Source organism: Companilactobacillus jidongensis (assembly GCF_003946575.1).
GTDB classification, from domain to species: Bacteria; Bacillota; Bacilli; order Lactobacillales; family Lactobacillaceae; genus Companilactobacillus; species Companilactobacillus jidongensis.
On the sequence record NZ_RHOP01000004.1, the window covers coordinates 115,344 to 230,686 of the forward strand.

General features: G+C 36.6%; 119 protein-coding genes, 1 tRNA gene and 1 pseudogene (2 of these 121 cut by a window edge). 46 read left to right on the forward strand and 75 right to left on the reverse strand.

Annotated elements, in window-relative coordinates:
• The 13 genes from EKM68_RS03085 to EKM68_RS03145 form a co-directional block, all read right to left on the reverse strand.
• Positions 1-714: the 5' portion of an L-cysteine desulfidase family protein gene (locus EKM68_RS03085; protein ID WP_225422950.1), read on the reverse strand. It extends 591 nt beyond the left edge of the window; 714 of the gene's 1,305 nt are visible here — the first part of the coding sequence; it begins with the start codon at positions 712-714; the stop codon falls past the left edge of the window.
• Between the two features lie 104 nt (positions 715-818).
• Positions 819-1,247: a PTS sugar transporter subunit IIA gene (locus EKM68_RS03090; RefSeq protein WP_125588194.1), complete on the reverse strand. Its 429-nt coding sequence runs from the start codon at positions 1,245-1,247 to the stop codon at positions 819-821.
• Between the two features lies 1 nt (position 1,248).
• A complete protein-coding gene (gene agaD, locus EKM68_RS03095; protein ID WP_164509340.1) occupies positions 1,249-2,073 on the reverse strand; it encodes a PTS galactosamine transporter subunit IID in 825 nt (274 codons plus the stop codon).
• Positions 2,057-2,863 (reverse strand): PTS galactosamine transporter subunit IIC, encoded by an 807-nt coding sequence (gene agaC / locus EKM68_RS03100; protein ID WP_125588195.1) that lies wholly within the window; start codon positions 2,861-2,863, stop codon positions 2,057-2,059. The genes agaD and agaC overlap by 17 nt, the downstream gene beginning before the upstream one ends.
• Positions 2,864-3,346, reverse strand: coding sequence for a PTS galactosamine transporter subunit IIB (gene agaB, locus EKM68_RS03105; RefSeq protein ID WP_125588196.1), 483 nt, complete (start codon positions 3,344-3,346; stop codon positions 2,864-2,866). It lies immediately after the preceding gene.
• Between the two features lie 18 nt (positions 3,347-3,364).
• Complete coding sequence (locus tag EKM68_RS03110) at positions 3,365-4,072, reverse strand: GntR family transcriptional regulator (protein WP_125588197.1); 708 nt, start codon at positions 4,070-4,072, stop codon at positions 3,365-3,367.
• A 215-nt stretch (positions 4,073-4,287) separates the two neighbouring features.
• Complete coding sequence (locus EKM68_RS03115) at positions 4,288-5,139, reverse strand: DNA/RNA non-specific endonuclease (RefSeq protein ID WP_125588198.1); 852 nt, start codon at positions 5,137-5,139, stop codon at positions 4,288-4,290.
• 3 nt (positions 5,140-5,142) lie between these two features.
• Entirely contained in the window at positions 5,143-5,700 is a 558-nt protein-coding gene (locus EKM68_RS03120) for a sunset domain-containing protein (RefSeq protein WP_125588199.1), read from the reverse strand.
• A gap of 54 nt (positions 5,701-5,754) precedes the next feature.
• Positions 5,755-6,666 (reverse strand): LysR family transcriptional regulator, encoded by a 912-nt coding sequence (locus EKM68_RS03125; protein WP_125588200.1) that lies wholly within the window; start codon positions 6,664-6,666, stop codon positions 5,755-5,757.
• A gap of 105 nt (positions 6,667-6,771) precedes the next feature.
• Positions 6,772-8,226, reverse strand: coding sequence for a flavocytochrome c (locus tag EKM68_RS03130; RefSeq protein WP_125588201.1), 1,455 nt, complete (start codon positions 8,224-8,226; stop codon positions 6,772-6,774).
• A 69-nt stretch (positions 8,227-8,295) separates the two neighbouring features.
• Positions 8,296-9,672, reverse strand: coding sequence for a class II fumarate hydratase (locus EKM68_RS03135; protein ID WP_125588202.1), 1,377 nt, complete (start codon positions 9,670-9,672; stop codon positions 8,296-8,298).
• Between the two features lie 199 nt (positions 9,673-9,871).
• Positions 9,872-10,309: a flavodoxin domain-containing protein gene (locus EKM68_RS03140; RefSeq protein ID WP_125588203.1), complete on the reverse strand. Its 438-nt coding sequence runs from the start codon at positions 10,307-10,309 to the stop codon at positions 9,872-9,874.
• Positions 10,310-10,313: 4 nt separating this feature from the next.
• Positions 10,314-10,934, reverse strand: coding sequence for an NAD(P)-dependent oxidoreductase (locus tag EKM68_RS03145; protein ID WP_125588204.1), 621 nt, complete (start codon positions 10,932-10,934; stop codon positions 10,314-10,316).
• A gap of 106 nt (positions 10,935-11,040) precedes the next feature.
• Between EKM68_RS03145 and EKM68_RS03150 the strand changes: the two genes are divergently transcribed.
• A complete protein-coding gene (locus tag EKM68_RS03150; protein WP_125588205.1) occupies positions 11,041-11,694 on the forward strand; it encodes a histidine phosphatase family protein in 654 nt (217 codons plus the stop codon).
• A 58-nt stretch (positions 11,695-11,752) separates the two neighbouring features.
• A complete protein-coding gene (locus EKM68_RS03155) occupies positions 11,753-12,412 on the forward strand; it encodes a histidine phosphatase family protein (RefSeq protein WP_125588206.1) in 660 nt (219 codons plus the stop codon).
• Between the two features lie 56 nt (positions 12,413-12,468).
• Here EKM68_RS03155 and EKM68_RS03160 read toward each other — a convergent pair whose 3' ends face one another.
• The 5 genes from EKM68_RS03160 to argF all read right to left on the reverse strand — a co-directional run bounded on the left by EKM68_RS03160 (position 12,469) and on the right by argF (position 18,194).
• Positions 12,469-13,656 carry an MFS transporter gene (locus EKM68_RS03160; RefSeq protein WP_125588207.1) on the reverse strand — a complete coding sequence of 396 codons (1,188 nt, stop codon included), beginning with the start codon at positions 13,654-13,656 and terminating at the stop codon, positions 12,469-12,471.
• Positions 13,657-13,791: 135 nt separating this feature from the next.
• Positions 13,792-14,520 carry an NrtR DNA-binding winged helix domain-containing protein gene (locus EKM68_RS03165; protein ID WP_125588208.1) on the reverse strand — a complete coding sequence of 243 codons (729 nt, stop codon included), beginning with the start codon at positions 14,518-14,520 and terminating at the stop codon, positions 13,792-13,794.
• Between the two features lie 90 nt (positions 14,521-14,610).
• A complete protein-coding gene (locus EKM68_RS03170) occupies positions 14,611-16,191 on the reverse strand; it encodes a YfcC family protein (protein WP_125588209.1) in 1,581 nt (526 codons plus the stop codon).
• Positions 16,192-16,255: 64 nt separating this feature from the next.
• A complete protein-coding gene (gene arcC, locus EKM68_RS03175) occupies positions 16,256-17,185 on the reverse strand; it encodes a carbamate kinase (RefSeq protein ID WP_125588210.1) in 930 nt (309 codons plus the stop codon).
• A 10-nt stretch (positions 17,186-17,195) separates the two neighbouring features.
• Positions 17,196-18,194 (reverse strand): ornithine carbamoyltransferase, encoded by a 999-nt coding sequence (argF, locus tag EKM68_RS03180; protein ID WP_125588211.1) that lies wholly within the window; start codon positions 18,192-18,194, stop codon positions 17,196-17,198.
• 110 nt (positions 18,195-18,304) lie between these two features.
• On the opposite strand from argF, the gene EKM68_RS03185 reads away from it, so the two are divergent.
• On the forward strand, positions 18,305-19,603 hold the full coding sequence (locus EKM68_RS03185) for a sensor histidine kinase (RefSeq protein ID WP_125588212.1): 1,299 nt from the start codon (positions 18,305-18,307) through the stop codon (positions 19,601-19,603).
• On the forward strand, positions 19,600-20,433 hold the full coding sequence (locus EKM68_RS03190) for a DNA-binding domain-containing protein (RefSeq protein WP_125588213.1): 834 nt from the start codon (positions 19,600-19,602) through the stop codon (positions 20,431-20,433). Before EKM68_RS03185 ends, EKM68_RS03190 begins: the two co-directional genes overlap by 4 nt.
• Positions 20,434-20,473: 40 nt before the next feature.
• Here EKM68_RS03190 and EKM68_RS03195 read toward each other — a convergent pair.
• Positions 20,474-20,546 (reverse strand) — tRNA-Asn (locus tag EKM68_RS03195).
• Between the two features lie 271 nt (positions 20,547-20,817).
• On the opposite strand from EKM68_RS03195, the gene EKM68_RS03200 reads away from it, so the two are divergent.
• The 4 genes from EKM68_RS03200 to EKM68_RS03215 all read left to right on the forward strand — a co-directional run bounded on the left by EKM68_RS03200 (position 20,818) and on the right by EKM68_RS03215 (position 25,359).
• Entirely contained in the window at positions 20,818-22,512 is a 1,695-nt protein-coding gene (locus EKM68_RS03200) for a phosphoenolpyruvate carboxykinase (ATP) (RefSeq protein ID WP_125588214.1), read from the forward strand.
• A gap of 166 nt (positions 22,513-22,678) precedes the next feature.
• On the forward strand, positions 22,679-23,671 hold the full coding sequence (locus tag EKM68_RS03205; RefSeq protein WP_125588215.1) for a LytTR family transcriptional regulator DNA-binding domain-containing protein: 993 nt from the start codon (positions 22,679-22,681) through the stop codon (positions 23,669-23,671).
• 114 nt (positions 23,672-23,785) lie between these two features.
• Positions 23,786-24,640, forward strand: a complete 855-nt coding sequence (locus EKM68_RS03210) for an ABC transporter ATP-binding protein (RefSeq protein ID WP_125588216.1) — start codon at positions 23,786-23,788, stop codon at positions 24,638-24,640.
• The gene (locus EKM68_RS03215; protein WP_125588217.1) at positions 24,637-25,359 is read left to right on the forward strand and encodes an ABC transporter permease; all 723 of its coding nucleotides are present in this window, start codon (positions 24,637-24,639) and stop codon (positions 25,357-25,359) included. Before EKM68_RS03210 ends, EKM68_RS03215 begins: the two co-directional genes overlap by 4 nt.
• Before the next feature lie 699 nt (positions 25,360-26,058).
• Here the strand turns inward: EKM68_RS03215 and EKM68_RS03220 are convergent.
• The 8 genes and pseudogenes from EKM68_RS03220 to EKM68_RS03255 all read right to left on the reverse strand — a co-directional run bounded on the left by EKM68_RS03220 (position 26,059) and on the right by EKM68_RS03255 (position 36,751).
• Positions 26,059-26,277: a P8 family protein gene (locus EKM68_RS03220; protein ID WP_125565891.1), complete on the reverse strand. Its 219-nt coding sequence runs from the start codon at positions 26,275-26,277 to the stop codon at positions 26,059-26,061.
• Between the two features lie 797 nt (positions 26,278-27,074).
• A pseudogene (locus tag EKM68_RS03225) lies at positions 27,075-28,337 on the reverse strand (EndoS/ChiA family endoglycosidase); the annotation flags it as partial.
• Between the two features lie 346 nt (positions 28,338-28,683).
• Entirely contained in the window at positions 28,684-29,172 is a 489-nt protein-coding gene (locus EKM68_RS03230) for a prolyl-tRNA synthetase associated domain-containing protein (protein ID WP_125588322.1), read from the reverse strand.
• Positions 29,173-29,272: 100 nt separating this feature from the next.
• Positions 29,273-30,646, reverse strand: a complete 1,374-nt coding sequence (locus EKM68_RS03235; protein ID WP_125588219.1) for a glycoside hydrolase family 1 protein — start codon at positions 30,644-30,646, stop codon at positions 29,273-29,275.
• Positions 30,647-30,662: 16 nt separating this feature from the next.
• Positions 30,663-31,517, reverse strand: coding sequence for a helix-turn-helix domain-containing protein (locus tag EKM68_RS03240; RefSeq protein WP_125588220.1), 855 nt, complete (start codon positions 31,515-31,517; stop codon positions 30,663-30,665).
• 16 nt (positions 31,518-31,533) lie between these two features.
• Entirely contained in the window at positions 31,534-32,646 is a 1,113-nt protein-coding gene (locus tag EKM68_RS03245; RefSeq protein ID WP_125588221.1) for an ABC transporter ATP-binding protein, read from the reverse strand.
• Positions 32,647-32,766: 120 nt separating this feature from the next.
• Complete coding sequence (locus tag EKM68_RS03250) at positions 32,767-35,466, reverse strand: alpha-mannosidase (RefSeq protein ID WP_125588222.1); 2,700 nt, start codon at positions 35,464-35,466, stop codon at positions 32,767-32,769.
• Between the two features lie 7 nt (positions 35,467-35,473).
• A complete protein-coding gene (locus tag EKM68_RS03255; RefSeq protein WP_125588223.1) occupies positions 35,474-36,751 on the reverse strand; it encodes a glycoside hydrolase family 125 protein in 1,278 nt (425 codons plus the stop codon).
• A gap of 121 nt (positions 36,752-36,872) precedes the next feature.
• On the opposite strand from EKM68_RS03255, the gene EKM68_RS03260 reads away from it, so the two are divergent.
• Positions 36,873-37,907, forward strand: coding sequence for a GntR family transcriptional regulator (locus EKM68_RS03260; protein WP_125588224.1), 1,035 nt, complete (start codon positions 36,873-36,875; stop codon positions 37,905-37,907).
• Positions 37,908-37,918: 11 nt separating this feature from the next.
• Complete coding sequence (locus EKM68_RS03265; protein WP_125588225.1) at positions 37,919-40,012, forward strand: GH92 family glycosyl hydrolase; 2,094 nt, start codon at positions 37,919-37,921, stop codon at positions 40,010-40,012.
• 37 nt (positions 40,013-40,049) lie between these two features.
• On the opposite strand, the gene EKM68_RS03270 is transcribed toward EKM68_RS03265, so the two are convergent.
• The 12 genes from EKM68_RS03270 to EKM68_RS03325 form a co-directional block, all read right to left on the reverse strand.
• Positions 40,050-40,919, reverse strand: coding sequence for an ROK family protein (locus tag EKM68_RS03270; protein WP_125588226.1), 870 nt, complete (start codon positions 40,917-40,919; stop codon positions 40,050-40,052).
• Between the two features lie 16 nt (positions 40,920-40,935).
• Complete coding sequence (locus EKM68_RS03275) at positions 40,936-42,420, reverse strand: response regulator transcription factor (RefSeq protein WP_125588227.1); 1,485 nt, start codon at positions 42,418-42,420, stop codon at positions 40,936-40,938.
• Between the two features lie 4 nt (positions 42,421-42,424).
• The gene (locus EKM68_RS03280) at positions 42,425-44,149 is read right to left on the reverse strand and encodes a sensor histidine kinase (RefSeq protein WP_125588228.1); all 1,725 of its coding nucleotides are present in this window, start codon (positions 44,147-44,149) and stop codon (positions 42,425-42,427) included.
• Positions 44,149-44,754, reverse strand: coding sequence for a YesL family protein (locus EKM68_RS03285; RefSeq protein WP_125588229.1), 606 nt, complete (start codon positions 44,752-44,754; stop codon positions 44,149-44,151). Before EKM68_RS03285 ends, EKM68_RS03280 begins: the two co-directional genes overlap by 1 nt.
• Before the next feature lie 101 nt (positions 44,755-44,855).
• Positions 44,856-46,313, reverse strand: a complete 1,458-nt coding sequence (locus EKM68_RS03290) for an ABC transporter substrate-binding protein (protein WP_125588230.1) — start codon at positions 46,311-46,313, stop codon at positions 44,856-44,858.
• 15 nt (positions 46,314-46,328) lie between these two features.
• Entirely contained in the window at positions 46,329-47,783 is a 1,455-nt protein-coding gene (locus EKM68_RS03295) for an ABC transporter substrate-binding protein (protein ID WP_125588231.1), read from the reverse strand.
• Between the two features lie 26 nt (positions 47,784-47,809).
• Positions 47,810-49,057, reverse strand: coding sequence for a family 20 glycosylhydrolase (locus EKM68_RS03300; protein WP_125588232.1), 1,248 nt, complete (start codon positions 49,055-49,057; stop codon positions 47,810-47,812).
• Between the two features lie 9 nt (positions 49,058-49,066).
• The gene (locus EKM68_RS03305; RefSeq protein ID WP_125588233.1) at positions 49,067-49,987 is read right to left on the reverse strand and encodes a carbohydrate ABC transporter permease; all 921 of its coding nucleotides are present in this window, start codon (positions 49,985-49,987) and stop codon (positions 49,067-49,069) included.
• A 13-nt stretch (positions 49,988-50,000) separates the two neighbouring features.
• Complete coding sequence (locus tag EKM68_RS03310) at positions 50,001-50,972, reverse strand: ABC transporter permease (protein ID WP_125588234.1); 972 nt, start codon at positions 50,970-50,972, stop codon at positions 50,001-50,003.
• Between the two features lie 183 nt (positions 50,973-51,155).
• Positions 51,156-51,374 (reverse strand): hypothetical protein, encoded by a 219-nt coding sequence (locus EKM68_RS03315; RefSeq protein ID WP_125588235.1) that lies wholly within the window; start codon positions 51,372-51,374, stop codon positions 51,156-51,158.
• A gap of 35 nt (positions 51,375-51,409) precedes the next feature.
• Entirely contained in the window at positions 51,410-52,183 is a 774-nt protein-coding gene (locus EKM68_RS03320; protein WP_125588236.1) for a hypothetical protein, read from the reverse strand.
• On the reverse strand, positions 52,119-52,523 hold the full coding sequence (locus EKM68_RS03325; RefSeq protein ID WP_125588237.1) for a hypothetical protein: 405 nt from the start codon (positions 52,521-52,523) through the stop codon (positions 52,119-52,121). Before EKM68_RS03325 ends, EKM68_RS03320 begins: the two co-directional genes overlap by 65 nt.
• Positions 52,524-52,742: 219 nt before the next feature.
• Here EKM68_RS03325 and EKM68_RS03330 point away from each other — a divergent pair, with 219 nt between their 5' ends.
• Positions 52,743-53,192, forward strand: coding sequence for a PTS sugar transporter subunit IIA (locus EKM68_RS03330; protein ID WP_125588238.1), 450 nt, complete (start codon positions 52,743-52,745; stop codon positions 53,190-53,192).
• 677 nt (positions 53,193-53,869) lie between these two features.
• The gene (locus EKM68_RS13800) at positions 53,870-54,070 is read left to right on the forward strand and encodes a hypothetical protein (RefSeq protein ID WP_125588239.1); all 201 of its coding nucleotides are present in this window, start codon (positions 53,870-53,872) and stop codon (positions 54,068-54,070) included.
• 194 nt (positions 54,071-54,264) lie between these two features.
• Here the strand turns inward: EKM68_RS13800 and EKM68_RS03340 are convergent, their stop codons facing one another.
• The 22 genes from EKM68_RS03340 to EKM68_RS03445 all read right to left on the reverse strand — a co-directional run bounded on the left by EKM68_RS03340 (position 54,265) and on the right by EKM68_RS03445 (position 75,132).
• Positions 54,265-55,068, reverse strand: coding sequence for a hypothetical protein (locus tag EKM68_RS03340; protein ID WP_125588240.1), 804 nt, complete (start codon positions 55,066-55,068; stop codon positions 54,265-54,267).
• Positions 55,069-55,214: 146 nt separating this feature from the next.
• Positions 55,215-55,673, reverse strand: coding sequence for a hypothetical protein (locus EKM68_RS03345; RefSeq protein WP_125588241.1), 459 nt, complete (start codon positions 55,671-55,673; stop codon positions 55,215-55,217).
• A gap of 22 nt (positions 55,674-55,695) precedes the next feature.
• Positions 55,696-56,853 carry an ABC transporter permease gene (locus tag EKM68_RS03350; RefSeq protein WP_125588242.1) on the reverse strand — a complete coding sequence of 386 codons (1,158 nt, stop codon included), beginning with the start codon at positions 56,851-56,853 and terminating at the stop codon, positions 55,696-55,698.
• Complete coding sequence (locus EKM68_RS03355) at positions 56,846-57,523, reverse strand: ABC transporter ATP-binding protein (RefSeq protein ID WP_125588243.1); 678 nt, start codon at positions 57,521-57,523, stop codon at positions 56,846-56,848. Before EKM68_RS03355 ends, EKM68_RS03350 begins: the two co-directional genes overlap by 8 nt.
• 12 nt (positions 57,524-57,535) lie before the next feature.
• Positions 57,536-58,444 carry an efflux RND transporter periplasmic adaptor subunit gene (locus EKM68_RS03360; protein WP_125588244.1) on the reverse strand — a complete coding sequence of 303 codons (909 nt, stop codon included), beginning with the start codon at positions 58,442-58,444 and terminating at the stop codon, positions 57,536-57,538.
• Positions 58,445-58,634: 190 nt separating this feature from the next.
• Positions 58,635-60,047: a Na+/H+ antiporter NhaC gene (gene nhaC, locus EKM68_RS03365; RefSeq protein ID WP_125588245.1), complete on the reverse strand. Its 1,413-nt coding sequence runs from the start codon at positions 60,045-60,047 to the stop codon at positions 58,635-58,637.
• 604 nt (positions 60,048-60,651) lie between these two features.
• On the reverse strand, positions 60,652-61,305 hold the full coding sequence (locus EKM68_RS03370) for an amino acid ABC transporter permease (protein ID WP_125588246.1): 654 nt from the start codon (positions 61,303-61,305) through the stop codon (positions 60,652-60,654).
• Positions 61,306-61,317: 12 nt separating this feature from the next.
• A complete protein-coding gene (locus EKM68_RS03375) occupies positions 61,318-61,956 on the reverse strand; it encodes an amino acid ABC transporter permease (protein WP_125588247.1) in 639 nt (212 codons plus the stop codon).
• Entirely contained in the window at positions 61,953-62,783 is an 831-nt protein-coding gene (locus EKM68_RS03380) for a glutamate ABC transporter substrate-binding protein (RefSeq protein ID WP_125588248.1), read from the reverse strand. The genes EKM68_RS03375 and EKM68_RS03380 overlap by 4 nt, the downstream gene beginning before the upstream one ends.
• 17 nt (positions 62,784-62,800) lie before the next feature.
• On the reverse strand, positions 62,801-63,532 hold the full coding sequence (locus EKM68_RS03385) for an amino acid ABC transporter ATP-binding protein (protein WP_164509344.1): 732 nt from the start codon (positions 63,530-63,532) through the stop codon (positions 62,801-62,803).
• Positions 63,533-64,221: 689 nt separating this feature from the next.
• Complete coding sequence (locus EKM68_RS03390) at positions 64,222-66,015, reverse strand: FtsX-like permease family protein (protein ID WP_125588250.1); 1,794 nt, start codon at positions 66,013-66,015, stop codon at positions 64,222-64,224.
• A gap of 49 nt (positions 66,016-66,064) precedes the next feature.
• Positions 66,065-66,817 (reverse strand): ABC transporter ATP-binding protein, encoded by a 753-nt coding sequence (locus tag EKM68_RS03395; RefSeq protein WP_125588251.1) that lies wholly within the window; start codon positions 66,815-66,817, stop codon positions 66,065-66,067.
• Positions 66,818-66,964: 147 nt separating this feature from the next.
• Complete coding sequence (locus tag EKM68_RS03400; RefSeq protein ID WP_125588252.1) at positions 66,965-67,315, reverse strand: type II toxin-antitoxin system PemK/MazF family toxin; 351 nt, start codon at positions 67,313-67,315, stop codon at positions 66,965-66,967.
• Positions 67,315-67,596 (reverse strand): AbrB/MazE/SpoVT family DNA-binding domain-containing protein, encoded by a 282-nt coding sequence (locus EKM68_RS03405; protein ID WP_125588253.1) that lies wholly within the window; start codon positions 67,594-67,596, stop codon positions 67,315-67,317. Before EKM68_RS03405 ends, EKM68_RS03400 begins: the two co-directional genes overlap by 1 nt.
• A 128-nt stretch (positions 67,597-67,724) precedes the next feature.
• On the reverse strand, positions 67,725-69,356 hold the full coding sequence (locus tag EKM68_RS03410) for an ABC-F family ATP-binding cassette domain-containing protein (RefSeq protein WP_125588254.1): 1,632 nt from the start codon (positions 69,354-69,356) through the stop codon (positions 67,725-67,727).
• 207 nt (positions 69,357-69,563) lie between these two features.
• Positions 69,564-69,878: a bacteriocin immunity protein gene (locus EKM68_RS03415; protein ID WP_164509341.1), complete on the reverse strand. Its 315-nt coding sequence runs from the start codon at positions 69,876-69,878 to the stop codon at positions 69,564-69,566.
• A gap of 102 nt (positions 69,879-69,980) precedes the next feature.
• Positions 69,981-70,322 (reverse strand): hypothetical protein, encoded by a 342-nt coding sequence (locus EKM68_RS03420; RefSeq protein ID WP_125588256.1) that lies wholly within the window; start codon positions 70,320-70,322, stop codon positions 69,981-69,983.
• A gap of 14 nt (positions 70,323-70,336) precedes the next feature.
• Positions 70,337-70,684 carry a bacteriocin immunity protein gene (locus EKM68_RS03425; RefSeq protein WP_125588323.1) on the reverse strand — a complete coding sequence of 116 codons (348 nt, stop codon included), beginning with the start codon at positions 70,682-70,684 and terminating at the stop codon, positions 70,337-70,339.
• Positions 70,685-70,811: 127 nt separating this feature from the next.
• On the reverse strand, positions 70,812-71,105 hold the full coding sequence (locus tag EKM68_RS03430) for a hypothetical protein (protein WP_125588257.1): 294 nt from the start codon (positions 71,103-71,105) through the stop codon (positions 70,812-70,814).
• 16 nt (positions 71,106-71,121) lie between these two features.
• The gene (locus EKM68_RS03435) at positions 71,122-71,406 is read right to left on the reverse strand and encodes a hypothetical protein (RefSeq protein ID WP_125588258.1); all 285 of its coding nucleotides are present in this window, start codon (positions 71,404-71,406) and stop codon (positions 71,122-71,124) included.
• Positions 71,407-71,591: 185 nt separating this feature from the next.
• On the reverse strand, positions 71,592-72,962 hold the full coding sequence (locus EKM68_RS03440) for a bacteriocin secretion accessory protein (protein ID WP_125588259.1): 1,371 nt from the start codon (positions 72,960-72,962) through the stop codon (positions 71,592-71,594).
• Between the two features lie 13 nt (positions 72,963-72,975).
• Positions 72,976-75,132, reverse strand: coding sequence for a peptide cleavage/export ABC transporter (locus EKM68_RS03445; protein ID WP_125588260.1), 2,157 nt, complete (start codon positions 75,130-75,132; stop codon positions 72,976-72,978).
• Positions 75,133-75,347: 215 nt separating this feature from the next.
• Between EKM68_RS03445 and EKM68_RS13840 the strand changes: the two genes are divergently transcribed.
• The 4 genes from EKM68_RS13840 to EKM68_RS03465 all read left to right on the forward strand — a co-directional run bounded on the left by EKM68_RS13840 (position 75,348) and on the right by EKM68_RS03465 (position 78,015).
• Positions 75,348-75,476 carry an EntF family bacteriocin induction factor gene (locus tag EKM68_RS13840; RefSeq protein WP_125588261.1) on the forward strand — a complete coding sequence of 43 codons (129 nt, stop codon included), beginning with the start codon at positions 75,348-75,350 and terminating at the stop codon, positions 75,474-75,476.
• Between the two features lie 548 nt (positions 75,477-76,024).
• Entirely contained in the window at positions 76,025-76,813 is a 789-nt protein-coding gene (locus tag EKM68_RS13530) for a GHKL domain-containing protein (RefSeq protein ID WP_164509342.1), read from the forward strand.
• A gap of 11 nt (positions 76,814-76,824) precedes the next feature.
• Positions 76,825-77,577 carry a LytR/AlgR family response regulator transcription factor gene (locus EKM68_RS03460; protein ID WP_125588263.1) on the forward strand — a complete coding sequence of 251 codons (753 nt, stop codon included), beginning with the start codon at positions 76,825-76,827 and terminating at the stop codon, positions 77,575-77,577.
• A gap of 237 nt (positions 77,578-77,814) precedes the next feature.
• Positions 77,815-78,015, forward strand: coding sequence for a hypothetical protein (locus tag EKM68_RS03465; protein WP_125588264.1), 201 nt, complete (start codon positions 77,815-77,817; stop codon positions 78,013-78,015).
• Between the two features lie 308 nt (positions 78,016-78,323).
• Here the strand turns inward: EKM68_RS03465 and EKM68_RS03470 are convergent, their stop codons facing one another.
• Complete coding sequence (locus tag EKM68_RS03470) at positions 78,324-78,515, reverse strand: hypothetical protein (protein ID WP_125588265.1); 192 nt, start codon at positions 78,513-78,515, stop codon at positions 78,324-78,326.
• Positions 78,516-78,967: 452 nt separating this feature from the next.
• Positions 78,968-79,630, reverse strand: a complete 663-nt coding sequence (locus EKM68_RS03475; RefSeq protein ID WP_125588266.1) for a CPBP family intramembrane glutamic endopeptidase — start codon at positions 79,628-79,630, stop codon at positions 78,968-78,970.
• Positions 79,631-79,842: 212 nt separating this feature from the next.
• Between EKM68_RS03475 and EKM68_RS03480 the strand changes: the two genes are divergently transcribed.
• The 6 genes from EKM68_RS03480 to EKM68_RS03505 all read left to right on the forward strand — a co-directional run bounded on the left by EKM68_RS03480 (position 79,843) and on the right by EKM68_RS03505 (position 83,628).
• On the forward strand, positions 79,843-80,070 hold the full coding sequence (locus EKM68_RS03480) for a hypothetical protein (RefSeq protein ID WP_125588267.1): 228 nt from the start codon (positions 79,843-79,845) through the stop codon (positions 80,068-80,070).
• A gap of 132 nt (positions 80,071-80,202) precedes the next feature.
• A complete protein-coding gene (locus tag EKM68_RS03485; RefSeq protein WP_125588268.1) occupies positions 80,203-80,853 on the forward strand; it encodes a CPBP family intramembrane glutamic endopeptidase in 651 nt (216 codons plus the stop codon).
• 18 nt (positions 80,854-80,871) lie between these two features.
• On the forward strand, positions 80,872-82,170 hold the full coding sequence (locus tag EKM68_RS03490) for a sensor histidine kinase (RefSeq protein WP_125588269.1): 1,299 nt from the start codon (positions 80,872-80,874) through the stop codon (positions 82,168-82,170).
• A gap of 12 nt (positions 82,171-82,182) precedes the next feature.
• Positions 82,183-82,920 carry a response regulator transcription factor gene (locus EKM68_RS03495; protein WP_125588270.1) on the forward strand — a complete coding sequence of 246 codons (738 nt, stop codon included), beginning with the start codon at positions 82,183-82,185 and terminating at the stop codon, positions 82,918-82,920.
• Between the two features lie 95 nt (positions 82,921-83,015).
• On the forward strand, positions 83,016-83,360 hold the full coding sequence (locus EKM68_RS03500; protein WP_125588271.1) for a hypothetical protein: 345 nt from the start codon (positions 83,016-83,018) through the stop codon (positions 83,358-83,360).
• Entirely contained in the window at positions 83,347-83,628 is a 282-nt protein-coding gene (locus EKM68_RS03505) for a hypothetical protein (RefSeq protein ID WP_125588272.1), read from the forward strand. The genes EKM68_RS03500 and EKM68_RS03505 overlap by 14 nt, the downstream gene beginning before the upstream one ends.
• A 22-nt stretch (positions 83,629-83,650) precedes the next feature.
• Here the strand turns inward: EKM68_RS03505 and EKM68_RS03510 are convergent, their stop codons facing one another.
• Positions 83,651-83,833 (reverse strand): hypothetical protein, encoded by a 183-nt coding sequence (locus tag EKM68_RS03510; protein ID WP_125588273.1) that lies wholly within the window; start codon positions 83,831-83,833, stop codon positions 83,651-83,653.
• A 164-nt stretch (positions 83,834-83,997) separates the two neighbouring features.
• Between EKM68_RS03510 and relB the strand changes: the two genes are divergently transcribed.
• From relB to EKM68_RS03550, 8 genes are all read left to right on the forward strand, one after another.
• Positions 83,998-84,228, forward strand: coding sequence for a type II toxin-antitoxin system RelB family antitoxin (relB, locus tag EKM68_RS03515; RefSeq protein ID WP_125588274.1), 231 nt, complete (start codon positions 83,998-84,000; stop codon positions 84,226-84,228).
• Complete coding sequence (locus EKM68_RS03520; protein WP_125588275.1) at positions 84,225-84,494, forward strand: type II toxin-antitoxin system RelE family toxin; 270 nt, start codon at positions 84,225-84,227, stop codon at positions 84,492-84,494. The genes relB and EKM68_RS03520 overlap by 4 nt, the downstream gene beginning before the upstream one ends.
• A gap of 206 nt (positions 84,495-84,700) precedes the next feature.
• A complete protein-coding gene (gene hflX, locus EKM68_RS03525) occupies positions 84,701-85,981 on the forward strand; it encodes a GTPase HflX (RefSeq protein ID WP_125588276.1) in 1,281 nt (426 codons plus the stop codon).
• Between the two features lie 211 nt (positions 85,982-86,192).
• The gene (locus EKM68_RS03530; RefSeq protein WP_125588277.1) at positions 86,193-87,827 is read left to right on the forward strand and encodes a peptide ABC transporter substrate-binding protein; all 1,635 of its coding nucleotides are present in this window, start codon (positions 86,193-86,195) and stop codon (positions 87,825-87,827) included.
• A gap of 22 nt (positions 87,828-87,849) precedes the next feature.
• A complete protein-coding gene (gene opp3b / locus EKM68_RS03535) occupies positions 87,850-88,782 on the forward strand; it encodes an oligopeptide ABC transporter permease (protein ID WP_125588278.1) in 933 nt (310 codons plus the stop codon).
• Position 88,783: 1 nt separating this feature from the next.
• The gene (locus tag EKM68_RS03540) at positions 88,784-89,806 is read left to right on the forward strand and encodes an ABC transporter permease (protein WP_125588279.1); all 1,023 of its coding nucleotides are present in this window, start codon (positions 88,784-88,786) and stop codon (positions 89,804-89,806) included.
• Positions 89,807-89,826: 20 nt separating this feature from the next.
• Entirely contained in the window at positions 89,827-90,873 is a 1,047-nt protein-coding gene (locus EKM68_RS03545; RefSeq protein ID WP_125588280.1) for an ABC transporter ATP-binding protein, read from the forward strand.
• Positions 90,873-91,796 carry an ABC transporter ATP-binding protein gene (locus EKM68_RS03550; protein ID WP_125588281.1) on the forward strand — a complete coding sequence of 308 codons (924 nt, stop codon included), beginning with the start codon at positions 90,873-90,875 and terminating at the stop codon, positions 91,794-91,796. The genes EKM68_RS03545 and EKM68_RS03550 overlap by 1 nt, the downstream gene beginning before the upstream one ends.
• A gap of 132 nt (positions 91,797-91,928) precedes the next feature.
• Here the strand turns inward: EKM68_RS03550 and EKM68_RS03555 are convergent, their stop codons facing one another.
• Entirely contained in the window at positions 91,929-92,120 is a 192-nt protein-coding gene (locus tag EKM68_RS03555) for a hypothetical protein (RefSeq protein WP_125588282.1), read from the reverse strand.
• 225 nt (positions 92,121-92,345) lie between these two features.
• On the opposite strand from EKM68_RS03555, the gene EKM68_RS03560 reads away from it, so the two are divergent.
• Together EKM68_RS03560 and EKM68_RS03565 are read left to right on the forward strand one after the other, a co-directional pair.
• The gene (locus EKM68_RS03560; protein ID WP_225422951.1) at positions 92,346-92,603 is read left to right on the forward strand and encodes a type II toxin-antitoxin system Phd/YefM family antitoxin; all 258 of its coding nucleotides are present in this window, start codon (positions 92,346-92,348) and stop codon (positions 92,601-92,603) included.
• Positions 92,588-92,863, forward strand: a complete 276-nt coding sequence (locus EKM68_RS03565) for a Txe/YoeB family addiction module toxin (protein WP_125588283.1) — start codon at positions 92,588-92,590, stop codon at positions 92,861-92,863. Before EKM68_RS03560 ends, EKM68_RS03565 begins: the two co-directional genes overlap by 16 nt.
• An 843-nt stretch (positions 92,864-93,706) precedes the next feature.
• Here the strand turns inward: EKM68_RS03565 and EKM68_RS03570 are convergent.
• Positions 93,707-94,567 carry an ROK family protein gene (locus tag EKM68_RS03570; protein WP_125588284.1) on the reverse strand — a complete coding sequence of 287 codons (861 nt, stop codon included), beginning with the start codon at positions 94,565-94,567 and terminating at the stop codon, positions 93,707-93,709.
• Positions 94,568-94,666: 99 nt separating this feature from the next.
• Between EKM68_RS03570 and EKM68_RS03575 the strand changes: the two genes are divergently transcribed.
• Entirely contained in the window at positions 94,667-95,479 is an 813-nt protein-coding gene (locus EKM68_RS03575; RefSeq protein WP_125588285.1) for a MurR/RpiR family transcriptional regulator, read from the forward strand.
• 47 nt (positions 95,480-95,526) lie between these two features.
• Here the strand turns inward: EKM68_RS03575 and EKM68_RS03580 are convergent, their stop codons facing one another.
• Together EKM68_RS03580 and EKM68_RS03585 are read right to left on the reverse strand one after the other, a co-directional pair.
• A complete protein-coding gene (locus tag EKM68_RS03580; RefSeq protein WP_125588286.1) occupies positions 95,527-96,216 on the reverse strand; it encodes an N-acetylmannosamine-6-phosphate 2-epimerase in 690 nt (229 codons plus the stop codon).
• Between the two features lie 13 nt (positions 96,217-96,229).
• Entirely contained in the window at positions 96,230-97,105 is an 876-nt protein-coding gene (locus EKM68_RS03585; protein ID WP_125588325.1) for an N-acetylneuraminate lyase, read from the reverse strand.
• A gap of 440 nt (positions 97,106-97,545) precedes the next feature.
• Here EKM68_RS03585 and EKM68_RS03590 point away from each other — a divergent pair, with 440 nt between their 5' ends.
• From EKM68_RS03590 to EKM68_RS03625, 8 genes are all read left to right on the forward strand, one after another.
• Entirely contained in the window at positions 97,546-98,289 is a 744-nt protein-coding gene (locus tag EKM68_RS03590; protein ID WP_125588287.1) for a sugar phosphate isomerase/epimerase family protein, read from the forward strand.
• Positions 98,289-99,482, forward strand: a complete 1,194-nt coding sequence (locus tag EKM68_RS03595) for a cation:proton antiporter (RefSeq protein WP_125588288.1) — start codon at positions 98,289-98,291, stop codon at positions 99,480-99,482. The genes EKM68_RS03590 and EKM68_RS03595 overlap by 1 nt, the downstream gene beginning before the upstream one ends.
• A complete protein-coding gene (locus tag EKM68_RS03600; RefSeq protein WP_125588289.1) occupies positions 99,479-100,993 on the forward strand; it encodes a sodium:solute symporter in 1,515 nt (504 codons plus the stop codon). Before EKM68_RS03595 ends, EKM68_RS03600 begins: the two co-directional genes overlap by 4 nt.
• A gap of 18 nt (positions 100,994-101,011) precedes the next feature.
• Positions 101,012-101,839, forward strand: a complete 828-nt coding sequence (locus EKM68_RS03605) for an alpha/beta hydrolase (protein WP_125588290.1) — start codon at positions 101,012-101,014, stop codon at positions 101,837-101,839.
• Positions 101,840-101,864: 25 nt separating this feature from the next.
• Positions 101,865-102,845, forward strand: coding sequence for an acetylxylan esterase (locus EKM68_RS03610; RefSeq protein ID WP_125588291.1), 981 nt, complete (start codon positions 101,865-101,867; stop codon positions 102,843-102,845).
• Positions 102,846-103,273: 428 nt separating this feature from the next.
• The gene (locus EKM68_RS03615; RefSeq protein ID WP_125588292.1) at positions 103,274-103,786 is read left to right on the forward strand and encodes a DUF1440 domain-containing protein; all 513 of its coding nucleotides are present in this window, start codon (positions 103,274-103,276) and stop codon (positions 103,784-103,786) included.
• Between the two features lie 7 nt (positions 103,787-103,793).
• Entirely contained in the window at positions 103,794-105,119 is a 1,326-nt protein-coding gene (locus tag EKM68_RS03620; protein ID WP_125588293.1) for an MFS transporter, read from the forward strand.
• Positions 105,120-105,235: 116 nt separating this feature from the next.
• Positions 105,236-105,610 (forward strand): nuclear transport factor 2 family protein, encoded by a 375-nt coding sequence (locus tag EKM68_RS03625; RefSeq protein ID WP_125588294.1) that lies wholly within the window; start codon positions 105,236-105,238, stop codon positions 105,608-105,610.
• Between the two features lie 55 nt (positions 105,611-105,665).
• Here EKM68_RS03625 and EKM68_RS03630 read toward each other — a convergent pair whose 3' ends face one another.
• The 3 genes from EKM68_RS03630 to EKM68_RS03640 form a co-directional block, all read right to left on the reverse strand.
• A complete protein-coding gene (locus EKM68_RS03630) occupies positions 105,666-106,328 on the reverse strand; it encodes a ribose-5-phosphate isomerase A (protein ID WP_164509343.1) in 663 nt (220 codons plus the stop codon).
• Positions 106,329-106,428: 100 nt separating this feature from the next.
• The gene (locus EKM68_RS03635; RefSeq protein ID WP_125588296.1) at positions 106,429-107,145 is read right to left on the reverse strand and encodes a C40 family peptidase; all 717 of its coding nucleotides are present in this window, start codon (positions 107,143-107,145) and stop codon (positions 106,429-106,431) included.
• 213 nt (positions 107,146-107,358) lie between these two features.
• On the reverse strand, positions 107,359-107,916 hold the full coding sequence (locus tag EKM68_RS03640; protein WP_125588297.1) for a guanylate kinase: 558 nt from the start codon (positions 107,914-107,916) through the stop codon (positions 107,359-107,361).
• Between the two features lie 84 nt (positions 107,917-108,000).
• Here EKM68_RS03640 and EKM68_RS03645 point away from each other — a divergent pair, with 84 nt between their 5' ends.
• Positions 108,001-108,201, forward strand: coding sequence for a DUF2187 domain-containing protein (locus tag EKM68_RS03645; protein WP_125588298.1), 201 nt, complete (start codon positions 108,001-108,003; stop codon positions 108,199-108,201).
• A gap of 42 nt (positions 108,202-108,243) precedes the next feature.
• Here EKM68_RS03645 and EKM68_RS03650 read toward each other — a convergent pair whose 3' ends face one another.
• Positions 108,244-108,879, reverse strand: a complete 636-nt coding sequence (locus EKM68_RS03650) for an LVIS_2131 family protein (protein ID WP_125588299.1) — start codon at positions 108,877-108,879, stop codon at positions 108,244-108,246.
• 285 nt (positions 108,880-109,164) lie between these two features.
• Here EKM68_RS03650 and nrdH point away from each other — a divergent pair, with 285 nt between their 5' ends.
• From nrdH to nrdF, 4 genes are read left to right on the forward strand one after another with little or no spacing between them, the layout of a single operon-like run.
• Positions 109,165-109,395, forward strand: a complete 231-nt coding sequence (gene nrdH, locus EKM68_RS03655) for a glutaredoxin-like protein NrdH (RefSeq protein WP_125588326.1) — start codon at positions 109,165-109,167, stop codon at positions 109,393-109,395.
• Positions 109,395-109,769: a ribonucleotide reductase stimulatory protein gene (locus EKM68_RS03660; protein ID WP_125588300.1), complete on the forward strand. Its 375-nt coding sequence runs from the start codon at positions 109,395-109,397 to the stop codon at positions 109,767-109,769. The genes nrdH and EKM68_RS03660 overlap by 1 nt, the downstream gene beginning before the upstream one ends.
• Positions 109,756-111,921, forward strand: coding sequence for a class 1b ribonucleoside-diphosphate reductase subunit alpha (nrdE, locus tag EKM68_RS03665; RefSeq protein WP_125588301.1), 2,166 nt, complete (start codon positions 109,756-109,758; stop codon positions 111,919-111,921). The genes EKM68_RS03660 and nrdE overlap by 14 nt, the downstream gene beginning before the upstream one ends.
• Positions 111,922-111,933: 12 nt before the next feature.
• Entirely contained in the window at positions 111,934-112,962 is a 1,029-nt protein-coding gene (nrdF, locus tag EKM68_RS03670; RefSeq protein WP_125588302.1) for a class 1b ribonucleoside-diphosphate reductase subunit beta, read from the forward strand.
• Between the two features lie 30 nt (positions 112,963-112,992).
• Here the strand turns inward: nrdF and EKM68_RS03675 are convergent, their stop codons facing one another.
• The 3 genes in view from EKM68_RS03675 to EKM68_RS03685 are tightly spaced (each overlapping or abutting the next) and all read right to left on the reverse strand, a layout consistent with a single transcriptional unit that may run on beyond the window.
• Positions 112,993-113,913 carry a sce7725 family protein gene (locus EKM68_RS03675; RefSeq protein WP_125588303.1) on the reverse strand — a complete coding sequence of 307 codons (921 nt, stop codon included), beginning with the start codon at positions 113,911-113,913 and terminating at the stop codon, positions 112,993-112,995.
• Complete coding sequence (locus EKM68_RS03680) at positions 113,910-114,626, reverse strand: hypothetical protein (protein ID WP_125588304.1); 717 nt, start codon at positions 114,624-114,626, stop codon at positions 113,910-113,912. The genes EKM68_RS03675 and EKM68_RS03680 overlap by 4 nt, the downstream gene beginning before the upstream one ends.
• Positions 114,604-115,343, reverse strand: partial view of an ATP-dependent DNA helicase gene (locus EKM68_RS03685; RefSeq protein ID WP_125588305.1) — the 3' portion only. It continues 1,648 nt past the right edge of the window; the window shows 740 of its 2,388 coding nt (coding positions 1,649-2,388); its start codon lies off the right edge, out of view — the gene reads right to left on this strand; the stop codon is at positions 114,604-114,606. The genes EKM68_RS03680 and EKM68_RS03685 overlap by 23 nt, the downstream gene beginning before the upstream one ends.

The window sequence follows — 115,343 nt, forward strand, 5'->3', positions numbered from 1 at the left end:
AAGTTTTGACTTTTGTAATGACTTACCAACTTTGACGCCATAGTCGTGTTCGAATCCATCATCTGCCAAAGCCAAGTTAAAATTAGCTGCCTTACGCATAAAAACAATGTTGGCCAGTGGTTCTGTCAAAGCAAAATCCCAAATATCCTTGAGCTTGACTGTCTGTAAGAATTGTTTAGTTTCTGAAATAGCCTGTGGTGCTGGGCGATCCTTAGAATAAATGGTTTTCCCATTCTTCTCAATTAAAAATATATTGGTGTGATCGCCTGCAATATAAACTTTAACTGTATCTGTAGGATCAGAAATTGTGACTTCAACATACAGATTGTCTCTGACATCGGCAACACGCGTAGAAATTTTACCAGAATCTACTAACTGATTAATCTCAGGTAACTGCGTCTCATTTAATTTGGAAATAACACTCAAACCAGCCTGAGGGTCACCGGCAATCGCACCAGCCGCCGCTGCTACAATTAATCCTGGTCTGCCAGTACCAGGAACGATCACCGCCATCGCATTCTTCATAATGTTGTGAGAGACGCTTACATCGATTTTTTGAATGTCATTGCTAGTTAGATATAACATGCAATTAGCCGCCGCATAAGCGATAGCAATCGGTTCTGTGCAACCCGTGGCAGGGACAACACCTTCTTTGAGGGTTCTGATAAACATTTGCTCGTAATTACCTTTTCCTGTACCTGCTTGTTGAGTCATGATTATTTCCTTTCTGGAATACTTGTCACTTTGTTAAAAATATAACATATTCAGAACAAAAAAGAACTCTATACCAAATCGGTATGGAGTTCTTGGACGTTTGATTAGATGCCGTCGTCTTCAGCATCGGCTTCGAATTTATTTTCCTGATGGACGAATAATTGAGTTTGTGACTTACTTGTTTCCACGAGCTTATCTGCTAACTGCGTGGCATTACCATCGAATGAAGATAGTTGGAGGCCTATCTCCATCAATGATCCAACGTTACAACCACATGTAACTTGGATATCTTTATCACTACTCATACTTAATTTGACAGCTTCTTTAAAGGGGGTGCCGCCCAATAAGTCACAGAAGAATACTACTGAATCATCATCTTTGATTTCTTTAGTAAATTCTGCGGAGAGACTCTTATCATTCATATCACCAGTAAAATCAATAAAACTGACTCCTGGTAATTGACCAGCTAATAACTTAACAGTTGAATGAATTCCTGAAGCAAAGTTTCCATGTCCAGTAACAATAATTTTCATACTATAGAACCCCCAACCATGAGAGTGCAATAGCTAAAATAAATGTAACCAAAATTAACATAACAGGACTGACATTCTTCTTCTTGAGCAACCAATATAGTAAGAAAGTGTAACCCAATGGAAGGATGTTAGGGAAAATACGGTCAAAGAATTGTGTTTGAATCGAAATTGTATGACCGGCAGTAACTGGAATCTTTGTCTTAACAGTGATTTGGACATATGTAGCGATCAAACCACCGATAACTGTACAACCTAGGACACTAGCAGCGTGTGAAACGATGGCTGAATTCTCACGGATCTTAGAAATAGCCTTTGTACCTGTTGTGTATCCTAAACGTGCGATAGGAATACGTGCGAAGAACATTGCAACGTAGACAAGGAAGAAGATCAGTGGTCCTAAGACGCTTCCTTGTTTAGCGAATGATGCTGTAATACCAGCAACAATAGGTAGAATTGTGAACCAAGTAATGGCATCACCAATACCAGCTAATGGTCCAAACAAGGCGATTCTCAAACCATCGATTGTGGAACGCTTCTCACCGTTCTCTTCTAGGGAGGCTTCAAGTCCCATCAATAGAGGAGCAGCATAGTTATTAGTATTAATGAATTGCAAGTTAGACTTCATGGCATTAGCCAAGCCTTCCTTGTCATCCTTATAGATCTTCTTCAGTGAAGGGATCATTGCTAAGGTCCAGCCATCAGCCTGCATTCTTTCGTAGTTCATTGCTGACTGGTTAAAAATAGATCTAATACCAAGCATACCAACATCATGCTTAGTTAGTTTGCCTCTTGTTGGAGTTTCTGATTTTTTAGATTCCATCTTCATCGTCGCCTCCATTTGAATTTTCCATAGCAGTCTTCAACTTCTTGTCATTTTCAGCATCTTTTTTGCTTCTGTTGTATTCAATCAATGCTAGAGCAACACCAATAATAGCAACAGGCATCAAGTTACCAAACTTAATAAAGCAGGCAGCTGTAAATCCGATAAGTAGATATGGAACATAACGTGCTTTTAACATACTCTTTAGTAATAATCCAAAACCAACGGCAGGTAAGATACTACCAGCGATTTCAAATCCATGACTCAACCAAACTGGCATTGCGTTAACTAATGACTTCATTGGACCTTGTGCACCATAGACACACAAGAATGCGATGATACCATATGTCAAACCAACGATCCATGTTGGTAGTAAAGCTAAATTAGTAAATCTCTTTGTTTCACCCTTTTCAGCGTATGTATCAAGTTTCTTTGTCAAAACTGAGAATGCTGAATAGTAGAATAAAATAATATATTGCATCAAAATACTGAATGGTAGTGCTAGTCCAATAGCTGTAGCTGGACTCTTACCTGTTGTATAAGCTAAAACAACAGTCATAATACCAGCCATAATAGGGTTAGGCGGCTGTGTTCCACCAACCGGAGTTAAACCAGCAAATGCTAGTTCAGTAAGTCCGGCAGCAACAATTCCTAAAGTAAGATTTCCTAAAATTAATCCTGTAATGGTACAAACTATCATTGGTCTGAAGATATAGAAACCTTCCCACCAAAAGTCAATACCAGAAATAATTGCGAAAAGACCAATTAATAGTCCCTGCATTAACGTAACTTGCATCTAGATCACTTCTTCCAATGGTTGTTTTTTGTCCTCTGGTACTTCTTGAACGTATACGCTGGCACCTTTGTCAGCACAAGCCTTCAAGTCTTCCTTATCTTTGTCATCCATGTATGTATACTTAGTAACTTGTTTCTTGCCATCTGAAAAGTGCATGTTACCAATATCAAGGTTCTTAATTGGAACTCCACCTTCAAGCAACTTACGAGCATCCTCTGGTGTACGAACAACGACAAAAATCTTTTGTTTAGCGCTGGCACGATGGATATTGTTGATTGTCTTCTCGATAGTCCAGAAACGAATTCCAACACCAGAACTGTCAGCTGTAGCGGCCATTAATTCTTGTTGTAGTGGATCATTTGCTGTGTCGTCATTAGCGACTAGCAATAAGTTAGCACCAACAGATGAAGTCCAAACAACACCAACTTGTCCATGGACTAATCTGTTATCAATTCTTGTTAATACAATATTTGGTTCACCCATGTTTATTCCCTCTTTCATTTATTTAACTATGAACATAATCAAGTCACCGACGACGATCGATTGACTATAATAAACAAATCTTCCGTCTGCGATACCTTTGGTCGTGACATTTACCATCGGATCACCGACATTCAAATCGAATATCTTGCGATTCTTACTAGTTATTAAGCTGGCCTCAGTTTCAGAATGAAATTCAGCTTGCATCACGTACCTTTTGGCTAAAAACGGAATCAAATTTTTATCAATAATTTCGTTCTTATGAATCATTGGAAAACTATCAAATGGCAAAAAAACTTTTTCACTGAAAACTGGTTCATCATCCGCATAATATAGATATTGCAATGAGTAAAGATAATCATCTTCGCTCAAGTCCAGTTCTTCACGGGCACGCTTTTCAGTGCCATCAACGTTGATACTGAACTTTTCCAACTCTATCCTCGGATTTGCTCCCATCTTCTCGATCATCTTCGGAACATTTAAATAGCTTATCCCTGGATCAGATTCATCTTTCGACATCACGAAAGACCCTTGACCTTGTTTCTTATATATATATTTTCTGTTCTCTAACTCTGTCAAGGCACGTCTGACAGTAATTCTAGAAACCTTATATAATTCTCCCAATCGTTGTTCCGACGGCAACTTACTATTCTCAGGTAGCTGTCCTGATTCAATTTGCCGCATCAACTCGTTCAACATGCTTTGATACAGTGGCATTGTATGACCCATAGGAATTCCTCAACTTGTTATATTGTTATAACAACCACAACTACATTAAAGCACCATGTGTAATTTGTGTCAACGCTTTCATAAAACTTGTTCTATATTTTTACTAAACGAGGCAAAGTGGCCATATATCAGCATTCCTATGCTCATTTTAGGGCAAAAAAAGATTGGATTTCTGATAATTTAGAAATTCAATCTTTTCGTTTAACAATTATTTTTTAACCAATTTGACTAGTTCCATCAGCATAATTCAAAGTAACTCCTGACTGAACATTGAAAATATAAACATTGAAATGTACTGCATCATCACCAATGGATTGAGCCTCCATCTGTACACCACGTGCCAATAACTCATCATTCCTAAATACCGGTGTTACGCGATATCGTATATAGTGACTACTACTCTGTTTCAAGTAATAAGCAATGTCCATTTCATGCGCCAACATCTCTGGACTATTCAGTGAACGCGTCCCCGTCATCAAGTTCTTAGGATTATTATTCTGTCCGGTTAATTGATAACCAATCAAATGACTTCGATTGTACAACCATCCCGAATTGATTCGCTTATTATGCCAACCAGTTGGCGTCCAAGTTAATCCTTCGCGTTTGGCACTTGGCATAAGTGATGCATTCAACATAGCATTCGCAGCAGTAACACGGTTCAAATTATCGAGATCACCGTAAGCTTGCCATGCGCCATTATTAGTCGACAAATCATCTTGTGAAAAATTAGGATTGTTGTCATTTACAACGATTTCCTGAGTTCCGGTATATTCTAGATTAGCCAAATCCTCAATTGAAGAAGTCTGTGAATTATTATTACTGTAATTAGTTTGATCATGTTGACTCAAATAATCTTGATCCGAAGTAATTTTATTTTGTAACTTAGAAATCGACTTCTTCAATTTTTTATTACTTGCTTCTAATTTGGTGGCTTTCTTTTGATATGAATAATCTTTTACTACTTCTGTCTTATCATTGTCATTGCTATCAGTCGAGCTTGTTTCAGAACAAGCGGTCAACGACATGGTTACCGTTATAACGGCTAAGATTTTAATTAAATTTTTCATATTCTATACCTTAGCCTTTCTATAACCAGCATTGATAGCGTCTTGTTCGGTTTGGAAATAAACTGCATTACTAGAATTCATATTGTAGCCACGCTGTCCTGGTACGTGGTAAATATGAGAATTTATATTGCCTACTATTTGACCACTCGAGGCTGTGTTCATATCACCTCGAGAACTTGTATTATTACTTGAAGATGTAGCGGTATTGGACCGAGTTTGCTTAGCAGCTGCTTCAGCCTGTTCTCGTTGTTGTTTTTCAGCTGCCGCTTGCTGTTCTGACGCAACCTTTTTTGCATCATCTTCTTGTTTCTTGATATCAGTTACTTGTGATTGCGTCTGGCTTTCCTGCTTAACTAGTTTTTTCTTCTTAGCCAACAACGCATCGTGTTCTTTCTTGGCAATATCGTACTTGTCCTTACCGATATACTTGATTTTTTGTGCTGCCTGAATAATATTACTGCCAAAATCAGTTTCCGCCATAATTCCGTATAACGCTGTAACTGACAGTAAAAAAACCAAACTGGTCCAGATGATTCGTTTAGCATGTTTAGATATTTGCATCCCCTTTTCCCCCTATAATTTTTTCAATTCAATTGTATCAAAAAAGCGATTACCTCAATAGTAACCGCCCTCTGTATTTTTAATATTCATTTGTTTCAAGATATCGACTAACTCACGCTCATCTGGTTTCAAAATATAGCTCTTTCGATGAACCACCGAGATATTAAAACTCTCTGGTAATGGATTTGCAATGTCTAGGCAGACTAAATCTTGATCATATGGACTCACTTCGTCTGCCACTAAAATACCGATTCCGACATTAGCTCGGATCAAGCTTTTGAACCAAGATATATCAGGCGTATCATACGCAATTTCTGGTTTGAATTCATAATAATCACAATAATCTTCTAACATCTGCGAATGAACATATTTATCAGTCAATCTGACAAATTTTTCTTTCATTAGATGCCTAAAATCAATTGGTTCTGTACTCTGAGCAAGAGGATTTTTAGCGCTGACAATTACGCTGAAGGGACGACTGCCCAAGTACTCAACTTGATATTTTGGATTTTCAATCGGTTTGATCGTGGCAATAACAGCAATATCAACATTACCGTTATCGAGCTCATCTAGCAATTCTGACGAACCACTTTCAGATATATCTAACCTTTGAAAGAGCGACTCCTGTGCCAATTTTTGGACAACCTGTGGGAAGTACAACGTTCCAATTATTGGTGGCAAACCAAATTTGATTTTTTTGCTATCAGCCGCCTTGATTTCCCTACGAGCTAGATCAAGGTTTTCTTGGATGATCTTCGATTTTTCGTAAAGTAAATAGCCCGAGCGAGTTATCTCTGTTTTTTGATGAACTCGATCAACATGGACTAGTTTCGAATTAAATTCTTTTTCCAGTCGCTTAACAGCTTGCGTAATCGTAGGCTGCGAAACTGCGAACATTTCAGCAACTTCAGTATAGTTACGTTTCTCAACTAGAATTCGAAAGTACGACAAATCACGTGTATTCATATTACTTAACCCACTTTGCGTTATTACCACACCTCGATTAGTTTCTAATTCATAATGAATTGAATCCAACCCAGATCACAAAATAAATTATAACAATTTATTACATTACTTACTTGTCTTCTCTAGGTTTTGAATAAATTTAAATGCTTGTTGTCCCGCTTGACGACCAAAGATGATTGTTTCAGCGATAGAATTACCACCGATACGGTTGTTACCATGTAATCCTCCGGCAATTTCTCCACCAGCAAATAAACCATTGATAGCTTGACCTTTTTCATCCAATACGTGAGTTTCAGCGTCAATATTAACGCCACCCATTGTGTAGTGAACGGCAGGAGCAATGTGAATTGAGAAGAATGGTCCATTGACGATACTACGATCCATACCAGTTGTTCTGCCGAATTCAGTATCGTTATGACCATCAACAGCTTTGTTCCATGTAGCTACTGTTGCTTCAAGAGTCTTGGCATCTAGTCCGATACTATCAGCTAATTCTTCGATAGATGAACCAGTTACAACTAATCCGACTTTGTCGTAGAATTCAATAGCCTTAACACGATCGCGAACACCCTGATTGAGAATCAAATATGCACCATTTTCCTTCAAAGCATCAATTGCAGCTGTTACGTTCTTACGTGTATCTAGCTCATTAACAAAACGTTTGGCTGATTTGTTTACTAAGATGGCACCTTCACCACGGACAGCCTCACCGATCAAGAATGGATGATCAGTATCTTGCTGAACAGTTGGATGAACTTGGACTTGATCCATATCAACTAACTTAGCACCAACAGCACTGGCTAATGTGATACCATCACCAGTTGCTCCAGGTGAATTAGTTGTATTGTATCCTTCAAGATCCGGACGATATTTAGTAAGTAGTTTTTGGTTAGCTCCAAAACCACCAGTGGCCAAGATAACGGCATCACCCTTAATAGTTGATTTTTCACCATTGATCTCGACATCCACGCCATCGATCGTACCATTGTCTTGTAATAATTTTTTGACTAAAACATCAGTAAACAATGGAATGTTTTCTTTAGCAACTTGCTTCAATAACTCTGTAACTAAGAAGCCTCCGATTGGTGCCATTGAACTTGGACGGTGTGTCCTCAATACACTCATCCCACCAGTTGTTGTAAGGTCATCTAACTCAATTCCATGACCTGCCAACCAGTCGATTGCTAGAGCACCGTGAGTTGTGAAGAACTTCAATAGTTCAGGATTATTCTTCTTACCACCACCGATGAAGGTGTCATTGTAGAAATCATCCATACTATCAACGATCTTGTGATCCAATTGAACTGAAGTCTCACTAGCGTTCATACCTGAAGATGCACGAGTAGTATTTCCTCCAATACTTGACATCTTTTCTAGGATCACTGGTGATAATCCTAATTCATGTGCTTGAATCGCAGCTGTTAGTCCCGTCCCCCCAGAACCTACGATGATTAGATCGTAGTGGTCTTGTAATTCACTAATATCAGTTGGTACAAATTTAAACTTTGCAGTTTGTTTTCTCTTATTAGCCTTTTTGATTTTACTGTGTTTTTTTGTCATTTTTCTTTCCTGCCCTTATTCTGTTCTTTTAAAAAGAATTATGGAGAGACTTTCGCCTCTCCTAATCCTCTAAATATTTGTCATCTTAAGTGGGTCGACCCATTCGTCAAATTGTTCTTCAGTTACTAAGCCTGACTTAACAGCAGCTACTTTAAGAGTTGTTCCTTCTTTTTCAGCTGTTTGAGCAATTGTGGCACTTTCGTGATAACCAATGTGTGGTGATAGAGCTGTAACAGTCATCAATGATTGGTCAACTAATTCTTCCATTCTATCAGCATTGACTGTTAGACCATGGATCATCTTGTCAGCGAAACCTGTCATTGTACCTGTTAGAAGTTCAGCAGATTCAAGGAAAGCACTGATGAGAACTGGTTTGTAGACGTTCAATTCGAAGTTACCTTGACTTGATGCCATGCCGACAACAACGTCATTACCCATAACACGAACAGCTGACATTGTTACAGCTTCAGCTTGTGTAGGATTAACTTTACCAGGCATGATCGATGAACCAGGTTCGTTAGCTGGAATGTGTAACTCACCATAACCTGAACGAGGGCCACTTGCCAAGAATCTAACATCATTAGCAATCTTCATCAAATCGGCGGCTAGAGTCTTAATGGCACCGTGAACAACATTTAGTCCTGAATGTGCAGCTAAACCGTAGAACTTGTTTGTATCAGCTGTGAACTTTACACCATAAACTTCCGTCATCTTCTTAGCAATGATATCAGCGAAACCAGGAGCAGCATTCAAGCCTGTACCAACGGCAGTTCCACCCATAGCAAATTCACCAAGTGTTGGATTCAATTCCTTTAAGTATGAAAGATCATGTTCAAGCATACTTGCCCAACCACTCACTTCTTGGCCAAATGTTAATGGAGTAGCATCTTGCAAGTGAGTACGTCCAATTTTTACAACACTCCAATATTTTTCTTGTTTGATCTTTAATTCATCAATCAAATGTTGAAGTGAGTCTTCCAAATTATCAACAGCAACTGAAGCCACAATACTCATAGCTGTTGGGAAGATATCATTTGAACTTTGGCCCTTATTAACATCATCATTAGGTAGGATTTCAATATCTGAATTGATTTTAGCTGCCATGTGAGCAACAACTTCATTAGTATTCATATTTGTTTGAGTACCTGAACCTGTTTGATAAACAACTAATGGGAAATCTTTTCTCAGATCTTCGTCGTCGAGTGCCAATAACTTGTCGATAGCTTCAACAATTAAGTCAGCCTTCTTAGGGTCAATGGCATCTAGCTCTTTATTAGAGATTGCTGCAGCCTTCTTGATTTGAAGTAAAGCTTTGATAATTACCAGTGGCATCTTCTCACCAGTTGGGAAATTGTTTCTTGAACGTTCTGTTTGAGCTCCCCATAAGGCATCAGCTGGGATCTTTACTTCTCCTAAAGTATCTGATTCAATTCTGAAATCTGTCATGTGTGTAACCTCCAATTATTGTGTAGCGTCAAAAATCGTGTAAACGCTTGCTTGTGATGTTTTTATCATAAGTTGTCAGCGGAGTCATAGTCAAACTATATATTACTTATTAATAATACTTATGAGGTTGATATAACAGTAATTATAACCATACAAAATAAACCCATCACCTAATTTAGCAATGAGTTTAAAAAAATTATTATTCAATACTCTTTATTACATAATCCCCTAGACGTTCAACACGTTTCATATCATCTTCGTCAGGATCCTCATTGATCTTAACTGAATCAGCGACTTGCTCACCATTAGCTGAATTCAATTGCATAGTGAAATAATCGACCGCACGTCCGAAGTGAATGTGAGTCTTTGAGCTTGAACCAAGAACTGCAAATTTCGTACGCTCTAAATCTACATCAAGTAGATCTTCATAAAAATCCTGTGCTTCATCTGGAACTTGCCCATCACCATAAGTATAAGTAACAACGATAACTGCATCATATTCGGGAATTGAATAAGCATCTGCGTCGACCATTTGTTCTAAATCAACTTCAGCTGATTTACTCAGATAATCACTTAAATGTTTAGCAATTTTTTCATTGCGTCCACTCATACTAATGTAAGTTACTAAAATTTTCATCCCATTACCACCTTACACTGATTCGTTCGTTTTGATGTTTCTCATTTTCAATTTCATCGACCATTGCAATTGCATAATCAGCATAGCTGATCTTACTTTGGCCTTTAATATCTGACGTTAATTCTTCTCCAGCAACAACGTACTTGCCCGTGCGCTCAGCATCATGATCAAAGTCAGCCGCTGGGCTGATGTAAGTCCAGTTAATATCACTATCCCTTAACAAATTCAATGCCTTACCCATTTCCTCACTCAATGGTTTAACTGCATCTGGAAATCCCGTACTTTGGAACAATTGTTCAGTGTGTTCTAGGTTCATGTACAATGAACCAGCTCCACCGACTACTAATAATCTGGCATTTGAACCTTTTAGGATCTCAATCAAATGTTTGGTTGATGGCAGGTACTCTTTGACCAAATCACCAAAGAACCCCAATGCATCGACAACTGCATCGAAATCTTTCAGATCTGCTGCTGTAATATCATAAACATCTCTAACTAAATATTTATCAGTAACTGACTTTTCCGCACTACGAACGATTGAAGTAACCTCGATTCCACGAACCTCGGCTTCTTTAGCGATAAGAGAACCTTCCTTACCATTGGCACCAATAATTGCAATTTTCATAAACAAACTACCTCCATTAATATTAACTTTACACAATGGAGACACAAAGTTCTAAAATTTTGGCTCCGTATTGTAAAATAAATATAGAAATATTGAGGAGGACATTATGTCAAAATATCAAATCTACTTGATCCGTCACGGAAAGACTTGGTTCAATCGTTATCAAAAAATTCAGGGTTGGTCAGATACACCGTTGACTCAAGATGGCATCGAAGTTGCTCACAGTGCCGCCAAAGCTCTAAAAGATGTTGACTTTGCTGCAGCCTTCTCATCAGATACTAGACGTGCGATGGACACAGCTGAGATCATCGCTAAAGCAAATGTGAATAAACCATTACCACAAAAAATGACTGAATTCCGAGAACAATTCTATGGTTCGTTTGAAGGTGACAACATTGATGAAGCTTGGGATAAAATTTCTAATTCACACAATGCCAAAAACTATCAAGAGATCGTCTATAAATACGGCTTTGACGCTACAATGGATTTCGTTAAGGAATCTGATCCTTTTCACGATGCTGAAAGTGCTGAAGAATATTGGAACAGATTGGATCGTGGATTTGAACAGATCGACCAAATTGCCCATGATGGCGACAAGATTCTGTTAGTGACTCATAGTACTACTATCCTTTCACTCGCCTTCAAATATCAAGATGGTAACTACGAACTAAATCAATTACCAGGTAATTCCAGCTTAACAATGCTCGAACGTATCGATGGAACTAACCACGTTACTAGTTACAATCAAAAACTTCATTAATAGCAAGCGACCGGCCATTTGTAGTAAGATTATGTTATGAAATCCTGAGGAGGAAGAAATGGCAAAATATCAAATTTACATGGTTCGCCATGGCAGAACTTGGTTTAATCGTTACAACAAAATGCAAGGCTGGTCAGATACACCACTAGCCCCTGATGGTGTCGAGGTTGCTAAAAAAGCTGCTCAAGCCTTGAAAGACGTTGATTTCAAAGCCGCATTTTCATCTGATGCACGTCGTGCAATTGATACCTGCAAGTTGATCATGGATGCTAACGTTAATGCAGACAAAGTTCAACCTCAAAAACTAATGGAATTCAGAGAGCAATTCTACGGCTACTTCGAAGGAATGAACTCTCCCGAAGCATGGTTCATGGTGGGACAACCTCACGGTGCTTCCACCTTTAGTGAAATCATTGCCAAACATGGCCTAGATGCTACTAAAGACTTCATGAAAGAAGCTGATCCATTCCACGATGCTGAAAATGCTGAAGAATACTGGACTCGCTTAAATCGTGGGTTCAAGAAATTAGACGAAATTGCCCAAGATGGGGATAAGATCTTGTTGGTTTCACATGGAACAACTATTCGTTCAATCACTGATCGTTATAACGCTGGAGACTTCGATGTAACTGAAAGCCCACGTAATTCCAGTTTGACAATGCTTGAACGTGATGATGGATTTAATCGTGTTACTAGTTATAATCAGATGCTTGATTAGAGTGCATTAAAAGCACATAAAAAGGCCGCCAACCAGCGGCCTTTTTTAATATTCATTTAGTAAGTTTCAGAAGTGCCTACTAATAGCACGATAACTCCGAGAATCAAGGCTACAACAAACATTCCGAACACAGCCGGAATCCCAAAGCCCATACCGATCAACATACCAATAAGATAAGGACCAAGTGTTGCTCCAATACGACCGATCGATTGTGAGAAGCCAACGCCCATTCCACGAATGTCGGCTTTGAAATGACTTGGTGTAAAGGCAATTAGTGCTCCCCAAGCACCTAAGTTAAAGAACGACAAGAAGGCTCCACTTGCTAACAGAACACCTTCACTAGCAGCGATACTGAAAACAAAAGCACTAATGATCGTGCCAATGAGATAGAATGTCAAAATAACACGATGACTGATTTTACCCATTAACCAAGCGGCTAAATAATAACCTGGTAACTGTGCCAAACTCATCAATAATGTATATTGGAAACTGTGAATAATTGAGAAGCCACGTAATACCAGCACACTAGGCAACCATAAGAACATCCCATAATATGAGAACATTACGACAAACCAGAGAAAACTCAAAGCCAAAGTCTTACCGATAACTTCATGATTGAAAATACCGGCAAATTGCTCACTCAAACTAACCTTTTCTTTTTTTTCATAATTCTCTGGCAAATGACGACGCATAACAAAGGCATACATCATGACAAAAAATGTCACAATAACACTCGCACGCCAGCCATACATAGGTGTGATGACATTAGATATAACGGCTGCTAAGATCCAACCAATGGCCCAAAAACTATCGGCCATGATCAACATCTTGGCTTGTGTCTTACCCTTAAAATTATCAGCTAACATCGTAGCCGCAACCGGTAGTTCTCCACCTAGTCCCATCCCAGTAATGAATCTTACCAGCATGAACTGATTAACATTAGTAGTAAATGCTAACAACAAATTACCAACTGAGAAAACTATCAGAGTGGCGATCATCACATTCTTTCGGCCAAATTTATCTGCCATATAACCACAGAAAATTGAACCAAACACCATACCTAGCGATGTAACTGAACTAACATAACCGACTTGAGCTGGAGTCAAACTCCACTCAGTCTTGATCAATGGCATAATAAATGACAGCAATGCGACATCCATCGCATCAAACAACCAAGCTGTACCAATAACTAATAGGAGCTTGCGTCCTTTTTTGGTACTTTTTTGAATCAACGTATCCTGCATATTGTCCCCTTTTTATGATTATTAACATTCCGGAATATTAATAATTTTATTTTTGACAATCAATATATTGATTTAGGTACTTTATACCTTTAAAGATAAAAAAAGCTTAACATCATGCTTACAATGCTGTCAAGTTTATTTCAATCGATAAATTTTGGCTGGACGACCTGAGCGTGGCTTATGTTCATAGCCAGAGTCAACAAACAGGTTACTATGAGTCTTTCTGAAATTTGAATTATCAATTTCAGAAAGTTTGACTCGTAGAAAAATTGCATAGATCATCCGTGCTCTTCTTAAAGTAAATGTTGGACCAAGTACTAACAAGATTGTTGGCAAATAATCCAAACGATTGCTGATTCTTGTAAAGGCCGTTCGCAAAATCAACTCATGATCAGAAACCAACACGTGATCGGTCGTCGAATAAAACTTCTCCTCAGAAATTTTTTCAGATAGAGTTTTGAATTCTAAATCGCCGTTACGCAACTGATAACTGTGATTGTTAGCAGAAATTCTGAACCATCTTGCATCGTCAGCTCCATAGCCAGCAACTAACTTGGGCATATCTGGTAAATAGATCATATAAGTCAACGACAATGTGCGTTCTCCCTTAACCCGATTCACATTGGTAAAGGTTTGAAGCTGTTCAGTATTGATCCTAGATAATTTAACGCCAATCTTTTCTTTTACCAGTCGCAAAGAAGCCTCATCCGCACTTTCGTTCTCTCGCAAATAAGTCATCGGTAAGCCCCACTTACCTTTATATGGACTTTCAGAACGTTTTAGCAGCAGAATCAATAATGAATCTGATTCAAGATCAAAACTCCAAATAACATTTGTAATACTTATCAATGGTCTATTTATCATTTCGCATAAGACTCCTTGTATCTAATTAATTATATTTTACTATTACAAACAAAAAAGCCATACACTTTTCATGCATGACTTTGAATTTACTTATGAGAAAACAACTTCCATGACTAGAAGTATGCCACCAAAGACCAATACGAAGGCAACAACTGGCCAAACGAATCTCAACCAGTGTGAATACTTCATATTCAACATTTGCAATGTTGCCATAACCAATCCAGTTGGTGCTAGGAATAACATAGCATACTGACCAAATTGATAAGCTGTAACGACTGCGAAACGAGGAATATTGACAGTATCAGCTAATGGGGCAAAGATTGGCATTGATAGAACAGCCAATCCTGATGATGATGGCACAATAAATCCTAGGACGAAGAAGATAAACATCATAACGATGATGAATATTGGTCCACTGACATGTGAGACTAACGATGATGATGATTGCAAAATAGTATCTGAAATATATCCATTATTCAAAACAATATTGATACCACGTGCCAAACCAATGATCAATGAAACGCCGACTAAACTAGAAGCTCCATTAACAAAGGCATCAACAACACCTTTTTCACCAATACCATAACGGCCAGTGGCAGTAAGAATCATGATAACAATGGCAAATGCCAAGAATGATGAGGCCATTGTTGGGAACCACCAACCTTGTGACATAACACCCCAAACCATGATTGGGAATGCCGCGACGAATAAGATCAAGATAAACTTTTTACGGCTGGTAAAAAATGTCTTTTTACCTTTCTTCTCATCACTAGATTCAACCGACCACATGCTGTTGAATTCTTCGTGATCATCATATGTATATGAAAATGTAGGCGTATCTTTAACTTTTTTACTGTACCAGTACAAATAAAATTCAAGCGCTATTGCAGCAATTACCAAACCTGTGGCACGCCAAACGATACCTTCAGTAAAGGGAATACCGGCAGCGTTAGAAGCAATAACGGCTGAAAATGGATTGATTGTTGAAAAACAAGTACCGATCGAACTGGATAAGAATATCGCACCAACTGATACGATCGAATCGTAGCCCATTGCTATAAAGATAGGAACTAGGATCGGATAAAAGGCAACCGCCTCTTCTTCAATACCACAAAGTGTTCCACCAAGGACCATTAGAATGGAAACCATGAAGATCAACAAAAATTCATGTCCCTTAGTCTTCTTGGTCAGTGCCATCAAGCCGGATTCAAACGCCCCACTGGCTTTGACAACTCCGATCAAACCTCCCAGTACGAAAATGAAGACCATAATATCAATGGCTTCAATCGTACCTTGAACCATACTTTCAGTGATCGCACCAATTTGAGCAGGCTTTTGTTTCAATCTTTGATACGTATTTGGAATTGAAACGGCATCACTGATACCACCAGATGTGAATTGTTTAATATCAATTTTCACTCCAAGTTTATCAAGTTCCTTTTGTGTAGCTGGTACGCTGGATACCTTACCGGTAGGACTAGTGATCTTCAAGTTAGAACTTGAAGAACTATAAACCATCTTTGAATATGCTCCAGCAGGAATCGTCCAGGTCGCTATAACGGCAACGATTGTCAAAATAAACAGTATGACGAAGGCACCTGGCATCTTTAATTTAAATCGTTTTTTCTTTGGTGCTTGTGGTGTTTCGCTAACTGCGCCTACATTTCCCATAATTTCATCTCCTGTAAATATCTCAAAAAAAATAGAGAGGTGGACTGGCCACCTCTCATATAAATTAATTCTTAATGATTGTGCCGACTTTTCCAGCAAGTGCATCATCCAAATGATCTAGAGATGTAATCAATGCCTTGCGGTTATTATTTCCTTCGACAAAATTCAAACATGCTTGGATCTTTGGCAACATACTACCGGCAGCAAATTGGCCTTCGTCAATATACTTGTTGGCTTCGTCACTATTGATTTCTGTCAGTTTCTTTTCGTTATCCTTACCGAAGTTTACATATACGTAATCAACGGCTGTTAGAATGACTAAAGTATCTGCGTTGATTTTATCTGCTAATAAAGCACTTGAGCGATCCTTATCAATTACAGCTGGAACTCCTTGAAGTCCCTCACTATTCTTGATAACGGGTACTCCACCGCCACCGCCAGCGATGACTAAGTTATCATTTTCGATCAGATCGTTGATACTCTTCAATTCGACGATTTCCTTTGGGAGTGGTGATGCTACAACACGACGATATCCGCGTCCAGCGTCCTCAACGAATGTGTAACCTTTCTCATCTTCAAATTTCTTCGCAGTAGCTTGGTCGTAGAACACTCCAACTGGTTTAGTTGGATTTTGGAAAGCCGAATCGTTGGCATCTACTTCAACTTGAGTAATGACGGAAACGACATCCTTATCGATTTTTCTTCTGTGAAGTTCATTTTGAAGGCTTTGTTGTAAATGATAGCCAATGTAACCTTGACTCATTGCGCCGCATTCTGGAAATGGGAAAGCTGCAGTTTGTCCATGTTCGGCAGCATAATTCATTCCTAAATTGATCTGTCCAACTTGGGGACCATTTCCGTGACTGATAACAACTTTGTTACCAGCTGCAACTAGTCCAACAAGTGAATTAGCGGTATTCTTAACTAGTTTTAATTGCTCCTCAGGAGATTTGCCTAGGGCGTTTCCACCGAGAGCTACGACCATTTTTGACATTTGTTTTCTCCTAATCTCCTAATGTAGCAACCATAACAGCTTTGATTGTGTGCATTCTGTTTTCAGCTTCTTGGAATACAACTGACTGATCACTTTCGAAGACTTCATCAGAAACTTCCATTTCTTTCAAACCGTACTTCTCATAGATTTCGTGACCAACTTTTGTTTCAGCATTGTGGAATGAAGGTAGACAGTGTTCGAAGATTGCGTTAGGATTCTTTGTCTTTGCCATAACATCTTTTGTAACACGGTATGGTTGTAACAAGTCGATACGTTTCTTCCAGATGTCATCTGGTTCACCCATTGATACCCAAACGTCAGTATAGATAACGTCTGAACCAAGAACACCTTTGTCAATATCATCTGTAACCATGATCTTGGCACCAGTCTTCTTAGCAATAGCTTCACACTTGTCTAACAAGTCTTTTGCTGGGTCCAATTCTTTAGGACATACCAAGTGGAATGTCATACCCATGATTGAAGCACCGATCATCAAAGCATTAGCAACGTTGTTACGACCATCACCCATGTATGTGAAGTTCATTTCGTTGTAAGGTTTCTTTAAGCATTCCTTAGCTGTTAAGAAGTCAGCCAATACTTGTGTTGGGTGATCTTCGTCAGTTAATCCGTTCCATACTGGAACACCTGAATACTTAGCTAGTGTTTCAACTGTACGTTGTGAGAATCCACGATATTCGATTCCGTCAAACATTCCACCAAGAACACGGGCTGTATCCTTAGCTGTTTCCTTCTTACCCATTTGAGTACCTGTAGGGCCAAGATATGTAACTTGAGCACCCTCATCATGGGCGGCAACCTCAAAAGCACAGCGAGTTCTTGTTGAAGATTTTTCAAAAATCAAAGCAATATTCTTCTTAGCAAGCTTTTGTTGTTCTGTACCTGTATACTTAGCTGTCTTAAGATCTGCTGAAAGATCTAGTAGGTATCCCATTTCCTTTGGTGTAAAGTCTAATAGTGTCAAAAAACTACGATTACGCAAATTGAACATATTGTGAATTCCTCCTTCGATATTTAACAAGTTCATTGTAGTAAGCGTATTCAGAAAACTTCACAGAACTTCAATTTTATTTATAAATTATTTTTTGGAGGTGTTTACACTTGTTTAGTAACAACAATTTTATTATGCACGGAAGATGGCGCAGAACCGTTATTGCCGCCACTTCCATCGCACTAGCATCACAAGTAAATTTTCAAATTTATGCACCAGGTTTTATTTTGACGCTGGCAGCATTATTATTACCGATATTCTTATATTTCAATGACGACCTCAATCCAATCCAGCTATTATTCTGTATCGCAATGGCTTCGCCAATTTTTCGAGGATTGTTATTATACATTAGTCATGACGGCAGCATTGAGAAGATCATCCAGTTCGTGGTAACCGATATGGTCTTCTATCTTACCTACGGAATTATTTATTACTTCCTATATTGGCGGCGTGGTGTCCGTAACAATAGTTCATTCTTTTTGACTATTCTGATCTGTGACTATGTCGCTAACTTCTTCGAAATCAGTTTACTGACCGATTTCTCCCACTATACATACGAGTTATTCCAGATCATCTTCATTACTGCACTAGTCCGAACGATTATTAGTTGTCTATTGGCATTTCTTTATCATTACTTTACCTTGATGGTCCGCCAAGAAAAGCATGAACAGCGTTATTATCAATTCATTTGGATCGCTGCTTCCGTCAAAAGCGAGGTCTACTTCATGAAAAAAAACATTTCCGAGATCGAAAATGTTATGAAGAACGCTTATCTTTTGAATCAAGATCTCAAGGACAAAGGAACTGACCAAAAACAACAAGATATGGCCTTAGACATTGCTCGTGATGTTCACGAAATAAAAAAAGACTATCAAAATGTTATTCGAGGACTGGGGGATTACTTCGGTTCTGACAACGATATGCCAATGATGCTCAGCGATGTGCTCAAAGTCATAACTAACTATATTCGTGAATCGATCAAACAAAAGAGTCCTAATGTCGTGATCGAGGTTAAAAATAATCTCGACCTAGTCATCCCTAACCACTATTACTTAGTCTCGATAATTTCAAATTTAATTTTCAATTCTGTTGATGCCTTAGATGATAAGGCCAATGGATTAGTCCGACTAACGGTCGAAGACAAGAACGACCAAGTTATATTAAACGTCTCCGATAACGGGATCGGTATGGACGAAGAAACCAAAGATATGATCTTTCAACCTGGCTTCACAACCAAATTCAATGAATCGGGTGATGTTTACCGCGGAATTGGTCTATCGCACGTTGCCTTATTAGTTAAAGAACAGTTTGACGGGACGATCCAAGTTGATTCACAATTGAATAAGGGAACCAATTTTAAAGTTACTCTCAATAAGAACAAACTACTTCAGGAGGAAACAGCCGAATGAATTTTTATATCGTAGATGACGACAAATCAATCACAATGATCCTGCATCGTATCATTGATAAGAATATGAATAATAACGTAGTTGGTATCTCGACTGATGCTAAAAAAGCTCTGTCGGAAATAATGTTGTTGGATGTGGATATTGTTATCGTTGATCTCTTGATGCCGCACATCAGTGGTATCGACTTAATCAAAAAACTCAAAGCATCCAAGAACAGTCTCAAATTCATCATGATTTCCCAAGTCCGTGATAATGATTTGCGCGAGCAAGCCTATGAAGCAGGAATAGAATTCTTCATCGACAAACCAATCAACATGATCGAAGTAAAAACTGTTGTTGAAAAAGTTACTCAAAATATCCAAATGGAGCGAAAGCTCTCCAGCATTCAGTCACTAATTGGCGGTAACGCTCCTTCTGCACCAATTGACGATGGTCACAAACAAAAAGAAAAAGTCCGATCTATTCTGACTTATCTAGGTATATCCTCTGAAAAAGGTGCATCTGACATTATGTCACTTTGTCAGATTATGACGACAAAAAAAATTAGCTTCAGTGAAGTTAATTTAGCCGATGAATACAACATCAACGAACAAGAGCGAAAGGTTCTACTACAAAGGATTCGTCGTTCAGTCAAAACTGGTCTAACTAATCTAGCAAATATCTCAATTGATAATCTCGGCGATGAAATCGTCGTCGAGTACTCCAACATGCTGTACGAATATCGCAACGTGAGAAATGAAATGCAGTTCTTGGAAGGCAATCGCAGCGCTGGAGGTAAAGTTTCACTGCAAAAGTTCTTTGACGGCTTAGTTGAGGAAAGTAAAAATTAACAAAAAAAAAGAGAGTCCACTCACTGTGGACTCTCTTTTACTGACCAGGCTGGGTTCGAACCAGCGACCTCATGATTAACAGTCAAGCGCTCTACCAACTGAACTACTGATCAATTTATGTTGAAGAATATAACACCATTATAATTATATTGCAACTTTTTTAATTTAAAAATCAATTTATTGATAATTTTCTTATAACGCTGTATACGCTGTGCCTAGCCATCGTTTGATTATATTCATAATAAAGTTTTTTTTACCTAAAAAGCTTATCTAACAAGCTTTTATTAGAAAATTTTAATCTTCATTTAATTTCTTGTGTCTATTTCATCAAATTTGTTTTAAAATGTTATTTAAGCTCACAATTTGAAAGGAGAACTTATATACATGGTTAAAACATCAAATGCTGTAAAATCAAGGGCGTTTTATATGAACCCTGATCGTTCAGTAGCAGTTATCAACTATAACGAGGAATATATTCAAGATATATTCCAACTGATCAATAGCGAAGGCTTTTTTAACTTAGTCAAACTATACTTAGACGAAAGTCAAAAGTCGTTGACCAATAGCTACGAGGGAGTCGATCCAAAAGATTACGTTAATACCTTGAAGGCAATTTTAATTGATAATAAAGATGTTTATGGAAAATATGATAATGATCTCATCTTAAAAAGTATTGAAGATCTCTATTCATATTACCGTTCATACTTTAGAGTTTCTCTTATCAACAAACACAATAGTGACATTGTCACAAGTGATTTCATGGACATCGACAATCACTTCAATGAAGTCGTTTTGCACCTCTATCGTGCCATTGAAGAAAAAATCCAAGGTTTCACTAATCGTACATACCGTCAGATAAATGCTGGTACAAATGCCTGTGTCTTGACACAATCAATTGCATGGCCAATCCCTGCTGGCTACGAAAGCCTCCAGAGTATCCGTTTCTTAGATACATTGATGCTTCGTCCACCAATGATGATGCACACAAAATCAAACAAACGTGAGGGTGTCTTCAGTGCTGTTGATAGCAATCCGATTGCTAAGTTCGATGGCAAACAAGAAGATTGGTTCTGCTTCCCCGCACGTATCGGTGAAAGTCTTGCTTATATTTACTTCCACCGTGATTACTTTGTCAGTGGTGTTGCGCTAGCCAACTTGTTTGATGTTGCCGATGAAGCTAGTATCAAGGGGCAAAAGCCAGATGAAATTTTATTGTTCGGACTAGACGAAACTGAAGGCGATGTTTGCCACTACTATCACGATGAAGCAAATGATATCTGGGTCGGTGAAGTTCCATATAATGATAAGACAACATACTTCGGTTACATGAAGAAGATGTGTCTAACACTTCATAACTTACACATGATCTACGAAGACCGCCTACCAATTCATGGTTCAATGGTTCGTATCAGTTTCTCAAATGGTAAAACAAAGTCAGTTGTCTTCTTCGGAGATTCTGGTGCCGGAAAATCTGAATCAATCGAAGCTCTGCAAGAAGTAGCTGACGATAAAATCATCGACATCGAAACCATCTTCGATGACATGGGTAGTTTTGCCTTTGATGAAGAGGGCAATGTTTACGCTCAAGGAACTGAAACCGGTGCTTTTGTGCGACTAGATGATTTAAGTAGTTCCGTTGCCTTCAACAATATGGATCGTGGTATTTACTTGAATCCTGAATTGAAGAATGCTCGTGTTATCTTACCGGCAAATACTTACAAGCGTGTGGTGGAACATCACAGTATTGACATGTGGGTCTACGCTAACAACTATGATGCAGAGATCGGTTTACACCAGTTCCCCGATGAAGATCAAGCTAAAGCAACCTTTATCGATGGTAAAAGAAAAGCCCTTGGTACAACTGATGAAGTGGGTATGAGTACTACCTTCTTCGCCAATCCTTTCGGACCAGTACAAGAAGAAGAGAAGACTCGTCCAATCATCGACAAAGTTTTCAAAAAGTTATATACAGACAAAATTTATGTCGGTGAGATCTACACTCACCTTGGTTATGACAAATCAAAAGATAGTCTGAATGCGTCCGCCAAAGAACTCTTGAATCAATTGATGAATTTCTAATTTAGAAAACGTGAGATAGACCACCTAGTCTATCATCAAATCGAAGACAAACTCTGGATTTACCGAAAGGCAAATCTAAAGTTTGTCTTTTTTATTATTCATACATACAAAAACTATATAATTAATACAGTAATTCCATAAAATTTAGAAAGTGAGTAAATATACGATGTCACTAATATCACTTAAAAATGTTACCAAACAAAGTAACGGTGTTACAGATTTGAAAAATATCAATCTCAATATAGACAGCAACTCTAAAATTGGTATTAAAATAACACCCTCAGCCAGCAAAACATTATTTGAATTAATATCTGGCAACATTCCAATTTCCAGCGGATCAATAGTCAAAAACACTGATTCAATTATTTATGAATTACAAACTGACGGCTTTTATGACTCCTTCACCGTTAAAAAATATATTAAATTATTCAAAAAAATCTCTAACGCTGATAATAAATATTTGAACTATCTCCAAGAGTTTTCTATTGAAGACATTTGGAATACTAAAATAAAAAACCTATCCTCTGATCAAAAAAGGAGAATAAGTCTATTCCGTATGTTTATATCTGCTCCATCGTTAATACTAATTGAAAGTCCATTGACTAATTTAACTGATGAGGGTATCGAACTATATCTCAAAGCCGTTGATTTTATTAGAAATTTCCATATAACAGTTTTGTTTACTTCTTACTATATGGAGGAGTTATTACTGCTAAGTGATGAAGTTTACCGTTATAACGATAAACTTGGATTAGAAAAAATCGACATTGCCGAGGAGGATGATACGACAAATGACGATAGCGGCGAAAAATTCCACCCTCAGAATGTCTTTAAAGTTGCTTGTAAGATGGCTGATAAAACTATCTTCTTCAGTCCAGATGAGATTGATTTCATTGAAAGTATCAACTCGGTAAGCAATATTCGTATTGGAGATGAATATTATCCATCTTCATTGACCATGAATGATTTGGAAGAAAAATTGGCACATTTTGGATTCTACCGCTGTCATCGCTCATATCTGGTCAATCTTCAACGCATATCAGAATTAATTAGTTATTCACGAAACAGCTATACATTGATATTGAAAGGTTCTAACAAAGAAAAACTTCCCTTATCCAGAACCAAAATGGAAGATCTCCGAAAATTAATTGAATCATAATATTAAATTTAACGTACAACTCAGAGATTATCGGACACAGTTGGGCGATTTTTTAATACAATTGTTCATTTTTCTCCTAATATAAATTTTGCAAGCAACATAAAGGAGAAAGCAATGACACAAACAGATTTAATTAACGTTCAACATCTATCGAAGCATTTCAAAGATCATAGTGCTTTAAAGGATTTAAGTTTTTCTATAAAGGCTGGAGAAATCTTCGGATTTTTAGGACCATCAGGCGCAGGTAAAACTACAACCATCAAAATATTGACCGGGCAACTCAAACAAACCACTGGATCAGCATCCGTGCTTGGTGTTCCGATTGAGAAGATAAACGAAGCTATATATGAACAAATTGGAATTGTTACTCATAACAGCGGTTTATATGACAAACTATCCGTATATAAGAATTTAGAAATATTTGCTAAGTTATTAGGTATTAATAAATCACGAATTGATGAAATTCTTAAACGTGTTGGCCTATTTGAGGATAGAAATAAGGCAGCTGGGAAATTATCTCAAGGCATGCGTCAGCGTCTAGTTCTAGCACGCGCAGTTTTGCATAAACCAAAGGTATTATTCTTAGATGAACCTGCTAGCGGATTAGATCCTAGCACTCAAATTGAAATTCATCGATTAATAATTGAATTAAAGAATAACGGGACTGCTATTTTTCTAACCACACATAATATGGAGGAAGCTGACAAACTCTGCGATCATCTGGCTTTGTTAAATGATGGAAAAATCGTTGAAACAGGAACTCCGAGAGAATTACGTTTAAATCACAACAAGAAAAAGCGTTACAAAATTCTACTTAAAAATAATGAAGAAGTTACCTTGTCACAATCCATGGAAACAACTCAAAAAATAAATTGGTGGATGACTAGTAACGAACTAGTAACGATCCATTCTTGTGAACCAACACTGGAGACAGTCTTTTTAGAAGTTACTGGGAGGAAATTAATTTGAACTTATCACTTAGAAAAATCAACGCTATCTTTCAATTAAAACTGCAGTCAATTATTACTAATGTATCCATAATGGTTGCTCCGATGCTCGCCGTTGGATTCGTACTTATTATGAAAATATCGATGCCAAAAGAAGTTATGACCGGTGCGTTCTTACTAGGCTTCGGTGTCTTATTCAATGCCATCATGGGTGGAATTATGACGGGAAGTTACCCCCTTGCTGAAGAAAAAGAAAAGAACACTTTGAGGGTTCTCATGACATCATCAGTCAACGGTGCCGAATTTATAATCGGTAGTATTATTCCCTCAATAATCATGATAATTATAGTAAATATAATTTTGGTTCCAATTGCAGGTGTATCAATGGATAAAATCAATTGGCCTATTTATCTTATTTATACAACTTTGAGCGGGTTCATCAGTATACTAATTGGATACATAATCGGTATCTATTCAAAAAATCAAATGCAAGCCGGTAACCTTAGCATGCCTATTCTTTTGATTTTTACTATGACACCAATGTTCCAAATGATTAACAAAACAATTCAAAACATTGCTTCGTATACATATTCAGGAACTATCATAAATTTTATAAATAATATGCTTACGATAAAATATACAGTTGATTTCAAGGATATAACGGTTCTGATGACTTGGTTAATACTTAGTATTATTGTATTTATTTATGCCTATTCCAAACACGGTTTGGATTCAGAATAAGCCTCGTATAACTAAAATTATAAAACAATCACTTCATTACCTTAAAAACCAAAAAGGATAGTTCCTCAAAACATGTCTTGTAAAGAAATGACTAACATTTCTATTACACTTCACGCGGGATCTATCCTTTTTTGATGAAATTTTAAATAACAAATTATACTGAACTCGAATTTTATTTACTAAGTATCCCTAGTAATATTATAAACAAACCTATTATAATGGCGGTGATATTATGGCGCTTGGAGATTTACTTCTTTTAGTAATCACACTGTTTTTTGTACTACTAGAAATCCTTCAATCATCTCGTCCCCAAACTAAAAATAATTGGACCTATTTCTTTACGATAACGTCCGCACTACTATATGGATCACTTTTTTACTTTGGAGATTCATCATTTCTGATAATTGGTGAATTAACCACAACTATCATTATTTTTATAGCGACTGTCAAACAATTCATTTGGTATCCCAACATTTCAAAACTAAAATCATATCAACCATGGATCAAAACTATAGCCATAATTTATCTAGTTATTGGGTTCTATTTGACTAAAATCGCCCAAATATCTCTCCTCACAATTATTACTATCTTTGCAATCATTTTAGTTATTGGGACTATCCTATTATATTTTTTACTACTAAAAAAAGAGTAAAAAAAACAGACCTTACGGTCTGTTAACAATTATCAAGGGTCGTATGATTAAGCCTTCAATACTGCCTCAACCTTACCTTTCAATTCGTCGTTACTCATATCATTGTAAGGTTTGACTTCTGCTTCAGTCTTATCAGTGTTATGATTTGATGCTTCCATGAAATGATCCCAAAGGGCATCACGAACTGGTAGATCTGAATCGCTCCAGTCATAAACTTCACTCATTTTTTCATCTAACAAACTTCTTTTTTCAACTACTGCAGCCATACTTAAAGCTTCCTTTCTAATTGATACAACTTTCATTGTACAATCCCTATTATAGTCGTTTATTTGCAGATGTTCAGTGAAAATGACTTTTAATTTACAAGTTCATAAATACATAAATATATTTTTATTAGTTGTTTCTCTTTTTGATTGACAGCATAAGTCTTAATACAATAAGCATTCACTATTAATTTATGTGACTCTACCTCAAGCAATCCTATTTACAATATGTCATTATTGGCACAAAAAATGACGTCCGACTTATGGACGCCATTATCATTTTATGATTTTCAAATATCCAGGGAGTAAATATGTTGAAATCTTTATTTGAATGAAACTCCGTTACCACTCATCAACCATTCATTAGTAGCAACCTTGTAGAATACGTCGCCATTAGCACTACTTGCTTTGGCTGAAACAATCCAGCCTGTTCCACCAGCTAAGGCACGGTTACCAACAGACGAGCCGTCTTGTTTATATAAAGCATAGCTTGCTTGTGACTTATCGATGTTTACCACATCGTTTATCTTTTCAATGTTAGCTAGATTACCAACCGAATTGCCGTTTCTAACACTAACGTCGCTTGCACTAACGTATTCATTTGTTGCAACACGGTAGTATACCTTACCATTCTTGTTATTAGTCAGTTTTCTATCAAATGACCAAGCAGTTTTTGGTTGTAACCCACGGTTTGAAATTGTCTTACCGTTGATATCGTACAATTCAACATATGATTTATTTAAGTCGGCTGCTGATTTAGTATCAACGACACCGTTAGTCTTTGTTTCTGAATATCCCAATAATCCATTATTGGCAGTTGCCAATTGTGAAGCCCATGAATCAATTTGTACTTGTGTATATGTCTTGCCAGCAAAGTTCTTAGCAACTTCATCTCTAACAGACTTGAGTTCTGCAATCTTAGTACTGTCGTAATCTTTTGAATGTTCTAGGTACTTATCAGCAGTATTCAATTGAGAAATCAATTCCGCATCTTTAATAGACAATAGACCCTTTTCGAGAATTGGATCATACGTTGAACTGATACCTTGACCGTAATCCTTACCAAGGATTACTTTGTTCACATCATAGATCGTCTTAGAATTCATAATTTTAGCTGTAATATCATCTTTTGTATCAGCTGTAAACTTCACACGATTCCAGAAGTGATCAGCATATTCTTTGGCATTCGCTACTGTTTCACCACCACTTTGCATAATAGCTGTCTTAGTCCAGATCAAGTTAGATGGTTTGATGTGCGACCAGTCTGAAGTATCATAAGATCTACCATCACGATCAAGCGCATAGATGAACATTCCACCCAGATTATTTTGATCGGCGTAATTTGCCACTTTATAGAAGTTACTGTTTAAGTATGGTTCTGTAGCATCATACCAACGGTTAACTGGATCTTGTTCTTCAGGGAAAGTTAATCCTGGAACAAATTTGTTAGCTGCCAAAACGCCTGAATAGTCATTAACTGCTTTGGCTGTCCGAACATTATCGCTACCATATTGTTGATATGCTAAGAAATCAAAGCTGTCACTAACATTCTCAAATGGTGCTAAATTAGAAGCGTTTGTATCGTATAAGAAGGGTCTGTTAGTTCCTGACTTTGGTCCTAAATACTTAGATAGAGCTTTGATAACACCATCTGAAATCTTGATATCATCTGCAGATGGTTTTGTTTCCATATCGATATCCAATCCATCAATGCCGATTGAATCAACGAATTCAGCAATCATTTGTTTAGCATAAGCGTCGAATTCTTCATCCGTTGGGAAGTCTCCGGCGTATTTGATCTTCAATAATTCACCATAATCAATACCACGTACTAATCTGGCACCACGTGCATGTAATTCTGGAGCATATTTATTCTTTAATGCATCATAAAAAGGTTGTGCCTGTGCTTCTTGTCCTTTTGGTACATAACTAAAGACATTAACAATATCGATACCATAAGGAATATCACTCATTGTGATCCAGTTTTCGTCTGGCAGGCTCGTATTTACACCTTGCATAGTCTTATCACGCCAGGCACGATAGTAAACCATAAAGTGTTTATCGTTATTAGTTGTGCTTACAGCTGCTTGAGCAGTATTCCCAACTGCTCCAAGAGCTAATATCAATCCCATTACAAAAATCAAACTGCGGAAAAATGTTTTCTTGATTATATTTTTCTTAATCCTCATATGATCATCCTCACCATTTTTTGTAATACCTTAATTTAAGATGTTATGAATAGGCCCCTCTTAAGACATCCTCCTTTTTGGACTTTCCCACTCGTCATCTCATAAAATAATAGTAAGCGATTTCACAAATTTTGATAGTGAACTTATTTTAGCTTTACTAACAAATTTTAGGACAAAAAAGACTGCCTGAATATGGCAGTCTCTAAATATTATAACGACGTTATATATCGATGATTTGATATTCAAATCCTACTGATTTGATGAACGTGAACATATCAGCAGTCTTAATAAATAATGTCTTAGTATTGTCATTGGGATGGAAGGTCATCCATTCTTCGGAAATGATTTTCTTTTGAATGAAGACCTCAATATCTTTTTCGGTATTGTTTAATAAACCAAAGATTGAAACCATACCGGCACTGAGATTCATCTTTTCTTTTAAACTCTCTTCAGATGCCATCTTAATACGTTTGTTATCAACAATTTCTCCAAACTCACTCATATCTAGTCGTTTATCATCATCCATAATAACTAAATAAAAATTACGCTTCTTCTTGTTAGTTAAGAACATTGATTTTGTACGAACACCTTCCATACCTTTGATATACTCATCGGCTTGTTCAGTCGTCAATGCAGCAGGATGTTCAACAATTTTGTATTTAATTCCTAGATTGTCTAAGTACGTAGTAACTTGTTCAGCTGGTGTCATGATAAATTCCTTTCTAAAAGCAGTTTCATAAATAATTATATTATATGCCAAAAACAGAGGTATTCGCTTAAAATCTGCGAATACCTCTGTTATCTTTCGGTTAAAACCCATTATTATCAGAAAGTTGCTTGAACCATAAACCACTTTTCTTAACTGTTCGTTTGAAACCATTGTTAAGATCAACGCTATAAAATCCATAACGGTTACGATATCCATTCAGCCACGACCAACAATCTACGTACGTCCAAACATGATAACCAAAGCAATTGCTACCAGCTTCGATACCCTTATGGAGCCACTCTAAATGTTCCTTCATGAAGTCGATCCGATATTGATCATCGATCATCCCATCATCCCCCATGAAACGTTGTTCGTCAGCGACTCCCATTCCATTTTCACTGACAAACCAAGGAATATTATGATATTGGTCTTTCATCATCATCGCCACATCGTATAATGCCTTAGGATAAATTTCCCAGCCACGGTAAGGGTTGATCTTCTTATCTGGCCAATCGTAGGTCTCATATAAATCACTTGGCATCTGTGCCGGTTTAACACTATTTACTGGTGCCTTAACACGTCTCGGTTGATAGTAGTTGATACCAATATAATCGACCGTATTTTCAGCAATTAATTCCTTATCACTGGCATCAACGTATGGTAATAAATTATTTTCCTTCAATAACGAAATCAATTCTTCCGGTATCACACCGAGAACCGTTGGATCTAAGAAACTGTATGTATTCAATAGATCAGCCGCTTCTTTTGCCTTGATATCTTCAGCACTATCACTTCTGCTATATGCCGGTAAGACATTTAGAATGATTCCGACTTTGCCATCAAGATCGCTTTTGCGGAATTCTCTAACTGCACAGACATGTGCCATTAACGTATGATAACCAACTTGAACAGCCTTCTTGAAGTCAACGATAGCTGGGTAATGATATTGATATAAATACCCACATTCGATATGAACCAGCGGTTCATTGAATGTTGACCAAGTCTTGACTAGATCACCAAACTGTTCAAAGGCGGTCTTAGCATAAAAGGCAAAGTCATCAACTGACTTACGGTTTTCCCAGCCACCTTCTTCCATCAACCACCATGGCATATCAAAATGGAACAAATTAACGATGGGTTCAATATTTTGATCAAGCATCGTTTGAAAATAGTCACGATAAAACTTAACTGCTTCTTGATTCAAGGTTTTGCCATCTGGCAATAGTCTCGCCCAAGAGATCGATGTCCGATAGGAGTTCAGACCGACCTTGGGCATATTTTCTACATCTTCCTTGTACATTTCATAAACGTTAGATGTATCCTGTGGTCCCTGACCATTATTGAATTTTTCCGGATCCCGCTTAAACCACTCATCCCACGTCGTTGCGGACTTACCATCAGTCAAACTGTGGCCTTCGGTCTGTGGTGCTGAGGCAGCAGCACCCCACAAAAAGTTATCTGGGAATTTAATCATATTGACCTCTTTCTCGTTAACAAAGTAGTAAGTGACAGAGTACTAGATCATCCATCGATTTCAAGTTCAATCCTGTTTCTCGATTGAATTTATCGATGCGATACAAAAGCGTGTTGCGATGAACATACAAATCTTTGGCTGTTTTAGCAATATTGTTTTGATTCGAATACAACGAACGGATCATAGCAATGTATTCAGAATTAGAAGTAATAGTATTTTTCAAAACAATAAATAATTTTTCACTAGCTAATTTTTGATTGAACATGAACGAAATAACATCGGAAGATAAATTGCTAACAGCATCACCATCATTCTGTTCAAAAATACATTTCTCTAACTCGAATATTTCTGGTAATTCTTCATTCAAGTTCCAACTCTGACCCACATAAGCTTCCGTCTTCGTTCCAAAGTCTTCATCGACCAACTGAATCATAGAAATCAATTCAGTATTATCAAGTGCTATTTCTGAATCGCTCAAAATAAGTATTCCATATTCTGACGTTACCCAAAACGTATCAATAACCTTGTTGAAAAAAGATGAAAAGGCTCTGATCCATTGCTGTGCAAGGTCTCTTGATTCTAACTTAGTGGTATGAAATTGAATAACTTTGATTTTGACAATTTTTTTGGACACTAACGGAATATTACTACTCCGCAGATTCAGAAACTGCCACCAGTGATTAGTTGTCTCATCTTCATTATGATCGCTCAACAGTTCAAGCAACTCAATCTGCTGACTATCTAACTCATTCTTTTCGATCGAAATCCATTGGTCCACAATTCGGTAATTGACGATTGTTTTATCTTTCCAATTTGGTACTGAGATCACCTTTGCACTGGGATACATTTTCAACAATTGATCAATTACCATAAATTGCCTCCTTGGATTAGCGGATTGCTAGAGTAGTTTCGATATCAAAGAAATGAGCTTTATTGATATCAAATGACAGTTTAACTTTTTCTCCAGGTTTATGATAATCACGCGCATCAACGATTGCAACAAATTCAGTTCCGTCAACTTTTGAATACAACATTGAAGTAGCTCCCAAAAGCTCAGAGACAACAACTTCAGCTTCAACGACTGAGTTAGGCCAAGTTTCACTAAAGGCCTCTTCAGCGTGAATATCTTCTGGACGAATACCTAATGTCATTTGTTTGCCGTTATACCCTTGCTTCTCAAGTATCTTAGCACGCCCTTCGGGAACAGCAATTTTTAAGCCTTCAGCATCAGTAATAACTCCGTCCTTATAAGTTACGTCAATGAAATTCATCGATGGTGAACCAATAAATCCAGCTACGAATTTGTTTCTAGGCGTTACATAAACCTCTTGTGGTGTACCGATCTGTTGAACTTCACCCATTGACATAACCACGATTCTGTCAGCCATAGTCATCGCTTCAGTTTGATCATGAGTAACATAAATAGTTGTTGTGTGTAAACGTTGATGCAATCTAGCAATTTCGGCACGCATACTGACACGCAACTTGGCATCCAAGTTTGATAACGGCTCATCCATCAAGAAAATTGGTGCATCACGCACTATGGCTCTACCTAGTGCAACACGTTGTCTTTGACCACCAGATAAGGCAGCAGGCTTACGGTCTAAATATTCTGTTAATCCTAAGATGTCAGCAGCATATTTAACACGTTTTTCAATATCGTCTTTTTCATACTTACGTAATTTCAAACCAAACGCCATATTCTTGAAAACTGACATATGTGGATACAACGCATAATTCTGGAAAACCATCGCGATGTTACGATCTTTGGGAACAACATCATTCATCAATTCGTCGTCGATTTTCAATTCACCTTCAGTGATTGTTTCCAATCCCGCAATCATTCGTAATGTCGTTGATTTACCACAACCTGATGGTCCAACAAAGACGATGAACTCTTTATTCTTGATATGAAGATCAAAATCTGAAACTGCATAAGAATTCTCTTCTTCAGCATTAGCGTACTTTTTATATATGTGATTTAAGTCGATTTCTACCATTTTTTTAACGTCCTTTTTTATTATTCTTTACGGTAACAAGAATATGATAGAAACGTTTTCATAAAAACGGTAAAGTATCCAAAATTTGGTATATTTTATAGTCAATCTGTTCAAAAAATATTACCAATCAATTTTAAAAGTCTTAATTTCAGCAGGTTTAAGCACTTCTTTAGATATATCATTTAGTGGTTCTTCTAACAAATTGACAGTCTGCAGCTTTGTTTTTTCGACATTAACGTTAATATCCTCTGACTCATTTGTCATGTTATATCCACGAATAATATCGGCTACTCCATCCTCTGACTGTTTGAAACATGTAATTGCAAAGTCTTCAGCTGAAACTTTGTAAACCGCATGACTCAACTTCCATTCACCATCATGAATATCGGTTTGAACCGTTTGTAACGGAACCTGATTATTTCGAGCCTGCATATAACTATTAATTCGACTCGCAATACTTTTATCATGGAATGACAGACTATAAACAAAGCTTTGCATTCCTTGGCACTGAGCCTCTTTAGTTTCAAAGTAACCCCAATCACCCATTTCACCAACTGATCGTAATAAGGTCACGGCAATAGTATTGTCCTGAGATAAAATTTCATATTCATTCAATCCTAAATTGCCGACTGTAACGCCGCCATGATTATCATGTACATTTGCGAAGGCCTGTTGATGCTGTGGATTGGTAGGATTCTTCCACGAATCACTCACCTGATTACTGCGTTCCACCACTTCATAGATCGATTCAGCGTTATGTGTATTTGTGTCCAATTGTGTTGGGAACAGTACTCGCACACGATGATCCAGGCAAGTATTATCAAAAGTCGTCAAAAACTTCAGTTGATCCTCCATCTTAGTTATTCCAATAACCGTTGAGACTCTGATCGTGCGACATTCTTTAGCACGTCTAGCAATTCGTTCAGTAATATCAATAACTGATTTTTGTTCGTATTCTAATCTTTCATCAGCTGAAACAGGAATACAAATATCTTGAGATACTTTGATCTTCGCCTCGTATTCATTGTTGATCAGAACTTCGACTTCAGCTTGAAAATCAGTTGAATAGATTGTCTTCTTATCCGCTGACTGACGATAAATATATTCGTTACCAATATCACCAGTGTCTTCAAAAATCATTTGGTCATCATAGATACGATTAGTCTTCTTATCAAGGATCGTCAAACTACCATCAGACTTGACGGTTGCCTTGAGCCAGTTGTTCTCCAAAGTATTACTCTCAACATCGAATAACTTGTGATCATTCTTGATGACTGCTTGAGTTTTCTTTTGTAACGCCAAAGTCGTCCAAGATAAAGCAGGCAAACTCTCAACTGGAACACGAATCGTAATGAATAATCCCATATATGGTATACGGAATTGTTCTTTCGGAAGATCATAATCGAAGCGAACCTCTGACTTAACCAGTTCAAAAGGAATGCCATAACCATGTTTATCAACTACTTCTAATTCAGGTAATTCAGCTAATTTAGATTGCATCAATTCATATTGGTCATTTGGTGTACCTTCTGAGAATGGTGCTCGATCCCATTCGATTTCAATTGACACCATCTGACTCTTTTCATAGCCTTGAGTATTAACAACCACAAAAGGCTTGCTGCCTACTGCAAAGACATTCGTATTGATCTTATCAGCAATGATATTTAGTGCGTCATTGGCCAAAAACTCGCCGACTTCTCTCGACTTTTCAAATCTAGTCATCATCTCTCGGTGAACCTCGTCGACCGAACAGCCACAAATACTATCGTGCGGATGATTCTGCATCAATGTCTTCCACGCATATTTCAATTGATCATGGGGATAATCATTCGTATTTTTATAAGCAATAGCCGCTAGCGGTTCAGTAATATTTTCAAGTTGTCGCTGAACTTGGGTATTTTTTTGTTTCAAATAAATTCGGCTCGAAGCCGTGTTGGCTAATGTATACCAACCATCAGTTTCTTGACTAGTTAGTTCGCCATCGATAGCTGATAAGTCTTCAGGAATATCTTGAGCAACAGCCTTCAAGTAGTCATCAAAGTTAGAATGAATAAATTCATAGTCTGGATATAGCTCACTAGCTACATCCAATGCTTCAATCACGTCTTTTTGAACCGGCTGATGGTCAACGCCATTCATCATCAACAAGTTATCAGTCGAAGCATATTTTTCAACATCTTGAAGTTTTTGATCCCAATATTTTTTAGCAGTAACCTTGTCTACTGGAATCTCGTTGCCATTACTGTACCAATTAGCGAATAACACACCTAACACTTTGGAACCATCGGGTCCCTTCCACCACATCTCTGAATATTGCGAACTGTAATTCTCATTTTCAAAGACTTGGTTGTTCAATCCCGTTGGCTTAACCCCACGTCCAAAAGCCGCAAAATCAAGATTAGATAGCTTCATCATCTGTGCTGTTTGACCCATATTACCAAATGTATCTGGGAAGTAGCCTAAGTTGACCTTGTTACCCCACTTCTTTGATTCTTGAGCGCCAATCAAAATATCACGTGTATTAGCCTCGGAACTGATCAAAAAATCGTCTTGAAGAATATAGAATGGACCAACTTTTAGCTTTCCCTCTTCAATATAATGTCTGACTTCAGCCTCTCGTTCAGGGCGAACTTGTAAGTAATCATCCAAGATAATAGTTTGACCGTCAAGATGAAAGCTATCGAATCTTGGTTCAGTTTTGAAAAGTTCTAATAAGTCATCCATCAGGGTTACTAGGCGCATATGATGGTGTTCATACCCCATATACCATTCACGATCCCAATGACTGTGTGATACAACAAATACTTTTTTCTTATTCATGTTGAAGTTACTCCTTAATTTGATATCCATAGTAGTTGAGGAATAGTTCGCAATACATCATATTTGCCCAAGAGAACCATTCACGTGTGTAATTGTTAGGATTATCCACATCAAATCCTTCATGCATCAAGTCTGTTCCAGCCGTTGTATCGACCATATTTTGTAACAATCGTGCTTTTTCAGCCTCATCAGCTTGTGTCAAACCTTGAACCGCTAGAGCAATGTGCCAAATATAATTCGCCGGTGTGTGCGGACTACCTAGTCCTTGACCGTATGTTCCAGCGTAGAAATAGGGATTCTCATTGCTTAGAATCGTCTTCCTTGTATTCAGATAAATTGAATCATCCATAGAAGTGTAGTGAAGATACGGTGTACTTAATAAGTTAGGCACATTCCCATCATCCATGATCAGATGATTTCCTAAACCATCAGTTTCATAGGCGTAAATTTTCTCACCGGCAGCGTTGGTCGTTGTCCCATAATCTTCGATACCAGCACGAACTTCTTGCTGAATTTTGTTAGCTTTTTGAACAATTTCATCATCAGGAACGATCTCCATAAAGATTTTTTGAATATAGTCCAAAGCTAAAACTGCAAACATATTGGCTGGAACCAAATATCCATAAACACAAGCGTCATCACTGGGTCTGAAAGCTGACCAGATCATTCCGGTATAACCGACTTTGCTACCTTTTCCATCATTCACCAAGGTATCTTCGGGACGATCATAAGTACGTTCAAAACGATAGTCAGATGTATCGTGATGCTGTTCAATTTCAAAAACCATTAACATTTTTTTAATTCCACTAACAAAATTTTCATCGAATTGGTCTTTTCGGCCCGTATTCTTATACAATAGATATGACAACTGAACTGGGAAACATAATGAATCGATCTCAAACTTTCGTTCCCAGATCCACGGCGTCATCACAGTATTATCCTTCTGATGACCAGCATTATTAGCTTCCTCATTGAAAGCATTAGCATATGGATCAAGATTCATATTGAAAAATTGCCTCTTCACTACTTCATATATCAAATCGGATACTTCGGGAATATGTTGAGCCATGACCAAGTATGGTCGTACTTGGCAAGTCGAATCACGTTGCCACATTGCAGGAATATCGCCAGTTAGGACAAAAGTCCCATTTTTCGGCATTGGCTTGATGGCAGTTTCCCAAGTATTAGTGTAAGTAACTTCAAAAACTTTGGACCAATCGGGCGTCTTTTGGGACACATATGATACCTCTTCCATAAAATGCTTAATCGGTTGCGTTAATTTCATTATTTACCTCCATAAGTTGGTATATCATATTTTAGTGAAAGTATAATGCAAGCGTTGACAGATTACTAGTTGTTTTTTGTTTTTTTTATGTTATATTCAGTAAAGTAAAGGACGGATAGCCATGCAACCTAAGTATAAGTTGATATATCAATCATTAAAAAAAGATATTCTTTCTCAAAAATATCCAATTGGATCCACTCTTCCTAGTGAAATATCACTAGCTGAAAAATATCAGGTCAGTCGAATAACTACCAAACGGGCTCTTAACGAATTGGAGCAAGATAAATTGGTCGCTAGAAAACAAGGAAAGGGTACAATTGTCATTCAGAATTCGATTTCTCAAGATATTCACGTTCAAGAAATCCTTCTGGTAATACCATTTGCCAATAATTATGAATTCGGTGACTACATGAGTGGCGTGCTTAAAGAAATCAACAACACGCCTGAATATCATTTGAAAACTATCAGTAATCAAGAATTCAAAAAAGATTATGTTAATAGTCTGACTAATGTCGCCGGTATTCTTTACTACGTGAATCAAGTGAGTGAGAATATCAACGTCCTGAGTTCTCTTTATTTGAGAAATATTCCAGTCGTTTTACTTGATAAGAAAATCCTGAATTTTCCACTGCCATGTGTTATGCCTGATAATCTGGCGGGAGGTAAGTTAGCAACCACTGCCGTTCTCAAAGGCAATCTTCACCCCTGCTTTGTTGCGGACTCAGCTCTTTCTGAAATTTCAGTTCGTTCACGTTATTTAGGCTTTTTAACAACACTCAAGGAGCAAAATATTGCGACTGATATTCCGCTTATAACCCTCAATAAGAAGAGTGATCTCAAAACTATTGCTAATTATGTTTCTAACAAAAAAATCGACGCAATCGTGGCTGAAAATGACGTTACAGCAATCAATATCATCAACTATTTACATGAGCAAGATATTGATATCTCCAAAGATGTATCGATCGTTGGTTTCGATAATATCCAAGCTGCTTCGCTCAGCTATCCTAGTCTGACTACAATCAATCAAGACTTCAATTTAATTGGTGCAAAAGCAACTGCAATTTTACTTAATAAAATTCAAGATCCAAATTTTGACGTTCCTGACACTATCACTATTCCGGTTAAATTGATCCGTCGACAATCTACTAAATAAGGAGTTCTGAAATGAACATCGAAAATATCGACACCCGACACGGTACTAACAACAGCTCTGATTTTTCACATGGAAATACCTTGCCTTATACTGGCGTGCCTTTTGGCATGAATTACTTCTGCGTTCAAACAACTGATGAAGATACCTCTTGGTTCTTCAAACCCACTGATCATAATTACTCTGGTATCAGGCTGACACATCAGCCTAGTCCGTGGATCGGCGACTTTCAGCAACTAACTTTCACAGCCATTAGTGAGTCAAATGACATCACTGACCTAAATACCATCAGCGGCTCCTACAATTCTGATGAGGCCATCTTCCAGCCTAATTATTTACGTATCAAGGATCAGCGTTATGGCGTTACATCAGAGCTGACCGCCAGTACTTATGGAGCTAATGTTCGTTATTCATTCCATAGCCATGACAACGGCTTTCTTTTGAAAGTACCTAAGGCTGGTCGTTTTACTGTTAAAAATAATCAGGTATTAGTCACAGTCCAAAATTACACGTCTGATTTTAGTGATAATTTTGTTGAACACGTCCGCTTTAACTTTGATGCCGAAATCAAATCTACTCAACAATTTGAAACTGAAATGTATGATCTGTTCTTAGTCAACTTCGGTGATATTGATGAACTGAATATGACCTTGGCCGCCTCATTTATCAGTCAAGAACAAGCTCAATTGAATCTTTCTCGAATTGAATCAGATTTTGAAATCTCAATGAAATCGGCCGCTGCCGAGTGGCAAAAATATTTTGATTTGATCGAGATAGATGACCCAAATAAGCAAAATATCTCTACCTTCTATCACAATCTCTATCGAATATTTTTATTTCCACAACGGTGTTATGAACTAAATAAAACTAACGAACCAGTTCATTTTGATATTTATAACAAAAACATTAAGACTGGCTTCCTATACATGAATAATGGCTTCTGGGATACCAGCAAGACCGTTTATCCGCTCTTCTCAATCCTGATACCTGAGACCTTCAAAGAGATGTTAGATGGTTTCTATAACAGTTATCTCGAAAGTGGCTTCCTGCCCAAATGGCTTGCACCAGATGAACGTGGCATGATGCCCGGAACGCTGATCGATGCAGTGGTTGCGGATGCTGCCATAAAAGGCCTATTATCAATTGATAAACTAAAATTATTTTTAAAAGCCATGATCGATAGTTCCACAAAGACAACTGCTAATGACAAATTTGGACGTCAAGGAGCAACCGACTACGATCACTATGGTTATTTACCTGCTGACAAATACAAAGAGAGTGTCAATAACACGCTCGATTATGCATACAGCGACTTCTGTATCAGCCAAGTTGCCCAAGTAATCGGTGAAACGGAGATCCAACAGAAATATTTCAAATCAGCAATGAATTACCAGAATCTTTTCGATTCAGAAACTGGCCTGATGCGTGCTAAGTTATCGAATGGTAAATTCAAAGAACCATTCGATTCACTGTCCTGGGGGACTGATTACACTGAAGGTAGTTCTTGGCAAAATAGTTTTTCTGTCTTTCACGACATTGATGGCTTACGAGATCTTTATAAAGATAAAACAGGATTGAGGGACACCTTAGTCCAATTGTGCAATCAGGCTCCTGCCTACCGTGTTGGTGGTTATGGATTCGAAATTCATGAAATGACTGAGATGGCACAGTTGAACTTTGGTCAACTTGCCTTATCTAATCAGCCTAGCTTCCACATTCCTTACTTATTCATGTACACTGACAAATCTGAATATACTTCAATCTTAGTCAAACAACTGATGAAGAAGTTTAACGATACAATTGACGGTTATCCTGGTGATGAAGACAATGGCTCCATGTCCGCTTGGTACATTTTCTCAGCATTGGGATTCTATCCTGTCTGTCCTGGAAGTGATCAGTATATTGTTGGTATCCCACAATTCGATCGAGTAGAACTCAACCTAGCTAACAATAAACAGACAACCATTATCACCAAGAATAATCTGCCGCAAAATCAATTCAATCACCTTGAGTCAATTAATGACAAATCTTCACCGGAGCGTTATATAACGCATGAACAAATAACTGCTGGTAGTAAAATAATTAATCGATTAACTCTATTGCCATAACAAAAAATGGGGCTCACGACTGTGAGCTCCATTTTTGTTATTCAAAGGTCTGATAAAAATCAACCATCGCACCACGTAGATTAGCACTATCAGTAAATTCACAAGTTACTAATTCTGGCTTGATCGAAGCAACTTTGACTGCATCCCTGAGCTTATCTATTTCAGCTTCAATTGCTGGAATCAAATCAGGATTATTTGACACTGCACCACCAATCACGATTCGTTCTGGATCAAACGAATACTGCAAGTTGAAGATTCCTTTGGCAAGCGCTTGATACATTGTTTGAACTTCCCTTTGTGCACTTGTATTTCCAGACTTAGCTAACTGGAAGACCTCTTTACCAGAACACCGTGTCCCATTCACGGCGTTATATCTAGTAGCCACATTCACGGCCGTTCCTAGATTACTCAATGTCTTGTGTCCATCTATCAACATGAAACCAAATTCACCACCAAATAAATGAGCTCCATGCCAAATTTGATGATCCACAATAACAGATCCACCGACGCCTGTCCCGAGTATCAAAAATATCAAACTATCGACATCCCTGCCGGCACCTGAATCTAATTCAGCAAGAGCTGCACAATTGGCGTCATTTTCCATACTGACTGGCAAGCCAAATTTTTCAGTTAAAACACTCAATATATCAAAGTCATGCAGATATTTTACCGCAGAGACTCCTTCGACGACTCCAGTAGTCTTATTGACGGCACCTGGGGAACTTACACCTACACCAACGATCTGCGCTTCAAGCTTCATCTGTGCGACTACACTCGTTAGTATCCCGTAGAAATCCTCTAGATTATCTGGCGTATCTACAGCGGGTAATTTTTCTAATTCATTATTTCGCCAAATAGCGAACTTGATGGATGTACCACCAATATCGATCAATCCCAAATTATTCATTTAACTATCCTCATCATTAATTAGACATTTCATGGCTCTGTTGACGAAACTCTTTTGGAGATAGTCCTGATATTTTTCTAAAATTTTTGAAAAAATATCCGGTATTCACGTAACCCACATCTAAGGCAATGTCAGCGACACTACGTTGACTGTCACTCAGCAGTTCCTTGGCCTTACGGATACGATAGTGATTCAAATAACTGGCAAAACTCTCGCCGATCTCCTTCTTAAATAACTGACCCAAGTAATTCGTATTCAACTGCAGTCGCTCTGAGATCAAAGAAAGATTAATATCATCTTGATATTCTCGATTAACTATCTCGATCGTCTTCTGAACATTCAATGACATAAAATCGTTTTGATTTTGCTGATCAAGCAACATGTCGATCATGGATGTTAACAGGTCTTCCAGTTTTTGCCAACTGGAAGACTTATTTATTCTGACGACAATATCTTGATATTCCTTATCCGAAAGATCCATCTTCTTGTGAATCTCTAAAAAAATCAAGAAGGCCATTTGTCGTGCATAACTCGGATTAATGGCGTTCTTTGAAAATTCTGAAAAAATCTGCTTCAAGATGCTGATTGAAGTCTCGTAATCATTATTGTTTATCGCCGTCCGGATCTCAGTCAGTGTAAACTTCGGCACTGTCGCCTGATTGAGCCAGTCCATTCTAGTTTGATTACTCAAAAAGTTATCCTTACGTGTATAAAACTTATAGAGTGAACCGAGTTTTTTGGATTGCTCAAAGCTCTCAGTCAAACTCGCCCAATCGCTTACTCGCGATCCAACTGTCATATAGGATTCACCCGTTATGTACTGAAGGTTCTCTAAGTTCCGCATGAACTTGATCAAACTACCATTATTACCGATAAAGGCAATAAACAACGTATCATCATCTGAATACAACAACGGTTGATTTTTACCATGACAAAAATCCAATATCTTACTGAAGCTCTGCAGTCGATTACAAGCAATCACTGTAATACCAGCATTGATCACTTCATTAGATAAATTATAATTACTTAAAAAATCTTTTTTCTCATCATCATTCAATTCATTCAACAACAACTGTTGCATCGTTATATTAGTTATCTTCGAAAGTTGCTCCTTAAATAAATTGTCTGCATCAAGCTTGGTCTTGATCTTGACTAGAACATCTTTCAACTTATTGGCATCGATCGGCTTCAATAAATAATCGACTGCTCCCATCTGCAGGCCGTGTTGAACGTATTCAAAATCCTGATATCCTGACAAAATAACAAATTCAAACGAGATACCTTTGTGCTGAGCTGCCTCAATCATTTCTAAACCGGTCATTGTTGGCATATTAACGTCCGCAATCACCAGGTCAACCTGTGAATTCTCCAAATAATCTAAGGCCTGAACTGTGCTCTTGCAGGTATTACTAATTTTAAAACCAAATTCTGACCAATCTATGATTCTCTCTAAACCCTTCAAAATCATATACTCATCATCAACTAAGAGTACCGAGTACATATAATCACCTCAATTTGAACGACATTTGTATTGTGATTCCCTGGTATTTGTTCCGATAAATATCCAAATCAAATTCTCTATTAAACTTGATTTGCATTCGTGCCTGAATATTCGCAATTCCCACTGACTTAGAATTTTTCATCAGTGTATCGATATCTGAATCTAAGTGGTCCTTCAACTGTTTAATATCCGTATCTGACATCCCCTTGCCATTGTCTTCAACCTTGATCACACAACGATCATCCTCTCTGATTGCTGAAACATGAATTGCATTGTCGATCTTAGTCAAGTCCAAACCATACTTGAAGTAATTTTCAACTAACGGCTGAATAATAAACTTCGGCACCACTACATTCTTGACTTCGTCCGCAATTGAATACTGATACGAAACTTGATCTGGATAACGCATCTGATACAAGTAACTGTATTTTTCCGCAAAATCAAATTCCTGCTCTAGCGGCACATTGGTTTCTTGGCTAATATTATTTCGCATCAGACTACCGAAGTTGAAGACAACTTCAGCCAATTCCTCTTCGCCTTCATTCAAGGCATACATCCGGATATATTCCAAAGTGTTATACAAGAAATGCGGATTGATCTGTGATTGCAAAGCATTCAGATTGGCATCCTTTTGCGCCAACTTCAATTGATAGATCTGCAAAACGTATTTATCAATTGCATCAAGCATCGTATTGATGCCTTCCGCCAGCGTTCTGATTTCTCCTGCCTGCCTAGGAACATGCAACCGGGCATTGATCTCACCATTGGAAATAGCTGTCATCGAATCCGTCATCCACAATAATTCTTTGTTGTAATACTTGAAGACCCAGCGGAAACTCCATTTAAGAAATAACTCGATCGTGATGGCCAAAACAATTATTATTGCTGACCAGATAAACATCTTCAGATAAACATTTTGTTTAGGAATCAAAGTGTAAATATAACGATTACCTGGCATCTCTAATCCTTTAATAAAATAGTTTTGTCTGAGATCTTTTGAAATAAACTGTGCACTTTGACCCAACCAATAATTCTTTAATTTTCTAGACTTCAGGCGCTCATCAAGATGATAACCATATTGAATTTGACCAGTATCTGACAAAACAATAAACTGCAAGCTTTTATTAAAACTCAATTTATCAAACCGCTGTGTAATCCGCTGTGGAGAAACATTAACGACGACTGAACCAAAATTAGTCAGTGATGTTTTATCGACCAGTGGCACTGTATAGTACAACCCTTCAGCCCGAACCTTATTGGCCTTGATCCGTACACCACCGATATCCTTAGGTGTGACTACCATACTGTCTTTTGATGAATTTTCATTCAAAGTGATCTTTTGAAAACTGCCATTCTGATCAAAGAAGTCATACATAACCGTGGGTAAATAATAGAATGTCTGACCAGAAAACTCTTCCTGACTCTTACTCAAATAGTCCTCTGAATTCATTGCAAAAAAATCTCGATAGTTAGCTACCCGGCTAGGATTATCAGATAAATCACGGGCAAATTTATTCACTTCAGCTTGTTGATCACCCATCGTATCAGCGGAATTATACAATCCAATCAATAATGACTGATTAGATTGAAACTTAATATTAGATACTGCAACTCCTAACAAAATCAGGGCAACGACCGTTACGGTGGCCATCAAAATTCTGGTATAGAGATACATTATCTGATGCAAGTTATATTGGTGTTTTAAAAAGGTTTTAATAAATTTTTTCATTATTTATAAACTTCATCCACATGTTTGAGCCAATTCTTGCCAATTGCGTGTGTGATCAGGATCATGGCACTAATACTTGCAAAAAGGATCAAGCCTTTGTAACGATATGTGACACCGATAATTATGGCCAATCCAAAAATTTCTTTGACATTATCAAAAAAATTATAAAAGAAATGTGCAAATGCCAATTTCAATGAATTAAGATAATTGATCGTAAAACCACTCTGAATGTTCATTACATACCAGAATAAACAAAACGCCAATAATAGCATGGCAATAATCACAAAGTCACTGACAATAAAAATCAAACCATGTAATTGAACCGACGTGTACAAGCTATACGACAAGAATATTTCAACAGCTGTGAATGTCCAAAAAATTGTATTTCCTTTTTTAAAATTAGTCTTAAATTTGGACCATGCAGTATTAAAAGTTATCTCTCGATAGTCAAATTCATTAGTATAATACAGTTCACTGACTGTCAATAAGCTTGGACCAATCCCCGCGACTAACCCGCCGGCAAATGCTAAAACCCAAAAAATTAGATTCAATTTTATGATCGTATATATCCTTATAAAGAGTACTTGAATGGATTTTGAAACCATGTGAATTCCCCTTAATCATATTTACACTTTTAGTATACATATTAATTTTTAATCTCAAAGCAAAAAGAGATTGTGAAATAACCACAATCTCTAATCGATCTCTACTTGTTCTCTTTTAGGAATGCATCATATTGTTTTTGCATTTCTTTTTGAACTTTATCATATCCAGCATCTTTTAATTCTTTATCCATCTTAGGAATTACCTTATCCGGATCAGATGTACCTGTATTAATGCCAGAGATATATTTGTTCATTACGTTAGAGATATTCGTTAATTCTGTTTTTACTTTATCAGTCTTAAATTGGAAACCTAGAATTGGTGAATTGATTGCATCCTTTGTATCAGCGATACGTGTATCGATCATTTCATCAGTAACATTTTCAGTTGGTGTGATAACGCCGTTATCACCCGTATTCCAAGCTGCTAAGTGATATTTCTCTTTGTATCCTTTTAGTAATTTAACACGTTTCTTATCGTCAACATACTTGTAAGCTTCACCCTCAGAGCCATAAACCAATCCGTTCAAAATCTCAGGACTAGTATTCATTTCTTCAAGTACCTTAACAGCAAGTTCTTTGTGCTTCGAAGAACTACTTATAACAAAGCTACACATTTGAGCTTGAGCAGCTGACTTGATAGCTGGTGTAACAGCCTTTGATACCAATGGTTGTCCAGCTGTAATAGTTAGTAAACTATCACCATAATCGTAAGGTCCTTGTGTTTCTTGACGGGCTAGCCATGTGTTACCACTGATAGGATAGTCAGTTACACTAGTTGCGGCATCTTTAGCTATATAGCCTTCTTGATAGTACTTGTGGAGAGTTCTGAAGATACTCTTCATTTTTTCTGAATCATATTGATTAACGATTTTTTCTCTACCATCAACTACATCAACTGCAAATGGATAGACATCCGTTAATGGATAATCAAAGTCTGAAGTAGCTCTGAAAGTTTGTCCTAGAGCAAATGTTTGAATCTTAGGATTTGCTTTGTGGAACTTGGCGAAGACTGCTTCTAAGTCATCATATGACTTAATATTGTCGATATCCAAGTTATATTTGTCGACATACTTCTTGTTAAAAGTAATTACTTGCTTAGCATAAACATTACCGTTAACTGGGAAAGAATATAGTTTACCGTCAACTTTGTTACCTTTGATATAAGCAGGATCAAGATTCTTGTATGCTTTGGGAGCATATTTTGGCATCATCTTTGTCAAATCAGTATAGGCACCCTTTTGCGCATTGACCGCATAATTATCAGCTTTGGCAATATCATAGTTCTCACCAGATGAAACAATTACTGGCATCTTCTTAGCATAGTCACCCCAACCGATATATTGAATCTTCAATTTGGCATGAACTTTCTTTTCGAGCACTTTGTTAGTGTTAGCAATCAAAGTATCATAGTTTTTTGGCTTATCACCAATTTGATACATCAATAATGTTGGAGTATCGCCATCACCTGATGAATTCTTTTTATTCCCACATGCTACAGCAACAACACTTACTGATAGTAACAGCACTAGTCCAAATAAATATTTAACCCATTTCCTCATTGAATGGTCCCCCTGTTATTTTTGTAAGAAGCTATCGTATTGTTTTTGCATTTCTTTCAGAACTTTATCATATCCGGCACTCTTCAATTCTTTGTCGAGCTTAGGAATCGTCTTATCTGGATCAACGGTTCCAGTATTAATATCTGCGATGTACTTGTTCATGACAGCCGCAACGTTAGTAATCTCGGTCTTAACATTTGATGAATCAAATTGGAAACCTAGAGCTGGAGATTGAATAGCATTCTCAGTATCAACACGTTTTTGTTCCAACATTTCATCAGTTACATCTTTGGTGTTATACACGATATCAGCATTACCAGTATTCCAGGCTGACATGTGATAACCATCTTTGTAACCCTTCAATAGTTCGATTCTATCATTACCGACTTTCTTCCATGACTCGCCTTCAACACCATAGACTAAGCCGTTCAACAACTTAGGATTGCTATTGATCTCACCCAAGACCTTCAATGAGGTAATCTTGTGCTTCGAAGCATTGTTGATAACGAAGTCACACATTTGAGCTTGTGTATTAGTCTTTGCTGGAGTTGTGATTGATTTAGAAACCATTTCTTTACCAGCAGCTTCGGATAAGGCTTGATTACCAACACCTAATGAACCTTGTGTTTCTTGTCTAACTAACCAATTATCAGTTGTTAGTGGATAGCCAGTTTTATTAGTAGCAGCATCTTTGTCGATGTAACCCTTCTTGTAATAGCTGCGGATCACTTTCAAATTACTCTTCATTGATTCACTGTCGTAAGGATTGATGATAGTTTTGCCATCGGCACCTTCACTATAGTCAACTGCAAATGGTAATTCTGAACTTAAAATATAGTCAAAGTTTCCAGCAACTCTAAACATATTACCTGTTGCAAAAGGAACCTTTTTAGGATCATCTTCTTTGAACTTAGCTAAAATTGGTTCTAGGTCCGCATAAGACTTCACATCGTCAGCGTTCATCCCTATTTTTTTCAAGTACTTAGCGTTAAGTGCAAGTGTTTGTTGTGCAAAAACATTACCGTTAACAGGGAAAGCATAGAGCTTGCCGTTGACCTTGTTACCCTTGATATAAGCTTCATCCAAATCCTTATATGCACTTGAAGCATACTTAGGAAGTAACTTAGTTAAATCAGCATACGCACCCTTTTGAGCATTAACTACATAGTTATCAGCTTTGGCGATGTCATAATTCTCACCTGATGAAACGATAACTGCCATTTTTTGAGCATAGTCACCCCAGCCGATATATTGAATCTTCAAATTAGCATGTACTTTTTTCTCTAGAATCTTATTGGCATTGGCCATCAAAGTATCGTAGTTCTTAGGTTTATCACCAATTTGATACATTAATATTGTTGGTACTGAATCCTTAGCAGACTCCTTCTTGTTACTACTACAGCCACTTAATCCTAAAACTGCTGCTAGAACCAAGATCGAGCTTAAAATATATTTTAAAGATCTCCTCATAATTTCACCCACCTATTAATTTAAAATCACCTATTATTAACGCTCCATTCCTTACCGTGAATTATCGGCATATCTTCGGTCAAAGCAGACAGTACCTCAGCTTCAGTTTGCCCATCTGGCACATCACACCAGACATTCAACGACTGACCCCAAACACTGCTCATATCTTCAACGTACTGATATTCAGGAAACTCATTTATTTGCCACGACGAAATCTTTTGTGGCGTTGGATATTTGTATGACGCTGCTTCACCTAATACATGATAGAAGTATCCATCGTTATAATTAATTACCTTATAACCATGATCAAGAAACGTTTGTACCGGTGCCATATTCTGATTCCACTTTGTCCAATAAGTTATCTGAAAATCTGAACTTAACTTCACGATCGAATCAGGATACTCAGCCCTATATAATCCATCGTTCCATACTCGTGGAACAAAACCATGTTGCTTAGTGAATTCCGCTATCTGATTCAAATATTGTAGGTACGTATCTATTCCAGTAGCATCAGAATCAATAATTTCATGTGCGTATTTCACCAGTTGTGGATATTTATTTATCTTGTCAAACTCCACAAATTCATCGCCACCGATATGAAAATATTTGCTGTCAGAGAATAATTCAAAATACTCACGTAAAATTTGTTTGAACCAGTTGACTGCCGCTTCATCCGAGATATTCAATCCGTTAGAATCTGGCAATTGAAACTGGGGATACTTCGATAAGATTTGTTTCAAATGACCCGGACTATCTAATTCAGGAATAACTTGTATCCCAAATTTGTGGGCATAAGCGATTATCTTGCGAATTTCTTTTTTGGTTAAAAATCGTGCTGAAACAACTTCCGGAACCAACTCCGATTCGATTCGAAAACCCTCATTATCCGAAAAATGTAATTGAAGTGTATTAAATTTGTTAACAAACATTTCTTCAATCAATTTCTTGAAAAAAACGACTGAAAAATATTTCCGACCACAATCGATCATTACCGCTCGTTCAGCTAACTGTGCTGAATAATGCAAGTTCACTTGCTTATATGCCGTATTCTTTAATTCACACAAACCATACTTGAGACCATTCAGACTATTGGCTGTTATTTTCAAGAATCTACTTGAACGATGCAGATTGAACTCATCTTTTGCCTTATCATTTGGTGTTAGACATAAAGTTATTTTGGAAAGTTGGCCCAAGTCAATATTTTGTTGTTTAACAATGAATTCAATATCTTCGATCTCTGTTGCACTTAAATTAGTACACTTGAATGGCTTCATGCTCGACTCCTATTCCTTAACACCACCGATAGTAAGACCACGGACGAAGTATTTTTGGAAGAATGGATATGTTGCAGCAATTGGTAGTGTCGCAATAACAACCATTGCCATTCGTGTTGCTTCTTTAGGAACAGCTGCTAGACCACCGGCAAATTGTGCACCAGTTCCGGCATTTTGTGTCAGCATTTCAATGTTGGCTTGAATCTTCATCAACAAGTATTGTAATGGAACTAATTTGTCGTCTGAGATGTATAGCAACGCGTTGAACCAATCGTTCCAATACCCCAAAGCCGCGAATAAACTAATCGTTGCAATACCAGGAATCGCTAACGGAATAACAATCTGCAAGAAGATTCTCAATTCACTCGCACCATCGATACGAGCTGATTCAATGATTGATTCAGAAACTTGTCGTTTGAAGAAAGTCCTCATAACAATAATATTGAAAGGACTGACCGCCATTGGCAGGATCAAAGCCCACAAAGTATCTTTTAGATGAAGCAAGTTAGTAACAACAATATAGTTGGCAACCATACCTGGTGAGAACAACATCGTTATCAAGCAAAAGATAGTGAAAAATTTTCTGTACTTGAATGACTTTCTCGAAATAGCATAGGCGTATGTTGAAGTGAAGGTTGCGTTGATCATCGTACCAAAGACCGTTACGATAATTGAGATCCAGAGCGATCTCATCAACTCTCCACCCATTGTTGCCAAGTATTCATAACCTGCAAAGCTCCACTTCTTAGGCCAGAGCTGATAACCGTATTGGGACAAAGTATTCTCATCCGTCAATGAGATCACAACAACGAAAAACAACGGTAAGATACATGTAATTGCGAACAATCCAATGATGATATTGAAGAATAAATCTGTCTTTTTACCAAAGGCACGTACTGTAACATCCTCAATAGCTTTCTTTTTATTCATATTTTTTTACCTCTTAGAATAGTGCTGAATCGCCGTCAAAACGACGCACAAGCATATTTGTGGAAACAAGTAAGATACAACCAACAACTGATTGATACAAACTGGCAGCACTAGACATACCGATATCACCTGTAGCAGTTAATCCGTTATAAATATATGTATCCAGAACTGATGTAACGTTATATAACGCTCCGGAATTCTGTGGAACCGTGTAGAACAGTCCAAAGTCAGCACGGAAGATATTACCAACGGCCAAAATTGTCATTAAAGTCATTAATGGTAATAACTGTGGTATCGTGATGTTCTTGATCTGTTGCCACTTACCAGCACCATCGACCATCGCAGCCTCATAGTACGTTGGATCGATTCCCATTACTGTCGCAAAATACAAAATACTGTTATATCCAATACCCTTCCAAGTTCCGAGCATCAATAGAAAGAATGGCCAATATTTCGGTTCCGCATACCAATTGATATCTGTGTGAAGCATTGAGTTAAGCAATCCTTTTTCAGGGTTCAAGAATGCCATCACGAAGTAGGCAATGATGACCCATGATAAGAAGTATGGTAGAAGCATTGATGTTTGATACGTTTTAACCAACTTCTTATGTCTCAGTTCACTCATAACAATGGCAAAGAATACGGCAATTATCAGATTCAAGGTAATGAACCCTAAGTTATAGAGCAATGTATTCTTTGTGATCAACCACGCTGCATTAGACGAGAACAGGAATTTGAAATTTTGGAATCCGACCCATTTACTTTGTGTAAGACTGGCCATGAATCCATCTGGGGAAAATTTAAAATCCTTAAACGCTACAACGTTGGCGAATACTGGAATGTAGAAGAAAAATAACATCCAAATAGCACCCGGCAACGCAAAGATAATGAATGGTCCATTATTAGAGAATTTTTGCCAAAACTTAGATCTCTTTTTTCGCTTGGTAGAATTCTCTAATCCTCCTTTAGGTGTAACTTCTTTCATTTTTATGCCTCCCTATGTGTAACCGCTTTCGAAATTTATTCTATCTTTTTTATGAGTACCAAAATAAGTTACAAATTCGTTTTTTGTACACAAATACTAGCTTGATATATCAAATTTCTGCATCAAAAAAATGAGACCTCATAATTGAGATCTCATTTTTTTATTTATATTATTGTGTAATCATTACCAGCAGCGCGTTCCCATGCTATAACCACCCATTCCGTGGAACATACCAAATCCACCGATCATCGGCATGACTGCAATAGCCAACACCGCTACCACTGCAACACCAATTAAGATGGGCGCGAGTTTATTATTAACTACTTTGTTATTATTACCCGAAGCTATATACCAAATTAGACCAATAAGCAAAAGTACTATCAATGTTGAAGAATACATCATAGTCCTCACCCCTTTTGAACCTATAATATCATGGACTACTTAGTCTTACTATCTAATTGTTTAGTCAACTCTACAAGACTGTATACCTTATCATAATTAGGATTATCCTGTTTCATGTTTCTGATATCAAGATTATTGATAATAAACTTACCATCAGCATTTTTAATCCAAAAATTATAATTTGGCTCAGTTATTAAATACGAATCTGAACCACTCAAATCGTATTTTGCCATTTCTTTTTTAAAAGATCGATTCTGATCAAATTTTTTCTTATTAGACTTAATTCCAGTGATTATTTGACTACCTATCTTTGGTAATGGAAAGTTAGTCTGTCGATAAAGAACTTCTGTATTCTTTTGATCTGAACTACCTTCAACGCTTGATTTAATATCCTTCGAAAAAGCAAAACCCATAGGAACAGTTGTAACAATATACTGATGTTCCAAGACTTTACTTCCACTCAAAACCTTATCAACATGAATCGTTGCCTTAGTTTCAACCAGCAATGGTTGATGTTCCATTTTTTCATAATTGACGATCGTACCCTCAATTATATAATTGTTTTCATTTTTCATGTCATGCCAAGTACTTGGAAAAACATCATCAAAGTTAGTACTACCAGGCAAATACTCAATCACTGCAGCCGAAGTCATTTTATTCCAATGCTTTTTATTAACTTTTACTTTACGTTTTAATGAAACATTTTCACTTTCAGTTTTACTATTATAGGCCTTGTGAGCACTATTACTGCAACTGATCAGTGTCACGACTGCCAACAGAATTACCAAAACTCCCCAGATTTTTTTCATTCTTCCCCACTTCACCGCCAAAACGGTTTAAATTGTTATTATGTTTATTCTTTTGAATATTGATATCACGATATCCAACTTGAAAAAATACTTTATCCCGCATAATAACTATATCAGAATTATCACCTAATTTGTTGTCACCTTTATTGGGGTCATTTAAATCAAAGATAATATTAGTATAAATAATGTCAAAAATAGATGTGTCTGTAACTTCAAATTTGGTGATACGAGTATCCATTATTCTCTTTGTGTCATTTGTGCACTTAGTTTCATTTTGATAACATGCCGTCAAAGGTATAAAAGTTATCATCATTATTATCATTCCAGCAAATTTACTCATATCTATTCCTTTATATTTGTTATTAGAATCATACCAACGATTACTGCTGTTACGCCATTCTAGTTTCGTATATCATGTGATAAATAAATCTTTAAAATTTTTTTGAACTTTTCCCTTGCTATGAAACGGGTTCGATAGAATATCATAATTTATGTAGAGAAGTTAAGACATGTCGAACCACTTCGTTGAATTTATAAAAATGCAAAGGAGATATATATTATGTTTAAAATTTTTAGAAAGAACCACACAACTGCAAATATCGAATTAAAGGATAACAACCAACTAAGTGCTTTAAAACTAGCTGCTAAAAAAGCCGCTGACGAATTCAATATTGATGAGCAAAACATTCAAAGTAGTATTTTTGCCAGTGCTGCTGCTGGTAATATCATCATTGAAGGCCGTGCTGTCTTCATGTTTGCTACAAGTGAAAAAAAGAATAACGTTCATACCATGACTTTAACATTCAAGGATCCTATTACTTGGGGTAATGATAAGACACCGATCGATTACTTGATCGTGGGTATCTTCCCAGAAGATTCTGATCAAGCAACGGTTGATGAAATGACTGATAAGATCACAAATATTATGCATGATAAATCATCACAACTTGATGATATTAAGTTTAATGACAGCGGCTTGAACAAATTAAACCAATCATTTACTGATTAAATACAAAAGAGTGCGTAACAAAGCACGTTTAACTTCTAAATATAATCTAAAAAAGATCCTCGCATTTACATAGTAAATACGGGGATCTTTTTCACGTGCTGCTTCCCAACTACCGCCTCCATGACAACAACTGCCAGCAAAACATAACAAAACCGAACGCAAAGCAACTCAAGTCGGTTACAGACGACATTGTTTAGATAATCAGTAAGTCCTCTTTTTCAAGGATTTTATCTGAAATTCAAGTGTCTTTCAAAGACATTAAACAGCTTCTTAGACTGTCACTGAAAGTTTCAGGGGTTGTTCGGGGTCAGCTTGAACTTGCCAAAGCATTTTTGTGAAAAGGTTTTCATAAAAATGAAAGAAATGTTATACTGTTCTTAGAACTTAAATGGATGTTGCATTATTCCTAGACTTCTTCCTACCAGAGATAGACGCACAGTTGCCAAGACTTTACGGAATCTGCCTGTCCCATCCGCTACACAGGGTATCCTTAATTTCGTAAGTAATTCAGTGTATAGTCTCAGTTAGCTTCGACAGAACTTCTGGCAATGACTATGCACCTAATTGTCTCAAGGCTCCGATAATGCTGCGATTAGAAGGAAACAAAAAGCTACCTAAAAATTATACATCCACAATAAATCCTAGTTTAGCTTATTCAATAAAGGAAGTGACATCTGATGATGATGTATCCGTATTTGAAATTAGGCCCTAGAGATGGAGTCATGTTAATTTCAGTTTTAATTATGTTAGTTTTAACACTAGTTTTTAAATGGTCGGTATGGGAATTTTTATTTTCTGCTGTTGCAATTATAATTGCGTTCTTAGCAGGACACATGAAGTCAAATGAGAAGAACGTGCTTACTTTCTTGAAAAAATAGTTTGAATTGGGACAGGATACCCTGAATTCGGCTCTTTCTCAAGTTTGGTTATAAAAGAACCCGTATGTGTATTTAATTTCAAATTCGTCAAAAAGAGACTGTCTTCCACTTGAAGTTATTTCAAGTGGAAGACAGTCTCTTTTTCTCATAACCAAAGTTGAGAAAGAACCTACATAGTAAACACGGGTGACTTTTTAGTTGTTATAAGTATCATTTATCGATTTGGTAAAGGTTGTTTCTGATGATAGGTCATTAGGATCAGAATTATTTCTTTGGTTTTCATTATTCAGAACATATTCTTTGGCACCAACATCTTTAACCCAAAGAGTGAATTGTTCAGCATTAGGACGATAGACTGTTTTACTCTTGATTTTGTTAACTCGCATAGCATTCGCAAAATCAGTACTATCATGGTCGTCATATTCAACATAGTTAATGTCTGTAATGATGCTCGACCCAATGGCCGGCAGTGGTGCATCAGTATCATGGATATACAATTCTTCATCCGAATTTGGAACTACTGCAACGCCGTTATACTCCAAGTCATTCATTCCAAACAAATAGTCGCTAGACTTAGTTAAACCACCATGCAATATAAGATCGACAGTTTTGCCTTCAAGACTTTTTTGACTACCTAACAGTACTGCATCAATTTTAATCGACGCCTTAGTGTATGCTTCATTGTGAATATAAGATAACTGCTTGTAATTCACAACCGTTCCTTTAATTAACAAACTCTTGTAATCTTTGAACTCTTTAATACTACTGGGAAAAATATACGATGATGACTCATCAATAGAGGTCACATCTATCTTCTTAGCTTTGGCCACCTCAGAATCCCATTTAGTCTTATTTTTGTCGATAGTCTGTTTCTGAACCTGTTGCACTGACTCTTCCTTATCTTTAGCACTATCCTTATCTGAACTTTCAGTAGCCTGACAACCTGCTAAAAACAGTGCTGACATCCCTGTTACAAGAAAAATTACCATCTGCTTCATAATCGTTGACCTTTCCGGTTATGTTTACTCTCATCATAGCATGACTGACAATTTCATCACTATTTAGATTCAATATAACCAAATACAATTATGACAATAAAAAAGGCTAAGACATTTCTGTCCAAGCCCATAACGCCGTTATAATATTATAGTGAAGAAACCACAAAACAAATTGCTGTCCAAACACTTATCTTAATCTTACTATTTTGGGAAACATCTAATTCTTTCCAATTAGTCCAGGCAATTAAGCCATTTCCAATTAAACCAATTACTATCTTGATCCAAACATTAAGTGACTTACCGGTAATTAAACCCGCGATAATAGCTAACAATGATGCCACTGTTAATCCGATCACGATATTCACAAAAATCACCTTTTGAAATCCAGTTTCGTTATTGTTCAATACTAAGTACATAACGCCGTAGTAAATCGCAAAGCTAAAAATAATCGTTACAGCATACATTCCTAATTCTAGTGCTTTGCCCATCGCTGGAGCACCGCCAATTTTTTGATTAGACAAGAACATTTGTATCAATTCCATGAATGCCAAAATCAAAAACATTGCAAACAAGGTCCAGCCATCTAATTTGTATAATTTTTTCATATTAATCCCCTTTTTAAGCTAACTATTCTTCCTTCAGTAATCCAACCAGTGGTGACTGTGCAGCTTTATTAGATGGAATGAATCCGAAGATCAATCCAACTGCGGTCGAAACTGACAAGGAAATAGCTAATGAATATCCGGTAACAATCGCCTTGAATGGTAAGAAGGCATTGATGATGGCCACCAGTACATAACCGAATATAATACCGATCAACCCACCGATGACACAAAGTACCACACTCTCTATCAAAAACTGACTGCGAATATCATTGGATGTTGCACCAAAGGCACGACGAATGCCGATTTCTTTGCGTCGTTCTGAGACAGTGATATACATTACATTCATAACACCGATACCAGCAATCAATAGTGAGATCCCGGCAACTAAGGCCACGAAGTAAGTAATGTAGTTCATCATCTTGGTAAAGGTCTTACTGATCTGGTCTGGATTAGAAACAGAGTAACTACCCATTTGCTTATCCTCACCAAACTTCTTCATCTGTTTAACTGCGCGTTTACCAACGGCCTTTTTATTAACATTTGGTTGTACGTAAATACGCGCAATATTTTTTGTGATTTGATTAGCGAATAATTGTTTGAAGACATCCTTCGAAACATATATATCAGGACGATAATTAAAATCACTGACCTTATATATTCCACGAACAATGAAGACATTTCCCTCTATAATAAGAGGTTTGTTCAATGCTGATTCACCCTTAAAAATTCTTGACGCTAAATCATGTGAAATAAAAATATTACTCATATCTGACTTATCGATCGTCGTTCCTACGCCCTTGTACAACTTCAAATGTTTGGGCGCTTTATTCAAGTCAGTTGATTCCTGTTTAGTTTTATATTGAATCTTGGCAGTAGCAGCAGTATTGCTACTATCTAGCTTGACGTGGCCAACACCAGATACACGTTCCAAAGTACTAATGTCATTTTTGGTGAAGCCACTCGTTACATCATCATATGACGATGCTTCAAAACTAATCGTGACACGTCCTTTGTCATTGTGCGTTCCCATCCCTTTTGTCATCGTCTTAGTGAAGCCATCACCGACAGCTAAGATAGCAATAACACAGGCAATTCCAATAATAATTCCTAACATAGTTAAGAAATTACGATTTTTATTTTTACCAATCGACTTGAATGCAATCATAATTTTATCAATCATTCTTAAACACATCCTTTGCGTCATGATATAGTTTTCCATCACGAATATAGACCGTACGCATGGCGTATTGAGCAACCTCTTCATCATGAGTAACCATGATGATCGTCGTGCCAGCTTGATTCAGCTTAGTGAAAATATCCATAATTTCTTTACTAGTCTTAGTATCCAAAGCCCCTGTTGGTTCGTCCGCAATAATCAGCTTAGGACGATTAACAATTGCACGAGCAATGGCTACACGTTGTTGCTGTCCACCAGATAATTCTGAGGGACGGCTTTTTTCTTTACCAGCCAATCCAACTTGTTCGATTACAGCTTCAACACGTTCAAGCTTGTTATGCTGTTCTGTCTTACTATATACCAACGGTATTTCAATATTTTCATAAACATTATAAGTCGTTAGTAATTTGAAATTCTGAAAAACAAATCCTAGTTGATCCCCACGAATACGGGATAAAAAGTTATCAGAAGTATCTTTGTAACTCTTATCATTTAATAAATATTCACCCGTATAATCTTGATCCAAAAGTCCCAGAATATTGATCAAAGTCGACTTACCCGAACCAGATGGTCCCATGATAGCCAAGAACTCTCCATCCGCAACTTCCAAGTCAATATCTTGTAAAACTTTAAATTGGCCGTATGACTTTCCCACGTTACTTATCTTTAACATGAAATCACCGCCCTAGAACAAGACCAGCTTATCGCCAGCCTTGATTCCTTTTTTGACGTAATACTTGTTATCATACTTAGTTAGGTCAAGTACACGACGTTGCTTCTTGTTATTCTTGACAACATAAACCGTATCATCTGACTTAATGGCAGCCTTAGGAATCTTGAAACCACGAGTTGCATTTTGAATCTGGACATGCATTCCGTAAGTCAAAGTTTCATCAGTACTTACTTGGAAATGATAGTAAGAAACCGCACCATTGTTATATGGAATCTTGTCCTTAGAACTATAAGTACCATCGATCTTGTCACCATTATTCTTGATAACTGTCACTGATTTGCCAGTTTGAATCTTATCAAGTGAGAATTCATTGACGTTACCTTCAATGATTGGTGTACCGTAAACAAAACTACGGCCTTCACTGTCTTTGAAGTAAGTTCCAGCAGTTGGTGCTAAAACCGTCCGACTTTGTTCTTTAGTTAATTTATTTAACTTATCTTGAGCGTCACCCAAGGCCTCTTGCTCCTTGGCTAATTCAATTTGATAATCAGTATTCTTATCAGTTATTGTATTCAATTGTTGTATCGCTAATTGAGCTTGTCTGATTTCTAAATTAGCTGAAGCAATCTCGCTAGACATGTCTCGATAGAATGTGAAGAGAACTTGTCCTTTGATCACCTCTTCGCCATTTCTGACATTTGATGATGCAAGTGTTTCATCGTCAGTTTTTGGTTCGTCACTGACGGCGTGTTTTTGGTCTGCTTGAACAACCCCTGTGAAGTTATCAGTTTGTTCTGCTTTTACCATGTAAGTGTTGTATTTATCTGCTTGGTCATCATTACCTTTGCCAAGAATAACGGCCAAAGCAACAATTGCCATAACGATGGCAATTCCCCAAATTGTTAGTTTGATCTTTTTCATATTTCCTCCCTATTTTCAAAAAGACTTGTTCCATTATACATTTAATTTTACCTAATAAATATACTGTTTTAGTGGGATTAGAGTAACGTAATCTTACATTTTTGTAAGGTCAAAAAAGGCAAAAAAATATCTCATAATATTTACTTTTTTCAGTAATTATTATGAGATATTTCTGAAAACCACTAATTTATTATGCAGTTATTGCATCGTCATTGTCAGCTGTTTTGCTAGTTTTATCCAGACGTTTCAATCCGATACCAGTGAAACCACTAATAATAGAGAGAATTGGTGATAGTAAACTGAAGAAACAGAATGGTAAGAAGGCTAATGTTGAAACACCTAGTGTATTGGCTGCGAATGCTCCGGCAACACCCCATGGAATCAAGTAGTTGATAACTGTCCCACCATCTTCAAGTACCCGGCTAAGAGCTAAATTATCGAGACCACGTTTGTTAAAGGTTGATTTGAAAGCTTTACCAGGCAAGATAACTGATAAGTATTGCTCACCGACAAAAATATTAACACCGATACCTGAAAGAATAGTTGCTGTAACGACTGAACCTGGAGTCTTAAGTCTTGCAGCGAGTGGTGTCATGGCTGTTTGAATAACATCAAACTTCATTAACAGGCCACCTAATGAAAGGGTTAAGAAAATCAATGAAACTGTACCCATCATCGAGGTGATACCACCACGAGTAAGCAAAGCGTCAACCGCTGAATTACCAGACTTAGAAACAAAACCGTTTTCGATGAAACCTGCGACATCCTTAATCTGTGTACTTGGTTTTTGAATGAAGATCATACCGACCGTAACGGTAATATTCAAGATCAAAGTTGCAATGGCAGGAACCTTGGAGATAGCACATACGAACAATAGTGCAACTGGTAAAATAGCCCACCAAGAGATAACAAAGTTGCTATTCAAAACATTCAAAGTTGTATTGATATTTCCTAAACTAGCATTAGAAGAACCGTTATTACCAAGAATAGCGTAGAGGATAAGAGAAATAACAAAAGCTGGAATTGTCGTCCACATCAAGTTCTTAATATGAGCGAACAAGTCATCTTCAGCAATCGCAGAAGCTAAGTTAGTTGAATCTGAAAGTGGTGATGTCTTATCTCCAAAAATTGCTCCTGAGATAATTGCTCCAGCAACCAACGCTGGATTAGCACCGATAGTTGTTCCCATACCGAATAATGCGATACCCAAAGTAGAAATAATTGTGAAGGCACTACCGACAGAAGTTCCGATAATTGCACAAACGATGAAAACTGAAGGAACGAACCACTGAACTGAAATCATATGGAATCCGGCAACCATCATTGATGGAATGATTCCGGCGGCGATCCAAGTACCAATCAATGCACCAATCAGAATAAAAATAAAAATTGGTACGATACCGTTCTTGACCCCATCAATAATTCCAGCATGGATATCATCCCAACTAGCCCCGCGAACTTTGGACCAAAGGACTAATAATCCAATTACCACTAGAACTGGTGTCTGTGGTGATAATCCAAATTTGATAACGCTGAATCCTAAAACTACTAACATTACAATTAAAATTGAAATTGCCTCTCTGAAGCTGACCTTGTTTTCCATAATTAATCTCCCTTTCCAAACCCTAGATACAAAAAAAGTCGTTCCTATTGCTTACGCAACAGGGACGACTAATAACCGTGGTACCACCCAGATTGAGAATATAAAATATTCTCCACTCTCGAGAAGTAACGGTCCTCTTTACCCGCTTGGAAAAACCAAGTCATGTCCGGTATTTCATGACGTACACCCTGACCGGTTCGCATTAACCACCGGCTTTCTTACACACAGATGCAGTATTACTTGCTTCAGACACTTATATTTGTTTATTTGATTGACTTGAATATTATCAGTAATTAAATTATAAGTCAAGAGATCTCTCTAATGTTTTTCTAATTTATTGCCGCTTCCGGTTCCGAGATATTTTACCTGCCGTGGGGAACGGTCCCAGCCTAAAGTGCGGTCTGGGACCTCGACTTTAAGCTTTGCTTCGCAAATCTTAAAGCTCGTCCTGTGGCTTACACCACTTTCACGGCTGGTAAAAATCTCTCCACCTCCAGCTAAGTACCATCACTAACTATTTTAATACCAACTGATCACTTTCAACCGGAGGCGGCAAACAACAAACAACCCCACAAAAAAAGAATGCTTGCGCATTCTAATTTTTTTAAGCCATTCGCCTGTCAATAACCTTAGATAACAACGATAAAGCATAACAAACGACAAAGTACATTATAGCCATCGCAACAAAGACTGGGATAATGTAATTAGGATCTTGACCATAAACAACCTGACCATGTTGCATCAACTCTGGCACAACGATAATCGTTGCCAATGAAGTATCCTTGATCAATGAAATAAATTGACTAACCAAAGCTGGAATCATTTTTTTGTATGCTTGCGGTAAAACTACGTGCCACATAGCCTGTCCCATTTTCATACCCATCGCACGGGATGCTTCCATCTGACCAATATCGACCGCCAAAATACCAGATCTGATTATTTCAGCAATCATTGTCGATTCAAAAACCGTCATCGCCAGAATTGCTGCTGGTATTGTATCCGGCTTAAACCCAAATGCAGGCAATCCAAAATACGTAAAGAAGATAATCAAAAGTAATGGTAAATTACGAATAACATCGATTATGTAACCAATGATCCTCGAAAAGTACGGAATCTTAGCATATCGTATGATTCCTAAAACTGATCCAATAATAAAACTCAATATTACTGATATAACTGAGATCAATATCGTAATCCATAGCCCTTGGAGCAGGAATCGTATATTGATCCATGAATAAGCGTCTATCCAATTTTGCATAACGGCCCCCTCCTAAGCTAATTTTCTTTCTAGATGTTGCATGTAATAACTGATCGGCAATGTAATAACTAAGTAGAATAAACCGACAACAACATATGTATTTACAGTATCAAAAGTTTGTGATGCAATCATATTCCCTTGGTACATCAAATCAAATCCAGCAACGAAGGCTAGAACTGATGAATTCTTAACCAAGTTAACAAATTGATTCCCTAGTGGTGGAATAACTAATTTGAAAGCTTGTGGCAAAACAACATTCTTCATTGCTTGCCAAAAACTCATACCTTGAGCACGAGCCGCTTCCATTTGACCACTATCAACTGAATTGATACCAGCACGAACTGTTTCAGCGATAAAGGCTGAGGTATAGATTGTCAGTCCGATTGTTCCAGCTGTGAATCCATTGACCTTCACGACATACAACGGAATTACCAAGTAGAAAAACATCGTAATAACTAATAAAGGAATATTACGGAATATTTCGACATAGATATTACCGATCACACGAGCTGTTTTACTTGGCATAACTTCCAAGATGGCAAACAATGAACCAATAATCAAACTGAAGAACAGTGCCAAGACACTGGATAGAACGGTCCAACCGAATCCAGAAATAAACGCTGACCAATTATCTGTTAGTAGTTTTATCATTTTCTTAGCACCTCCTTATAGTTGAATCCCGGAACATTACCAAACCACTTCATAATAAGCTTATTGTAAGTTCCATCTGTTTGAACTTCTTTTAAGGCCTTATTTACAGATTTCTTGAAGTCTCCCTGCCCTTTATTGATACCAATACCATAAGGTTCAGTTGTGAAGGCCTTACCTGTTAATTCATATCCAGGATTATTAACGGCCATACCAGCCAAAATAACATTATCAGTCGTCAACGCATCTCCTTGACCTGACTTCAATGCTGTCAATGCTTGCGCATAATCAGGCAATTGAAGAACTTGTGCCTTTGGAGCAAACTTCTTAACATTTTGAACTGAGTTTGAACCAACAACACCGATAATTGTCTTACCGTTCAAATCTTGAACTTTTTTAACTGAAGAACCATCTTTGACTAGAATCGATTGTCCAGCATCAAAATACGAATTAGAAAAATCGATCGTCTTCTTACGATCTGGCGTTATGGTCATCGTAGCGATGATAGCGTCAATGTTTCCGTTCTTTAATAGCGGAATACGTGACTGTGATGTAACGGTAACAAATTTAGCTTTTGCATCTTTGCCAAGCATTTTCTTAGTCAAAGCCTTAGCCAAATCTACTTCAAATCCTTTTTCTTTACCATCTTTAACATCAGTCAATCCAAGTAGTTTAGTATCCGCCTTAACACCCCATGTAATGGTCTTAGATTTTTTGTCATTTTCCAAAACATTTTGTGAAGACAAAGACTGTGAACCACAGCCTGTCAGAGTCAGCACTAGGAGCAAAGACGTGATTAGCAGTGTTAAATATTTAAACTTCTTTTTCATATCAAATACCCCCTATTTTAATGCTTAATAATCTTACCTAAGAACTGATTGGCACGTTCGTTTGAAGGGTGCTTGAAGAATTTCTCTGTTTCATCATCTTCTAGGATCTGACCATCAGCCATGAAAATAACACGGTTGGCAACTTCTTGAGCGAAGCCCATTTCGTGAGTAACAATAAGTGATGTCATTTCACTTTGACTAGTAACATACTTGATAACACCCAAAACATCATCGATCATTTCTGGATCTAGCGCACTAGTTGGTTCGTCGAATAGCATGCAACGAGGTTTCATTGCAAGTGATCTAGCGATGGCTACACGTTGTGCCTGTCCACCAGAGATCTGAGAAGGCATGTTATGAGCTTTATCTGCCAAACCAACTTGGTCTAGTAAAGCCATAGCAGCTTTCTTATTCTCCTCTTCATTCAACTTCAAAACGATTCTTGGAGCTAACATAACATTTTCAAGTACATCCTTATTGGCATACAAATTAAAATGTTGAAAAACCATTCCGACATCAGTACGAATACGGTTAATATCAGTGGATTTATCCGCAATATCATGACCGTTGATGATCAACTGTCCCTCTTGAATTGTTTCCAAACCATTAACAGTTCTGGCCAAAGTACTCTTACCAGATCCTGAAGGTCCGATCAAAACAACTGTTTCTCCCTTATCAATTTTTAAGTTAATGTCCTTTAGTGCGTGAAACTTGCCGTAATACTTTTGTACATCACGGAATTCGATCATTGATGACATAAACTTTCTCCCTTCTATTCCCTCTGAAATCTATCTTAAAATTTCCTGAAAAATAATCATTAAAGAAATTTTAATGTTTAAATACGAATTTAGCAACATAAAACGTCCAAACAATGAACATGTTCGGCTTTAACACAACGTGATTATTACGCTGTAATCCTTATATGTCAATACTCTTCCATGACAAATTGCCATATAAAAAAAATTATCCAATATACTCTTTATCTCAAAATACGAACTATATGTTTGTTAAAAAATTATCAAGTAATTAATTCTATCATAAATTAAAAAAATTTACTAAAATTATATTTTTTTTAATCAAGCAACTCTTTATCATACATCGCTAGTCTAACGCTATGAATATATTCATTATCCGCTAAATTATTAACTTAACCCTTTCTTTACAAAAAAAAACGCCACCTAAGAATAGGTGACGAATATTGGGTGTGTGACTGCTCTCACACTTTTGAGAACGGGAATTCTCATTACATATATTGAAGGGTGTTTCAGGAATCTTGTTGAGGGATTTCCATATAATATTGCGTCTCAGAGGGGGAAGGTTTCTTCGACGTTTTTAAACAACTAACGCTCCTCTCTTCGGAGGAGCTGGGGTCGAAAGGTATACGTTAGGGGGAATACCCGCCGACCCCAGTTACCCCGAAAGGAAAACTGGTCAAACTTTATTTTAAAACGATCTTCTTGTACAAATAACTCGTTAAGAAGTAATAGCACAGATACAGGACAATGAAGATTCCGAAGGGAATTTCGATGTGTGTATATGGTTGGAACAGAATACCCTTGAACATTTGTAATCCTAATAATACGTGGACAATACCAAGTCCAGCGGGAACTGCGAACAAGACGGCAATCTCTTTACTGATAGTGGAGCGAAGCACCTTTTGACGAGTTCCAATCTTGTAGAGCATGTTGTAACGCTTAACATCTCCACTCGCACCTGAAAGGATCTTGAACATCAAGCAACTTGCTAACATTGCCAAGAAGGCGATTCCGAGGAAGAAGCCCATGAATTCTAATCCAGAGAAGAATCCATTGATCATGGTATACGCAGTATACTTATCTCCGCCAGCCTGTTTCAGTTCAGGATAACGTTTGGCTTCTTCTTTAGAGATAGTCCTGATCTTACTCAAATTATTTTTGAACGATGTTGTCTTAACCAAAGTTAAAGTATTAGATGCGGCTTGGATTTTGTTATACTTCGCATCACTAACAGCCTTGATCTGACTCATCCGATACTTCGGTAACATATTTTGTTGCATCGAATAACTGACATCAGGATTAGTGACATTAGTACTCGTCTTTGTCGTCGCAATCATGCTCTTCATATTAAATGCTTCATAATGAAATGGCTGGTTCTTAAATTCACTAGTACGATAATAAACAATTTTGTTCTTATCATCGGTCTTATATGAGTAATTGAATTGATCATCACCACTCAAGTGATTGATACGATTTTTTTGTGCTGTATCGGCGTTATGAACCGCTACATCATAGTAATTTTGACCATTAACAACTGTATCAATTTGTTTTTGAAAACCTAGCCCAACGGTAATAGCTCCAAGAGCTAAGGCAAACATGATCGATACCATTGAGAGAATTTTCGTATAATCTCCGATTCTAAAACTCAACTGTGAAAGTGTGAAGTTATTCAAGCCCTTTTGTGAATACTTAGTATTGCGTTTGAGTAATGAAATAACTGCCGTAATCGCAGAGTTGATCGTAAAGTAAGTACCAATCACGATAGTCACTAGAGCAATCGGAACACCGATGAAAATAAAACCAGCATTCTTACCGATATACCACATAGCGAAATAACCAATAACTAGAAAAATAATTCCTAGAACTGCTTGAACTGCCTTTACTCCACCGTTACGTTTGATCTTACTTGGCTGACTATCTTTGTGTAACAAAGTCAAAACCTTTGTTCGACGAAGTGAAACTGAATTACGTAGTGCTGAAAAAACAAATAATACAATGAAGAAAATAAAAGTCCACATTAGGGCTGGTAAATAGAAACTATTAAAGTGCTTGATCTGCATGTCTAGCGCCGTGATCATCCATTGACTGACATACTTCGTAGCAATAATACCAAGGAGTGAACCAATAATGGTTGAGATGGCTCCGATAGCAAAGGTTTCCACAAAAATCATTTTGGAGATCTTACTACTCTTGGCGCCAAGCATCATGAACATCCCGTATTCTTTTTGCCTCATACTTAACAAAAAAGTATTCGCATAATTTATATAGACAATTGTAATTATCGCTAGCAAGACAATTCCGAAACCAAAGATAAATGCCGTTGCAGCGGCTGGTGAGTTGGAACTTAAAAATTGTTTATTTATAGCTAATGACAAAAACATATAAAAAATTGCTGAAGCAATCATCAAACCTGAGAACAATACCGTATAGTCCCGCATTCGATGTCGTATGCCACTTAGGGCTAGTTTGTTTAACATTATTTAATCTCCTTATTTGATAAAACTAAATGTCTCCACCCTCTAAAATTTACTCGACGAATGTACCTAATGAATCCAAAATTTCCTGATAAAATTCTCCACGAGAATTATCTGCCTTCTTCAATTCTTGACCGATCTCCCCATCACGAATGAACAAGATTCTGTCACAGTAACTAGCTGAGAAAGGATCGTGTGTAACCAATAAGATTGAGACGTTGTCTTCTTGGTTGATCTTCGTCATTGTATCCATCAATGCACGAGCACTCTTAGAATCAAGCGCACCAGTTGGTTCGTCACCGAAGACAATGCTTGGTTCGTGTACCAATGCACGAGCGGCCGCAACACGCTGTTTTTGACCACCAGATAATTCGGTTGGATAGTGATTTAAGATTTCAGTTAAACCTAGTTTTTCAGTAATTGAAGTAACTGCTGGTTTGATTTTTTTTGGTGCCACATTTTGTAATGCCAATGGCAAAGCAATGTTTTCATAAGCTGTTAAGTTTTCCAATAAATTAAAATCTTGGAAGATAAAACCGATTTTGTTAGAACGGAAGTCGGCCATTTCATTGTTGTTTAATGTCGTAATATCTTGTCCGGCTATTTTTACCGAACCACTTGTTGGCGTATCAAGAGTTGACAAAATATTTAATAATGTTGTCTTACCTGAACCAGAAGCTCCCATGATACCAACAAATTCTCCCGGTTGAACTTCAAAATTTACATCCGACAAAGCCTTGAATTGTTTTTCGTCAGCCTTACCATAAATTTTTTCAACATTTTTTACTTCAACGATTTTTTGCATTTCTTGTACCTCCATTTGATATATCTATCATAAAAAAAATTGCCACAAACGTCGTTCGATTCATCTTACTTTGAACTTACAAATTCGTAAGTTGACCTTTCATGTAAACAAAAAAACGACTCGAAATTATTTTCGAGTCGTTTTTAATCAAATGCTATCTTTATATTTCTGAACAAATAAATATAAATCATTTATATCAGTAGTTTTTAACCTGCCAATGGGGGGCCGGCTGAATACAGCGCTTCTAATGATCTTATAATTCTTATGGATATCGACATACGACTTCTTCATAAGTCCGGCTTCTTCCCAATACTGTATAGGATAATAGGTTTTCTTAATATTAGTAGATTTATTTTCATACTTAGATGTTATTTTAAATACCAAAACATAATTCTCAGAAACGTCAACTACTAATGCTGGTCTGAGTTTGGACTTTGAAACCTCATCAAATGGAACATTGGCAATATACAAATCCATCGGTCTTAAGATTTCACTCATCAACCATTAACCATCCAATCATGAAAATCAGGTGATTTTTTTGAATCATAATGTCCATCCTCATCTACATCTACCAATTCTGTTGGTAGATCCTTGACTAGATTATGCCAATCGAGTGCTGTTGGCTGTTTTTTCAAAACTATTTCATTATCAGCATTCACTGTAACGGATAGTTCATCACCACTACTTAACTTCAGAGCTTTTCTAATTGGTGCAGGTATCACTACTTGACCTTTACTAGAGATTTTTGACAACTTTGAATGTTCCACTATTTTATCCATTTTTGATCATCCTCTTAAGTATTACGTCTTACTTCTTACATTTTACAATAAATCTTTGATTTAAGATATTAAATGATACTCGAGCAAAAAACGACCCGAAATTATTTTCGAGTCGTTTTTTATATTCATTATTCAGCGTCATATAGTTTAGCAACTTGTTCTTGAACTTGTTTATGTCCCAAGAATTCATCATATGTAGTATCAGAGCGGTCTACAATGCCCTTAGGACTGACTTCTACAATACGATTAGCGATTGTTTGAATGAACTCATGATCATGAGACGTGAAGAGAATACTACCCTTGAAGTCCACTAGTCCATCATTTAATGCTGTGATCGATTCTAGATCCAAGTGATTAGTTGGATCATCTAATAACAGTACATTGGCCTTGCTCAGCATCATCTTAGATAACATCGCACGAACCTTTTCCCCACCGGACATGACGTCAACTTCACGGTTCACATCGTCTCCAGAGAAGAGCATCTTACCCAAGAATCCACGTAAGAAAGTATTGTCATTCTCATCTTTAGACGCATATTGACGCAGCCAATCAATAACTGCTAATTTGTTTTCAGCGAAGTAATCATTAACATTTTTAGGTAAATAAGTTGTGCTAGCTGTTTGACCCCATGTTACTTGGCCCTCGTCTGGTTCCATCTCGCCGGCAATGATCTGCATCAAGATAGTAGTAGTTAAGTCATTACGACTAATAAAGGCAACTTTTTCATCTGGACGAAGCGTTAAACTAACGTTATCAAGAATCTTAACGCCTTCGATCGACTTCGAAATACCATCAAGACTAACTAGATCCTTACCTAATTCACGTTCCGGATGGAACTTGATGAATGGATACTTACGAGTTGAAGGCTTGATGTCATCGAGAGTAATCTTCTCTAACTGTTTCTTACGAGAAGTGGCTTGCTTAGACTTCGAAGCATTGGCACTGAATCGAGCCACGAATTCTTGCAATTGTTTGATTTGTTCTTCCTTCTTGGCATTTGAATTAGCCTGTAATTGTGTAGCTAATTCACTTGATTCCATCCAGAAGTCATAATTACCGACGAAGAGTGTGATCTTACCACGGTCAACATCACACATGTGTGTACATACTTGATTCAAGAAGTGACGGTCATGGGATACAACGATAACAGTGTTGTCATAACCAGCTAAGAAGTCTTCCAACCAACTGATTGATTGCACATCCAAACCATTAGTAGGCTCATCAAGAAGCAAGACATCCGGATGACCGAATAAAGCCTGTCCAAGTAGGACCTTAACTTTTTGAGGTTCTGTCAATTCACTCATTGGTACTTGATGTAGTGATTCTTCAATACCTAATGCTTGAAGCATTTGAGAAGCTTCAGCTTCGGCTTCCCAACCACCCATTTCACCGAATTCTGTTTCGAGTTCAGCTGCACGAATTCCGTCGGCATCAGTGAAATCAGCCTTTGAGTAGATGGCGTCTTTTTCAGTCATAATATCGTAGAGCTTCTGGTGACCACGGATCACTGTATCCATAACTAAGTTATCTTCAAAAGCAAAGTGATCTTGGTTCAAACTAGACATTCTTTCATTAGGGCCCATTGATACTACCCCAGTAGTTGGCTTGAGTTTGCCCTCAATGATCTTCAAGAATGTAGACTTTCCGGCACCATTGGCACCAATTACACCATAACAATTGCCTGGTGTGAACTTAAGATTGACATCGTCATATAGCATCCGATCGGAAAACTGCATACTGACATTGTTGACATTTAACATTAACTATCCTCCTGCATTTACGCGTAAAAAAACAACGTGTCAAGTAACGGCGACGTTGATTTTTGTTCAAATTCGTTTTGATATATTAGTGTAGTGTAACACATACCTACGTGGATTTCAGTGTTTATCGACTATTACAAACAAAACAGATCATAAATATAAAGTATATTTTAATTACGCTGTCAAAAATCATTACTAAGTTTTGAATTAGTTACTCTCGACCGTAATACGTTCTTCCATACCACTGATCCAAACGCTATTCGCAGTTGAACCACGATAATCCTTGGCCTTGCATTCAATGCTTTGAGATAAGTTAAGTAGTGCCTTAGGCGCACACAACCAATGTGATGCTAAATAATATGAGATATAATTGCTTAATTTAACACAGACAGTTTTGTAATTCTCACCACTGTCCAGATCACGAGCTAGCTTCAATAATCTAGTTCGAATTTCACGGTCCCGTTCGATCTCAGGATCGGAGTATGTTTTGTTGATTAAGTCGAATAATTCTTTTTCTGACAAAATTATCACTCCTTTATAGATTATTTTATACGGAATGATCTTTACTAAACAAAAAATGTCCTGAATCGTAGTGATTGAATTCCTGAATGGACATTCCGTCTACTAATATTTAACCGTACTACCAAATTTGAGTGGAATAAATCCATAGTGCGTATATTTAGCTAAGACTCCAGCATCGACTTCTTTTAATTGTGGAACGACAAAATTGTAAATATCACTATATGCCGTTGGCAATCCTGAAATACGATCTTTTATCTTCAAAGATAAGTCAGCTTGCAATAATTCTGTTCTTAATCCTAACAATATTTTTATATAATCTTCATTATTGTTTAATTGCTTGGAGAATTGAACTAATTTTTCTCTGAAATCTGCAAACTTAGCATCTTGTACTACTTGATAAGCCGTATCAAGTAGCTTAACAAGTTCTTGTCTTTGTTCTTCCATTATTGTCAGCCTCTTTATCTACGTGGCATTTTGTTTTTATCAAAATAACTATAAAACTGAGATTTGTCAGTGAAATTAGCCCGATTACGACCGTTCCAACCTGCTCGCTTAGCCATATTAGCTAACTCAATCAGTTGATTATCTTGTTCCTTCGGCAAAGTTATATTACCAAAACCTTCTATATAAATATAATTAACCAAACGACTGATAAGTGGGTCAATATCTTTAATATCATCTATTTTTGTATAGACCTGTAACAGGACATCAGTGACATTCAACAGTCCCGTTGATGGTTTTGGAACCTTAATCAAATAATTATACAATCCATGGATCAATTCTTTTGCTTCTTCACGTTTTTCCAATTCATTCATGCCCCTATTCAAACTAAATTTCAGTTCCAATATAGCTCTTTGGATTCAAAACAGATAAATATATCCTGAAATAGGGTATTTTACTTCCGGAATGGATAACCAAAAAGATAAATCTATCTCATAATCCCATACCAAAGAAAAGACCATTGGCGACAGTTTTGAGACTAGAGACCTCCCGCCATCTTGCTTCTTCTATTTCATTGAGTTCGATACCTTCAGAGATTCTCAAATTAGAAGCCTTCTGGAGGAAGTATAAAAATGAACCAGCGAATGCCATCGCTTGATCCTTTTGTAGATCTATCAGTGATTCATTAACATACTCTGCTGTTAGTGAATTACCATGATACTTGTTTAATGCTAGAGTCAGATTTTTCATAGCTATTAACGCCTTTCGTCTGTCTTCTTCCCTCATAACTAGCATCCCCTTTTTATAAACTTGCTCCCCAAAGGTTATTTCCCAAATTATTTAAGGAAGAAACCCTATGCCAACAAGTTTTCTCGGTTTCATTGAAGATAATTCCATCTGATAATTTAACAACCATCACTTTGTTAAAAAAATATTGCAGCGCACCCGTAAAAGCGGCTCCGTCTTTCTTCTTCAGGTCGATCAGAGTATCATTCACAAATTGTGCCGTTGCTGAATTATTGTGACATTTGTTTAACGCTGAACTAAAATTCTGCATAGCTTGGACAACTTCACCTTTGTTCACCATAATATCCACACCGCCTAATTATTATTTACCTATAGCTTAGCCATTTAGAAATCATATGAATAAATATGTCCTGAAATAGGTACTTTTATATCTTGAACTAAATTCTAAGTTAATATACTTAAAAGTAAATCGGAGTATACACAACAGAATAGTTATTTTGAAATTTTAATAAAATATAACTCAAATTAATTCTTATCCAACAATTTATCAGAATAATATTTAAAAAATGTTTCTTTACCAGTGATCACATTAACTTTACCTGTCATACCAAAATGTAATTGTTTAGAGGTTTTCTCGTTAATCTCGGATTCCGATGTTACAACGTAATATGATCCATTATTGACTGGTACAGGTGCAATACTTATGTTGCTAATAGATCCTTCCATGACAATTGGCCTAGGTACATTGCGTACTATCTCCAATCGCAAACGTTGTCCTTTTTTAATTGAAGAAATATCCTTAGAAGAGATATAACTTTGCAATTTAACTTTGCTTCTACCATTTAATTTAGGATATATTCGTGCCAGTTCAGTTCCTGCACCAATATACTTAGCTCCCTTGGTTGATTCATCATTAAGATGAATTACTCCTGACTTAGACGCAGTAATCCGATAGTTTTTAGAAAGCTCCTTTAACTCCTTAATATTGGAATTAACACTTCTCAAGTCTGAATTAACTTTAACTAATTGTTCAGAGATACTTGTTTGCTGGTCATTTTGTAACGACTCAATTTTTTCATTATTTGTTTCAATACTATAATCAGTGTCATTGAAATCTTTCAATGATTCCTTTTGAGTTTTGGCGGAATTTAACTCATCCGTCATACTATCAAACTGCTGTTGTAGATTACTGAGGTAAGAGCCCCTAACACTATTCTTATCTGAACCAGCATTTAATTCACTCACATAATTATCGTAGATATAACCAAATTTAGCTGATGAAGGATAAGATTCATTTTTTTGGATAGCATTAAATAATTTTTGATAGGCTTCTATATCTTGAGCTTTATTATCAATTGTCTTCTGATAAAGCTTAGACAAATCGGAAATTTTATTATTCGAATAGGCTGACTTATCTTTTAACATTTGATTCTCAATTGTATAAATACTTCTCTGATTCAAGTAATTATGTAATAGTTCACGATAACCAAAGGTATCATTCCCCTCAAAAGTATCAGCATTCTGTGATACCCCCTGTCGGAATAAATCTAACGCACTAATTTGGTTTTTTAATGTTTCCTTTTGATCATCTAACAAGTTCAGTTTAATTTGGTTATTTTTGTTCATATAAGTAACTAGCAAATCACCCTTTTTGACATTCTTACCTTCCACCAAATAATTTTTCTTAATCGCACTATTAGTTGGAGATTGAACTAGTGGGACATCACTCTTTGTTCCTAGAACACCCATAGATTCAATAGTTATCTCTCTTCTTCCAACGAAAGAAAATAACAATACCAACAACAACAATATCGTCACGGGAACTATTACCAATGTAGAAAAGTTGTTAAACCTTTTATTATAGAATTCACTACTCTCTAAGAATTTATTATCCATAAGTTTTTATTACCTAATTATTCAACAAGTTAAAATAATAACCTTTCTTATGTAATAACTGCTCATGCGTACCCTTTTCTACAATCTCCCCATTATCAAGAACAACAATATTATCAGTTTTTTTAGCAATAGATAACCTATGGGCAATGAAGATAATAGTCAAGTCATTAATGTCCATCAAATTACTAATGATTTTATTTTCAGTTATGGCATCTAATCCACTGGTTGATTCATCAAAAATCAATACCTTGGCTGGCGATAATAATGCTCTAGCAATAGTGATTCTTTGCTTTTGACCACCTGACAAAATACTTCCGTTTTCATCCAAAACAGTTTCAAATTGTAATGGCATTTTTTCGATATCATTAAATATTTCGGCGATACGACAAGCACTTATAACATCTTGTATTTGTATATCCTTTCTACTACCCAACAAGAGATTGTCTTTAATAGATCCTGAAAAAACATATGGACTCTGTGGGACATAATTAATAAATTGCCTCAACGTATGTTTATCAATATTCTTAATTTCGTGCTCATTAATCCGTATTTTCCCATCACTGGGTTCAAAAAAATCTACTAGTAATTTAACCATAGTAGATTTGCCAGAACCACTCATCCCAACGACAGTTATCTTCTCACCGGATTTTATTTTCAAGTTCACATCATTCAAGACATTCTCACCATATCCATAACTGTAATCAACATGATCAATATTTATTTCACCAACTAATTGCTCAGAATTAATAACAGAGCGACTATCTGTAAATTCCGAGGCAACTAAATAAACCTCATTCAACCGATTATTGGCAACTTTAGCTGTTTGAAGTTTTGGTTGAAGATTAATAATGTTTTGTAGAGGGTTAATAAAATAAGCTAACAAGGCATTATAAGTCATCAACTGACCGACTGATAATTGATTCTTCGTCACCAAAATTGCTCCTATCCACAGCACTATGACACTAAGAATCAACTGTAAAAACAGCTTAATAGATTGTTGTAACGTATCCATCTTAATGTAACTCAGACTTTTCTTTAAGTAATCTACGAACTCGCTATCGATCCTGCGATATCGTTGATCCTCGCTGTTAAGTGCCTTAATAGTTTCAATACCATGAATATCCTCAATTATGGATGAACTCAAGACCGAACCACTTTCCATTTCCTTTTGATTGAGAGTCTCAAACGGTTTAGCAAAGACCCAAATAACAACAATGTAGATTGGCAATGATGCAAGTGTTACCCAGAACAAAGTACTATTTTGAATTACCAAAATGGCTCCCATAATAACAATTGTTCCCACATCAAGAAAAATAGAAATAATTGTACTAGCGAGTGCATCAATAATCTTATTCGCATCATTAAATCTGGAGACAATCTCGCCGGTTTTCCTCGTCGCAAAAAACTCCATGGGCAGTTCAAAAATATGATGAACATATCCTAAAATAATATCAATTGATAATCTTTGTCCCAAAATGCTCAACAAAAAATCTCGTGCATAGCTAAAAATAGATTGAAAAACATAAAAAACAATTAATCCAGTGGCTACCAGTGATAATGTACTATTCATACTATTAGGGATATAAGTATCAATAACTGTTTGCAAAAAATACGAACCTAAGATACTAATGATAGTAATTAACAGCGCAGACAAAATTATATTAATAACCAAACGTTTTTGTTTAAAAAGTACCGGCACAAATGAAAATAAAGAATTGTTCTTGTCCTCTTTACTTGGCTTATAAGAGGAGTTTGGAGCAAAAAACAGCGCCACTCCTGTCCATTCTGATTGGAATTTTTCAAATGACATTTTTGTGATTCCTACTGTAGAATCTGGATCAGCGATAACTACATAATCTTTGCCCTTTCCTAGGACAACATAGTAATGTTCCAATATTTGCTTCTTAACAACATGAACGATGAATGGATAAACAATATCATCCATACTGAAAAGATCCATATCTGCTTGAACTGCTTGCGTCTCAAAGTCAAGGCTCTGCGCCGTCTTAACGATTCCCAACGCTGTGGTACCTTCAATATCCGTTCTAGCCAAATCGCGTAATCTAGCCAACGAAAACTGTGAACCATAATTTTTCAGAATCATTGCTAAAGCTGCTACACCACAATCATTCTCATCAACTTGAGGTATATATATTCTTTTGTTAATCATGTTGTGTCCCCTCTGATATGTATAATTCAAATTTATCATCAGAAATAGAATGGCATTAAAAAACACCCTGAACCATATACTTTTATGACCTCAACTCAGTTATTTTTTAAGAAAACATTAGTTGAGGCCATTTTTTTGTATTGTTCAGGGTGTTTTTATCAAAGCTTATTTTATGGTGGCATAATTTGGTTATAAAAAGAAAAGGAGAAATAACTATGACAAAGATTAAAATACTGAACGAAAAAACACTAAATTCAATTAAAGGTGGAACTGATTACAAGAGTGCTGTTCGTCCTGTGAAAAATGCAGCCAAATGTTTATTCTCCCTATTTAAGAATTGCTGATTACATCTGATATAATTATCGTAAGTACCTTAGAGGGGTAATTTCAGATGCTGGTTATGGAAACAAAGGCATACATTATAGATTTATTTATAAATTCTACATTTCTAATGTACACATTTTTATTCTTAACACAAATTAGTGGTTACATAAATATTAGAAAAAAAATATTTTTAATACCTATAATAATACCTGTTACATTATTACAGGTATTATTTGGCGATTGGTCAAATTTGTTTTTTATATTATCTATTTATTTTTTATTAAAATTAAAAAAGAATGATTATTTCTTAATTGATAATACTGTTATATCTATACTAATAGTTGAGCTATCCAATATACTCGTATCAATATTGACAATAGTTACATATAGAAGTTCATCTATCGTTGGATATAAATACATGATTATATCCAGTTTGTTACATTTTGTACTAATCAATGTATTTATATACATGTACAAAAAAAGTAACCTGAATAGTTTATTAAAAAAAATAAGTCCACTTTCAAGTTTAGCGATATTGGGTTACCTGTTAATCACACTATCATTCTTTATGTCATTAGTACAAAAGTACGAAGCCTACAAAAATTTAATAACCGAAATAATTCTGTTCCTTGCACTACAAAGTAGCCTTGTTATTTTTCTATTTATTTACGATAGAAAAAGACAAAAGGAAAAATATAAACAGAATATAATAGAAGAAAAGTCTAAAAATTTAGAATTATATACTCAATCACTAGAAAAAGAACAATTAAAACTTCGTAAATTCAAACATGACTACAAGAATATGATTGTAAGTTTACGATCCTTCACTTCTAAAATTCCTGAACTAGACGAAACAATAAATAAATTTGATGATTATTCAAGTGATTACTTCAAGGGACAATTTCTTAATCAGTACAAGGATTTGGGAAACGTTGAAAACTCATATCTCAAGAGCCTTCTTATCAGTAAATTTCACGCAATTAATTTAAATGAAACAGAATGTACGTTTGAATGTCGTGACAAAATTGATAACCTAACTATAAATATCTTCGACTTAATTCGCTTGCTAGGTATTTCAATTGATAATGCTATCGAGTCAACTGAAAATCAATCTAATGGAAAGATTGGTATCAATATCGTGAAAAAGAACAACCAGCTACTATTCTTAATAAATAATACTTCCCCATCAAATGGTTCTGTATATAAATTAATGAATGAAGGTTACTCGACCAAGCAAGGTCATTCTGGATTTGGATTATCAAATATTCAAGAAATAAAGAAAAAGTATCCTGATAACATTACTTCCAAATATGAAAAATCTGACGGATGGTTCAAATTAGAACTAATCATAAAATAAAGGAGATTCACATGAGTTACCCTATTATTATTTGTGAAGATAACTTTGTGCAATTGCAAAGAATGGGTTCAATTATCGACAACTATATTCAATTTCACAATGAATTTTTTAATGTTGTTCTTAAATCTGATAATCCCAACGAAATAACTGAATATTTAGAAAAATATTCTATTCAAAATGGTATCTACTTCTTAGATATTGATTTACACAAATCTATTAATGGCATCGATCTAGCTGAAAAAATCAGAACTATCGACGTTCTAGCCAAAATAGTCTTCGTTACAACTCACGATGAAATGGCACCACAAACATTTCAGCGAAAGGTAGAAGCCATTGGCTTCGTCGCAAAGGATCAAGATCCTGATGATTTTCGCAAAGAGATACAAGATATACTGGCCCTATCACAAAAAAGGATCGACGAAGTCAAAGTAATCAAGAACCAAGACGACATAGTTTCATTTCACTATGATAATATGGCATACAATGTTGAAAGTTCAGAAATATTGTTTATAGAACCATCACCTATTAACTCTCACAAATTAGAACTATATACAAAGAGCGGAAAATTTGAATTCTATGGTAAATTAAAAGAATTCGAAAATAAATACTCATTCTTAGTTAGAGCCAATCGATCATGCCTAGTTAATCCAAAATCTATCAAACAGGTTGATTTCAATACTAGAGAAATGGTATTCGATGAAGGATTAAGTAGATACGTTACTCCTTTGAAAAAGAAAAAGTTGAAAGATATTATGACTAACTAGTAATTGCTTAAATGCAGTTACTAGTTTTTTGTTTAGGGTCGGAAAGTGGGTATTTCAGGTTATTTTCGACACTCAAATCCTCTTACAAATTAAGCTGTAATTGTAATAAAAAATTAAAGTAGCGTGTAAATATGAATGTAATACAACTTATCGAATTGGATGATTTAAGTAAAGTAAAAGGCGGAAGTTTACTACAGTGTTTAGCCGATCACACATAATAAGAGGAGAAATATAATTATGACAAAAAAACAAATATTAAATGAAATCGCATTAAAAAACATTTCTGGTGGCAAATGCAAACCTCATCAAGCTGTACTATATTGTATAGCTGGTGGAATGACCGGAGCATTGGGTGGTTCACCTTTATCTATTGCCTGGGGTATTGGAACTGGTCTTGCGACATGTGAAATTCAAAAAGGCGCAACAAAGGTATCATAATCATCGCACTATTAGCTGTAATTCTTTTATTGATTGCTCTAACATTATTTTTCTGTACATTTTATTCCGTATATTCACGTCTAAGAAGACAAGGTAAATCAAAAAAAGTATCCATAATAGGTACAATTGCGTATTTTATTTCAATTTTATAAATGAGTATTGTACTGTTTTTAATTCACTTTAAGTATGAGTGTTTAATTAACTAATTTCACCTTCTGTATATATCCAATACAGAAGGTGTTTTGTTTAGGGTTAAAAACTAATAAAGGACTAGCAATCAACAAGATGATTACTAATCCCTTAATAAATTACATACAACTAATTAGCTGTGTAGGATCTTTCTTCAAAATGGCTGCAGCCGTGGCTGCTGAGCATCTGACAGTCCATCCTAAATCTGGGTTCATTTTTCCTGGAGTTCTCCATGGTTCATAGTATGGGGATTTACCACCTCCGACAGTTTTTTGCAGATCCTGGTTTGATAATATCTTAATGCTAGTCATGATAAAGACCTCCTTTATTTTTAGAACAACCAAAGAATACTATGAATTTAGCCGGAATATTTGATATTGACCCAAAATACATATAAAAACACCCTGAACGAAAAATTATATCATTAACAAAAAAAAAAATGCATATAAGGACATTAAAATACATTGTTCAGGACATTTTAAACATACAGAATCAAATATATATTATCCTTTACCTAAAGTAAGGACGTCATAAATGGAGGATAATAATATGTTCAAAATTGTAAATGGCAAATTAAAACTACATGAAGTTCCCAATCCAATATCTTCATTATTCTGGGTTGTATGTATCAACTATTTTTGCGATATGGCCATTAGCCTAATAGATGGCAATAATCTATTGGATCTGAATTATCAACGTATGTTTTATATAACCTTTTTTCTTATAATTTTCATCTATTTATGGAATTTCATTATAAAAAAGTTCAAATAAATATAAAGAAAGTAATAAACAATTGCAAGGTAGTTAATACATTCATAAACTGATGACAAGCAATACTGCTATAAATATTTCCTGTATGTTGAAAAACATATGTCAATATCAAACTATCAATGAAGTAGATTATAAAAGAAAAAGACCAACCGTCATGAAGATATGCAAAAATAGTTGCGGTCAGTATATAACCAATCATAATGGAAGAATTTTTACTGATGAATTGATAAATCATCCCTCTAATAACGATTTCTTCCAATATTGGTCCCATAAAAATAACTGACATCACGGCAATCAGTACTACCCACATATTAGTCGACAGCATTCTTTCCGAAATCAATCTATTTGAAGATGCTTGTTCGGAATGAATAAGCAACCCCACATAGGATAATGACATGGAAGTAACTTCACTAACAATCGCTGCCCCTAATATTAGCCAAATATCTTTCACTTTGAAAGGGCTACTAGCTAACTCTAATTTCCATATTTTCATCAGCTTCAGAAGTAACATCAAAATAATCGAAAACACTATTATCAAGCCAATAATGTTAGTGGATTTGGATATAAGAAAAGCTTGATTTATTTGAATAACAATTGTCAAAATCAACATAATAACAAATATAATAATATTTTTAAAAATGTTTAAGACACGCATATGATCACCTCTTCCAATAATTATATCTGGAAGAGGTTTTTTATATGGTCAAACATCCTGAACTGGGTATTTTGATAACTTGAATATGGTTTCAGGACATCAGAATATATGATTCAGGATGTTTTGAACAAACATGGTTAGTTATACATTATTCTGTATTTATCAAAGTATGATAAATAACAATTATCTCAATCATCATGAAGGAAGATTATATGTTCAAATTCGTAGATGGAAAACTCAAACCTGTTGAAAGTCAAAACGCACTTGGCAATATTTTGTTAATAATGTTGATCAATTGTATTATTGAGTTAATCACAAATCTCATGGACGGAATACCCTTATTGAACATGAACTATCAATGGCTCTTTAGAACTACCATGCTCATGATGATTGCTGTTAAAGCATGGGATTATTGTATTAAGAAGTTTAGAAAAGACTAAAATATCCCTAACACCATTGTTCAAGACTACAAACAAGGTGTTGGGGATATTTATTTCCATGCAATTACTGATAGTGCTACTTTAAAAGTATAAAAATTAAAATTCAATTACAAACTATCAGGAGGACAAACTATGCAAAAGGGCTTATTAAGTAAGATTGGCACCATCTTAGGTTATTTAATCCTATACCAAGTAGCCATGGTTCCACTGCTTCTGGGTCAAATTGCGCCGAATGTTTTTATTTACGCAATTTTTGCCATTTTGGGATTAGTTGCTTCCTACTATTTAGTCCGCCGACTCTGGCATTTTTTAAACGATAACTTTGTCTTTGATATTAATCCAACTAGGCATCCAGTAATTGAATTGATCCTTTTTGTTATTGCTTTAGTCGCAATTTCATATTTAACTGACTACATACCCGAATCCAACAATCAAAAATTGATCACGGAAGCACTAAAAGCCAATACCTTTAATACTGTTCTGACCACCGTGATTTTATCACCGATTTTTGAAGAACTAATTTTCAGAGGTTTATTTGCCAAGTTATTCTTCCCTACTGTCAAAAGTGCTAAGTCGATATTATGTTATGTGACGATCACTTCAGTTGTCTTCGCCCTAATGCACGAACAAAGTTTCAATTTAGAACTGGTACCTTATCTTCTAATGGGTATTGTTTTATCATTGGCATACGTAAGATTCGGTGACATTCGTTACAATATGTTCTTACATTTTTTGAATAATTTCATTGCAGTAATTAGTGTCGTCCTTCCTCTGATATACTAGTTAGAGAGGTGTATTAGGATGATTTATGTAGAAACAAGAGCTTACCTGCTGGGGACACTATTATCATGGATCATGGTATTTGCGATATTCTTCTCCATTTATCACGATCGAAAAAAACTAAATTTCAAAACGATCACAGCTACCGTGGTCTTATTGATTGCGGATGCGATTGTTGACAGTCTCGCTGATGACTGGAGCTTTTTGTTATTTGTAGTCGGCATTTACTTAATATTTGAGCATCACGTCAAGCCCAATTACTTCCTATTAGATGCAGCACTGATTTCGAGCATCACTATCTATCTTGTTGATATTGTCATGTCTGCCATCGTTATGTTATTCGTGCAAACCCAGGACACACAGGGGTGGAATTTTACTTTAATTAGTTCAGCTATCGAGTGGGCTCTAGCACTTGGTGTCATCTTCCTCTATCGCAAATACGACTTAGTTGGCTTCCTCAAGAGAACTGCAAAAACTTCAGTTGTGACATTACTTCTGACCTACTTTTTCGTAGTCCTGTCGATATTTATGAACTTCATCAATCACTTCCAAGCTTATCGCAAATTGATCATTGGTATCCTATTATTCATAGTGATCCAGATCATCGTACTATTATTGATATTCTTGTTGGAGACCAAGCATCAGAAGAGCCTTTACCAACAACAACTATCCGAAGAACAATTTAAGAACCTCAAGATGTATACCGATCAACTGGAACGAGATCAATTGAGCGTTCGCAAATTTAAACACGATTACGAAAACTTACTTTTGAGTTTACGTACTGTGGCTGACTCCGCGAGCGATAACGCTCTGATAGAATCACTTAACAAATTCGAAAGTTATTCTGATGATTATTTTAACAATGCCTCTATGAAACTATATAAAGATTTAAATAATGTGCAAAATCCATATTTGAAGAGTCTCTTCATCAGTAAATTAAATCAGATCAATCATAGTCATATCGACTGCCATTTTGAATGTCGTAATGTGATCAATGATATCTCGATCAATATCTTCGACTTAGTTAGACTGTTAGGTATCGCCATCGACAATGCTATTGAAGCTACTAAGAAACAAGCTAAAGGCAAAATTCAGTTGGCAATTATTTCTGAGGACGATCAAATAACTTTTGTTATCGACAACACCGTTATAACGCCTGAAAAAGTTGCATCACTCAGTCAAACCGGTTATTCAACCAAGAAAAATCATTCTGGATTAGGATTATCCAATGTGCAAGATATCAAGAAAAAATATCCTAATTTATTAGTTCAATATAGTGAAGACGCTGATTGGTTCCATCTTCAATTAGTTCTGATTTAGAAAGGAAAAAACATGGCTTATCCAATTATAATTTGTGAAGACGATATGGTTCAATTACAACAATTCGAGGTACTCGTCAATAATTATATGTTGTTCCATAGTGATCCATTCGAGATTGCCTTCAAGACTCAAAGCCCTGATGAGGTTCTGGAATACTTGCAAGAATATCCTACTTCTAACGGCATCTACTTCTTAGACATTGACTTGAAGAGTGAGTTAAATGGTATCGACTTGGCAGTTAAAATCAGAAAAATCGATGTTCAGGCAAAGATAATCTTCGTAACGACACATGATGAAATGGCACCAGTAACATTCAAGCGTAAAGTTGAGGCCTTAGGTTTCATCGCTAAGGATCAGGACCCCGAAGAATTCCGTCAAGAATTCTACGACACGCTGACATTAGCGAAAGAAAGAATCGACAGCATCATGACTTGCCAGAATCGCTGCTTTGCCTTTTCCGTTGGCAATCAAATCTATCATATCAACTTAGCTGAAGTATTATTCGTGGAGACTTCTAACGTTCCTCATCGTTTAGACTTGTACACTCGAACTGGTAAATATGAGTTTTACGGTAATTTGAACGAACTCGAGAAGAAGTATTCGTCACTCTTCCGCGCTAACAGGTCTTGTCTTGCCAATCCTCAAACAATTAGTGAAGCTGACTTCGGACGTAGAAAAATGCACTTTGGACCTGAATTGGTTCGTTCATTCTCACTTGGAAAGGCCAAGAAACTTAGAACTCTAATGTAGTTCATGACATCAAAATACCTACCTCAGGATATATCACCCAAAAATACTCAGCTGTATGGTATGTTGGAATAAGATATAAGAAATGGGGAGATTTTATGGATAGGAACAGCAAAACATTTCAGCGAATTGCTTGGATTATTTTTGGTATCGAACTAATACTTATCATTGGTGTAGGATTAGTCTCACACTTTTATCCAAAAGATCCAACTGCTATACCAGATAACTTTTTAAAATTTATTATGTCGTTTTACTTTGTAATTTTTGCAATAATCATGGAAGTTTTGACATACTTCGCTATCAAGCACATGACCAAAGAGAATCAGTCGTGGAATATTGTTTTGTTGATCATGGGTTTCATTCACAATCCACTCTTTTTGATACCAAGTATCGGAGAATTAATTTTGCATTTAAAGAATAAGGACAATTATGGACATATTTAATAGCAACTTAACACCGGCTAGAAAACTACAAATACTACATTTATTATTAGGACTGACAGGCTTATACGCCGTTGCCAGTTTGTTATTCGGCGATTCACTCAAGAATATTTTGACTGACAAGTTATTTATCTTTTTGTTGTTCAGTAATTTAGTCATGTATTTCAAATACTTAGATAAGAAAGATAAATATTACAAACAAACTGCAAAGATATATTTCATTGGCTTCATGGTATTTTTGATTATGTTCGCGGCTAAGGCACTTATATAAATTGGCAAATCAATCCGAACACTTAATTCAAAAAATGTTTAATGATATGGACTGACTTAACTAGCGATTCAAACAGATCATAACCACCCAGTTTCAGGAATACATCCGTACACCAGACTTTCATCCACGATGCCTCAAAAACTAGAACCGCTATTAACACAAGAATTCCGATTCTTCCTACCCATTTAAACCACTTCTTCTCCATCAAATCATCCCAACTTGTTTCGATTACGAGAATTTTATCATCTAAAACAAATTTATTTCTAGTTTTATCCTGAACTACATGTTTTTATGTCCTGAACAAAAGATTTGTATTAATAAATATTGTGTATTACAATGTACTACACAATACACAGAGGAGTTATTACTATGGCTATGATCACTATCAGAGTTTCAGATGATGAAAAAAAATGGTTAAATGAAATGGCTGAATTTCACGGTATTACATTATCAGAATTAATGATGAAATATTCTATAAGTGAATTAGAGGATGAATACGATGAAATGACTGCTCAATTTGCACATAAAAGATGGCTTGAACAGAAAAGAGAATCCGAACCAATTTCTAAAGTAATTAAGGAATTAGGGTTTGACGAATGACATATGCCCTTTATATAAATGAGGACGCCAAAAAACAATTAAAAAAAATGGATAAGTACCAAGCCAAATTGATACTGCAGTGGCTATACACTAGCATTGACAATAGTGTTGACCCTAGATCACATGGTAAAGGACTAACATCAAATCTATCTGAACTATGGAGATACAGAGTCGGTAATTATCGTATCATCTGTGAAATTGAAGATGATACGTTATTTGTTACTGCCATAAATATCGGACACCGAAATAGTATTTATGATAACTAATATTAAAGTATATCGAATTCGATATGCTTTTTTGAATTCACTTTCCTACCTATTATATAGTCCAATTAGGACTTAAATGTTATGATATAAGCATATTATCGAAAGGACGTACTTGAAATCATGAGATTAAAAAGTGCCAACCTAAACACACTTAAATAATTAAATGGCATTAATACCCTGGGGTATAAGTGCCACCAGGAGGATCTATGGAAAATACAATAAACGCTAAAGAACGAGTTATCGTTGCCGGAGTTAGTCACAAGCAAGTTGACTTTGACTACACAATGGAAGAATTGGGCTCACTAGTTGAAGCCAACAATATGGAAGTCGCTGACGTTATCAAGCAAAACGTTGATTCAGTCAGTGCAAAGACTTACTTCGGATCTGGTAAAGTTACCGAGATCAAGGAAATAGCTAACGCTGATGATGTTACAACAATTGTCTTGAACGATGAATTAACACCATCCCAAATCAGAAACTTGGAAAAAGAAACTAAGTTGAGTTTCATGGATCGAACAGAATTGATTCTCCAAGTCTTCTCAAATCGTGCCCATACTAGACAAGCTAAGTTGCAAGTCGAAATTGCTAAATTACAATATCAATTACCAAGAATTCATCCATCAGGTAATCCGCTGGATCAACAGTCGTCTTCTGGCGGTTTAGCTAACCGTGGTGCTGGTGAAACAAAACTTGAATTAGACCGTCGTGTCATTCGCAAACGTATCACTTACTTGAAAGACCAACTCAAAACAGTTGATAAGACGATCAATGTTCAAAGTCGTCGCAGAACTAACACTAGTCTGCCACTAGTTTCCCTAGTTGGATACACTAATGCTGGTAAATCAACAACTATGAATGGTCTTCTTAACTTCAACAAAGAAAATTCAGATGATCGTAAAGTCTTCGAAAAAGACATGCTCTTCGCTACACTGGATACTAGTGTGAGAAAAATCGACCTCGAAGACAATACCAGCTTTCTTTTATCAGATACCGTTGGATTTGTTAGCAAGCTACCTCACAACTTGATTGAATCATTTAAGACAACTCTTAAAGAAGCCAAAGATGCCGATCTGTTGGTACAAGTAATAGATGTTAGTGATGAACATTGGAAGAATATGCTCGAGGTTACCGAGAATACTCTTCGTGAAGTCGGCGTTACAGGCAAACCAATGATCTATGCCTTCAACAAAGCTGACTTAAAACCTGATCAAGTTTTCCCTACTATTGAAGGCGACAATATTTATTACTCAGCTTTGGACGATTCGTCTATCCAAAAACTAGTTGAGTTGATCAAAATCAAACTCTTCTCTGGTTATAAAACCGTCGAACTATTGATTCCGTATGATAAGCAAAAAGTTACTGAACAATTATTGAAGAATTCACAGATTATCAGTAAGGAATTCACTAACGATGGCTCATTGTTAAAAGCCAATCTCAGTCCGAATGAGCTTGAACAATATGAGGGATTCATCAAAGTAAATGCATAAGCATATTTTTTAATTTTTACCAACTTAATATTAAAAAATCATAAACAGAAATATCTATTTTATAGATATTTCTGTTTTTCTTTGCAATTTAATCCGTGATGTATTATGATTTTAGAGAACATTAGAGATTTTTTAATAAAGAGTCTTTGTATTTAATGTTTAATGGTGTAGTCTAATAATATTGTTGTTTAGTTTTTAGGGAGGTTGTGTAATGAAATATAAGAAGTATCTACTAGCCCTGTTGCCAGTTTTGGCACTTGCGCTAGTACTTAGTGGTTGCGGATCATCCACTGAAAAAGATGACAAAAATACTTTGTCGATCAGTTCCAGTGATGTTATTGCAACAATGGATTCGTCACTGAACACGGACGTTATCGGTGCTCAAGGATTAACAGATACAATGGAGGGTCTATATAGATATGATGGTAAAAATCTACAACCCGCTATTGCGAAAAAGATTGTTAAGCCTACTAATAATGGTAAGACTTATACATTTGAAATGAGACATACTAAGTGGTCTAACGGTAAACCCGTTACTGCTCAAGACTTTGTCTACGCATGGCGCAGAACGGTCGATCCTAAGACTGCTTCACAATATGCTTATATTTATACAGGTATTAAAAATGCCGATGCTATCAATGCTGGTAAGAAACCCGTTGATACTCTAGGTATCAAAGCACTTGGCAAATACACATTACAAGTTACTTTGGAAGATCCTATTCCATACTTCAACAAATTGATGGGTAATTCAACATTCTATCCTCAATACAAACCAGCCGTAGAAAAAGCTGGTAAACAATATGGATTGAAGAGTGCTGGTATGGTCTTCAATGGACCATTCATGTTGAAGAATTGGTCAGTTTCAGATAATAGTTGGACTGAAGTTAAGAACAACAAATACTGGAATGCCAAAGCTGTTAAGTTACACCAAATCAAATACTACGTTGTTAAAGATAATAATACTGGATTGAATCTTTACGATGCCAACCGTATCAACCGTCTACAAAAGATTAGTGGTGATACCGCTCGTCAAGTATCTACATACAAGACATTCTCAAATGATAAGATGGCAAGTAACTTCTATCTAGAATTCAACCAAAAGAAATACAAGTTCTTTAAGAATGAAAAAATCAGACAAGCTATTTCAATGTCGATTGATCGTAAACAATTGACCGATAATGTTTTAGGTAAAACAGGTGGTATTGAACGTACTATTGTTCCTTCAGGAATGTCATACGCACCTAAGAACAATGTTGATTTCACAAAAGAACCAGAGCTGAAATCGGTAAGTAAATATACCGAGTACAATCCAAAACTTGCTGCCAAGCTTTGGAAGGAAGGTATCAAAGAAACCGGTCAAAAGAATCTTAGCTTCACATTATTAGGCGATGACACCGATGGTGCTAAGAAACAAAACGAATATATCCAAGGACAACTTGAGAAGAACTTACCAGGATTGAACCTCACATTACAAAATGTTCCGTTCAAATCACGTCTTGATAAGTCAACAAGTGGTAACTTCGATATCGTTGTTACTGGTTGGAACGCCGATTATCCAGATCCTGTTACATTCCTAGACATCTTCACAACTGGTAACCCTCAGAACAATGGTAAGTACTCAAATCCTGAATACGATGCCTTGATCAAGAAGAGTAAGACAACAGATGCCAATAACGAAGACGCTAGATGGGAAGACTTGGTACAAGCTGCTAAGATTCTCGCACAAGATTCCGGTGCCGTTCCGCTATACCAATACTACCAAGCTAACTTAACCAGAGAGAATGTTAAAAATTACAGAATCTCACCAAATGGTAGTTATAACCTTGTCACTGCATACAAAAAATAATTAGGAGTTAGGGAGATTAAATATGGCTAAATATATTCTCAAAAGAATTTTCTACCTGTTTTTGACCCTTTTCATCATTGCGACTCTAACATTCTTCTTAATGAAGTTGCTTCCTGGTACACCGTTCTCTAACCAGAATCGTATGTCACCAGATCAACTGAAGATCGTTAAAGCTCAATATGGTTTGGATCAATCAGTCTTTGTTCAATATGTCCGTTATATGGGTGGTTTGCTTCAAGGTAACCTTGGAACATCCTTCCAATTCAACAATGAACCTGTTACAACCTTAATTGGTCAACGTCTTGCTCCATCAATGCAAATTGGTGCTCAAGCAATGATCTTAGGTACTGTTCTCGGTATCTTACTTGGTGCCGTAGCTGCTATTCGTAAGAACACATGGGTTGATACACTTGCTACATTCATCTCAATCCTTGGTCTATCAATTCCATCTTTCGTTTTAGCCGTCTTACTACAATTCTACTTGGCTTACAAATGGCACATCTACCCAGTTGCTCTCTGGGATAACTTCCAATCAAGTGTGTTACCAACACTTGCTCTAGCAGCCTTACCATTAGGTAATGTTGCCAGATTTATGAGAACTGAAATGGTCGATGTTATGAGCAGTGATTATATCGAATTAGCCAAATCAAAAGGTAATTCCGCCTGGAAAGTTGTTACAAAGCATGCGCTTCGTAATTCCTTGATTCCTATCGTCACGATCATCGGACCTATGGCTGTTTCTGTTATGACTGGTTCAATGGTTGTTGAGAACATCTTCTCAATTCCTGGTATTGGTGAACAATTCGTTAAGTCAATTACAACCAATGATTACCCAACTATCATGGGACTAACAATTTTCTATTCATTCCTATTAGTTGTTATCATCTTGATTGTCGATATTCTCTACGGATTTATTGATCCAAGAATTAGATTAGGAAACGGGGGTAAAGAATAATATGGAACAAATTCCTGATGTACCAAAAGAAAAATTTAAATTAATTCATGACGAAAATAATAGTGAACAAGAAAAAATCGGCACACCTTCACTTACATACTTACAAGATGTTCGTCGTCGCTTGTTCTCAAACAAAGTCGCTGTTGTATGTTTAACACTGCTTTCAATTATCGTCTTGATTTCAATCTTTGCTCCACTAGTTGCTCCCCACAATCCTAATGCTCAACAAGTTACTCTCTCTAACTTGCCACCTAAATTAGGAAATCTAAATATTCCTGGATTCAATGGTTATCAAAACATGGGTGGTAAGATGGTCGATGCCTACAAACAAGTTGGTGCACCAAAAGATTCCTTCTACCTATTAGGTACTGATTATCTTGGTCGTGACTTACTATCAAGAATCATCTATGGTACTCGTCTTTCACTTATCGTTGCCGTTCTAGCTACACTTGTTGATTTGATCATCGGTGTTCCTTACGGTATCGTCTCAGGTTGGAAAGGCGGTACAACTGATACAATTATGCAACGTATTGTTGAAATCGTATCTTCTGTTCCTAACTTGATTGTTGTTATCTTGATGATGATCATCTTGAAACCAGGACTTGGTTCAATCGTTATTGCGATTGCCATCACTGGTTGGGTCACAATGGCGCGTCTGATCCGTGCTCAGACCTTCCAGTTGAAGGAACAAGAGTACGTCTTAGCTGCCAGGACTCTTGGAGAATCATCTACTAAGATTGCTACAAAACACTTGATTCCTAATTTATCTTCAACAATTATCATTCAAACAATGTTTACAATTCCGAATGCGATTTTCTTTGAAGCTTTCTTGAGTTTCATTGGTATCGGTATTCCCGCACCAAACGCATCATTAGGTACATTGTTGTCTGATGGCCAAAAAGCCTTCAGATTCTTACCATATCAAATGTGGGCACCAGCTATTATCTTGAGTATCATCATGATTGCAACAAACCTTCTTGGTGATGGCTTACGTGATGCCTTCGATCCACAGTCAGACGATTAAATAAGGAGTATGAATAAGCAATGGATAAAATTCTAGAAGTAAAAGATTTGCATGTTAATTTTGCGACATACAATGGTACTGTCCAAGCTATTCGTGGGGTTAGTTTCGATCTTAACGCCGGTGAAACCTTAGCTATCGTTGGTGAATCTGGTTCTGGTAAGTCAATTACCGTTCGTTCTATCCTGCAATTATTAGCTAAGAACGCTGATATCGCAAAAGGAAGTATCCTCTATCACGGGGATGATCTCCTACAAAAAAGTGAAAAGGAAATGGATGATATTCGTGGGAACAAAATCTCGATGATCTTCCAAGATCCTATGACATCACTCGATCCAACTATGCCAATTGGCAAACAAGTTGCGGAACCTTTATTGATCCACAACAATGTTTCTAAGAAAGACGCTATGGCCAGAGCTGAAGAAGTTCTACGTCTGGTTGGAATTCCTAATCCCGAAGCACGTATGAAAGACTACCCTCACCAATTTTCAGGTGGTCAAAGACAACGTATCGTCATCGCCATCGCGATTGTTGATTATCCAGAGATCCTTATCGCTGATGAACCAACAACTGCCCTTGACGTTACTGTTCAAGCACAAATTATTGATCTATTAAGAGAATTACAACAAAAAATCGGTACATCAATCATCTTCATCACCCATGACCTTGGGGTTGTGGCTGGTATCGCCGATAGAGTTGCTGTTATGTATGCTGGTAAGTTCGTCGAATACGGTTCTGTTAATGACATCTTCTACAATCCTCAACACCCTTATACTTGGGGATTACTGGATTCAATGCCAACACTAGAAACTAGTGAAAATAACCGTCTGAATTCAATTCCCGGTACTCCACCTAACCTTTTGAATCCACCAAAGGGCGATGCCTTCGCACCTCGTAATAAATATGCGATGGAAATTGACGAAGAGGAACAACCACCATATTTCAAAGTTTCCAAGAATCATTATGCAGCCACGTGGCTGTTGCACCCCAATGCACCAAAGGTCGATCCACCGGCATCGATCAAAAAACGTTTTGAAAAATTCAAAGAGTTAGGAGGCAGTGTTAAATAATGGTAGATGAAAGAGAAAAAATCGTTCAAGTTAAAAACTTGAAACAGTATTTCAACATTGGCAAACCTAACGAAGTCAAAGCCGTTGATGATGTTTCATTCGACATCTACAAAGGTGAGACTTTTGGATTAGTTGGTGAATCTGGTTCTGGTAAGAGTACGACTGGTCGTAGTATTATCAGACTTTATAACCCAACTGACGGACAAATTTTATTTAATGGCCAAGACATCAGTAAGATCAAGAGTCATGGTCCCCAAATGAAAGAATTCCGTCGTGAAATGCAGATGATCTTCCAGGATCCATATGCATCTTTGAACCCTAGAATGAAGGTTAAGGATATCATCGCCGAAGGCCTTGATGTTCACGGACTAGTTAAGGGTGATGAAGAGCGTGACAAACGAGTTCGTGAACTATTGGATATGGTTCACTTGAACCCAGAACATATGACACGTTACCCATATGAATTCTCCGGTGGCCAACGTCAACGTATCGGTATCGCCCGTGCTTTGGCAGTTGAACCACAATTCGTAATCGCCGACGAACCGATCTCTGCACTGGATGTTTCCATTCAAGCTCAAGTTGTCAACTTGATGCAAGATATCCAGAAGGAACAAGGATTGACATATATGTTTATCGCCCATGATCTATCCATGGTCAAGTACATCAGTGATCGTATCGCCGTTATGTACCATGGTAAGATCGTTGAACTAGCTGACTCTGATGAGATCTATAATCATCCCTTACATGCTTATACTCAAAGTCTTCTGTCAGCCATTCCTGTTCCTGATCCAGCCATCGAGAAGACACGTGAACGTATCGACTTCGATCACTCACAACCATTCTCAGATGATCAATCATTACAAGAAGTTCTGCCCGGTCACTTCTTGTATTGCAATGCTGCCACTGCAGCATCGTTTAAGTAACAGATCGGGGTCTAAACACCATTATTCTTTAAAGAGGTCCCAATCCAACCTCTATCCTCACAACCTTGGAATTCACAAGAATTCCGTAATAAAAAGCCACGCAATCAATCCAGTTGCGTGGCTTTTTCGTATTTACTTTTCATCAAATCGTTTAAAAATCAAATAATGCATCGCTATTGTGGCAATACATCCCGTTAACAGAACTTGAACAATTAATTTTAGACTCATCCAAGTATTCCCACCACTAGTTAAATTGTCTAACAAATACAGAATTATGATAATTGTAAAGAAAAATTTTAAATCTTTATTTTTTAATGATTTCATAATGGAATCCCCTCCCATAAGTGTCTGTATATTACTACTTAATTATTGCACCTGTTCTATTACAAATGATAACAACATCCTTAATCATGGTTTAATCCTTCTTGAAAGAAATTTAGTTATTAATCGCCTAAAAGTGCGTAATTTAAATTATGGTCATTTTTATTGACTAGCTAAATAAATCATAATACACTGTATGTACATTATAGCGTACGTTAGGAGGGTCGCATGTTGAAAGAAATTTATACACCTACAAGTGCTAGACAACATCTCTTTGAATTAATCAAAGAGGTCAACGCTGAAAGAAAACCGATAACCATCGAACCAACTAAGATTGATGAGAAAGGTGCCATTTTAATTGGCAAAGATGACTGGGATGCCATTAAGGAAACTCTTTTTCTCGCTAGCAACGGTACAATCGATCAAATTAAACAACGTGAAAATGATGACAACGAGGATTTTGATGACATATGGAAGAACCTTTAGAATATCAAATCAAAATCAAAAGCGGTGCTAAAAAAGACTTAAAAAAAATCAAAGGTTCCCATTTAGAAAAAAACTTTTTGCAAATAATAGAAACCTTACGTAATGATCCTTTCGAAATATCACAATCGTTCGAAAAATTAATCCCGCCAATAAAAGAATTTTTTTCTAGAAGAATCAATTTCCAACATAGAGTTGTTTATAAAGTCGATGAAAGTTTACATGTAGTTACAATTTATTCTGCTTATAGTCATTACAAATAATTCCAAAACAAAAAAACTCACATCGTCTAAAGATGTGAGTTTTGCATTTTTAAAATATAAATCAGGGGGGAAATATATTTTATGTGTATATGCTTTTTATATGAGGGGTTTCATTTAATTTAAGGGGGGATTAAATGAAGTTTTTAATTTATAGGGATTAATATATGTTTTTAAGGGTTTTATCTATTTTGTGTAATTGTTTTATAAGGGTTGCTTCACTATCAGGTTTACCGTTTCATTCGTTCACCTCTTTGTTATTTGACTATGGTTATATAATAACGCCCAATTATGAACAAATAATTGGGAAAGTACGAATAAACCAGTAACAATTTGTGAAGAAATTGTGAGGACGATGTCATTAATAATCAATACCGTAAATACAGTTATCTATTAATCCCATTACAACGCCCTCCAAATCATCGAAATCAGAATTACTGAACTATATAAATCAATTATACAAAACAAAAAGGCTCGCGTCTTCCGGCACGAGTTCCTTTTCACATTATTTGCATGATCTTATCTCTCTTTCTTATAAATTCTTGTATTTAACTTCATTTTTAAAATATATATCGGGGAGGAAATATATTTTCATTTGTGTAATTTATGAGGGTTGTTTTTAAATAAGGGGATTAAATACTATATAGGGATTTTTTATTTTTAAGGGTTTTATCTATTTTATGTTTTGAAGGGTTGTGCTCTTGAACTGCTTTATCATTACCATTCGTTCACCTCTTTGTTATTTGACTATGCTTAAATAATAACGTCCAAATATGAATATACAATTAGGAAAGTACGAATAATTAAATAACAATTTGTGAAGGAATTGTGAGGATACCCTTCAAATTACATCATGAAATGTGATACAGCACCGTACATCTGGGCTTTATCAGCCAACTTGGCAATTGCCAAATCTGTCTTAAATAGTCCAGCTGGAATCTTCTTGTCCATATGGCGTTGTAGTAGATTCAAAAGATAATCTCCTTGTTTAGAGACTGCTCCACCAATAACTAGGGTTTCAGGATCAAACAACAAAACGATCTCAGCCAATCCACTGGCAACTTCATCTGCCCAATCTTCAATTACTTGTAAGTATGGTTCTTCACCCTTTTTGGCCTTTTCAAATGCATCGATGACGCTAATAGAACATTGTTTCAATTTGCCTTCCAATGCCAAAGTCGAAGCACGTTGTTCATAATATGTCTTGCTCTTGTCATCATATAAAATATATCCAATCGAATTGGCATACGCATGTGCCCCACTCAACAGGTTTCCATGATCTAAGTATGCTCCACCGATACCTGTGCATAGGGCAACACAATAAACTGACTCTTTATTTTGTGCTACTCCAGCTAAATTCTCGCCCAACAATGCAGCATCAACATCATTAACTACAAATACTGGCAAACCTGTCAATTGGTTCAAAGATGCTTCTATCTTCGTTCCTTTGTAATCAGCTATTGTGGGACCGGCAAATAAAATACTACCATCTTTGACTATCCCCGCTGTACTAACACCAATCCCTGATAATTTATATTTGCTTTGAAATTCAACAGACAGTTTTTTCAGAGCTTCGATAATATGATTATCTTTATTATGTTCCGTATCGACCTTGCCAGTATCACTAATCTTTAAGTCATCATCAATAATGCCATATTTAATAGTCGTTCCACCAATATCAAATGCCAAGAATTTTTTGTTTTCCATGAGTTATACCTTCATTTCTATTTGTTAACTATTATCACATATTATAATTATGATAGTTATTATGAATGTGCTATATTTAAAACACACGGAGGTGTTCTATTGAATACTTTAAAACTAATTGAAGATCTTTTGCCCACTCTATCAAGACAAGAACGCAAAGTTGCGATTAAAATCATCCAGGATTCCGAGAGTGTCCAACAAATGAGTATCAACAAACTCGCCAAAACTACCGGCGTAAGTAACGCCACTATTACTCGCTTCGTTAAAAAAATGAATTGTAAAGACTTCTATGATCTCAAACTAAAATTGGCCAGTGATCATAATACTGAGAATACCGAAATGAAATCCGGTTCCATTACTGATGAAGTCTACAGCTTCTACAAGAACGTCCTAAGCGATACTTGGGAACGCCTGGACATTGAACAACTACGCAAAATAGTCGAACTAATTTCCAACGGCCGTCGTGTTTACTTATTTGGAATCGGAAGTTCCGGTTATACCGCATTAGAAATGACTCAGCGTTTACTACGTATGGGCATTGCGGCCTTTCCAATGACGGAAAGTAACTTGATGTACATCACTAGCAGCATCGTGAACGAAAATGATGTTATTTTGGCTCTCTCATCATCTGGTAATACCAAAGGATTAAATAACGCTCTGCAGATGGCTAAAGATAACCATGCTAAAACCATTGGAATCACTGGCATTGAGAAAAGTCCAATGTATGAGATCTGCGATTACCCAGTTCTAGTGAAAAATAGTAACTTCGTAAATAACACTAGATTCATCAACTCTCAATTTGCCCTAACCTATGCGTTAGATATTATTACTACTATGTTATTAGAGAATGACACTTATAGAACTAGATTAAATCATACTGTTGAAACAGTCCTTGATAACAAATTCGATTAAAGACAAAAACCGCTACTTGTTTTCTAACAAGTAACGGTTTTTTTGTATTATTCATTAACTGCATTAATAAATTTTGTAGCAATTTCCAACGGTCTGGTTATTGCTCCGCCAACTACAACAGCGTGGCATCCTAGATCAATACAGCGGCGCGCCTTTTCAGGAGTATCCACCTTACCTTCAGCTATAACAGGGTGTTTTGCGGTTAAAAGAACTTCCTTCAAGTAACTGAAGTCATTATCAGCAATATTCAATCCCTCTGTATCAGGTGTATATCCGTGCATTGTCGTACCAATGATATCAAAACCTAACTCGTTGGCTTCTTTAACGTTCTCAAGTGTAGCCGTATCAGCCATTAACAAAGTATCAGGGAATTCTTTGCGCATTTGAGCAACAATATCAGCTAACTTTTCGCCATGTGGCCTTGGTTGGCCAGTTACATCACAGGCTACAACAGCAGCTCCGGCGCTGGCAACGGCTCGCATTTCTTTGATCGTTGGTGTGATGTAAACTGGAGAATCATCATAATCTACTTTGCTAAGTCCAATAATGGGTAGGTGAGTTTCATCTTCAATAGCTTGAATATCAACCACCGAGTTGGCTCTAATAGCAACTGATCCTGCTAATTTTGCAGCACGTGCCATTCTGGCCATGATAAACGAACTGTGCAGTGGTTCATTACCTAGTGCCTGACATGATACTACTAATTTTCCTTTGACTATGTCCAAAAAATCATTCATCTTAAATCACTTCTTAGTTTTCTTTTAAGTATTTGTTGTAAATTTCTTTGGCACCTGCACGCATTTCAGGAGTAGGTTTAGCCATTGGTGCCTTTGTAACACCAGCATGTACACCCATTTCTTCAAATACAAGTTTCAATGATGGATAAATGTCGTTCTTAATAAGTGCTGTGATCAAGTCATTACTGTCATGTTGAAGTTGACGTGCTTTATCGATGTCACCATCATCAAAAGCAATCATTTCAGCCTTAGCACGTTTTGCGTTCAAGTTGTATGTTGAACCAATGGCTCCATCAACACCAAGTGCAAGTGCAGGAAGTAACATTTCATCAAATCCTGACAGGATCAACTTGTCAGGGAAGGCATTACGAACTCTTTCTAATAGGTAGAAATCAGCATTTGTATACTTAATTCCGATAATCTTTGGATTTTCGAACAATTCACCAAATTGTTCCATTGATAGTGAAACACCTGTTAAAGCAGGAATTGAATAGATAAGAAGTTTGTTATCAACATCTTTAACAATTTCATTATAATAATTCTTAATTTGTTCAAAAGTATAGTTATAGTAGAAAGGAGTTACAGCTGAAATCTTAGGATATCCCAAGTCAGTAACAAATTTGGCCAAATACTTAGATTCATTGAGATCTAGTGAACCAACTTGTGCAATAAGATCTACATCATCTTTGGCTTCATCAATAGCTATCTTGAATACTTGTTCCTTTTGATCGTGACTCATATTGAAGTTTTCACCAGTACTACCACCAACATACAATCCATCGACCTTATTTACATCGATATTGTAACGAATCATTTCTCTAGTGCCAGCTTCATTAACACTTCCGTCATCATTGAATGCAGTCATTAATGCTGAATATAATTTTTTCATCATTATCCCTCGATTTATTTAATTTTGTGTAATAGTTACTCGGTCGTCGTCTACCGCTGACATAAATGTACTATACGATAATATATATTTCAATAGCAAATAATGATAATAATTATCGTTTAACTCCACAAATATTGTTGTAACCGCTTTCTAAAGAAATAAAAAAATATTGAACTTTTTTTAAAAGCCGATCGATAAAAATATCACTATCAAAAAGTACAAATATTAAACATGCACATTAATCACGGTCTTAATATAGTAGTTTTAAGATATAAATTACCGAATATAAATAAATCTGTAATAATTATCAAAAAAGCGTTTACATTTTTATTGAGTCATGTTATATTTTTCACGTAATAGTTATCCAGTCCATCTAACCGCTACTAGTAAACACAGTTGTGCTTATTAGTGACGGTTTTTTTTTGAAAGGTGGAAAAAATATGCACGTTTCAGTTAATACAGCAATTTTCTTAAATGAAGTTCAAACTGGTAAATCTCAACTTGAATGTTTAGAAACATTATCAGGATCACCTATCGATAATATTGAGGTCCGAGGGGAATTATTTAAAAAAGAAACAAAGGATAAAGAATTATCAGAAATAGCCGAATTGTGTCAAAACAATAATTGGAAATTCTTCTATTCAATTCCTGAACAATTGTTTAACACTAACGAAGTTAACTCTAACTTAGAAAAATATTTAAAAATGGCTGATGACCATCATATCTGCCAACTAAAAATAAGTATGGGTGATTCTGAAGATATTTCAGACACACAATTAAAAAATCTAACAAATCTACTAAACAAATATCAAGTCAAAGTTACAATTGAAAATCAACCAAACGAAGATGGAACAATTAATAAGTTCGATAAACAGCTCAAAAAACTAAAAGATGCTCAAGTACCATTGGGATACACTTTTGATTCCGGTAACTGGTATTGGATTTCTGAATGTCCAAGCAATGCATTCGACAAATTCAAAAACGAGATCACTGTATTCCACTTAAAGGACATCAAAGACAAAGAAACTGTCATGTTAGGTGACGGGGCAACCGATTGGAAATCACTGCTTCGTAGCTTGAATACTGATATTCCTGTCTTCCTAGAATACGACATCCCATCAGACAAACTAAATGATCAGATTGAACAAGTTAATACTATTTTGAATGATCGGAATTCGCATTAATGACCTATTTAGTTCAGCTTGTTATCATTCTGATTTTGACAAAACTAGGCGCACATCTATCAAGTATCTTGAATTTTCCAAGTGTCATTGGTGAGTTACTTGTTGGTATTATCGCTGGACCCGCTGTCCTTCATATCCTTGTCGGAACAACGTTCATTCAATACTTCTCCGAAATTGGAGTCATTGTACTGATGTTCATTGCCGGACTTGAAGGCGATCTTTCATTATTGATGAAATATTGGAAACCAGCCCTAACTGTTGCAACCTTGGGAGTTATCCTCCCGACTGTTTCTGCAGCAATGCTCTGTGCCTTAGTCTTCAACTTTGCCTGGACAACTTCAATCTTTATCGGACTAGTTCTCAGTGCAACATCCGTAAGTATTTCCGTTCAGGTTCTAAAGGAAATGGGACGTCTCAACACCAAAGAAGGAGCCATCATACTTGGAGCTGCAGTTGCCGATGACATTATGTGTGTCATTTTATTAGGTATCTGTGTTGCCTTCTTTGGTTCAGCTGGAAGTAGCGACCAACCATTATGGTTAATGATCTCTACAAAATTGCTTTTCTTTATTTTGATGTTTGTTCTTGGAAAATGGTTTGTTCCTCCATTCATGTCATTTTTCAGTAAATTAAAAACCAGTGAAAACGAAGCAACTGGTGCATTGATTCTTTGCTTTGGTTTTGCAGCTATTGCTGTTTCATTAGGCATGAGCGATGTTCTAGGTGCTTATTTTGCTGGTATTGCTTTGTCAGAAACTTCATTCCAAAAGAATCTAGCTCTCAAAATAGAGCCGATCGGTTACGCAGTATTTATCCCGGTTTTCTTCGTAAGTATTGGGTTAAATATTAGTTTCAAGGGATTACACAGTGACATTGTATTCATCGTTTCACTTATTATTATCGCAATCATTGGAAAACAACTTGGTGGTGCATTGGGTGCCAGATTATTCCATCTCACTTGGAGTGAATCAAACATCGTTGGTGCCGGAATGGTTTCCCGTGGCGAAATGGCATTAGTTGTCGCTAATGTTGCTCTCGGAGCTAAATTGATTGATCCAAATCATTACACAGCAATGATCGTGGTAACAGTTGTGACAACAATCATCGCACCATTGATCTTAAAATTCTTTATTCAAAGAGCCACAAAACAAAATAAAATTGTAGGAAATGTAATTAATGAGGTGAAAGTATGACAAAAGTCGGTTTTGGTACATTAAACTGGATTGTCTTAGTAGTCTATTTGTTAGCAATGCTTGGTGTCGGTGTTTACTTTACAAAAAAAGCCAGCAAGAATACCGATGCGTTCTTTAAAGCAAAGAGTAGTATCCCCGCATGGGCTGCTGGTTTTAGTATTTATGCTACAACACTTAGTGCTATCACATTTATGTCAACGCCTGAACAAGCCTATCTAAAAGACTGGGCCTATGGTGTTGGTTCACTAAGTATCATCATTATCGTTCCAATTTTGATCAAGTATTACGTTCCATTCTTCAGAAAACTTCAAGTTACTACAGCTTATGAATATCTTGAAGAACGTTTCAGTCCCATTATCCGTGTTCTAGGTTCTGCACTATTTATGCTATACCACATTGGTCGTGTAGCTATCGTTATCTACTTACCTATTATTGCTATTACAACGGTATCAAATATCAATCCAATCTTAATCGCCTGTGTTGTCGGTGGCCTATGTATCATTTATACCTTCATGGGTGGTATCGAAGGTGTTATCTGGAGTGATGTCATCCAAGGATTCCTATTACTTGGTGGTGCCTTACTAGTTGTTCTAATTGGTGGTTTCTCCATCAAAGGTGGTTTCGGAACCGTTGCTGCTGACGCTATTGCCAACCACAAGATCCTATCATCACAAGATCTGAATATCGGCGATCTAACTAAGTTCTTACCTCTTATCTTCGCTGGTCAATTCTTTAACACAGTTTATCAATATACTGGTAGTCAAGACGTTGTTCAACGTTATCAAACTACTGCTACACAAGAAGAAACAAACAAATCATTGTGGACAAACGCCTTTCTTGCTTTGATCACAATTCCTCTATTCTTCGGTATGGGTACTGTTCTATTCAGTTTCTACAGAAACAATGGTTCACTTCCCGCTGGATTTAATACTAGTGCTTTGGTTCCTTACTTCGTTATCACTGAAGTGCCTGCTGGTATTGCTGGATTGATCATCGCTGGTATCTTTGCGGCTGCTCAATCAACAATTGCTTCAAGTTTGAATGCCATTTCTTCATGTTTCGTTACCGACTTCAAACAACGTTTCTTCGATCACAAATGGAAGAACATCTCAGACGTTACACTTGCTCGTATCGTTATCATCATCACTGGACTATTCGGATTAGCAATGTCAATTTACCTATTAATTGGTAATGCTTCTAAGACTTGGGATCTATTCCTTACTGTTACTGGACTATTCGGTGTTCCTATTGCTGGTGTCTTCGCCGTTGGTATCTTTACCAAACGTGCCAATACATTCGGTGTCATTTTAGGATTGATTACAAGTATTGCTGTAACAGTCTATGTACAACAAACTAATGATTCATCATTGATCGTTGCTACAGTTGCATTCATTACCTCATTCCTCTTCTCATATATTTTCAGCTTCTTTGCACCTAAGAAATATGTTCATAATATCGTAGGTTTGACTGCATCAACTGTTAACGAAAAATACGTTAAGAGTGCAAAATAAAATTTGAGGTCAGCTTAAATGCTACAAAAAAGAATAAACTTAAAAAGTGAATCAAACGTCGCATTCAGTGTTGATATTTTCTTCAAAAAGCAATTTGATGAGAATCCAGATCCAAGAACTTGGCCACTAGTCTTGATTTTTCCTGGTGGCGGATTTGTTGCCTTGGAAGAACGTGAATCCGAACCGATTGCTGAAGCCTTTCTAGCAAGAGGCTATCAGGCCGCAATTGTTAATTATCCTCTCATGACTAATGCGAGCAATACACCCTTCTATCCAAATGGAATAATTGCCGGCCTAGAAGCAATCAGATACTTCAAGACAAACGCTTCTAAATACAACATTGATTCTCAAAAAATCATAACTTTAGGTTTCTCAGCTGGTGGACATCTCGTTGCACTAATGAATTCTTTAGCTGCCGACGATATGCGAGCCTTAGGCTTTGATGAGTCGATCAAAGCCAACGCCCAAATACTTGGTTATCCAGTTGTTGGTCTTCAAATGGGATTTCCTAAAACTATTGATGATGCTCAAAAAATCAGTTCTGATAAAAAATATTGGAATTCAAATGAACAAGTAACAGCAAAAACTCCTCCCACATTCATTTGGCACACTATGGCTGATAAAGTTGTACCAGTCAAAAACACTTTGGCATACACTTATGCATTATCAGAAGCTAACGTTCCATTCGAATATCATGTCTTCAATACTTTTAGCGAAGGTATCCACGGAATCGGATTAGCTTCAAATGCGACCCAAAGATATCAACATGATGAAGACGTAAATAGCCGTGTAGCCGTCTGGTTAGATCTGGCTGATTCTTGGATTCACAAAACTTTAAGCTTATAATTTTTAATGAAAGAAGTGAACTTCATTGCAAGATACTATGCCGTTAAAAGATATGGAAACATACACAGGTCGAAACGATCCGCCCAAGGACTTTGATGAATTCTGGGATAACAATATCAAAAAACTATCAACCACATATAAATACCAATTAGTACCTCAGGATTTCAACTTGCCTATGGTCAATTGCTTCGAATTAACATTTGAAGGAACAAATGGTGCGTCTATCTACGCTAAATGTATTTTCCCAAAATCAGATTCGACAGTTCCAGTTGTCTTTAATTTTCATGGATATATGGGACAATCCTCTGACTGGTCAGCATTATTACAATTCCCAGCCGCAGGACTAGGTATCGTCGCAATGGACACTAGAGGTCAGTCGGGTAAATCCACCGATAGCAAGGTCTTCCGTGGCAACACGGTCAAAGGACAAGTTATTCGTGGATCTATCGAAGGAAAAGATAATTTATTCTTCAAAGATGTCTACCTAGATGTTTATCAATTAGTTGAAATCATCTCAGAACAATCATTCGTAGATGAAAATAAACTATATAGCTACGGTGGATCTCAAGGTGGCGCCCTATCCCTCGTCGCTGCAGCCTTGAATTCCAAAATCACTTCCACTGTAGCCATCTATCCATTCTTATCGGACTTCAAACGTATCCTTGAACTAGGTGATCAAAGTGAACCATACGATGAATTCTTTAGATACTTTAAGTTCTCTGATCCCTTCCATCGGACTGAACAAGAGATTCTTAATACTCTATCTTATATAGATATCAAAAATATGGCTCACAGAATTAAAGGAAACGTCAAATTAATTACTGGATTAGAAGACAACGTCTGCTTCCCCTCAACACAATTTGCAATTTATAATCGTTTGAATTGCCAAAAGGAACACTTGATCATGCCAGAATACGGGCACGAAGATATGCACGTCCATGTGGATGACTACGTCATGAATTGGTTAAGTGGATCCACCATAAACATTCGTACACAAATGCATTAAAAAAAATAGGAATCCTGCAGTAGAGGCAGGGTTCCTATTTTTGATTCTGCAAAAATATATATCAGGGGGGAAATATATTTTTAACGTTTATATGCTTTTTATATAGGGGTTTTATTTAATTAGGGGATTAAATAAAATTGTTTAAGGGTTTTATCTATTTTGTGTATTGTGTTTTTGTTTTGTGAGTTTTTAAGAAAATTTTTATACGGGGTTGTATCTGAGTACTAAGATTATCGATGCATCCTGTCACCTCTTTGTTATTTGACTATGCTTAAATAATAACGCCCAATTATGAATAAATAACTTGGAAAGTACGAATAAATAAGTAATAAAGTATGAAGAAATTATGATGTCTCAAGACCTATCACCTGAGTTATCGTAAATCTTGTTTTATAATGAAGGAAAATACGACCTGAGGGGGACACATTATGAAATTATCACATGAACAAAAGCACAACTTGAAGGCTGCGATTATTGCTGGTACAGCTGCTGGTGTCGTTTCTGGATTAGTCAAACTTGGTTGGGAAAATATTTTGCCACCAAGAACTGCTGAAAGAAACTCTACTAACCCACCACAGAAGCTGCTGCAACAATTTGGTATGCCTGAAAAACTAACTCACGCCACTTATACTTATTCTGGTGAAAAATTGCCTTGGGTCAGTTACTTGATGCACTTCGGCTTCTCAACTTCGTTCGCTATCATCTATGAAGTCCTAGCACAATACAAGCCTTATATCAGAGTAGGTGCTGGTTCAATCTTTGGTCTAGCTATTTGGGTTGCCTTTCATATCGGTATTATGCCGATGATGAAGACCGTTCCATCAGCCGCAGACCAGCCAACTGAAGAACACATCTCTGAAGCGCTCGGACACATTGCTTGGATGTGGACCAATGATATTGTTGGAGCAGAAATTTACCGTCGCCTAACCGCACAAAAGTAGGTGTGAAATGAATAAATGGGTAACATCTATACCTGAACGACTCAGCTATGGACTAAGTGATGCCGCAGATAATCTTGTCTTCCAGATGATGACAATGTATCTGCTGTTCTTTTATACTGACGTTTTCGGCTTAACTCCTAATGAAGTGGCCATTCTATTCGTCGTGGCACGTACCGCTGACGTCTTTGAAAGCCTACTTATCGGCGTGATGATCGATCACACACATTCCAAATGGGGTAAAAGTCGACCGTTCTTTCTTTGGTTCTCTTTTCCATATGTTGTCTTTGCTATTTTAACGTTTGTCACACCAGGATTCTTGCCACATTCTGGCAAACTTATCTGGGCTTACGTAACGTACTTGGGCTTAGGATTCTTCTATACGGCCGTTAACTTGCCAATTACCTCTATCTTGCCAACAATGACTGAAAATGAAAAAGAAACTACCTTATTAGGTGTCATCAGACAGTTCTTTGGTAGCTCAGTTCAAATTATTGTTGCGACCGTCACCATTCCACTAGTTGCCTTCTTCGGTAAGGGAGACCAGCAAAAAGGATTCTTACTGACGATTGCTTTGTTTGGATTAATCTCATTAGTATTGATCCTCAATACCTTTTTCCATGTACGAGAACGTTATACTAATGATGAGATCAACCACCAGCCACTTTCAGAGGTTTGGAGTATGATGAAGCAGAATAAGCCGTGGATGGTTATTTCCGTTGTTATATTCTTATATTGGATGACAACTGCTATCAAGAATCAGACCATTATCTACTACTTCAAATATGTTTTGAAAAATGAAGCGATGGTCTCACTTGCCAATAGCTTCACTCTGACAGCCTTGATCGGTGTCGTTTCGATTTACTTTGTCTCTGGCAAAATCGGTAAGAAACATACCATGCTCTCAGGTATTGCAATGGCATTTGTCGGACAAATCATTATTACATTTGCTGCCTATATGGAGAATATGCCGGTATTGTTTGTTGGAATCTTAATCAATTCTATCGGCAATGGATTCATAATTGGGCTTGTATCAATCATGATTGCTGACACGATTCGTTATGGTACTGCCATGGGAATTCAGGCTGAGGGCGTATTAGCTTCAACTGACGACTTTGGTGTTAATCTAGGCTTAGGATTGGGTGGATTAATTACTGCCGAATCATTGCAACTAACTGGTTACGTTTCAAATAAAACTCAGTCAGCTTCGACGATTTCGGCAATAAATTTAAACTTCGCAATTATTCCATTAATTCTATATGCTGTGATGTTTCTAATCCTGTTGGGATATAATGAGACGAAAATACAATCTAAAATCAAAGAAATAACTAATTAAAATATTCATAAAAATCCTCAAGAAAATATAATATTTTCTCGAGGATTTTTGTTAGCTTTTTCACAGAATCCGATTATACTTATCTTCAAACCAGTGTAAGAAGGTGTTCTATTATTATGATGAATAAAATTATGGATAGAAATAAAGAAACGATAAAAAAATATTTTGAATTATCCGATTTTGCTACAGATGATGATCAGGCAGTCAATGATATTATTGACTTATTCTCAGATAATGTTGCGATTCGTTCTGGTTGTAATGTGACGGCTACAAACAAAGAAGAAGTGGCTGCATTTTTTAGGACTTTCTTTAATCGCAACAAAAAATTAAAACATATTTTTAAAACTCAAAATATCGAAAACTATTATCAGACCGAATGGTCAGTAGCTGGTCTCAAAAGTGACGGTGCCATCTTTGCTTTACATGGATTTGATTACTATCGCTTCGATGAAGATGGCAAGATATGTTCACTATTAATTGAGATTGTTTAACTATAAAAAAACTCAGAAATAAAACGTGTTTTGCCACGTTTTATTTTTTTAGGCATTACTTTAATTTTCCCTTTTGAATTACTTTGTCGCCATCAGACAATAAGGCCACTGATACAAAATCATGGAAATATGATGTAGCAACCACTCCATTGAACGAACTCAGCTTTTGATCTATCTCAGTAATATCGTCCCAATTATCAAAGGTACAGTCAACTAAACCATTACCTAATCTAGTCCTCACGATACCAGCAAGGTCACTTGATTGACGAACAATAGCTTGACCACCTAATTCAGTCACTAGTTCGATGACCTGTGGTATGGCGGCTTCAATCACTTCAAGACTTAAGAAAACATTTGGATCTAGCTTATTCTTTAAACGTTCCTTGGGTGCTAAGATAATATAGTTTTGGGCTCTTTGGGCATAAATTTTTTCGAATACATGTATACCGCCGTTACTCTTCAAGACATTTAAATTCTCATCCAAACTATCACAACCATCAAATCCTAAATCAATTTGTTTGATTTGATCTAATTCAGACACATTTAATCCGAGATCCTGGCAAGCTTTTTTAGTAACTTCTGAAGGCGTGCAGACAGTAATATCTAATTTTTGCTGTGCGACTTCCTTTAACAATCGACCAACGTTACTTCCACCACCAAAACTAATTGTCATTTTCGGTTCGATCAAATTTATTGCTGCTTCGATTATTTTTTCCATAATACGCCTCATTTGTATTTAGTTTTATTCATTATACTAAATTGAACAAAAAAAAGACTGCCCGAGGCAGTCTTTAAGCGATTTTAATTTTGAATTTGTATTATAGAACCTTAACAGCGAATGAAGGCATGAAGTAACTTGAGATACTTGAAATCTTAACTGATTCGCCAGGTTGTGGTGCAGCGATGTATTGGTTGTTACCTAGGTAGATACCTACGTGGTATGAAGCACCTTGGCTACCCCAGAACAATAGATCTCCGACTGAAGCTTGTGAAACAGCTTCTGTTGTACCAGCTGATTCTTGAGCTACTGTGTAACCACCGATACTCTTACCTGTTGCTTGTTGGTATACGTATGATGTGAAACCTGAACAGTCGAAACCTGAAGGTGTCTTACCACCCCATACATAAGGTGTACCTAAGTATTGTTTTGCAGTATTAACAACAGCATCAGCATCTGATTGTGTTGAAGCAGATGAATCATCTGTAGCAGCTTCTGTGATTGTTGACATATCTGTAACATCTGAGGCCTTAACCCATTCGTTCTTACCAACGTAATAGAATGTGTTACCTGAAGCATCTGTAGCTGATTTACCAACAGACCAGTCAGTATTTGCAGCAAGTGCACGACCAGTTGTCTTAGCATCTGATGAAGCAGTTGAATAAAGGATTGTCATACTGTTTGTACGAACTGCAGTTGGTGTAACAGTGTCAGCTTTAACTGTTGTAGAAGAAGCGTTTGAAACACCCAATCCTGTAACTGCCAATGAAGCAGCTGCTGTAAATGTAATTAGACCTTTTTTAATCTTAGTATTCAAAATTGAAATCCCCCGTAATGGTTTGTTTTTTTTAATTGTTTAAATTTTCTTAAAAGTTATTTTCTTATCACTCAACGATGACTATAATACACTCTGAATGTTGCAGAATTGTTACAGCAATTGTATAAGAATGTTACACTTTTTTGTTCACAAAATAAAAAGACTATGAATGCTGTTATATCAGCATTCATAGTCTTTTTGTGAATAATCAAATTACTTGAATTTGAGGTTATTTACTACTTTATCGACCTTTTTTTCAGTCATTTCAATGTCTTTGTTAACAATTTCGTATGATTTACCCTTTAATTCATCCGGAATCTTGAGATCCCGTTTGAATTCGTCACTATTAATTCGCTTAGATAATCGTTTAGGATCATCACCACGGCCGTGCATTCTTTGTGCCACAGTATCAATATCAACCTCTAAGAAGATCACAATTGCCGTGTCTCCATACTTTTTTTTGTAAGAAATGGCCCCAGCAGTATCTACCACAATGCTGGCAACATTGACCATTTTCCAAGTTTGTTCCAGGCTCTCTTCTGAAGATCCGTAATGAAAGCCAGAGTATTCTACTTGCTCTAGATAATGATTTTTAAAAAAAGTTTCATCCGTTTCAAAATGATAATCCACTCCGTCGGCTTCTCCTGCACGGGGAGCCCTTGTTGTATGTGTCAGAACTGGAGGAATATTATATTTTTCTTTTAAATATTGGCTGATAGTTGTCTTGCCAGTGCCGCTAGCGCCGGTAATTACGATAATTTTTTTGTCCATAATGTATCCTATTATTTGAATTATTTCTTCTACTATATTATTATACTAGTCTGTTAAGTAAAAAATCCTAGGAGATTTATACATATGAAAATAGAAGATTTAAAAGTTGGAGAAGTTTACGAGTGCAAAGTAGATGAAGATATGGATTATCCATTCGAAGGTAAAGTCGAAAAAGTCTACGAACATTCCGTTTTGATGGAAATCGTAAAGAATGATCCTAAAGATGATACAAACAAAATGGAATTAAATAATAAGATCGTTGTAAGTATCAAAAAAATCAAGTAAATCTAAAGGAGCTATGGCAATTAAGTCATAGCTCCTTTTCTGTTATTCTTGTTGTGCTTCTACATCAATAAATGAACGCGCAGGTACTCTCAGGACACGGTATTCAACTGCAAAACGTCCCGCCCTGAGACCTAAGCCATTCATAAAGTTATTCTTATACTTAGCATGTGCTGTAATGACATAAGCATATTGATACTTTGAATCCATCTTCTTGATCTTATCCATTGGCCAGTTCATGCGCATCCCTGATACGTTGAACGGCAGAGTAGCATCTGAAATAGTCGCATTATGACTTGAGACCGTATAAGTAGAATTGTTTACCCAATATTGATAAACATCATTATCACTGTGTTTATCTTTCTTATCGATCTTGACATAATAGCCTTGACCATCAGTAGTAGTTTGTACGATCATCGGTTCATACTTATATGACATTGCAATGTCGTTTTTATCTTTCAAATCAACTCTTGAGAACAATGTTACATACAACATTGCACTCACCGCAAAAATGACCACGACTATTTCCAACAGATCAACTAAGATCGTCTTCCAGGTGATACCACTTTTTTGGACAACCAATATTTTTAAATGTCGATTTCTAATATTAAATACCACGAAGATCAATAGTGCGATAACTACGACCCAAGCGATAATTCCCACAAAATTCCAAGAACTCATAATCTTCTCCCTACTAACTTATTGCCTTTCAACAATTGTAATTTTAACTGAAAAACATATAATAGTCATTACGGTAATTTTACCACGAAAGAACCAAATATAATAAAAATCAGAATATTATTCTCTAGACAAAAACCGTCAGACTGGTCTTTTCAGCCACACTATGATGTATACCAATTACAATATAATACTATATTTTGTGTTTTCATAAGAAGAATTACTAGTATTGGTATATTGAATGTTTTATACTAGTGAATGAATCACATTTCGAGGGAGCGAGATATTATGAACAACGTAATCGTATATAGCAAAAACAACTGCATGCAATGCAAAATGACAAAGAGATACTTAAAAGAACATAACATTAACTTTGAAGAACACAACATCAATCAAGAACCAAAATACCTTGATATGTTAAAAGAACAAGGCTTCCAAAGTGTACCTGTAGTTATGCCTGCAAATAGTGACCCCATCGTCGGTTTTCGCCCAGATAGTTTGAAAGAACTAGCCAACTAATGGTCGAAATAGCCTATTACTCAATTACCGGCCAAACACGGCGCTTCGTCAACAAGACCGGTCTAAATGGATACGAAATATCTGACGCCGATCCTTTTCACGAAATGGGTCGGTCTTTTATTCTCATCGTTCCGGCATACGACGATGACATGATGGATCCAGTCGTTGATTTCTTACAATACAAGGACAATGCTAAAAACTGTGTTGGTTTAGCTGGTGGTGGGAATCGTAACTTCAATTCTCTTTACAATCACACAGCCAGAGACATCGCTCACGGACTAGACGTTCCGGTTGTCTTCGAATTTGAATTCAACGGTACTCACAAAGACGTAGAAAATTTCAAGAAAGTAGTGAATAACCTTGGGACTAAATAATCTAGACATAACCAAAGTAAGTTACTTCAAACTAAATAACGAAATCAATATTCCAGTTGATGGTAAAATTCCATTGAATAAGGATTTAGAAGCTGTTAAAGCTTTCTTCGCCGAAAACGTCGAACCAAATACTATGAAATTTGATTCATTTAAAGATCACATTGATTACTTGATCGATAATAAGTACATCGAAAAAGAAGTTATCGCTGAATATCCATTTGAATTCATCGACCAACTTTATCAATCACTATTAGACAAGAACTTCCAATTTAAGTCATTCATGGCTGCTTATAAGTTCTTCAATCAATACGTTATTAAGACTGACGATGGCGATATGTATCTTGAGAATTACGAGATGCGTATCTTGTTCAATGCCTTGTTATTTGCCAATGGTGATCAAGAACAAGCTACAACGCTTGCTAATGAAATGATCATGCAACGTTATCAACCTGCGACACCATCATTCTTGAATGCTGGTCGTAAGCGTCGTGGTGAATATGTTTCTTGTTTCCTATTACAAGTAACTGACGACATGAACAGCATTGGCCGCACAATCAATTCTGCCTTACAACTATCACGTATCGGTGGTGGTGTTGGTATCACGCTATCTAACCTACGTGAATCCGGTTCACCGATCAAAGGCATCGACAACTCATCATCTGGTGTTTTGCCAGTTATGAAGTTACTTGAAGACAGTTTTAGTTACAGCAACCAATTAGGCCAACGTCAAGGTGCCGGTGCGGTTTACTTGAATGTCTTCCATCCTGATATTATTGATTTCTTATCTGCCAAAAAAGAAAATGCGGATGAAAAAGTTCGTGTTAAAACTCTTTCTTTAGGTGTCATCGTGCCTGACAAGTATTACGAATTGATCAGAAATGATGCCGACATGTATTTATTCAGTCCTTATTCAGTCGAACGTGTTTATGGCGTTCCCTTCTCATACGTTGACATCACTAAAGAATATGACAATATGGTCGCTGATGACCGTATCAAAAAATATAAAATCAACGCTCGTGAACTAGAAGATGAAATCAGCAAGCTACAACAAGAATCTGGTTATCCCTATGTTCTAAATATCGACACTGTTAATCGCGACAATCCAATCGACGGTAAGATCATTATGAGTAACTTGTGTACTGAGATCCAACAAGTACAAATTCCATCAGAATTAAATGATGCTCAAGAATTTGTAAAATTAGGAACAGACGTTAGTTGTAATCTTGGTTCTACTAATATCTTAAATATGATGGATAGTCCTGACTTCGGCAAGTCGATTCGTTCAATGCTTCGTGCTTTGACATTCGTCAGTGATGCCTCTAATATCACCGCTGTGCCTTCAGTCGCTCATGGCAATACAATGAGTCATTCCGTTGGTCTCGGTGCCATGGGACTCCACACCTATCTTGCTAAACAACATATCGAATATGGTTCACCCGAATCAATAGAATTCATTGGTGTTTACTTCATGCTTCTTAACTATTGGACTTTAGTCGAAAGCAACCATATCGCCAAAGAAAGAAACGAAACTTTCGTCAACTTTGAAAAGTCAGCCTACGCTGACGGAACTTATTTTGACAAATATCTGACTGAAAGCTTCGCACCTAAGTCTGACTTAGTTAAAGAATTATTCTATGGGATCAAGATTCCTGATCAAAACGACTGGGCTAATCTTAAAGCTGATGTACAACGTGATGGCTTATACAACGCCTACCGTCTAGCTGTTGCTCCTAACGGTTCGATCTCATACGTCAACAATACTAGTGCTAGTTTACAACCGATCACTCGTCTAGTTGAAGAACGTCAAGAGAAGAAGAACGGTAAGTTGTACTTCCCAGCCCCACTATTAAGTAACGACACAATTGGATACTACAAGTCAGCTTATGATACTGACATGCGTAAAGTTATCGATATCTATGCTTCAGCACAAAGATTCGTCGATCAAGGAATGAGTTTGACATTATTTGTCCGCTCAGTCATCCCTGAAGGTATCTATGAATGGAAGACTGAACCTAAGCAAACTACTCGTGACCTCAGCATCTTACGTAACTATGCATACTACAAGGGTATCAAGTCACTGTACTATGTTCGTACATTTACCGAGAACAACGATGAAATCGGAAGCAACGAATGCGAAAGCTGCTCAATTTAGGAGGATTTTACAATGGTTGACACGTACTATAAAGCCATGAACTGGAACAAACTTGAAGATGTAGTTGACAAGGCTACTTGGGAAAAACTAACTTCACAATTTTGGTTAGACACTCGTATCCCACTATCTAATGATATGGACGACTGGAGAACCCTAAGTGACATCGAACAAACCGTTGTCGGACATGTCTTCGGTGGTTTAACATTACTTGATACTTTGCAGTCACAAGACGGTATCGAGGCTATGCTAAAGGACACCCGCACCCAAGCTGAAACAGCTGTCTTCAACAATATTCAATTCATGGAATCAGTTCATGCTAAGAGTTATTCCTCAATCTTCAGTACCTTGAACTCGGCGGAAGAGATCGAAGAAATTTTTGACTGGACCGATCACAATGAATTCCTACAGAAAAAAGCCGAAACTATCAATACTATTTATCAAAACGGCTCACCTCTACAAAAGAAAGTTGCCAGTGTCTTCCTAGAAAGTTTCTTATTCTATTCAGGTTTCTACACTCCACTTTATTATCTGGGCAATAATAAGCTAGCTAATGTTGCTGAAATCATTAAGCTGATCATTCGTGATGAATCGGTTCACGGTACTTATATTGGATATAAATTCCAATTAGGATTCGAAGAACTATCCGATGACGAAAAAGAAAAGATGCAGGATTGGATGTATGATCTGTTGTATGAGTTATACGACAATGAAGAAAAATACACCAATGAATTGTACAAGGGAACTAACTGGACCGAAGAAGTTATGGTCTTCCTTCGTTATAACGCCAATAAGGCTCTGATGAACCTGGGACAATCACCACTATTCCCCGATGGTAATGCTGAAGACGTTAACCCAATCGTTATGAACGGTATTTCTACTGGAACAACTAACCATGATTTCTTCTCACAAGTTGGTAATGGCTACTTGATGGGACAAGTTGAAGCAATGAAAGACTCAGATTACGATATTGGTTTGAACAAGAATCCAGCTGCTCCTGATAATGGCGGCGTATTGTTCAATAAGATCAAAAAATTAAAGTAAGCAAATAAGGTATCGCCGATGGGCGATACCTTATTTTTTTATGTCTAACAATCGATGCATAAGTTGAAAATGATGCATCAAAGATAACTTCTTAACGTTTCCTAATCCCGGAAACTTATCCTGGTCTTGATACAACATTAATTCCTGTAATGCCGTTGTATCATTTAAACCTCGAAGATTATCAGGTACCCATTGAACTAATTTGTTCAATGCCTCAAAGAACTTATTCTTTTGACCACCCATAGTTTCATTACTATCCGAAACAAAGTGATGAATCCTCAGACTACCATCTGCCGTTACATAAATAATATGGATGGCAATAGCACGTGATGGCATTCCTTTGTCAAAGTAATAACTACCGACCATTGAGTAATCTCCAAAACCATGATAGTCATCAGCCTGACTCCACCAACTAGCCGGCTGGAAGTATTCATCATCCAAGTTAGCATAATCGGCTACATGCTCCACAAATGACAGCGGGTCAGTCAATGAGATTGCCTTATTCCCGACTATTCCGTGCAACCTAGCTTCTTCTGGGATCAAAACATTATCAATTTTATTTAAGAGACGTGAATTCTCATAAGCTTTCAGTAAAGGATAATTTTTAGCTATCAGTAAACTAGTTTGTTCACTCGTTGTTTTCAGAAAATCACTACTGAAATCGGGTGCCAAAATGGCGCTTGGATGAAAAAATGGAATTTCAGCTAAATTAGGTAATGGATGCAATTTGGCATCACCGTTCAAGCCGTACAAACTAACTTGAGGATTGGCAACAATGCTAAATGGTTGCTGCTGGTCACACATGACTTCTACAGTCTGTTGCAATTCTTTGGAATCTCTAACTGGTTCAATAATCGGAATTATTTGAGAACCCAATTGTTTACGTTCGACTAATTCTTTCAATGCTAATAGATCATACATTCGACCACGCAAATAAGGATAGTAAATCATATCTTATCCTCCAGATTTGGCTGTTGCAATGCTTGTAGTTTTAACTTCAATTCTTGATATTCCGCATTTCTAGCATCAAGTTCTTCTTGTAACGCCGTGATGGCATCAGTCTGCATATCGTCAATGAAGCGGTCATAGACATTGTGCTCTGGTTTATAGATATCATAGCCCTTTTTAGCACGCTTTTTCATTTCTTTGAATAACTGATCATCAGAATATAACTGAAGTCCCTTTTCAACCCGCTTAGCTTTATCAACTTCTCGAAATAACGAAGCAACGAAATGAGCTGTCAATGGTTTCTCTTCCACTTGCAGTTCTTGATATTGGGCCTTTTTAGCAATCGTCAAAAAGCCTGGTGTCCGCAAAGTTTGTGGTGCTAGATCAACTGCTTTTTTATCAAAAGCTCGATAGATCATCACACCAATATGCGTCGGTATTTCTGCGGCTACTTCTTCATATAACTTTTGTGGTAAGACGAAATAATTATAATTACCAATAAATGACAACTTAGCCTTGGAATGAAAGTCTGACTTAGTGACCTTCAATTCATAACAACGCCATTCAATTTCACCATTTGGCAATTGCTGGTAACTCAAAGTATCAACGATACCTTTTTTATCCGGCATGGACACTTCTTCAACGACATATGCACCTTGCTCATAACAATATTGATACAGCGTGCTTTCCAAATTACGAGTCAGTTTTGTTTTCATCAGTATCCTCCGTCTGGTTCCAAAAATTATCGATAGTTGCACCTAATTGGTCAAGTGTTCTAATTCGTTGATAGTATTGCCAATGCGGTGGGAACAATTCCGTGTAACGCCGACTGGCAAAGCGCTGATCCAGCAACAATATTATCCCGGTATCATGACTACTACGAATTAATCTACCCGCAGCTTGTAAGACGTTGTTCATCCCTGGCAACTGGTACGCATAGGCAAAACCTTTGCCATTCTCCTGGTCATAATAATCCTTGATCAAATTATTCTCGGGACTAAGTCCTGGTAAACCGACACTTACAATAGCAACACCTATCAGGCGGTCGCCACGCAAGTCGATTCCTTCGGAAAAAATTCCTCCCAGAACACAAAATCCAACCAGTGTTTCTTCTGGATCTTTTTGAAATTGATTTAAAAAATTCTGTCGTTCTTCATTATTCATGGCTGTGGCTTGAACGGTTGTCTTAACTCCTGGATGAACAGCTTCAAAAGCTTCTTTGATCTGCTGCAGATAACCATATGACGGGAAAAAGAACAAATAATTTCCCTCCTTTGCATTGATCAGTGTGTACAAACTAGCAACTATTGCTGATTCACTATTTTCACGTTCACGATAAGTCGTTCGAATGTATTGTGTTACTAAAATAGCTTGATGCTTGGGCGGAAATGGCGAGGGTAATTGATACGCCAAACTATTACTCTCCCCACCCA

Coding starts and splice junctions, on each gene's coding strand:
- EKM68_RS03090 (WP_125588194.1), bottom strand. CDS start 1,247: ATGAAAATTATTGTTACTGGACATGGAAACTTTGCTTCAGGAATTCAT.
- agaD (WP_164509340.1), bottom strand. CDS start 2,073: ATGAAGATGGAATCTAAAAAATCAGAAACTCCAACAAGAGGCAAACTA.
- agaC (WP_125588195.1), bottom strand. CDS start 2,863: ATGCAAGTTACGTTAATGCAGGGACTATTAATTGGTCTTTTCGCAATT.
- agaB (WP_125588196.1), bottom strand. CDS start 3,346: ATGGGTGAACCAAATATTGTATTAACAAGAATTGATAACAGATTAGTC.
- EKM68_RS03110 (WP_125588197.1), bottom strand. CDS start 4,072: ATGGGTCATACAATGCCACTGTATCAAAGCATGTTGAACGAGTTGATG.
- EKM68_RS03115 (WP_125588198.1), bottom strand. CDS start 5,139: ATGAAAAATTTAATTAAAATCTTAGCCGTTATAACGGTAACCATGTCG.
- EKM68_RS03120 (WP_125588199.1), bottom strand. CDS start 5,700: ATGCAAATATCTAAACATGCTAAACGAATCATCTGGACCAGTTTGGTT.
- EKM68_RS03125 (WP_125588200.1), bottom strand. CDS start 6,666: ATGAATACACGTGATTTGTCGTACTTTCGAATTCTAGTTGAGAAACGT.
- EKM68_RS03130 (WP_125588201.1), bottom strand. CDS start 8,226: ATGACAAAAAAACACAGTAAAATCAAAAAGGCTAATAAGAGAAAACAA.
- EKM68_RS03135 (WP_125588202.1), bottom strand. CDS start 9,672: ATGACAGATTTCAGAATTGAATCAGATACTTTAGGAGAAGTAAAGATC.
- EKM68_RS03140 (WP_125588203.1), bottom strand. CDS start 10,309: ATGAAAATTTTAGTAACTTACATTAGTATGAGTGGACGCAATGAAAAA.
- EKM68_RS03145 (WP_125588204.1), bottom strand. CDS start 10,934: ATGAAAATTGCAATTATTGGTGCCAATGGTAAGGAAGGTTCTCTTATC.
- EKM68_RS03150 (WP_125588205.1), top strand. CDS start 11,041: ATGTCAAAATATCAAATCTACTTGATCCGTCACGGAAAGACTTGGTTC.
- EKM68_RS03155 (WP_125588206.1), top strand. CDS start 11,753: ATGGCAAAATATCAAATTTACATGGTTCGCCATGGCAGAACTTGGTTT.
- EKM68_RS03160 (WP_125588207.1), bottom strand. CDS start 13,656: ATGCAGGATACGTTGATTCAAAAAAGTACCAAAAAAGGACGCAAGCTC.
- EKM68_RS03165 (WP_125588208.1), bottom strand. CDS start 14,520: ATGATAAATAGACCATTGATAAGTATTACAAATGTTATTTGGAGTTTT.
- EKM68_RS03170 (WP_125588209.1), bottom strand. CDS start 16,191: ATGGGAAATGTAGGCGCAGTTAGCGAAACACCACAAGCACCAAAGAAA.
- arcC (WP_125588210.1), bottom strand. CDS start 17,185: ATGTCAAAAATGGTCGTAGCTCTCGGTGGAAACGCCCTAGGCAAATCT.
- argF (WP_125588211.1), bottom strand. CDS start 18,194: ATGTTCAATTTGCGTAATCGTAGTTTTTTGACACTATTAGACTTTACA.
- EKM68_RS03190 (WP_125588213.1), top strand. CDS start 19,600: ATGAATTTTTATATCGTAGATGACGACAAATCAATCACAATGATCCTG.
- EKM68_RS03200 (WP_125588214.1), top strand. CDS start 20,818: ATGGTTAAAACATCAAATGCTGTAAAATCAAGGGCGTTTTATATGAAC.
- EKM68_RS03205 (WP_125588215.1), top strand. CDS start 22,679: ATGTCACTAATATCACTTAAAAATGTTACCAAACAAAGTAACGGTGTT.
- EKM68_RS03210 (WP_125588216.1), top strand. CDS start 23,786: ATGACACAAACAGATTTAATTAACGTTCAACATCTATCGAAGCATTTC.
- EKM68_RS03220 (WP_125565891.1), bottom strand. CDS start 26,277: ATGGCTGCAGTAGTTGAAAAAAGAAGTTTGTTAGATGAAAAAATGAGT.
- EKM68_RS03230 (WP_125588322.1), bottom strand. CDS start 29,172: ATGACACCAGCTGAACAAGTTACTACGTACTTAGACAATCTAGGAATT.
- EKM68_RS03235 (WP_125588219.1), bottom strand. CDS start 30,646: ATGATTAAATTCCCAGATAACTTTTTGTGGGGTGCTGCTGCCTCAGCA.
- EKM68_RS03240 (WP_125588220.1), bottom strand. CDS start 31,517: ATGGTAATTGATCAATTGTTGAAAATGTATCCCAGTGCAAAGGTGATC.
- EKM68_RS03245 (WP_125588221.1), bottom strand. CDS start 32,646: ATGGTAGAAATCGACTTAAATCACATATATAAAAAGTACGCTAATGCT.
- EKM68_RS03250 (WP_125588222.1), bottom strand. CDS start 35,466: ATGAATAAGAAAAAAGTATTTGTTGTATCACACAGTCATTGGGATCGT.
- EKM68_RS03255 (WP_125588223.1), bottom strand. CDS start 36,751: ATGAAATTAACGCAACCGATTAAGCATTTTATGGAAGAGGTATCATAT.
- EKM68_RS03260 (WP_125588224.1), top strand. CDS start 36,873: ATGCAACCTAAGTATAAGTTGATATATCAATCATTAAAAAAAGATATT.
- EKM68_RS03265 (WP_125588225.1), top strand. CDS start 37,919: ATGAACATCGAAAATATCGACACCCGACACGGTACTAACAACAGCTCT.
- EKM68_RS03270 (WP_125588226.1), bottom strand. CDS start 40,919: ATGAATAATTTGGGATTGATCGATATTGGTGGTACATCCATCAAGTTC.
- EKM68_RS03275 (WP_125588227.1), bottom strand. CDS start 42,420: ATGTACTCGGTACTCTTAGTTGATGATGAGTATATGATTTTGAAGGGT.
- EKM68_RS03280 (WP_125588228.1), bottom strand. CDS start 44,149: ATGAAAAAATTTATTAAAACCTTTTTAAAACACCAATATAACTTGCAT.
- EKM68_RS03285 (WP_125588229.1), bottom strand. CDS start 44,754: ATGGTTTCAAAATCCATTCAAGTACTCTTTATAAGGATATATACGATC.
- EKM68_RS03290 (WP_125588230.1), bottom strand. CDS start 46,313: ATGAGGAAATGGGTTAAATATTTATTTGGACTAGTGCTGTTACTATCA.
- EKM68_RS03295 (WP_125588231.1), bottom strand. CDS start 47,783: ATGAGGAGATCTTTAAAATATATTTTAAGCTCGATCTTGGTTCTAGCA.
- EKM68_RS03300 (WP_125588232.1), bottom strand. CDS start 49,057: ATGAAGCCATTCAAGTGTACTAATTTAAGTGCAACAGAGATCGAAGAT.
- EKM68_RS03305 (WP_125588233.1), bottom strand. CDS start 49,987: ATGAATAAAAAGAAAGCTATTGAGGATGTTACAGTACGTGCCTTTGGT.
- EKM68_RS03310 (WP_125588234.1), bottom strand. CDS start 50,972: ATGAAAGAAGTTACACCTAAAGGAGGATTAGAGAATTCTACCAAGCGA.
- EKM68_RS03315 (WP_125588235.1), bottom strand. CDS start 51,374: ATGATGTATTCTTCAACATTGATAGTACTTTTGCTTATTGGTCTAATT.
- EKM68_RS03320 (WP_125588236.1), bottom strand. CDS start 52,183: ATGAAAAAAATCTGGGGAGTTTTGGTAATTCTGTTGGCAGTCGTGACA.
- EKM68_RS03325 (WP_125588237.1), bottom strand. CDS start 52,523: ATGAGTAAATTTGCTGGAATGATAATAATGATGATAACTTTTATACCT.
- EKM68_RS03330 (WP_125588238.1), top strand. CDS start 52,743: ATGTTTAAAATTTTTAGAAAGAACCACACAACTGCAAATATCGAATTA.
- EKM68_RS13800 (WP_125588239.1), top strand. CDS start 53,870: ATGATGATGTATCCGTATTTGAAATTAGGCCCTAGAGATGGAGTCATG.
- EKM68_RS03340 (WP_125588240.1), bottom strand. CDS start 55,068: ATGAAGCAGATGGTAATTTTTCTTGTAACAGGGATGTCAGCACTGTTT.
- EKM68_RS03345 (WP_125588241.1), bottom strand. CDS start 55,673: ATGAAAAAATTATACAAATTAGATGGCTGGACCTTGTTTGCAATGTTT.
- EKM68_RS03350 (WP_125588242.1), bottom strand. CDS start 56,853: ATGATTGATAAAATTATGATTGCATTCAAGTCGATTGGTAAAAATAAA.
- EKM68_RS03355 (WP_125588243.1), bottom strand. CDS start 57,523: ATGTTAAAGATAAGTAACGTGGGAAAGTCATACGGCCAATTTAAAGTT.
- EKM68_RS03360 (WP_125588244.1), bottom strand. CDS start 58,444: ATGAAAAAGATCAAACTAACAATTTGGGGAATTGCCATCGTTATGGCA.
- nhaC (WP_125588245.1), bottom strand. CDS start 60,047: ATGGAAAACAAGGTCAGCTTCAGAGAGGCAATTTCAATTTTAATTGTA.
- EKM68_RS03370 (WP_125588246.1), bottom strand. CDS start 61,305: ATGCAAAATTGGATAGACGCTTATTCATGGATCAATATACGATTCCTG.
- EKM68_RS03375 (WP_125588247.1), bottom strand. CDS start 61,956: ATGATAAAACTACTAACAGATAATTGGTCAGCGTTTATTTCTGGATTC.
- EKM68_RS03380 (WP_125588248.1), bottom strand. CDS start 62,783: ATGAAAAAGAAGTTTAAATATTTAACACTGCTAATCACGTCTTTGCTC.
- EKM68_RS03385 (WP_164509344.1), bottom strand. CDS start 63,532: ATGATCGAATTCCGTGATGTACAAAAGTATTACGGCAAGTTTCACGCA.
- EKM68_RS03390 (WP_125588250.1), bottom strand. CDS start 66,015: ATGTTAAACAAACTAGCCCTAAGTGGCATACGACATCGAATGCGGGAC.
- EKM68_RS03395 (WP_125588251.1), bottom strand. CDS start 66,817: ATGCAAAAAATCGTTGAAGTAAAAAATGTTGAAAAAATTTATGGTAAG.
- EKM68_RS03400 (WP_125588252.1), bottom strand. CDS start 67,315: ATGAGTGAAATCTTAAGACCGATGGATTTGTATATTGCCAATGTTCCA.
- EKM68_RS03405 (WP_125588253.1), bottom strand. CDS start 67,596: ATGGATAAAATAGTGGAACATTCAAAGTTGTCAAAAATCTCTAGTAAA.
- EKM68_RS03410 (WP_125588254.1), bottom strand. CDS start 69,356: ATGTTAAATGTCAACAATGTCAGTATGCAGTTTTCCGATCGGATGCTA.
- EKM68_RS03420 (WP_125588256.1), bottom strand. CDS start 70,322: ATGGAAGAACAAAGACAAGAACTTGTTAAGCTACTTGATACGGCTTAT.
- EKM68_RS03430 (WP_125588257.1), bottom strand. CDS start 71,105: ATGAGGGAAGAAGACAGACGAAAGGCGTTAATAGCTATGAAAAATCTG.
- EKM68_RS03435 (WP_125588258.1), bottom strand. CDS start 71,406: ATGGTGAACAAAGGTGAAGTTGTCCAAGCTATGCAGAATTTTAGTTCA.
- EKM68_RS03440 (WP_125588259.1), bottom strand. CDS start 72,962: ATGGATAATAAATTCTTAGAGAGTAGTGAATTCTATAATAAAAGGTTT.
- EKM68_RS03445 (WP_125588260.1), bottom strand. CDS start 75,132: ATGATTAACAAAAGAATATATATACCTCAAGTTGATGAGAATGATTGT.
- EKM68_RS13840 (WP_125588261.1), top strand. CDS start 75,348: ATGACAAAGATTAAAATACTGAACGAAAAAACACTAAATTCAATTAAA.
- EKM68_RS13530 (WP_164509342.1), top strand. CDS start 76,025: ATGTCATTAGTACAAAAGTACGAAGCCTACAAAAATTTAATAACCGAA.
- EKM68_RS03460 (WP_125588263.1), top strand. CDS start 76,825: ATGAGTTACCCTATTATTATTTGTGAAGATAACTTTGTGCAATTGCAA.
- EKM68_RS03465 (WP_125588264.1), top strand. CDS start 77,815: ATGACAAAAAAACAAATATTAAATGAAATCGCATTAAAAAACATTTCT.
- EKM68_RS03470 (WP_125588265.1), bottom strand. CDS start 78,515: ATGACTAGCATTAAGATATTATCAAACCAGGATCTGCAAAAAACTGTC.
- EKM68_RS03475 (WP_125588266.1), bottom strand. CDS start 79,630: ATGCGTGTCTTAAACATTTTTAAAAATATTATTATATTTGTTATTATG.
- EKM68_RS03480 (WP_125588267.1), top strand. CDS start 79,843: ATGTTCAAATTCGTAGATGGAAAACTCAAACCTGTTGAAAGTCAAAAC.
- EKM68_RS03485 (WP_125588268.1), top strand. CDS start 80,203: ATGCAAAAGGGCTTATTAAGTAAGATTGGCACCATCTTAGGTTATTTA.
- EKM68_RS03490 (WP_125588269.1), top strand. CDS start 80,872: ATGATTTATGTAGAAACAAGAGCTTACCTGCTGGGGACACTATTATCA.
- EKM68_RS03495 (WP_125588270.1), top strand. CDS start 82,183: ATGGCTTATCCAATTATAATTTGTGAAGACGATATGGTTCAATTACAA.
- EKM68_RS03500 (WP_125588271.1), top strand. CDS start 83,016: ATGGATAGGAACAGCAAAACATTTCAGCGAATTGCTTGGATTATTTTT.
- EKM68_RS03505 (WP_125588272.1), top strand. CDS start 83,347: ATGGACATATTTAATAGCAACTTAACACCGGCTAGAAAACTACAAATA.
- EKM68_RS03510 (WP_125588273.1), bottom strand. CDS start 83,833: ATGGAGAAGAAGTGGTTTAAATGGGTAGGAAGAATCGGAATTCTTGTG.
- relB (WP_125588274.1), top strand. CDS start 83,998: ATGGCTATGATCACTATCAGAGTTTCAGATGATGAAAAAAAATGGTTA.
- EKM68_RS03520 (WP_125588275.1), top strand. CDS start 84,225: ATGACATATGCCCTTTATATAAATGAGGACGCCAAAAAACAATTAAAA.
- hflX (WP_125588276.1), top strand. CDS start 84,701: ATGGAAAATACAATAAACGCTAAAGAACGAGTTATCGTTGCCGGAGTT.
- EKM68_RS03530 (WP_125588277.1), top strand. CDS start 86,193: ATGAAATATAAGAAGTATCTACTAGCCCTGTTGCCAGTTTTGGCACTT.
- opp3b (WP_125588278.1), top strand. CDS start 87,850: ATGGCTAAATATATTCTCAAAAGAATTTTCTACCTGTTTTTGACCCTT.
- EKM68_RS03540 (WP_125588279.1), top strand. CDS start 88,784: ATGGAACAAATTCCTGATGTACCAAAAGAAAAATTTAAATTAATTCAT.
- EKM68_RS03545 (WP_125588280.1), top strand. CDS start 89,827: ATGGATAAAATTCTAGAAGTAAAAGATTTGCATGTTAATTTTGCGACA.
- EKM68_RS03550 (WP_125588281.1), top strand. CDS start 90,873: ATGGTAGATGAAAGAGAAAAAATCGTTCAAGTTAAAAACTTGAAACAG.
- EKM68_RS03555 (WP_125588282.1), bottom strand. CDS start 92,120: ATGAAATCATTAAAAAATAAAGATTTAAAATTTTTCTTTACAATTATC.
- EKM68_RS03560 (WP_225422951.1), top strand. CDS start 92,346: ATGTTGAAAGAAATTTATACACCTACAAGTGCTAGACAACATCTCTTT.
- EKM68_RS03565 (WP_125588283.1), top strand. CDS start 92,588: ATGGAAGAACCTTTAGAATATCAAATCAAAATCAAAAGCGGTGCTAAA.
- EKM68_RS03570 (WP_125588284.1), bottom strand. CDS start 94,567: ATGGAAAACAAAAAATTCTTGGCATTTGATATTGGTGGAACGACTATT.
- EKM68_RS03580 (WP_125588286.1), bottom strand. CDS start 96,216: ATGAATGATTTTTTGGACATAGTCAAAGGAAAATTAGTAGTATCATGT.
- EKM68_RS03585 (WP_125588325.1), bottom strand. CDS start 97,105: ATGAAAAAATTATATTCAGCATTAATGACTGCATTCAATGATGACGGA.
- EKM68_RS03590 (WP_125588287.1), top strand. CDS start 97,546: ATGCACGTTTCAGTTAATACAGCAATTTTCTTAAATGAAGTTCAAACT.
- EKM68_RS03595 (WP_125588288.1), top strand. CDS start 98,289: ATGACCTATTTAGTTCAGCTTGTTATCATTCTGATTTTGACAAAACTA.
- EKM68_RS03600 (WP_125588289.1), top strand. CDS start 99,479: ATGACAAAAGTCGGTTTTGGTACATTAAACTGGATTGTCTTAGTAGTC.
- EKM68_RS03605 (WP_125588290.1), top strand. CDS start 101,012: ATGCTACAAAAAAGAATAAACTTAAAAAGTGAATCAAACGTCGCATTC.
- EKM68_RS03615 (WP_125588292.1), top strand. CDS start 103,274: ATGAAATTATCACATGAACAAAAGCACAACTTGAAGGCTGCGATTATT.
- EKM68_RS03620 (WP_125588293.1), top strand. CDS start 103,794: ATGAATAAATGGGTAACATCTATACCTGAACGACTCAGCTATGGACTA.
- EKM68_RS03625 (WP_125588294.1), top strand. CDS start 105,236: ATGATGAATAAAATTATGGATAGAAATAAAGAAACGATAAAAAAATAT.
- EKM68_RS03630 (WP_164509343.1), bottom strand. CDS start 106,328: ATGGAAAAAATAATCGAAGCAGCAATAAATTTGATCGAACCGAAAATG.
- EKM68_RS03640 (WP_125588297.1), bottom strand. CDS start 107,916: ATGGACAAAAAAATTATCGTAATTACCGGCGCTAGCGGCACTGGCAAG.
- EKM68_RS03645 (WP_125588298.1), top strand. CDS start 108,001: ATGAAAATAGAAGATTTAAAAGTTGGAGAAGTTTACGAGTGCAAAGTA.
- EKM68_RS03650 (WP_125588299.1), bottom strand. CDS start 108,879: ATGAGTTCTTGGAATTTTGTGGGAATTATCGCTTGGGTCGTAGTTATC.
- nrdH (WP_125588326.1), top strand. CDS start 109,165: ATGAACAACGTAATCGTATATAGCAAAAACAACTGCATGCAATGCAAA.
- EKM68_RS03660 (WP_125588300.1), top strand. CDS start 109,395: ATGGTCGAAATAGCCTATTACTCAATTACCGGCCAAACACGGCGCTTC.
- nrdF (WP_125588302.1), top strand. CDS start 111,934: ATGGTTGACACGTACTATAAAGCCATGAACTGGAACAAACTTGAAGAT.
- EKM68_RS03675 (WP_125588303.1), bottom strand. CDS start 113,913: ATGATTTACTATCCTTATTTGCGTGGTCGAATGTATGATCTATTAGCA.
- EKM68_RS03680 (WP_125588304.1), bottom strand. CDS start 114,626: ATGAAAACAAAACTGACTCGTAATTTGGAAAGCACGCTGTATCAATAT.